The organism is Thalassospira sp. HJ (genome assembly GCF_000948415.1).
Lineage (GTDB): Bacteria > Pseudomonadota > Alphaproteobacteria > Rhodospirillales > Thalassospiraceae > Thalassospira.
In genome coordinates, this window is sequence record NZ_JYII01000020.1 from 230,685 (window position 1) to 346,027 (window position 115,343).

Genomic DNA, 115,343 nt, shown 5'->3' on the forward strand with positions numbered 1-115,343 from the left:
TCTAACGTACAGGTGCCCAATACGCCCGGTGTGATGTTTCTTGGCGGTTTCATGTCGGACATGACCGGCACCAAGGCAACCCACCTTGAGGCGCACTGCATTCGGCAGGGGGTGGCTTATACCCGCTTTGACTATTCCGGTCACGGACAATCGTCGGGCAAATTTGCCGATGGCACCATCGGGCAATGGGCCAGTGATGCCATTGCGGTTCTTGATGAAATCACCTCTGGCCCTCAGATCCTTGTCGGCTCGTCGATGGGGGGATGGATCATGCTTTTGGCAGCCCTCGCCCGTAAGGAACGCGTCGCCGGACTGGTCGGCATCGCCGCCGCCCCCGACTTTACCGAAGACCTGATGTGGGCGCAGTTCAGCGAAGAACAGAAAAAGACCATCATGGATGAAGGCGCGCTGATCGAGCCAACCGAATATGGTGACGATCCCTATACCATCACCCGTGATCTGATCGAGGATGGGCGTAAGCAGCTTTTGCTGCGCGAGCCAATTGATCTGAAATGCCCGGTCAGACTGGTTCAAGGTATGCAGGACCCGGATGTACCCTGGCAAACGGCAATCCGCCTGACCGAGGCACTAGTCACCGATGATGTCCGGGTCGATCTGATCAAGACCGGCGACCATCGCCTGTCAGAGCCTGATCAGATGGACGTCATCACCAAACATATTGATGAAGTGATCACAAAGACGGCGGAATAGCGCACCGTCTTTGCATCAAGTTCGGATATGACAGACGATCAGGCCAGAACGACCTGATCGTCTTTTATTTTCACCGCAACCGGTTCAAGCATATCGCCCGTGCACGGACCGGATACACATTCGCCATCCTCGATGCGAAAACGCGCGCCGTGGGTCGAACAGATGATTTCATCGCCAAAGTCGCTGATGAATTCGTCCGGTTCCATATCCAGTGGCACGCCGATATGTGGGCAGCTGTTGATATAGCCAAAGACATCATCGCCACTGCGCACAACAAAGATGCCTGTACCGCCAAGATTAAGACCCTTGGCACCCGTCGCATCAAGATCGCTGAGCGCGCAAAGTACTGTGCCGGCCGCAGGCAAATCGCTCATGGAGCGACCCCGCCCATTTCGCAGATCGCAGCCCATGATACGTCATCAATCGGCATTACCGACAAACGCGATTGTTTTAGCAAGGCGAGATCAGCAAAGCGCGGATCGGCCTTTATATCGGCAAGGGTCACGGGAGTTTTCAGCGGCTTGACCGTTTCGAAATCCACCTGGACGAACTTGCCCTTTTCATCGGTCGGGTCCGGGTAATATTCCCGCACCACCTCGACAATCCCGACAATGCGCTTTTCATTCACCGAATGATAAAAGAACGCCTTGTCGCCGATTTTCATCGCACGCAGGTTCTTGGCGGCCTGATGGTTACGTACACCATCCCAGCCTTCGACACCCTTTTTGACCTGGTCGTCCCACGACCAGCTTCCCGGTTCGGTTTTGACCAGCCAGTATGCCATGGATCAGAAGACCTTTTTGAACGGACGGATGACGACGGATTCGAAAAGTCCCGCCTTGGCATAGGGGTCGTTGGCGGCAAATTCGCGCGCATCTTCAATGGCATCAAATTCGATGATAAAGACCGAACCATTCATGCCTTCCATATCGGGATCAAGGGTCGGGCCCGCGGCAACGATACGATCGGCAAAGCCGCCTTTTATATAGGCCAGATGGTCTTCACGATTGGCCTTCCGCACATCAAGGTGGCCCGGCTTGTCAACGCAACGAATATAGAAATGCATGAACGGTTTCCTGCTTCTTTATGGGATCAATGTCCGTAAAGTGCCAGAAGCCCCATGTATTCTCAAGCCGAACCGCGTTGCACAAAACCGTGAAGACGGGATTTAGTCGGCGTTTTCAAGCTCGTCACGGAAGGGACGCTGCAACAGGGCATTGATCGTGCTGCGCAGATCCGCATCGTGATTTGCCACCTGATCAACCGCCGCACAGATCGGCATTTCCACACCATATTTGCTGGCAACAGCAGTAATGGATGCTGCCGTATGCACGCCTTCGGTCACAGACCGACGCTCCGCCAAAATGTCTTGCGCCTTACGGCCTTCGCCCAGCGCAACACCAAAGGTGTAGTTACGTGACAGAGTCCCGGTACAGGTCAGGGTCAAATCACCAAGACCTGCAAGCCCCAGCATGGTTTCAACCCGACCGCCCATGGCCGAGGCCAAGCGTGACATTTCAGCAATCCCGCGGGTAATCAGGGCCGCGCGCGCATTATCACCAAGCTTCAAACCGGCCACCACGCCACTGGCAATCGCCAGCACGTTCTTGATGGCACCTGCAACTTCAACACCAGCGACATCGGTGCTGAAATAAGGCCGGAATTCCGGCGTTCCAATCAGCTCGACCAACCGTTTACCAAGCGCGCGATCTTCACAGGCCAGCGTAATCGCCGCTGGCAGACCTACCGCAACTTCCTGGGCAAAGGTCGGGCCGGACAGGACCGCGACCGGGACACCGCCAAGCGTTTCGGAAACGACCTGCGCCATCAGTGCGCCGGTTTCCTTTTCAATACCCTTGCAGCAAATCACCGCCGGAAGCTGGTCTGGCCAATGCGCCGACAATTTGGTCAGGGTTTCGCGCAAATGTTGTGCGGGGGTTACCAGTAAGACCGCATCAGAATCGCGCAAACCCTCAACATGGGTGGTTGCACGCAGTGCACCCGGCAACTCGATGCCAGGCAGATACAGGTCGTTTTCACCCGTGGCATTGATCCGGTCTGCCAGTTCTTCATTGCGCAGGATCAGTTCAACATCTTCGCCAGCCCGAACAGCCTGCACGGCCAAGGCCGTTCCCCAGGCACCGCCACCCACAACTGTAATGCGCTTTTTCATGATGTTTATCCGGCAAAAGTGACTTTGTTTTCAGGATTGGCAAATAGGGCAGACACAGCCAAGCGTCTTAAGCTTTAACCCCGGCACCCGGGCGCTTGGGCGCCTCGGGATCAAGTGGCCAACGTGGGCGCGGTTTGAAATCAAGATCATCGCGTTCGCCCAGACGGAACCGCTCAAGCCCGGCCCAAGCAATCATCGCCGCATTGTCTGTGCAAAGACTAAGCGGTGGTGCGACCAGTTCCATCCCGGCCTGATCGGTCAGTTCCACCAAACGGGTACGCAGATATTTGTTTGCCGCAACACCGCCCGCAAGCACCAGCGTTTTGCCGCCGGGGTAATCGCGCATGAATTCAAACACCGCGTTGCGTGCCCGATCAATCAGCGTATCACCGACCGCCCGCTGGAAGGACGCGGCAAGATCAGCTTTGACTTCGTCGGTCTGTTGTTCGACAGGGAAACTGTCGAGATAGGTGCGCACAGCTGTCTTAAGACCCGAGAAGGAAAAATCGCAGCCCGGTCGGCCACGCAGCGGACGCGGCAAACCAAATCGGTTCGGGTCACCCTTGGCGGCAATTTTTTCAAGTGCTGGGCCACCGGGATAACCGAGCCCCATCATCTTGGCGGTTTTATCAAACGCCTCGCCGACTGCGTCGTCGATAGTGGTACCGATGCGTTTGTATTTGCCGACACCCTCAACGATCAGCACCTGACAATGGCCGCCAGATACCAGCAAAAGCAGATAGGGAAAGGCCACATCATCGGTCAGACGGACGGTCAATGCGTGCCCTTCGAGGTGATTAACAGCCAGGAATGGCTTTTGCGCGGCAAAGGCAATCGCCTTGGCGGTCATGGTACCGACCATCACACCGCCGATCAGGCCCGGCCCGCCGGTGCAGGCCACCGCATCAAGATCATCAAAATCAACACCGGCATCATCCATGGCCTCTGCCACCAGACGATCAAGATGTTCAAGATGGGCGCGCGCAGCAATTTCGGGCACAACCCCGCCATAGGGGCGATGATCGTCAAGCTGGGACAAAACACGGTTTGCCAGAATTTCGCGCTTGTCATTCACGACAGCAGCGGCTGTTTCATCACAGCTTGTTTCAATACCCAGAACGATCATGATCCTGATCCGTTTACCAACTCTGCCGACATACGCGGCAATCGGAATCCTATTACAGATGTGCCGATGATGTAGCGGAAAGTTTCCGCGCTTTCCACCCCTTCACGGCGCAACTGCCATATGCAGTTATCGCGTTTCGCGATGCTCGCGAAGTTTTCGACCCGCGACCTAAATCAATGCAGCCGAATTTCGAGCAATTACAATCAGCGAAAATTTGCACCTTTTGTCGGGGGCAATCAGCTCCCCGCAGACCTTGTTTTTAAACAGTTTTAAGACTAAGACTTCACCCATGACAGATACAGCAAAACTTCGCATCGGCACCCGTGGTTCGCCCCTCGCTCTGGCGCAGGCACATGAGGTCCGTGACAAACTGGCAAAGGCCCATCCGGAACTTGCCGAGGAAGGCGCGATTGCCATCACCGTAATCACCACCACCGGCGACAAGATCCTTGATCGTGCCCTGTCGGAAATTGGCGGCAAGGGACTGTTCACCAAGGAAATCGATGACGCCCTTCTGGGTGGCGAGATCGATCTTGCGGTCCACAGCATGAAGGATGTGCCAACGGTTCTGCCCGATGGCATGATCCTGCCGACCATTTTGCCGCGTGAAGATGTGCGCGATGCGTTTATTTCGCTGAAATATAAAAGCTTTGCCGAAATGCCGGCCGGATCCGTAATCGGATCGGCTTCCCTGCGTCGTCAGGCCATGATCCTGAACAAATATCCGGATCTGAAGGTTGTCACCTTCCGCGGGAATGTTCAGACTCGCCTGCGCAAGCTTGGCGAAGAGCAAGTCGATGCCACGCTTCTGGCCATGGCGGGCCTGAACCGCCTGGGACAGCCCGACATCGCAACCGCCCCCATATCCGAAGACGATATGCTGCCCGCCGTTGCACAGGGTGCCATCGGCATCACCATCCGCGAAAACGATACGCAGAGCAAAGACTGGCTTTCTGCCCTTCATTGCGAAACATCCGCCATTCGCGTGGCTGCCGAACGCGCAGCCCTTAAGGCGCTTGATGGGTCATGCCGCACGCCGATTGCCGCCCTGGCCGAGTTTCAGGATGATGGCAGCATGCGCCTGCGCGTATCAATTGTCCGCCCGGATGGCAGCGAACGCCTTGATACCGAACGCATGATCGCCAAACCGGACATGGAAACGGCAAGTACTGCGGGCACAGATGCGGGCGAAGAACTCAAGCAACGTGGCGGACCGGACTTCATTTCCGCCTGACGAGAATCAGGACCCTTGGCAACAGACAGGGACGCAGATGGGACCCTTGGTACTAAATACCCGGCCCGACACCGACTCTGCCGACCTTTTGGCCGCGCTTGATAAGCGCGGCTATCGCCATCTGTCTGCGCCGTTGCTTGGCATCACTTTTCCGCCTCCTGATACCCCGCTTGATATCGCGGCCTATCAGGGCGTGGTCTTTACTTCGGCTAACGGGGTTCGCGCCTTTGCCAAACTGAGCAATGACCGATTGCTTCCGGCCTATTGCGTTGGCAATGCCACAGCCCGAACGTGCCTCGCATTTGGATTTACCGATGTGCATTCGGCCAATGGTGACATCCATGATCTGGCCGCGCTGATTCGCAAAATGGTTGATCCCGCACGCGGACCGCTTTTCCATCCAGCCGCCCGCAAAACCGCCGGTGATCTGGGGCAGATGCTTTTGGCTGATGGGTATAGCGTTGATCGGCAAACGGTCTATGAAGCCAATGAAAGCAACACGCTTCCAAAAGAGGTCATTGAAGCCCTTCGCGGACATCATGTTGAAGCCGTTTTATTTTTCTCTCCCCGCACTGCGGAAACCTTTGTTAAGCTTGTGCACAGCTATAAGCTTGAGAGAGACTTGGCCGGAACCAGTGCGATTTGCCTGAGTCCGGCGGTGCAATCGAAGATATCCGATCTTACATGGCATAGAACCCGCGTTGCATCACAACCGACACAAGAATACCTTCTTTCCGAGCTAGGGTCCCTGTCGTGATGGCTTCCTGCGCCTGACGCCGTTTTGGGAATAACCGCAAACTGCAATGGTCTGATCGTGAAAACACCAGAAACGCCAAAAACCAATGCTTCCGCAAAATCGGCCGACACCAAAGAATCGTCCGATACCATTTCCGTCGATAGCAAGGGCAATGCGAACTCGACCACGACAAAGGCCGAGACAGCGACTGCTGCCAAATCGAGTGTACCAAACGCCGGGACGGCCAAGTCTGGCGAAACCACAGCGACAAAGGAAGCCGGTTCCGCGGACAAGACCGCAAGCAGCACACCAAAATCTGACGCGAAAGCCGGTGATGGCGCAAAGGCATCTGCGACAAAACCGGGCACACCGGCAAAACGCAAAAGCGGTGGTGGCAAAGCGCTGCTCTTGTTTGTGATCATTATCGTTGGTGGGTTGGCAGCAGGCTGGCTGACACGCGCAATCTGGTGGCGCGATGCAGAACCGGTTCTGGCCCAGTATGTGCCGAGTGACCTTCTTGCCCAAATCGCACCAGAGGGCGCTGCCCCGAGCGCAGCAACCGATCGTGAAATCACGGTAACCAACGCCCCTGCCGATAGCGGTTCTTCGGATGACGCAACCCTTCCGGCACCAAGCGAAGACGCCACCATGACCGAAAAGGGTGATGGCGAGGTTGCGTCCGAGGAAACGTTGGCCGATGCATCATCTGACAACACCGCAACGGCGAACGCAGAACCTATCCCGGATGGGTCGGTTGTCATTGATCCGGACCTGACCGAACGCCTGTCGCATCTGGAAGGGACGATTGACGCCCTTCGCGAGCGCCTGAACAACGAACGTGGTGATACGCTCAGCAACACGGTCGCACGCCGCATGGCCGAAATCGAAACGCGCACCGCCCCGATCGAGGAACTGGCACGGGTCGAAAGCGAGCTGGCGGGTGTCGCCAATGAAATGCGCGAACTGTCTGCCCGCCTGTCGACCATGGAAGAAGAAATCCGTGCGACCAGCGGCCTGCGTGTCGAAAGCCGCGGTCAGGCAATTGCCATGGCGGTTACCATTCTGCGTGATGCGCTTCAACGGGGCGGGCCGTTTGTGATTGCGCTCAACCAGCTGGAACGCAGCGCTGGCGATGACGAGGTTATCGCTGAACAGATCGCGACCCTGAAGCCGCTTTCCGAACAGGGTGCGCCAACGCTTGAAAAACTGCGCCAGTCCTTCCCGATCATGGCACAGGAGGCGGTTGCCGCTGCCACCGATGATCATTCAGGCAGTGTGCTTGACGCGACCTGGGCGAATATCAAGAAACTGGTTCCGATCCGACGTGTTGATGCGGCGGGCGAGGAGTCGCTTGAAGGCCGTCTGGTTCTGGCCGAGAACGCGTTGGCACAGGATGATCTTGATGCTGCAGTTGCAGCCCTTCAGGGGGTTGAAGGCGATCACGCGGCCGCTGCTGTAAGCGACTGGCTGCGTGCGGCAGAAAACCGCCAGACCCTGAACGCTGCAATTGCGACGCTGAGCTCGCACGCAATTGGCATTCTGACCAGTACGGGTCCGGAGGGCAGCCAATGATCCGCCTTCTGCTTTTCATTCTGATCACGGCGGCACTGGTATTCTGCACCGTCTGGTTTGCCGATAATCCCGGCAACATGACCATTGTCTGGCTGGGTTATCGCTTTGACGGATCCATCGGCATGGTTGCCCTTGGCTTGCTTGCGCTGACCGCTGTTCTGGTTCTGCTGTGGCGCGGCTGGACAATCATTGCCAATTCGCCGGGCTGGCTTGGCCGCCTGTTGGGCAGCCGCCGTCGCAAGAAGGGTCAACAGGCGCTCACTATGGGATTGCTGGAACTGGCATCGGGTGATGTCCGTCAGGCACTCCGTCATACACGAGCAGTAGACCGCTATCTTGAAGATGACACCCTGACCCGCCTTCTGACCGCACAGGCAGCAGAGCTTGATGGCAATAATGACGCGGCCAAACGCCAGTTCGAAGCCATGCTGGAAAAGCCCGACTCCGCGTTCTTTGGATTGCGGGGCCTTTTGCAGCTGGCGCTGAAGGCCAATGACCGTGAAGCGGCCCTTGATTACGCCGAGCGTGCACATCGTCTGCGTCCGCGCAACCCGGCTGTCATCGTGACACTGTTTGATCTGCTGCTGACATCACGCCGATGGGACCGCGCCCTTGGCCTGCTGGTTGATGCGCAAAAGGCATCGGTCTTTAGCGAAGCGGAACTGACCCATCGCCGTGCCCTTCTGATCACGGCAAAGGCCGAAGATGCCATTGTCGCAGGCGAAAACGCCGAAGCCATCAAACTGCTGCGCAAGGCGCTGAATTCAGCATCCGATTTCACCGGTGCCGCAGTTCTGCTGGCGGGGCTTTATCGTGATCTGAAACAGGATGGCAAGGCACGCGATGTCGTAATCCAAAGCTGGCGCGCGGCACCGTCCGCCGCCTTGGGGACGATTTTCCGTGAAACCCTGACCGGTGATCCGTTGGCGAAAGTCAAATCGGTCGAAAAGCTGGTGGCGAACAATCCCGATCATGTCGAAAGCCAGATCGTTCTGGCCGAAGCCGCCCTTGAAGCCGATCTTTGGGGCATTGCGCGAGGCAACCTTGAAAAGGCCATGGCAACCAAGGCCCAAGCACGTCATTACCGGCTGCTGGCCGATCTTGAATTGCGTGAAAATCAGGATGGTGCAAAGGCCCGTGAATTGCTGATCAAGGCAAGCCATGCCAACCCTGATCCGGATTGGCGTTGCGGGGCCTGCGGGGCTGAAACTGATCGCTGGGTTGTTTCCTGCCCGTCCTGCCATTCCTTTGGCAGTGTCGACTGGCGTGCGCCGTTGCGTGTGCATCAGGATGAAGCCGAGAAGGCTAAACCCGAACCGGCAAAGCCGTCTGCCATTGCACAGACCGGCACCGTGATTGATCAGGATGCCGATGAGGACACCCAGGACGACAAAGCGGCCGTAAAGGCCTAGCTTCAGGTTCCAAAAGCACAAACAAAAACCCCGGGGAAATCCCCGGGGTTTTTCATTTGGTATCTAACAGCGCTTAGTGGCGGAAGTGGCGCATGCCGGTAAAGACCATGGCGATGTTATTTTCATCGGCAGCAGCGATGACTTCCTCATCCCGCATGGAGCCGCCCGGCTGGATCACAGCCGTTGCACCTGCCTTGACTGCCGCCAGAAGGCCATCGGCAAACGGGAAGAATGCGTCCGAGGATACGACCGAACCCTGTGTCCGCAGATCGCCTTCACCGGCATTCTTGCCAGCTTCTTCGGCTTTCCATGCGGCAATGCGCGAGCTGTCGACACGGCTCATCTGACCGGCACCGATGCCGACGGTTTTGCCGTCTTTGACATAAACGATGGCGTTCGATTTGACATGCTTGCCAACACGGAAGGCAAACAGAAGGTCATCAAGCTCTGCCTCGGACGGCTTGCGCTTGGTGACAACCTTGAGCTCTTCGCGTTTGACACGACCAGCATCGCGGTTCTGAAGCAGGTAGCCACCTGCAAGCGAACGAAGGGTCATGTCTTCACCAGCCGGATCGGCCATGCCGCCGGTGACCAGAAGACGCAGGTTTTTCTTTGCTGCCAGAACTTCCTTGGCGGCGTCATCTGCATCCGGGCAGATCACGACTTCGGCAAACAGCTTGGCGATTTCTTCGGCGGTTTGCTTATCAAGGGTGCGGTTAACTGCAATGATGCCGCCAAATGCCGATACCGGATCGCAAGACAGCGCCTTGTTATAGGCATCAATCAGGCTTTCGCCTTCGGCAACGCCGCACGGGTTGGCGTGCTTGATGATCGCAACAGCCGGCTTTTCATCGAACTCGGAAACCAGTTCGAAGGCAGCATCGGTGTCATTTAGATTGTTAAATGACAGTTCCTTGCCCTGCAGCTGTGTCGCGGTGGAGACACCCGGGCGGTTTTTGCCATTGGTGTAGAACGCAGCCTGCTGATGCGGGTTTTCACCATAACGGAGCGTCTGTTTCAGTTCGGCAGAAACATTAAGACGCTGCGGGAAGGTTTCACCAAGTTCACCGGCAAACCAGCTTGAAATCGCCGAGTCATAAGCACCCGTACGCGCAAAGGCCTTGGCGGCCAGAACGCGGCGGGTTTCAGCGGTGGTGGCACCACCATTATCATTCATCTCGGCAACGACGCGGTCGTAGTCGGACGGGTCAACAACGACGGTCACCGATTCATGGTTTTTGGCCGCAGAGCGGATCATGCTCGGCCCCCCGATATCGATGTTTTCGATGCAGGTGTCGAAATCGGCACCCTTGGCAACGGTTTCCTCGAACGGATACAGGTTCACACAAACCAGATCGATCGGAGAAATGTCGTTATCTTCCATGGCCTGCATATGGCTGGAAAGAGAACGGCGGCCCAGAAGGCCGCCGTGAATCTTCGGATGAAGAGTCTTGACACGACCGTCCATGATTTCAGGAAAACCGGTGTGATCGGCAACTTCCTTGACCGGCACACCTACGGCTTCGATCGCCTTGGCAGAGCCGCCGGTCGACAGGATTTCAACACCCTGTGCGTGGAGGGATTTGGCAAATTCGACCAGACCGGTCTTGTCGGAAACGGAAATAAGCGCGCGCGCAATACGAGCAGTCATTGGGTTCGCTTTCATGCATCAATGTGATGAAGGTTGCGGACCCATTGATGATATATCGGCCCACAAAATCAGGAATGCGCATGGCTGCTCGTGCATGCGAAATGACAATGTTGCGGGCAATCCGGCCTTTTAACGGGACCAGACAACAACGCATCCGATCCGGGCCGACACATGATCAATGAGTCCGAACCATGTTTCGCGCGGAGCTTTAGCATGTGCGGCGCAAAATGTGGACCCCGAATTCTTGCATGGCGGCTTTTAACAATCAGGCCATCAAACCCTGTGCCCAACGCAAAACGGGGCGGCATCACTGCCACCCCGTTGGGATTTTAACAAGTACCCGATCAGGCAACGTTTTTATGCACACCGAGCGTTTTGAGTGCATCGGTAAGCGAGTCCTTCTCAAGCCCGGCATAAAGGGCAAGTTCATCGCCCACCGGTGCGCCAAGGCATTCCTCGAACACGTCCTGGTTCGATTGTTCGGAATAGTTTTTCTGCTCGTCACTGCCGAGGTTGGACTGGAAGATGCCGGCGGCACTAACCGGCAGGAAATCCTCGTAAATAATCGGATCGGCCCGCAGATAGCCCTGATCGACCAGTTCATTGACCGGGGTTGCCGGATCAAGATCGCCCTTCTTGGCCGCATTCAGCCCGGCCTTGGTAACGTTATAGCGGAAGAAGGCCAGTTTCTCGACGCGAAGCGTCTCGTAATCATCCGGGAAGGCGCGGAAACGCTCTGCCAGTTCGGTTTCATAATCACGCGCGTTTGAACCACCGGCGTTGATCTGCACGGCGTGGCGGGTCGCTGCCAGAAGCGTGTCATAAAGCTTGCGGCCCTCTGCGGTCAGGGCGATGCCGCGCTGCTCGATCTCACCAAAGCGTGCGGTGTGGGTGCCAAGCGATTCATCAAAGCTGTTGCCGATAAACTTTACCCGTTCTTCAAGCGCCTTGAAGCTGGTCTGGCGCAGCAGGATCGGACAGGACCGCGCGGGCGGACCTTCGACGATTGCCTTTGGCGTTATGCCGCGTTTTGGCATGTCCTGCTGCACGGCATCGATATCCAGGGTGCGTGGCGTCAAATGGTTGATATGCGGGCCCTTGAAGCAAACAACATCGGCAATCAGACGATGGGCGTCATGAAGCTTCTGATAGGTTTCAAGCGTTACGGTCGCATTGCTGTGCCAGCGGAAAGTTTCCAGCGCCTCGGCAACGAACTGTTCGGCTTGGGTCCGGGTCAGGCCGCCATTTTTCTCTGCCAGATAAATCAGCTTGATAGCATCTGCGGTAAAGATATCGCGCTTGGCAAGGATGCTTTCGGCCTGATGGCGCAGATCTTCGTCTTCGATCAGCTCCAGACGCAGGAGCGAGGTAAAGACGCGAAACGGATTGCGTTTAAGTGCTTCCTCGTCAATCGGGCGAAATGCGGTTGAATGTACCGGCACCCCGGCCACAGACAAATCATAATAGCCCACCGGATGCATCCCCATGACCGCAAACATGCGGCGCATGTTGAAAAGCTCTTCGGGTTTGCCAAGCCGGATCGCCCCGTGACGCTCCAGATCAATACGCTCAAGCTCACCATTATAGTCAAGGCTTTCGGCAAGCTTGGGATCAGCATCAAGCGTGTTCTGATTGATCTCGGAAACCAGCTCCATCAGGGTGCCGTATTGCGGCACCTCGCTGCGATACATGTCAGACATCGCGCTGGAAAACATCGAACGGATTTCATCAGGATGGACAAAGGCGTCTGTCGACATGGGGCCTCCAAAAGACGGGATCACATTGAACCGATGGAATGGCCTTGTCAGGCAAGATCATTCCCATTCATCATCAGGATGGCAAAATATGGCCCAGTTTCGGGCATGACAAACGACAATTTGGCACGAATTCATTCCATGAAAGAATGAACTCAGACGCCGTTGGCACTTGGCCGCGTCGAGACAGCCTCAAGAAGCCGTCTCAGTTTCGCTGCCCTTGTTGTCGGCGAAGATCGACTTCACACCGATCTCGGGCGGCTGGAATTCCGGCACCAACTGACTGATCAGTTCCAGCGTTTTTGTTGTGTCGCGGTTAGTGGCACTGTCTTCGAGCGCATCAAACACCTGTTTAATCAGGCTGTAATCCACCACACGTGGTGCCGCCAAAAGCACCCCGTCGGTTTCGGTCGGCACGGGGGGTTCTGAATCGTGGAACAGCTCCTCATAGAGCTTTTCGCCCGGACGCAGACCAGTGACCTTGATCTCAACATCCTTGTCTGGCTGCAGGCCCGAAAGCAGGATCATCTGGCGCGCCAAATCAACGATCTTGACCGGACGCCCCATATCAAGAACGAAGATCTTGCCACCTTCAGTCACACCGTGACGCCCGAGTTCGGCTGATTGCAGAACCAATTCCACCGCCTCGGCGATGGTCATGAAGTAACGCGTAATGCCTTCATGGGTGACAGTGAGCGGCCCACCGGCTTCAAGCTGGCGTTTGAACAATGGCACGACAGACCCGGTTGAACCCAGAACATTGCCAAAGCGCACAGTGACAAAACGGGTTGATCCGCGTTGTTCGAGCGGCAGGGTTTCGAGCGCCTGACAATAACATTCCGCCAGCCGTTTTGAGGCCCCCATAACGTTGGCTGGATTGACCGCCTTGTCGGTCGAAATCAGGACCATCGTGGCAACCCCTGCAGCGCGGCAGGCCTCGGCCACATTCCGTGTACCGAGCGTGTTGGTCAGAATGCCTTCATTGGGGTTGTGTTCAACCAGCGGCACGTGCTTGTAGGCTGCAGCATGGAACACGATTTCCGGTTTGTAGCGGGCAAAAACCTGACCAATCCGGGTTTGATCACGGACATCGCCAAGGATGCTGTCACGCGGCAGATCGGGATATTTTTCCGCCATTTCCATATCAATGGCGTAAAGCTGGAACTCCCCTGCATCGAGCAGGGTCAGGCTGTTTGGGCCGTAAGATGCGATCTGACGCACCAGTTCCGAGCCGATTGATCCCCCAGCACCGGTCACCAGTACTCGTTTACCCGCAATCATTTCGCGCACACGATCACGATCCAGTCGGGCTTGCGGTCGGCCCAGCAAATCTTCAATTGCCACCGGGCGGATTTGCATCGGATCGGCGAGGCCTTCGCGCAGATCGCCAAGCTTTGGCAGGCGGGCCAAAGTCATGCCATAGCGGTCCGCAATCTCGACCCACTTGGCGTTGTCTTCGTGACGCAGCGCATCCCCGCTCAAAACCAATCGGCGTGGCAGGCCATGCCGACCCTTCTGCAATTTCTGAATAACGTCTTCGAGCTGATCGACAGTCGCCAGAACATCAACACCATGCATGTTGCGCCCGACGCGGCCTTGCGTCAGGGAAACGATACCGACGACCTTAAAGGGCGTGTCCGCAGACCGTTCGGTTTCACGGATGAAAGCTTCGGCCTCATCCCCTGCCCCGATCAAAAGGACCGGCAAACGTGACGTTCCTTGACGCACCAGCGCACGGGCGGTCGATTTGTCCTTGGCAATCCGGTAGGTCAGGCGTGACCCACCCAAAAGCGCCATCAGCAAAAACCACTGAATGATCGGTGCCGAACGCGGCATCCAGTCAAGACGTGTGGTCAAAAACAGAACAAGGAAAAGAACGGCCACCGCGACTGAAACCGCCTTGGCAATCCGGATCACGTCATTAAGCGACGCATAGCGCCAGATGCCGCGATATAGGCCAAAATACCAGAACGAAACCGCCGCAATCAGCGTAAAGATACCCGCTGAAAACAGAATGTTATGGGGCGCATAGTAAACCACGCCATCGCCGACCCGAAGGTACAATGCCAACGGAAAGGAGATTGCCGCCATGATGATGTCATGGGCAAAGGCGATGTGGCTTCGCTGAAACGATCGCAGCATGTGGTCCCTTATTCGCAAGGTTTCTGTTTTTATAAGCATATACCCGCTTTGCGACTGGCGGATAAGGCTTTCTTTTCGCGCCCTGCCCCTATCAAGTCAAGCCGTGCGCGCATCAGATGAACGTTCTTCAGCTCTCTTTACCGCGCACCGGCATCCGCACCATCATGCCAACCAGTCCAAGCACAACAATCAGTGCCGCAATCACCCGCATCCAGTCCGGCGTGTCGCTTTGGGCAAAGCAGACGCCGATCAGGACAAGATTGCTGATCAGGATCATGATCGAAACCCGCGCATGCGAAAAACCACGCTGGGTGGCTTTCTGATAGAAATGCTCGCGGTGCGCCTGCCAGATTTTCTCGCGGCGCAAGGCCCGCTTGATCAGGGTAAATGTTGCATCAAACAAGTAATAGGACGGCAGGATCAGGGTGATGGCCCACGCCCCCTCAGACGCGACCTTTAACAAGAGCCAACCCAGAATAAACCCAAGCGGGATTGATCCAACATCGCCAAGGAACAGCTTGGCCGGATGCCAGTTCCAGATCAGGAACCCGATCATGATCGCAAGAATACCAAGCCCGATATAGCCAAGCCCGATGAATTGCGGCAGTGGAACAAAGAGGGCCAGGACAAAAACCCCAAGGCCAATTGATCCGGCCTCGACCCCGGTAATGCCATCGATCCCGTCCATGAAATTGAACAGATTGATGAACCAGACCCAAGCCAATACCACCAGAACATGATCCAGCCAGATTGGCACCAATCCACCCAAAACCGGTTTATCAAGGGCCAACATGCCAATCATCACGGCAACGAATTGCAGGGCAAACCGTTTGGCGGCAGAAAGATCATGACGGTCATCAAGCCAACTGAGCAAACCAAGCCCGGCACAAGCCCCCAGCATCAACCAGTCGCCAATGGCCGCGACACCGGTCATGGCAAAAACGCCCGCAACCAGCAAAATCAAAAGCGGCGTGACGGCAAGCCCGCCACCGCGCGGGGTGGGGACAGCATGACTGGAACGGTGGTTGGGCATATCAAGGATGGCCTTGCGCCGCAGATAGTTCAGCACCACCCATGTCAGCAACATCGAGCCGATCAGAAAGATGCTTGCAAAGGTCGCAAGTCCTGCAAAAGTCATCGTTGGGTCGCCCTTGTCCCTGTCTCCGCCAGATTGATCCGTCTGGATTAGCCGGACCGATTGCCCATCGCAAGGCTTTTCACCCGATGATTGCGGCAAGCCCAAAGGCACAAGGCAGCCATGTCGCGCAAAACCGTGCTTGATGCTTTACAGTTTGCCATGCTGGGCTTAACTACAGCACATAAACTGAAACCGGAGATATCCTTTGGCAGAACGTCGTTCCCGTCCATCCCAGCGCAACGCCCCCCGCAAACAGGTGGAGGCCCCGGATCCGCGCATGCTTGCGCTCAAGACCCTGCAAGAATTGCGTGGCGGTGAAGTGACGTTGGATGAACTTCTGTCAAAGCATGGCTATGGCCTGCCGTCACTTGATCGCAACTTCCTGCGCCAGCTGCTTGGCACGACCCTGCGCCATCTGGGCGAAATTGATGCGGTGCTTGCCCCGCGCTATCAACCGCCGCAGGACCGGGTTGCCGCACGCCTGACCAACATCCTGCGTCTGGGTGTCGCGCAGCTGTTCTTTATGGATACGCCTGACTACGGTGCGGTTGACAGTACGGTCAATCTCGCGCGTGATGCGGGTTTGCATAAATACACCAAACTGATCAATGCCGTTCTGCGCGGCTTGCAGCGTGACGGCTTTGAATGGCCCGAAGGTGTCGAAGATTGGCAGCTCAACATTCCGGCATGGCTACGCGGATCATGGAAAAAGGCCTATGGTGCGGAAACCGCCCAGGGTATCGCCGAATCCTGCCTTGGTCATGCGATGCTCGATCTGTCGCTCAAGGATCGCACGCAGTCGGCCGATTGGGCCGAAAAGATGGATGGCATTGTCCTACCGACCGGGTCGGTACGGCTTGAACCGGGTCGCCGCATTCGCGATCTGCCGGGCTACAAGGATGGTGACTGGTGGGTGCAGGATGCAGCAGCAGCCATCCCCGCAACTCTGTTTTCGGCCTACAAAGACAAAACCATCTACGATCTTTGCGCCGCACCGGGTGGCAAGACGATGCAGCTGGCATCCCTTGGCGCCAGTGCGATTGCAGTCGATAAATCCGAAGGTCGTCTGAAACGCGTTTTCGAGAACCTTGAACGTGTCTCGCTGGGTGCCGCAGTCGTCACCGGTGATGCCACCGATCTGGCTCCCGATACGCCGCGCGCAGATGCCGTATTGCTTGATGCACCATGTTCGGCCACGGGCACCATTCGCCGCCATCCCGACATTCTGCTGCGCCAGAATGACAAGCTGATGCAATCGCTGCTGCCTATCCAAAGCAAACTTCTGCGTCAGGCCGACAAGCTTTTGAATGTTGATGGTGAGCTGATTTATTGCACCTGTTCGCTGCAACCCGAAGAAGGCGAGCATCAGGTCAAATCCTTCCTTGCCGATCATCCGAACTATGAACGCAAAGCCATTTCCGCAGACGAGCTTGGTGGCTGGGATGAGGCAATCAATGAGGCCGGTGAATTGCGCATTCTGCCGATCCACATGGCCGATTTTGGCGGCATGGACGGCTTTTTCTGCGCCCGCTTGGTCAAAAAGGCCTGATTTTCTGCCAGAAGATCCGCGTTTTGCGCATACAAGGCAGTCATGAGTCCCATTCGGGTGACATGGCGGACAATCTGGGGTATCAAGGCCGCGAATTTCCCGTATCCCATATCGCTTCAGGACCTGTGACGCATGACCACGTCAAACATTAAAATCGCACCTTCGATCCTTTCGGCCGATTTCGCCCAGCTTGGCGTTGATGTTCGCGCTGTTGATGAAGCCGGGGCCGACTATATCCATATCGATGTGATGGACGGTCACTATGTACCGAACATCACCATTGGCCCGGACGTGGTCAAGGCACTGCGCCCGCATAGCGACAAGGTGTTTGACGTGCATCTGATGATCGCACCGGTCGATCCCTATATCGAGGCATTTGCCAATGCCGGTTCCGATATCATCACCATCCACGCCGAAGCCGGCCCGCACCTGCATCGCTCGCTGCAGCTGATCAAGTCGCTGGGCAAAAAGGCTGGTGTCTCGCTGAACCCGTCGACCCCGGAAAGTATGATTGAATATGTCATGGACATGGTTGATCTGGTTCTGGTTATGACCGTGAACCCGGGCTTTGGCGGTCAGAAATTCATTCCGAGCCAGCTTGAGAAGATCAAGCGCATCCGCAAGATGATCGATGCGACCGGCCGCGATATCGACCTTGAAGTCGATGGTGGCGTAAACCCGGAAATCGCGCCCAAGGTGATCGAAGCCGGTGCCAATGTTCTGGTCGCAGGTTCCGCCACCTTCAAAGGTGGCCCGGGCGAATATGCTAACAACATCAAGGCCATCCGCGGCGCCTAAATTGCAGACGCGTTGATGACCTGAAAAGACAAAAGGCCGGAGCAGAATGCTTCGGCCTTTCTCTTATCTACGTTCAAACGCTGCGATCAGAAATCAATGCAGCGGCCCTTGTTTTCCCAATCGCCAAAGCGGGTCGGTTCCGGACCTTTGGGTCCACCAATCTCGCGGGCTTTGGCGGCGACTTCCTTGGCGGCCTTGGCTTCCGCCAGCGCATTGATCGCATCCTGAGAAAGCTTTGGTGCTTCCTCTGCCCCGGCAATCTCGTCTGATACCGGATTGGCATCGACCTGCGGTTCTGCCTTTTCCTTGGGCACTTCGTGAATGACGGTTTCGCGGAACTTTCCGGCCATTCGTCTTCTCCTGCTTTGGGCTTGGCCCGATAAATCACATTTGCCAAAGAAATAACGTGCGCGATCCATATCGGCAAGTCCGCTTGGCCGTGGGTAAAAGCATGCACAAACCCATGTGATTTCAGGCCTTTGGAATCAAACAGGGAATCCTGATGTGGCTGCATCCGAAAATTTGCGGAAAACAGACTCTTTTCGAGTGCGTTCAAAGCCGCTATTCCAAGCGTACGAGCAAAACAAGGAGAAACCATGCGTCCAATTCCCCAGCGTATCGCCGAAGAACTTTCGGTTCGTCCGGAACAGGTCATTGCCACCATCGAGATGCTCAATGAAGGCTCCACCGTTCCGTTCATCGCCCGTTACCGTAAAGAGAAAACCGGCGGTCTTGATGACACCCAACTTCGTACGCTGGAAGAACGCCTGCGCTATCTGACCGAACTTGAAGAACGCCGCGCATCCGTGCTGGAAAGCATCCGGGAGCAGGAAAAGCTTACCCCGGAACTTGAAGCCCAAATCAACGAGGCCGATACCAAGACCCGTCTTGAAGATTTGTATCTGCCTTATAAGAAAAAGCGCCGCACCAAGGCCCAGATCGCCCGCGAAGCCGGACTGGAACCACTCGCCGATAGCCTGTTTAACGATCCGACGCTGGATCCCGAAACCGAGGCGGCCAAGTTCGTTGATGCCGAAAAAGGCGTGGAGGACACCAAGGCCGCCCTTGATGGCGCGCGCCAGATCCTGATGGAACGCTTTGCCGAAGATGCCGATCTTGTTGCCAAGCTGCGAGACCATTTGTGGAATGAAGGTGAAATCACCGCATCGGTCATCGAAGGCAAACAGGCCGAAGGTGCCAAGTTCTCGGACTATTTCGAGCATTCCGAAAAAATCAAAACCTGCCCGTCGCACCGTGCGCTCGCCCTTTTCCGTGGCCGCAATGAAGATGTCCTGCAACTGAAACTGACCCTTGGCAAAGAAGACGAGGACCGTCCACGCAGCCAGCCGGGCCGGGCCGAAGTCATGATTGCCGCCCATGTCGGCATTGCGGACAAGGGCCGGGCGGCTGACAAGTGGCTGATGGACACGGTCCGCTGGACCTGGCGCGTCAAACTGTCGCTGTCGATTGAGCTTGACCTGTTTGGTACGTTGCGCGATTCCGCCGAAGAAGGTGCGATCAAGGTGTTTGCCGATAACCTGAAAGACCTGTTGCTGGCCGCCCCCGCCGGACAAAAGGCCACCATGGGGCTTGATCCGGGTGTGCGTACCGGCGTCAAGGTCGCAGTGGTCGATGCCACCGGCAAGCTGGTTGATACTGCAACGGTTTATCCCTTCCAGCCGCGCAATGATGTTGAAGGGGCGCTTAATACCCTTGCGGCCCTCGCATCACGCCATCAGATCGAATTGATCGCAATTGGTAACGGCACCTTTTCACGTGAAACCGACGAGCTTGCCGGTCAGCTTCTGAAACGTTTCCCGGCCCTTAAGGCCACCAAGGTCATCGTCAATGAGGCCGGTGCATCGGTTTATTCCGCATCCCAGTTCGCGGCCGAAGAATTCCCCGACCTTGATGTGTCGCTGCGCGGGGCGGCATCGATTGCGCGCCGCCTGCAGGATCCGTTGGCAGAACTGGTCAAGATCGAACCGAAGTCGATCGGGGTCGGGCAATATCAGCATGACGTATCGGAAACCAAACTGGCGCGTTCGCTTGATGCCGTGGTTGAGGATTGCGTGAACGGCGTTGGTGTTGACCTTAACACTGCCTCCATCCCGCTTCTGACCCGTGTTGCTGGCCTGACCGAGACGCTGGCGCGCAATATTGTTGGCTATCGCGACTCCAACGGCGCGTTCCAGTCGCGTGCGGACCTTAAGAAGGTCGAGCGTCTGGGACCGAAGGCGTTTGAGCAATGTGCCGGCTTCTTGCGTATTCGCGGGGCAACCAACCCGCTTGATGCATCGGCTGTGCACCCGGAAGCCTACCCGCTTGTCGAGAAGATCAGTGCGAAGGCCGCCAAGCCCTTGGCTGAATTGATCGGGGACTCGCCCTTTATCAAGACGCTGCGGGCAGAAGATTTCGCCGATGAGACATTCGGTGTTCCGACCATCCGCGACATCATTGCAGAGCTTGATAAACCCGGCCGTGACCCGCGCCCGGAATTCAAGACCGCCAAATTCACCGAGGGTGTGAACGAGATCAAGGATCTGCGCACCGGCATGAAGCTTGAAGGCACGGTCACCAACGTGACCAACTTTGGTGCGTTCGTTGATATCGGCGTGCATCAGGATGGCCTTGTCCATATCTCGCAGCTGGCCGACAAGTTCGTCGAGGACCCCCGCCAGGTGGTCAAGGCAGGTCAGATTGTCTCGGTCACCGTCATGGAAGTCGATGCGCCGCGTAAACGTATTGGGCTTTCGATGAAATCGGCCCCCGATTACGAAGGGACGCGTGAAAAGCGCACAGACAATCGTGGTGCAGCACCCCGCGGCGGCAACCGTCCGCAGCATTCATCGGGTAACCGCCCGCAAGGTGGTGGTCAGGGCCGAGGGAATTCTGGTGGCAGTTCCGGCGGTGATGGTGGTGCTATGGCAGCAGCGCTCAAGGCCGCGATGGAACGCCGCAAGTAAGCCAACGACCATAACGTGAAATGATGGAAACGGCGGGATGGGCATGTACCATTCCGCCGTTTTTCTTTTGCCGGGTCCATCCCATCGGATGAATTGACAGAAAGCGCAATAAAACCCATCTTGGGCGCTCACCAAGGGGAGCCCCGACAGGGGGCTGAGAAACTGCCGTGTGAAAGCAGCGCAGTGACCCGTTGAACCTGATCCAGTTCATACTGGCGTAGGGACGGTGCGAACGCGGATCACGACGTTCTCCATCTTTCCGACTTCGAACTGGGTCTCCAACCGCAAAAGTTCTGCATTGGAGCCTCGACATGACGACCGAAATTTCCCAAACCGCGACCGATCTGTTTGAACGCATGCGCGCAACCAATCCGTTGGTTCAGTGCATAGCCAATTATGTCGCGATGAATTATGCCGCCAATGTCCTGTTGGCCGCCGGTGCCTCGCCCGCCATGGTGCACACACCCGAAGAATCCGGTGAGTTCGCCGCTATTGCCAGCGCACTTACAGTCAATATTGGTACCCTTTCACCCAACTGGGTTGAAGGCATGGTGGCTGCTGCCAAAGCGGCCAATGACGCTGGAAAACCTTGGGTGCTTGATCCGGTGGCCCACTTTGCCACCGGCTATCGTCGGGACACTGTGGCAGCGCTTTTGAAGCTCAACCCCACCGTCATTCGCGGCAACGCATCGGAAGTCATCGCCCTTGGGGGCGGTCAAAGTGCCGGTCAGGGCGTTGATAGTGGCGATCCTGTTGAACAGGCCGAAGAAGCCGCACGTGGACTTGCAAGCAGTCAGGGTTGCGTTGTTGCCGTTACGGGCGAGGTCGATTTCGTAACCGATGGCACGCGATCGGTGCGCATTGCCGGTGGTTCGGACCTGATGCCGAAAATCACCGCCACCGGGTGCTCGCTGACCGCCCTTGTCGGCGCCTATCTGGCCATTGCACCCGATCAGGCGTTTGAGGCCACCGTTGCCGCCCTTGGCAACTTTGCCGTAGCGGGCGAAATTGCAGCCAAGACGGCAAACGGCCCGGCATCCTTCATGACCGCCTTTATTGATGGCCTGCACAATCTTGACGGTGAGACCTATGCCCAAAACCTTCGGATTGACCCCCAATGACGCCTTTTGATCTGTCGCTTTATCTTGTGCTTGATCCCGATCTTTGTCGTGAACATTCGATGGTCGAAACCACGATGGCCGCGATTGCAGGCGGCGCCACCATCATTCAGCTGCGCGATAAGGAGGCCGGGACCGACGGCCTCATTCGCGTTGGCCGCGAATTGATGCAGGCGATGGAAGGCACAAACGTGCCACTGATCGTCAATGACGATATCGACGCTGCCATCGCGATTGGCGCCCATGGCATGCATGTCGGGCAGGATGACCTACCATCCCAGATCGCGCGCGAACGCCTTGGTCCGGACAAGATTATCGGCCTTTCGATCGAAAGCGAAGAGGTCGCGCAAAAGGTTGACCGCTCCATTGTCGATTATGTCGGTATCGGTCCGGTATTTGCCACACCCACCAAGCCGGACCACAAACCGGCCATCGGTTTTGACGGGCTGGAAAGGCTTGTGCGGATGGTTGGTCTGCCCTCAGTGGCAATCGGCGGACTTAAGGGGGAGCATGTCCTGCCAGTCCTTGAAAGCGGTGCGGATGGTCTCGCTGTCGTCTCGGCCATCTGCGGGCAGGCCGATCCGCAAAAAGCCACCGCAGACATCGCGGAAAAGCTTAAATCGGCGCGAGGTCATCTGACCTAGGAAACCGACCTAATCAGCCGGTCTTCCGCGCGTCAGACGCATGGCTGTCACGCCCTGATTGCTACCGTCGGCACGGAAATGCCCTATTTGCGCCGTTAATTTTTCGGCTTCGTAGCTCAGATTACTATGCATGAACCAAGCACAACCGCGCGAGGAAGACATGCTTAGATCTCTGCGCAGCAAGCCGGTTGCCATTGCCTTGATTGGTCTTATGACGATCACGACAGCCGCGCTGGCTGCAATCAAATCTGCACCGAAACCAACGACGGACAGCGTCACCATTCATTCCGAAATGGCCAAGGGTGAAGTCACACTCAGCCATCAGGAAGACGGGACCGTCGCGATTAAACGCGATTGCGTCCGTTTCCCGTGCAAGATCGATATCTCCTCGCTCAAGCGCGGGGAATATGACGTCACCCTGACAAATGGTGATGAAAGCCAGAAAATGGTCGGACTCTACAAGGAATAGGCAGACGGCCTGTTTCCATGTCCGACGCCATCAAAAATTTCCAGGATTTCCGGGAACGTTTTTGGCACAGGAATGTTCATCATATATCGATCTATCGAACGTTAACGCCGCCCCGCATTGCATAAACGCCAATGCGCGCTAGATAAAAGATCACAGGTAACGCGCCTGATGCGCTGATCACGCCTGCAACAAAGGTTTCCAACATGTTGCACGGGATTTTCACTTTTATCGAAGGCGCAAAAAGGGATATGTTGCGTTACCGCACAGATTAATAATGAAAGTCGAGGAACTGTATCATGGCATTTGAACTCCCAGCACTTCCGTATGCATATGACGCGCTTGCACCGGTCATGTCGTCTGAAACTCTCGAGTTTCACCATGACAAACACCACAACGCCTATGTTGTGAACGGCAACAAGCTGCTCGAAGGTTCGGGCCTTGAAGGCAAGACGCTTGAGGAAATCGTTGTTGCTTCTTATGGCGACGCTTCCAAAGCAGGCCTGTTCAACAACGCTGCCCAGCACTGGAACCACATCGAGTTCTGGCAGATGATGAAGGGCAATGGCGGCGGCACCATCCCGGGTGAACTCGAAAAGAAAATCGTTGAAGATTTCGGCTCTGTCGATGCCTTCAAGGAAGCCTTCATTCAGGCTGGCGTTACCCAGTTCGGTTCCGGCTGGTGCTGGCTGGCAATGGACAAGTCCGGCAAGCTGGTCGTCACCAAGACCCCGAACGCGGAAAACCCGCTCGTTCACGGTCAGACCCCGCTGCTCGGTTGCGATGTTTGGGAACACTCCTACTACATCGATTACCGCAACGCGCGCCCGGACTATGTCAAAGCCTTCCTCGACAGCCTGGTAAACTGGGAATATGTCGCAGAGCGCTTCTCCAAAGCTGGCTAATCAAGCCCTACTTTGAGACGAAATTAAAGAAAGCGGCTCCTTCGGGGGCCGCTTTTTTTTACGTCAACACGCCAAACAAAAAACCCCGCCAGCGAACCGGCGGGGTTTGGATCGAAGCTGATCAGACGCGTGATCAGATATCGAATTTGATCCCCTGAGCCAGCGGCAGCTCGCGGGAGTAGTTGATGGTGTTGGTTGCGCGGCGCATGTAGCCTTTCCATGCGTCCGAACCGGATTCACGACCGCCACCGGTTTCTTTCTCACCACCGAAGGCACCGCCGATTTCCGCACCGGACGGGCCGATATTGACGTTGGCGATACCGCAATCGGAACCAACCGAAGACAGGAACAGTTCGGTTTCACGCAGATCGGTTGAGAAGATGCACGATGACAGGCCCTGCGGGACGTCATTCTGAAGCGCGATGGCTTCTTCCAGCGTCTCGTAGGTCATGACATAGAGGATCGGCGCGAAGGTTTCATGACGTACGGTGTCGGTTTGACCCGGCATTTCAACCACCGACGGGGTGACATAGAACGCGTTCGGGTATTCCGATTCCAAGGTACGTTCACCGCCATGCACGGTGCCGCCGTCTTTCTTGGCATTGCCAAGGGCGGTCTGCATGTTGGTATAGGCTTCTTCATCGATCAGCGGACCAACCAGAACACCATCGGCCAGCGGATCGCCAATTTTCACCGACTTGTAAGCTGCAATGATTTTCGGCAGCAGCTGATCCTTGACGTCCTTGTGAACGATCAGGCGACGAAGCGACGTGCAACGCTGACCACAGGTACCAACAGCTGAGAACACAACCGCACGCACGGTCATGTCGAGATCGGCCGACGGGGTCACGATCATGGCGTTGTTGCCACCAAGTTCAAGAATGGTACGGCCAAAGCGCTCGGCAACGCGCGGGGCGACTTCACGGCCCATGCGGGTCGAACCGGTGGCCGAAATCAGCGCAACGTCACGGCTGTCGGTCATGATTTCACCGATGGCGCGATCACCGACAACAACCTGATGCAGGTTAGCCGGGGCATCGCCGAATTTGGCAATCGCCTTTTCGAGGATCTTCTGACAGGCAAGGGCGGTGACGGGGGTCTTTTCCGACGGCTTCCAGATCACGGCGTTACCGCAAGCCAGTGCAAGGGCGGTGTTCCATGCCCATGGTGCAACCGGGAAGTTGAACGCGGTGATCAGGCCAACAACACCCAGCGGATGCCAGTTTTCCATCATTTTGTGGCCCGGACGTTCGGACGCGATGGTCAGGCCATAAAGCTGACGCGACAGGCCAAGGGCGAAGTCGCAGATATCGATCATTTCCTGAACTTCACCAAGACCTTCCTGATAGATCTTGCCGCATTCAAGCGACACCAGACGCCCCAGCGGTTCCTTGGCAGCGCGCAGTTCTTCGCCCAAAAGACGTACCAGTTCGCCACGACGCGGACCGGGAACCTGACGCCATGCGCCAAATGCCTTTTTGGCATTGCCGATGACATCGGTCATCTCGGCCGGGGTGGTTTCGGTTACGCTTGCGAATTCCGAACCGTCAACCGGGGTCTGGACACTGAGGGTGCCATTGGCAATCTCGGCTTCGGACAGACCAAGTTCGGTCAGAATGGATTTGTAGCTCACAGTAAAACTCCCTTCGTTTTAAACTTTCCGGCGCGGATCACCGGCAAATTCGATCTCTGTTCAATCCTTGATTTCGGCTACCTTGGGCAGCAGTTTGGCAATGATGGCAAAGGCCTCATCAACCTGATCAAACGGAATGGTCAAAGGTGCCAGCAGGCGCACCACATTGGCGTGTTCACCACTTGGCATTAACAATAGCCCGTTTGCGCGGGCCAGTTGCAACAAGGTTTGCAGACGTTTGGGGGATGGTTTGCCGTCATCTGCAATCAGTTCAAACGCACGCATCGCCGCGATCCCGCGCATATTGCCGATCACATGCCCGCCGGGCAGATCACGCAACCATGCGATATGGGTCGCGTATTTTTCACCAAGCTGTTTGGCGCGTGCGGTAAGCTTGTCAGCCTCAAGCACCTCAAACACGCCGGCTGCCGCCGCACAGGCCACCGGGTTGCCGGAATAGGTGCCACCTAGCCCGCCTGGGGCCAACGCATTCATCACGTCTTCGGCCCCGGTAATCGCGGCCAGCGGGAAGCCACCGCCAATGCCCTTGCCCATGACAAGGATATCGGGCGAAACACCGGCATGCTCAATCGCAAACATCTTGCCGGTTCTGGCAAAGCCCGACTGGATTTCATCGGCAATCAAAACCATGCCGTTTTCATCACACAGGCGCCGCAGCGCGACAAGGAATTCACCATCGGCAGCCCGAAAACCGCCTTCGCCCTGCACCGGTTCAATTACCACTGCACCCACCGATACCGGATCGGCGGAAACGGCAAACAGCTTGGCGATGGCTGCCATCGCATCATCAACCGATACACCTGTTTCCGGGCAAGGATATGGCAGATGCCACACCGGCCCTGGCAACGGGCCAAGTCCGGTCTTATAGGGTTTGGTTTTACCTGTAAGTGCAAGGGTGGCCAGAGTTCGGCCATGGAAGCCGCCCTCAAAGGCAATCACCCCGGTACGGCCGGTAAAGGCACGCGCAAGCTTCAGCGCGTTTTCCATCGCCTCTGCCCCGGAATTGGTCAGCATTGATTTTGCCGGACCTTCAATCGGGCAGTTCGCCGCCAGCCATTCAGTCACCGCGACATAGGGTTCGTGCGGCAACGCGTTATAGCAACTGTGGGTAAAACGTTCGCACTGGGCGGCAACGCGTTCCATCACCACCGGGTTCCGATGCCCGACAGTCAAAACACCGATCCCGCCAATGAAATCGATATAGCGTGTCCCTTCGACATCCCATGCCTCGGCATTCAGTGCGCGATCAAGATAGACCGGATGCACATTGCGCACGCCAGCCGACACAGACGTGGCGGCACGGTCACGCATCTGCGCGCTGTCCTGGGTTGGTTTGGTGTTTTCGTCACGGGGCATTTGGGACTGCTCCGACCTTTGTAATGATGATTTAGATGACGTTCAGTTCAAGCACCGGCGCATTGTCGCGAATGCGCTCATAGCCAAACACCGACAGATCAAGGGTTTCATAGCCGTTTGTTGCGATCAGCTCGGCAATGCCACGGCCAACCGCCGGGCTTTGCTGCAGGCCATGGCCCGAGAACCCGTTGGCAAAGATGAAGTTTTTAACATCGGTATGGCGGCCAAGAATCGCATTCTGATCCAGCAGGTTATAGGAATAGTGCCCCGCCCAGGCATTGACGACCTTGATCGCCTCAAACCGTTCGCACCGCTCATAGAGGCTGGGCCAGATGATGTCGTCAAACAGGCTGTGGTCGACTTCAAAATCCCAGCATTCCGCATCGCGATCCTTGGGCGGGGCGATGCCCGTGATAAAGAATTCACCTTCGGGGCGGACGTAAAGACCGCTTGGATCAATCAGCATCGGGCAGGATGCGTTGATGTCTTCGGCGTCCCGGCAATTAAACACAAAGATGCAGCGTTTGCGTGGCTCGACAGGGATTTCCAAACCCGCCATCCGGGCGACCTTTGATCCGCCGGTGCCCGCCGCATTGACAAGCTGACCGCAACCGAAACGACGACCGTCTTTAAGGACAACGCCCGTGACCTGATCGCCATCGCGCAGGACCTCAACCACTTCGCCATCAGTATAATCGGCACCACGACGACGCGCCTGTTTGCGGAATGACTGCATCAGGGAATAGGCATCAAACCAGCCCTCCCCCGTACGGCCCCAGCACCCGGCTGAAAGATCGGATGTATTCATCCACGGGTATTTCGCGGCCAAATCATCGGGTTCCATCCAGATGATGTCGCCACCGAATTCGGTTTGCGTCGCATGGTTCTGACGCAGGATATCCCGGCCCTGATCGGTTGCGAGGATGAGATAGCCCTTTTCATGCAGGGCAATATCAACTTCCGGGTCCAGATCACGGTTCAGATTGTGCAGGAACTGAATGCCATAGGCCGACATTTCGATATTGATCGGTGTTGAAAACTGCTGGCGGATCGATGCCGCCGACAGGGCCGTCGAACAGAACTCGTAGGTCGAGTCTTTTTCAATCACCAAAACCCGGCCCTTGAAATCATCACGGCCTGTTAGATGCCATGCGATGGAACTGCCAATGACCGCACCACCGACGATGATCACATCATAATTTTCGTCAACAGAACCCATTCTTGCCTTCTACCCGATGCAAATTGTTGCCTTCCGGCCATTTTCGGACCGACATTTTGCGACATTGCGCTGAAATCCGTTACCCAAATGAAGGTAAGCCATCCTTCCAAAACATTCCAAAGTAACAGTATTACAGCGCGGTTGGCTTTCGGCCCAAACGCATCTTGGGGTGGCGCGAGGGGGCTTGGAACCGTTTAAAACGGTACGCCTTGGCTGCAAAGCAAACAAACGATATATTCGCACCATATCATTCCGTTTTGTTATGAACTGGTTTCACCATGCGCCGCGTCCTGCCATCGCTTACCGCCCTGCAATTCTTTGAAAGTTCGGCCCGCCATCTGTCCTTTACCCGGGCGGCAGAGGAACTCAATGTCACGCAAAGCGCGATCAGCCGGCAGATCCGTGCGCTTGAGGAATATCTGGGCCGGGATCTGTTTCGCCGTGTGAAGAAACGCCTCAAGCTGACCGCAGCTGGTGAAGCCTACGCCGCCCAGGTGCGAGATCTTCTGGATCGGGCAGAAGCCGCCACCTTGCAGGTCATGGCCTATTCCGACGCGGGCGGGATGCTGAATGTCGGAACGCTACCAACCTTTGGCGCACGCTGGCTGGTTCCGCGACTTGGGGATTTCAAGGCAACCTGGCCTGACATTCAGCTCAATCTCATTACCCAGACGCGCGAGTTCAATTTTGACCGCGAGGGTATTGATATCGCCATTCACTTTGGCGAGGACAACCTGCCCGGCTGTGTCACACATCGTTTGATGGGCGAAACCCTGATCGCGGTCTGTGCGCCCAAGCTGCTTAAGGAAAATGACGATCTGCCGATTGCACGTGAAAGGGTGCGCAACTGCACTTTGTTGCAGCATTCCACGCGCCCGCGCGCCTGGCAGGACTGGCTGGCGGCCACCGGCGTTGCCGTGGTCGACGAACTGGCTGGACCCCGGTTTGAGCATTTCCACATGGTGATTCAGGCAGCTGTCGCAGGCCTTGGACTAGCACTTTTGCCGGAATTTCTGGTGCGTGAGGAACTTGAAAGCGGGCGTCTGGTGGCACCGTTTGATGTCGCGATCCCCAATCAGCACGCCTATTACGTCGTGTATCCCAAGGAAAAGGAAAACAACTTTGCGGTGCGCGCGTTTCGTGACTGGCTGATTGCAACGTGCCGGACCGAACAGGATGGTCGCACCATCCCGTCCGGCTCTGCGGCCTGACACCCCCCGATATCAGGCCGATTGACTGACCAGCACGATGCCCCCTGCCGGGTCATTGATGGCCCGGATCGGACTTTTGAACACCGATGACAGCAAATCCGGTGTCAAGACATCTGATACCGATCCCTGTTCGACGACTTCGCCCGAACTCAGGATCGCGACCCGATCGGCATAGGTCAGGACCTGATTGAAATCATGCAGGATCATCAAAACCCCGACGCCGCGTTCTTTCGCCTCCTGCCGGGCAAGGGCCAAAACCGCATGTTGGTGGGATACATCCAGACCCGCTGTCGGCTCATCAAGCAACAGGAAGCGCGCGACAGATGGTTGCTCATCGGAGCCATTGCTTTCCGTACCGCTCTGGCTGGCATCCGTCATGCCCCAAAGCTGCACCAGCGCACGTGCCAGATGCACCCGCTGTTTCTCGCCGCCTGACAAGGCCGGATAGGCCCGATTTGCCAGATGGGTGATATCGGCAAGCTCAATCGCGCGGCGCACCTGTTTTTGATCAAACTGGCGGGTGGAAACCTTGCGATAGGGCGCACGCCCCAGTGCAACAACATCAAAAACCGTAAACGGAAAGGTCATCGAGGCAGCCTGTGGCATCACCGCGCGTTCCTGCGCCAGATCCAGTGCAGAAATACTCGAAAGCGCACGACCGTTCTGAAACACCGTGCCCCCACTTGGCGAAAGTTCGCCCGCCAGAACCTTTAGCAAGGTCGATTTCCCTGCCCCGTTTGGCCCCAGAATCGCCAGAACCTCACCCGGTTCGACAGCAATCGAAACATCGCGCAGCAGGTAACGCCCACGCGCCTTGAATTCAGCCTTATACGCCATCAGGGTCATAGACGACGCCTTTTCTTTTCAACGATCAAAAGCCCCAGAAAAAACGGCCCGCCGACAATCCCGGTAACCAGCCCGATGGGCAATTCTGCCGGAAGGACAATAATGCGCGCCACCGCATCTGCCGCGGTCAGAATGATCGCCCCGCCCATGGCCGATGCCGGCAGGACGTAGCGGTTATCCGGCCCCGTCGCCAAGCGCACCAGATGCGGCGCCACCAGTCCGACAAAACCGATAATCCCCGAAACAGCAACCGCTGCACCAACAACTAGGGCGGTAATGACCGTGGCCCGACGTTTAAGATGTTCGACCTCAACACCCAAATGGCGGGCTTCGGCCTCGCCCAGCAAAAACAGATTAAGCGGCGTGCCCAGCCGAATCAGATAGGCGATCCCCAGCGCCATGACGATCAGGGCAGGCATATCGGTCGGGCCATTGCCCGAGAGTGCGCCCATCTGCCAGAAGGTCAGATTGCGCAGCTCGGCATCGTCGGCCATGTAGGTAAAGACACCGACCCCAGCAAAGGCGATGGCATTGATCGCAACACCGATCAGCAACATGATCGCCGCATCCGTGCGACCATCCTGACGTGACAGAATACTGATCACGACCGTGGCCAGCACTGCCCCGCCAAAAGCTGCAATCGGCACGCCATAGGGTCCGAAGGCGGCATAGTAGCTGCCAAGAATCAGGTGGCCCGCCACAATCATGCTCACCGCGCCAAAGGCAGCACTGGCTGAAACGCCAATGATGCCGGGATCGGCAATCGGGTTGCGAAACAGGCTTTGCATCACCGCCCCGGCAAGCCCCAACCCGCCCCCGATAATGATTGCGCGCAGAATCCTTGGCAGACGCAGGCTATCAAGAATGCGGGCATCAAAGGCGTCAATGCCGACCTCGGTGATGCCGATGCGGTGCGCCAGATGGACAAACACATCGCCAACCGAAATCTCCACCCCGCCCATGCCCAGTGACATCACGGTGGCAGCACAAAACCCCATCATCAGAAGTACCAGAAACAGCACCGATCGGTTGACCGGCAGCTGCACCTGCAAGGCAGCGACCCTTTGTTTCACAGCGATCACGATCCCTGTTCAAAGCTGCGAAGATGGGCCGCAAGATCCCGGATTTCTTCGGCTGACGCCGGGCCAAAACCAAGAATGGTCGAGGCAGATATGGCAAGCACACGGCCATTCGCCACCGCCTTGTTCAGACCAAGGATCGGGTGGGCCTGAAGCCCCTCAAGCCCGCCCAGCTGATCAAGAGTCGACTGCGTCACCAGCACATAATCGGAAGCATCCGATGCAATCACCTCGGGCGAGACAGGCTTGAAGCCATCAAAGCCCGCCATACTGTTGGTCCCACCAATCATGGTGATGATTTCATCCGCCGTGGTTTCCTGCCCGGCTGACAGTGGCTTGCCATGACCAACTGCCATCAGGAATACGATGCTTGGCCGATCAGCGCCATCATTGCCCTTGAGTTCGGCAAGATCAGCCTGCACCCGATCAGAAAGCACCTTTGCCGCATCCACCCGACCCAAGGCATCGCCCGCCAACGCAATCGCATCCGGCAGGTTTTCCATCTTTGCCAAGGACGGCAAAATCACGATCGGAATGCCAAGATCGGCAAGCTCGGCAAGGACAACATCTGGCCCGGATTTCTCCACCCCGACAATCAGATCAGGCTTCAGACCAATGATGCCCTCGGCCGCCAGATGGCGCATATAGCCAACCTTTGGCAGGGTTGGCACCGGCTCTGGACGCGTGCTTGTGGTGTCAGTCGCAATCACGCGATCGCCAGCGCCAAGGGCAAAAACGATCTCGGTCGCGGGCGCCCCGACAGTAATCACACGTTGGGGCGACCCATCGGCAAGGGCGGGCATGCACAGCCCGACAAAGCCGATGATTGCAAGGATAAATCCGGTAAAATGACGCATCGATTGATTACTCCGCCACTGCTGCCATGGAGGTTTCCAAACGCGGCAGGCTTTCGGCCAGTTTCTGCCAATCGGGGTTTTCCGGATCCTTGCGTTTGCGCTCCCCACAGAAGATCGCGAAATTGTTCAGATCGGCGTCGTAAAGCTCGATGGTGGTGACAACACCTTCGCGGATCGGCTTGCGGACAATCCATGCTTCAAAAATCTGATCCATGCGCAAATGCAGGGTAAAGGTCGGATCCATGATGTTGATCCATTCACCCATTTCGCGAATGGTCTTGATCGGGCCGGTGTGGATCTGGATGGCACCGCTGTTGCCGACAAAGACCATGATCGAAATGCCGCTTTCCGAGGCCTTTTCAAGCAGGGTTTTCAGCGCATCGCGACTCAACCGTTCGGCAAATTCCGGCCCGGCCAGACGCATGCCTTGCTGACGGCCGACATTAAAGTCCTTGAGCATCCCGTGATACTGATGGACGTCCGTCATGCGGCGCCAATGGGCGCGCAGGTTTTCAACATCAACATCATCATCCGGCAGTGTCACCGCCTTTGGCAAAGGAGGCAGAACTTCGATCCCGGATGACTGGTTGTCGGCCTTGAAATCACTGATCAGTTTGTCATAGGCAGCTTCATCAGACTGCTCGGTCAGGAAAATCTTGTGAACCGCACGTCCGTCATGATCGAAGATCTGGAAGCTGCGGCGGCGTCCCGCGCGCGGGTTGTTGGTTTCAACTGCAAACGCATGCCCCCAATGACCAAGGAACAGGCGCAAATCAACATCGTGATTAAGCACAAGCCCCATCTCGCCATTGATGCTGACCTTGCCAAAGGTGCCGATTTTCTCATGCACGACACTGGGATTGCGCGTCAGGATCTTGACCTGACCCAGTTCTTCGAGGCGGGGAATGAAATCCCCCCAATCGGCATCAAGGCGCACGACATTGATCCCGATGCCCGCTGCAACCAACTCGCCTTCGGTCAGGTTCAGCTCGGCGGCAATGTCAACCGCATATCCCTTCGCATTTCCTGCGGCAAAGGCATTCCATGCTTCTGTGGCATTTTTGAAATTGTTTTCGCTCATGGCGTTTTATACCTCCTGTAAGATCAGACGATGCAGGTGCTGCATCGTCTGATCTCGTGACATTAGAATTTCATGCTTGCGGAAATTTTGAAGTTGCGACCCGGCTCATAGATGATCGCATCGCTGGTGCGATAAGTCTGATCAAGCAGGTTGTCGATACCGGCATTGACCTGCAGGCCATCGACATAATCGCTGGCATCCCAACGGGCGAACAGATCAAGACGGGTATAGCCACCGCGCTTTGCGGTATCGTCAGGAACACGATCCTGACCGGCAACCATGGTCGCACGCCCACCCAGTTCAAGCGCGGAATCAAGCAAGCGATACCCGCCCGACAGGCTCAGTTTATCACCCTGAATGTTGGACAGGTATTCGCCAGTCTCGCTGTTTTCACCACGCAGTATGGATGTTGCCAATCCGGCAAAGACCACACCATTGTCGTAATTGACGTCTGCCTCAAAACCCTTGATTTCGGCTTCCGGCAGGTTGCTACTGGTTGTTGTCGTACTCGAAACTGTCTGTTCGATATAATCAGTAACTTCATTGCGGAATAAAGCTAGTTTGGCCCGCAAGCTATCTTGACTGGTTAGCAGTTGATCAACCTTGAAGTTCGCACCGAGCTCCCAAGTCTGTGCTTTCTCTGGATCAAGGTTCGGATTAGGTACAAAGTAGTTGTCTGGCGTGGGACCCGGAATAGTATAGTGCACGCCGTCATTATAAAGCTGGCTAAGCGACGGGGCGTTGAAAGCTTCCGCGTAGCTAACATATGGCTGCAACCAGTTTGTCACTCGGTAACTCGCAGAGAAACGCGGAGACAATGCAGAGTCAGTCCTGCTATTGCCGGAGCTTGAGGACAAATCAAAACTGTCATAGCGAACACCGGCAGTAAACTGCAACGCATCCGTCAGATCAAACTGGTTGTCCAGATAAACACCTGAAATCAGCATGTCTGCATCTGGATAGAACCCTGTCGTCGGTTCCCCGTTGCGGCGCCCTTCCTGACTGTCTTCAAACACTTCGCCACCCAGCGTTACCGCAAGGTTCGTCGAACCAAGTTCAAAGCGTGAAGTATTGCTGCCTTCTGCACCAAGGGTGACAAGGTCGCGCTCATCCAATCGTGTTTCGCTTAAAGCACTTTCGCGCAAATTTGTATGCGTGCCATACAGATTGACCTTGGCATCAACCAGATCACTGCTCGCAGAATAGTAATCATAACCAAGAACACCAGTGGTTTGACGTGTCTTGCGTTTGACGATCACCGTATCGGAGTCGATGGCACTATCCGGCGATGCCGGTATCACGTGGTGATCCACATAGCGTTGCAACGATAGATGCAAATTTCCGGTTTCACCAACATCAATGGATCCCTTGAATAAACCGTTGATGTAATTGTCATCGGTATATTCTTCTTTCAGGCCATCACCGGTTTCATAGTTGCCACTATTCTTGTGCGACACCGAAACAAGAACATCTGATCCGTTTGTCGGCTTGGCATAGGCCATGGAATTAAGCGTCACTGCACTATCAACCGACGCATAACCTGATTTAACACGTCCCCCGACACGTTCCCCATCTTCCAGCATGTCCTCGGCCGTCACGGTTTGAAGTGCCAGCACCCCGCCAAGAGCACCGGTACCCTGCATGGTCGATGCCGGACCACGGAAAACCTCCACCTTTTTTAGAACCTCGGGATCAAGGAAAAGCCCGCCTTTGTGGCCGGAATTGAAATTAGAACGCGCACCATCCACGCGGATCACAACACGGTCATCGGTCAAACCGCGAATGGTCGGCATCTGAACTGTGCTGCGCGGCCCCCCGGATGTATCCACACCCGGCAGGCTACGCAGGATATCTCCAAGATTTTCAGGTTGATAACGATCAAGCTCTTCGTCATCCACAATGGAGATAGATGCGGGCGCATCAATTGCGGTGGTTTTCAACTTGCTGGCTGTTACGGTAACCGTATCAAGCACAACAGCCGTTTCAGCAACTGGTGTGCTTTGGCTTTCGGTGGTCCGGGTGTCTGTGGCAGGCTCGGATGCCGGTTGCTCGGCATGGGCGGCAACATTGAGTGCGAGTGTGGAAACTGTCGCCAGAAGAAGGCGCACAGAAGTGGTTCGAACCATAATGATTCCCCTGTAAGGCAGCTTTAGCTTTGTACCGATTTCGGCTGGCTGGCTGGCTTGTGCAGGGCACTGGCGCGCTGGCTGGCAAATGGTGTGGTGTGAGACGGCGATAAACGCCTATTTGGTCAGGATCAGTTTGTTATTCGATGTCAGGCGCAGTCTGTATTCTTCCCCCTGATGAACAATGATAACTTCGCGGTCATCGCCCATTAGTTCCTGCACCTGCATCTGTTTCACTGTTTCGGACTTTCCTGCATGCCCCGGTTTTGCTGCGATGTCGGGCATCGCAAACTCCTTGCTGATGAAATGTTATTAATAATGATTTGCAGCTCTTTATGTTTGTTGAGAATGCAAGTCAAGTTCATTTTGGAATATGCGTAGGTTGTGGTGATCAAGTTCACACACCAAAAAAGGCACCCCAGCGAATACCGGTGGTGTCTTTCTGCATTCTGCAAGATGCCGAGATCGCGCTGCTTCTGCCTAATCCGCGCCAATCTTCTTGGCAGATCCGGCGCGCATCGAAGCACAAAGCTGCACCGCAACCACAACAAACAGGAAATAAAGTGCGACCTGCCAGTCGCCCAAAAGATCATGCAATGCCCCGAACAGAACCGGGCCGATAGCGGCAAACAGATAACCCACCGATTGCGCCATACCGGACAAACGCGCAGATGTTTGCGGATCGGCCCCGCGCATGCCGACAAGGGTCAGGGCAATACTGATCATGCTGCCCTGTCCAAGCCCCATGCATACCGCCCACACATAAGGCAGCTCGGTCGTGGCAAAGATGAAGCCCGGAATGGCGATGATCAACGGGATATGCAGCACCAGCATCGCCAGTTTCTTGTTGGCGATTTTCGAATAGATCAGTGGCGCACCAAAGGCGGCCGGAATGCCAAATACGTTAAACAGGGTGAGCAGCGTGGCCGCTTCGGCCTCGGAAATGCCGTGATCGATGAAGACTTTGGCAACCCATGCGGTGCCGGTATAGAACATCAGTGACTGGCAGCCAAAAAACAGCGCCAACCACCAGGCTTCGACATTTTTCCAAAGCGAAATCCGCGCAACCGGGCTCGGCGCGGCACCGACATGGCGATAACGCAGCATCGGCAGCCAGCAGACAAAGGCAATGGCGGCAAACACTGCCCAAACACCCAGCGACCAGCGCCAGTCGCCGTCAGCTGCATTTCGGATCGGGATCGAAACGAATGCCGCAATCGTCGCACCGCTCGACATGGTAAAGGTATAAAGCGCGGTCACCAACGCCACATGCGTCGGGAAACTGCGCCGCACCAGCGATGGCGTCAGTACGTTCAGAACCGCAATCGCCGCCCCAAGGATAATGGTTCCGACCACCATGATGTCATAGGCACCACTGGCCCGAAGCCCCTGCCCGATGGCAATGAAGAGCAGCATGGTCAAAAGTGTGGCCTCAAGGCCGAATTTCTGACCCAGGCGCGGGGCAAACATCGACAACACACCAAAGCTCAGCACCGGAAGGGTTGTAAGCAAGCCCAGCTGCGTACCTGAAAGCGACAGATCCGTACCGATGATTTCCGCAAGCGGGCCCAAGCCGACAATACTGCCGCGCATGTTCGCAGCCAGAAGCAGGATCGCGAGCAAAAAGCCGATATGTGCGCCCAGATGATGGAACCCACGCCCGGCATCAGGCGCGGTGTTTTTTCCCGCTGATGCTGTGTCGGTGGCGGTCGTTTTCGGGGCAGTCTTGTCAGTCATCTGGGTGATCCGTGTTACGTCGCGATGGTGGTGGTGGCGCGATCAGAATTTTGGGTAGGTATAGGTTCAGGCGTTGCGCATCCTAAAGCGCGACAACACCCCACAATACGCGAAACGCGATCAGTACGAACAGAACCGCAATGATGCGTTCGATCCAGGCGGCATGATCGCGCAACCACGGCAAAACGGCCCCGTGCGAAAGCCCGACCGCCACAAGGCAATACCACGCCCCGTCAATCACCGCTGCAGTCATCGCCAGCAGGAACTTGCCAGCCCATTCAAACTCGGGTGAAACGAACTGGCTGAAAAGGGCGAGGAAAAATAGCGCAATCTTGGGATTGAGAAACGCGATCATGAACCCGTCGCGCGCGGCCTGCAGGATTGATCCCGATACCTTACCAGCCCCATCAACATCAAACTTCGCCCCTGCCTTGGCACCGCGCCATGCCTTGATCGCAAGCCAGATCAGATAAAGCGCACCAAGAATGCTGACCGCGTTGTGAAAGACCGGCACCGTCTGAAACAGGATGCCAAGCCCGGTCATGGTGATCACGGCATAAAAGCCGATCCCCAGCGCATGCGCCAAGGCACAAGCAAAACCGGCCTGACGCGAATGACCGACGGAATAACGCAACACAACAGCCAGACTGGGGCCCGGTGTCATTGCGCCAAGAACACAGATGGTTGCAACGGACAACCAGGCAGCGAAGCTCATGACGTTTCCTTTGGATGGCGCAGGTTTGGTTCCCGCTTGGTTTTATCGAAAGCTATCTGCTTGCCAGAACCGTTTCAACGGAAATGAACTATCGCTATGATGCGCATCCGCGCCATCCCGCCACCTGAACGCTGCTTTTCGTAAAATACGGTTTTAAAACATGTTTCTGCTTCTCAAGAATGCCAACGTCTTCGCCCCGACCCTGCTTGGCATCAACGATATCCTGATCTGTGACGAAAAAATCGTCACCATTGCCCCGGATCTGGTCGTTTCGGTTCCAGCCGAAATCAAGACCATCGACCTTGGTGGCAAGATGACCGTACCGGGCTTTATCGACGGGCATGTGCATCTGATCGGCGGTGGTGGAGAAGGCGGTTTTGCGACCAGAACGCCCGAAGTCGCAGTCGGCAAACTGATCGAAGCCGGTATTACGTCTGTCTGCGGATTATTGGGCACCGATGCCGCCACCCGCCACATCGCATCGCTTTATGCCAAGACCAAAGCACTTCGGACCGAAGGCATTTCTGCCTGGTTCTTTACAGGTGGCTACCGCGTGCCCTCCCCGACCCTGACCGGTAATATCGGCGATGACGTGACGTTTCTGGATGCCTGTATCGGCCTTAAAACTGCAATTTCCGATCATCGCAGCAGCCAAAGCACCATCGACGAACTGGCCCGCATCGCATCAAAATCACGCATTGGCGGCATGACATCGGGCAAGGCCGGGTCGGTGGTTGTTCATCTTGGCGATGGGGACGGTCACTTTGACCCGTTGCTGGCGGTGATTGATCAAACCGAAATCCCGATCGGTCAATTCATCCCGACCCATGTAAACCGCAAACGCGCCCTGCTTGATGCCGCCAAACTCTGGGCCAAGCGCGGTGGCAATATTGATTTCACCACCGGTATTGACGCCGAACCCGATCCCAAAGGGGCAAGTAAAACATCAACCAGCATCGCCGAATGTCTGGCGGATGGGGTCGCACTTGATCGCATTTCCATGACGTCAGATGGCAACGGGTCGCTTCCGGATTTTGATGCCGATGGCAATATGATCGGGCTTTCTGTCGCAGGATTTGAAACCGTCCCGCGCGAATTTGCCGATCTCATCACGGTCGAAAAGCTTGATATCGCAACCGCCCTTGCCCCGATCACGATCAACCCGGCACGGATGCTCGGACTTGCCGCACATAAAGGTCAGATCAAGGTTGGTTATGATGCCGATATCCTTGTTTTGGATGATGCGCTCGCCCCCGATAGCGTCATTGCCCGCGGAAAACCGGCCATGATTGCCAAAGAACGGCTCCTTCGCGGCACTTTTGAGGGATAAACGGGCCTGAAATGCCCAGATGGCGCTCGAAAGCACGGATTTCCGCTTCGGAAAGCCGAGTGAGCTGCCTTTTTATCGACATAACTGCCTCAAACAGCCACTATTCCGGTCAAACTGCTTCCCGTTTTCTTATCCATGCTCGCTTACCTCAAAAAGGTCCTTGAATGACCAAGCAATAAGAGCAAACACGAAGGGATACGAGAGATGCGAAAGACAGCCACAATTCTTGTCGTTGCCGGTGCATTGGGACTGTCCGCGTGCAGTGGATTGAATGACCGCGACCAGAAAATGCTCAGCGGCGGTGCCATTGGTGCCGGTGTCGGCGCCGTCGGAACTGTGATCACCGGTGGCTGCGTCACCTGCGGCGCTGTGATTGGTGGTGCGGTTGGCACCGGTGCCGGCTATATCATGCATGAAAACGAAAAGGCCCGCGAATAATGAAGCGGGTCATTCTTCTTGCAGCCGGTCTTGCACTCGCAATGCCGCTTGCAACGCCGGCTCTAGCAAAAGCCGATCCGCCATCATGGGCACCGGCCCACGGCTATCGCGCCAAGCAGCATAAGGGCCACAAACGTGACTATACCCGTCACGGCAATGAGCTTTTTGTCTCTGACGGTGGCTTCCTGCGCTGTAACCGTGATGTGGTTGGTGCAATCATTGGTGGTGGTACCGGTGCAGTTCTTGGATCGACTGTCGGCAAGGGGAGTGGTCGGGATGCGGCCATGATCGGTGGTGCCATCCTTGGCATGTTAAGTGGTTATTCGATTGGTCAAACCCTTGATCAGGGTGATCTGGCCTGCACCGGATATGCCTTGCAGCGTGCGCCCGATGGTCAACATGTTCGCTGGCAAAACCCCGATTCGGGGCGCAGCTACAATGTTGTGCCGACGAACAGCTGGCAAAATGCCGAAGGACGCTATTGCCGGGAATACAGTGCAACGGCCAATATCGGCGGGGAACTGCAGAAAACGTTTGGCACCGCATGCCGTCAAGCTGATGGTTCCTGGCAAATTGTGTCCTGACATCACAGACCTGCCAGGCGCAATGCAATCTGAGGTTTTATCCTGCAAGAAGCCCGGCCCTGCCGGGCTTTTTTTTTGTGCATTTTTCGGTCCGAACCGTATCTTAAATAATTGCAATTCAATGTCTTAATCGTCGAATGAGTTTCGCATTCGTTATTTGTTTTACGTTAACGTCACTTTGTATTACAGTCCTGACATAATCAAAACAAGAATACCAGCTGACTGAGGGAGGCGTTCGTGGATGACATCCTCGAAACCGTAAAAGAAAAACTGCCGCAATTGCGCGGTTTGAATGCTGTCGTCGCCTTTGATTGCGGCGATGATGGACATATCGTTGTTGATGCCACTGGTGATGAACCGGAAATCAGCGACGACGACCTGTCTGATGCCGATTGCATTCTTAAAATCAAGAAAGCCAACCTCGAAAAACTGATCGCCGGAAAGCTTGATCCGATGCTTGCCTTCACCATGGGCAAACTGAAGATCAAGGGTTCGATGGGCGTGGCAGCCAAGCTGTCATCCATGCTCGACTAACCGGTCGGGATGATCCGTTTTATGGGGGAAACATGCGTAATCGCATCAAAAATGGCAGCCTGTCGGCCCTGATTGCCGGATTTGCGATCCAGTTTGCGGCACCTTCGCAGGCATCAGGATCGGAAATACTGAACTTTCGCGTTCTTAAGGACGGGGAACCGATTGGCTATGAAAAAGTCGAAATCACCCCGACAGCAACCGGCCAGACCGTCAAGATCGAAACCCTGACCGATGTTCGGGTACTGTTTTTGAAGTTCCACTACGACCATCAGCGGACCGAACAATGGCAGGACGGAAAGCTGGTCTCGGTCGAAACCACCACCAATGATGACGGCACACACTACACCTGGCAGGCAAGCTATGACGCAGATTGCTATGTGCTGGCTGGCAAGGGTGTCGGGAAACGCGATGCCTGTGACGGGGCCTGGCCACTGACCTTGTGGCACGAGGACGTTACTGGCAAAGCCGACCTGTTCAGCGTCATCAATGCCGAACCCTATACCGTCAACACACAAAGGGTCGGTGAAGAAACCGTCATGGTCGAAAGCCGGGAAACACCGGCAGTCCATTACGAAATGTCTGGCGATGTCGAACGGGATCTCTGGTACGGCACCGACGGAAAATTGCTCAAAACGAGTTTTAAAAGAAAGGGTTACGACATCGATTTTATCAGGGTCGATGCGATAAACCCTCAGCGATAAAAGCGGGCGTTTTAAATCATGGATTTGAAGCGTTATAAAAGATTAAGGGAGAAACAGATGTCCTACTTCAAGAAGGGCTGCCTCTGGGGAGCAGCTTCGGGTACCGCACTTCTATGCGCGCTTGCAAGCGTTGGCACAGCCCACGCATCGGGCTTTCAGGTCCGCGAAACCAGCGGCACCCTGCAGGGTTCAAGCTTTGCCGGCATGACCACCCTGTCCACCGATGCATCTACCATGTCCTACAACCCGGGTACCGTTGGTCAATACAAGGAAACCAGCTATAGCGCGGGTTTGACAGTTATCCGACCAGTTGCAAAAGCAACAAGTATCGTCGCCACTGACGGCAACCTGACGACAATTGCACAAACTGGTGGAAGCTATAAGGACATGGCACAGGATGCCGTTGTTCCTAATGCGCATGCTGTCTGGAAGCTAAATGAAAACCTTAATCTTGGTGTTTCGATTACGGCACCTTGGGGCCTTGTAACCGACAATGACTCCGATTTTGCTGGCCGCTTCTTTGGCACAACCTCGAAAATCAAAACAGTTAATATCAAGCCTGTTGTTGCGTACCGTTTCGACAATGGCCTAAGCATTGGCGCTGGCCCTCAGATTCAGCGGTTTGAAGCATCTCTGAGCAAAGCAGTTCCCAGAATTGGCGCTCCCAAAGCAGAAGGTAACTCCACCATCGAAGGCGATGATATCAGCTATGGCTGGACGGCTGGCCTTAATTGGGAGATGACCGACGATACCCGCTTTGGTTTGGCATACAATTCCGAGGTTAAACACAAGCTCGAAGGCGATATTAAGTTCGACCAAGCTGCGAAGAATCTGTCTTATATTGACCGAAAAACGACAGCAAAGATCACCACGCCGGAAGCAATTGCTTTTGGCGCCTCACACGACTTGACCGACAAACTTACCGTGATGGGTGATCTTCAGTGGACAAACTGGAATTCGGTCAAAGACCTTGTGTTCAATTACGACGGTAATATTCACAGTTCGCTTTCTTCCAGCACAACCGAGAACTACCACTGGGGCTCTTCATGGTTTGGAGCACTTGGTGCACGATACCAGTATGATGAAAACTGGGCCTTCACAGGTGGCTTGGCATACGACGAAACCCCGATCAAAACCCGCAACCGTAATGTGCGCTTGCCGGATTCAAACCGCTACTGGGTATCGCTCGGTGCAACATATAAGGCCGCAGGCTGGGCTGATGTGACACTCGGATACACGCACATTTTTGCACATGATGCCCGGGTTGATCACGGGACCACCAACCTCGGCAACTTTGCCGCCGACTATGAAGCCAAGGTCGACATCATCGCGCTGCAGGCGAAATTCAAGTTCTGATCTGCTATGCTGTCCGGTGCGGGGTGCTGAGCGCTTCGCATCGGGCTCCCTTTTTTTGCCCGCAAAGTGACGTTAACGTAATGGAGTTAACGCAAGTGAACAAAGTAAACGTTCAAGAATCCCCGATCCTGCGCGATGGCGTTGATATCAGTTCGCCCGTCAAAACGCGTCCTGTGCATGAAATCTTCGACAATGCGGCTGCCCGGTTCCCGTTGCGTCCGTGCCTGGATTTCCTTGGTCGGATTTATGATTACAAGACCATATCCGAGCAGATTGATCGCGCTGCCGAAGGCTTCAAACAACTTGGCGTGCGCAAGGGTGACAAGGTCGGGCTGTGCCTGCCCAATACGCCCTATTATGTCGTATGCTATTACGCGATCCTGAAATGCGGCGGCGTGGTTGTGAATTTCAACCCGCTCTATGCCAAGCGCGAGATCGCCTATCAGATCGAAGATTCCGGTTGTCGCCTGATGGTGACGCTGAACCTCAAACAAATCTATCCCAAGGTCGCGGCCTGTCTGGATGAGACTTGCCTGAAGCGGATTGTTGTGTGCGAAATGAGCAACATTCTGCCGCCGGTCAAAAGTGTTCTGTTTTCGCTGTTCAAGCGCAGTGAGCTGGCCGATGTCCCGACCGATCTGCGCCACATCCCCTATTCACGGGTCATCGGATGCAAACCGATTGATCGTGTGATCAATATCGACGTCCATGATCTGGCAGTTTTGCAATATACCGGCGGCACGACCGGAAGGCCCAAGGGCGCGATGCTGACCCATGCCAATCTGAGTGCCAATGTTGATCAGCTGACCCGCTGGATGCCTGACGCCAAACCGGGACAGGAAGTAACACTTTGTGTTTTGCCGTTCTTCCATGTCTTTGCCATGACGGTGGCACTCAACACATCTGTCAATCTCGGTGCGGAAATGGTGTTGCAGCCACGCTTTGAACTGAATTCCCTGATCAAGGCGCTGGACAAGAAAAAGGCCACCATCTTCCCTGGTGTCCCGACGATCTATACGGCGATCAACAATTCGCCGGAAACACTCAAATACGATCTGTCGCACATCCGCTGTTGTATTTCGGGGGGCGCGCCGCTGCCGGTAGAGGTCAAACACCGGTTTGAGGAAATCACCGGCTCCAAGGTCGTGGAAGGATACGGCCTGTCGGAAGCAAGCCCGGTTTGCACCTGCAACCCGCTGAAGGGTGAGAACAAGGAAGGCTCGATCGGCCGCCCCTTGCCCGGCACCGAGATCGAAGTCAGGTCTCTGGATCGTCCGGAAAAACCAATGCCACTTGGCGAAAAGGGCGAGGTCTGCATTCGCGGCCCGCAAGTCATGCCGGGCTATTGGCAGAACGACACCGCCACCAATGAGACCTTTGTTGATGGATGGTTGCGCACCGGCGATGTCGGCTATCAGGATGAGGACGGCTATACATTTCTTGTCGACCGCCTCAAGGACGTGATCCTGTGCAGCGGCTACAACGTCTATCCGCGCGCGATCGAGGAAGCGCTTTATCTGCATGACCAGATCGCCGAAGTCACCTGCATCGGGGTGCCCGACCAGTATCGCGGGCAGGCGCCCAAGGCATTTGTCCGCCTGAAAGACGGCGTGACCGATGTGACGGCAGAAGACCTGCGGGCATTTCTTGATGACAAGATATCAAGAATCGAGATGCCGCGCGAAATCGAAATTCGCGAAGAACTTCCCAAGACCATGGTCGGCAAACTGTCGAAGAAGGAACTGGTCGAGGAAGAACGCCAAAAGAGAGAGGGAAATACGGCTTAGTTACAATGCGTTAGCGTCACGCTACACACACTGAAAAAATCTAAGTGACGTTAACGTAAACTAATTGACGTAAAGTGAAAAATATATACCATAAGGGGCGAATAATGACCAAAGTTGACGAACGGTTTTATACCGTTCCCGAACTGGCCGACGATCTTGGCATCACACCGCGTACCATCCGGTTTTACGAGCAAAAGGGGCTCTTGAACCCGCAGCGTGCCGGCACAACCCGGGTCTACACCCGACAGGATCGCGCCAAGCTGCTCCTCATTTTGCGGGGCAAGCGACTGGGCTTCAGCCTAAAAGAGATCGCGGATTATCTCGATCTTTATGGCGCAGACCCAACTCAGGCAGAGCAGATCAAGATGCTTCTGGGACGTGTACGGGAACGGATTTCTGACCTGGAAGAACAGCGTCAGGCACTGGACGTCACACTGGATGAACTGCGCGAAATCGAACAGCAATCGGTTGATGCGCTTGAAGAAAAAGGAATCGATCCGGCAACGTAACAACAACGCCGGATCAGAGGAAAGCTCAGGAAGGAAGACAAAGCCATGACCAACGCCGTAATTGCCGGATATGTCCGGTCACCCTTTACCCCGGCCCGTAAAGGGGCCCTTGCCAAGGTCCGTCCTGACGACCTTGCGGCACAGGTCGTCAAAGGTCTGGTCGAAAAGACCGGCATTGATCCCAACGCGATCGAGGATCTGATCCTTGGCTGCGCCTTCCCCGAGGGTGAACAGGGCTTCAACGTCGCCCGCCTCATTACGTTCCTTGCCGATCTACCGCGCTCTGTCGCGGGTGTGACGGTTAACCGGTTCTGCGGCTCTTCGATGCAGTCGATCCATCAGGCGGCTGGCGCGATTGCGATTGGCGCTGGTGATGTCTTTATCTGTGCCGGTGTTGAAAGCATGACCCGCGTTCCGATGATGGGCTTTAACCCGCTGCCCAATCCGGAGCTATATAAAGCCATGCCCGAAGCCTACATGGGCATGGGCGACACCGCCGAAAATGTTGCGGCCAAATACAGCCTGACCCGTGCCGATCAGGAAGCCTTTGCGGTTGAAAGCCACAAACGTGCCGCAGCGGCACAGGCCGCTGGCAAGTTTGTTGATGAAATCATCCCGATCCAGACCAAAGACGGCGTTGTTTCCGAAGATGGCTGCATCCGTGGCGAAACCACAGCCGAAGGTCTGGCGGACCTCAAGCCTGCCTTCAAGGCAGATGGTGTTGTCACTGCCGGCACCTCGTCACCGCTGACCGATGGGGCGTCAGCGGTTCTGGTTTGTTCCGAAGAATATGCGGCCAAAAACGGCCTGACCCCGATTGCGCGAGTCAAATCGGTTGCGGTCGATGGCTGCCTGCCGGAAATCATGGGCATCGGCCCGATCGGGGCATCGAAAAAGGCGCTTGCGCGGGCTGGTTTGACCTCGGCCGATATTGATGTGACCGAGCTTAACGAAGCCTTCTCGTCCCAGGCGATGGCAAGCATTTCCGATCTGGGTCTGGATGCGGCCAAAGTGAATATCGATGGCGGCGCGCTTGCAATTGGTCACCCACTGGGTGCGACCGGTGCGCGCATCGTTGGCAAGGCTGCTGCAATCCTGAAACGTGATGGCGGCAAATATGCGCTGGCATCCCAGTGCATTGGCGGGGGTCAGGGGATCGCGACCATTCTGGAGGCGATGTAATGACCACCATCAAACAGGTCGCCGTTATTGGCGCCGGTGTTATGGGGGCGGGGATCGCTGCCCATATCGCCAACTCCGGGACGCCCGTTCTGCTGCTTGATATCGTGCCCGAAGGTGCGAAAAACCGTAATGCGTTTGCCGAGGGTGCGGTTGCCAAGATGCTCAAAACCGACCCGGCACCGTTCATGTCCAAACGGGTCGCCAAGCTGATCACCTGCGGCAATATCGAGGATGACCTTGATAAGATCGCCAAATGTGACTGGGTGATCGAGGCCGTCATTGAACGCCTTGACATCAAGCAGGATCTCTATCGCAAGATTGACGCGGTCCGGGCCAAGGGATCGGTGGTGTCATCAAACACATCGACCATTCCGCTCGCCACCCTGATTGACGGGATGGATGAAAGCTTCGCACAGGACTTCATCATCACCCACTTCTTCAACCCGCCGCGCTATATGCGCCTGCTGGAGCTGGTTGGGTCGGGTGTCACGCGTGATGGCGTGATTGATGCAGTTGCCGATTTTGCCGATCGCAAACTGGGCAAAACCTGTGTCACCTGCCATGACGAGCCGGGCTTTATCGCCAACCGTCTGGGTGTCTACTGGATTCAGGCCGCCATGGTCGAGGCCATGGACCGCAAACTGACGGTCGAAGAAGCCGACAGTGTCATTGGCCGCCCGTTTGGCATTCCCAAAACCGGGGTATTTGGCCTGATGGATCTGGTTGGTCTGGATCTGATGCCCCACGTGCAATCAAGCATGGCGGATCTTCTGGACAAATCCGATCCGTTCCACGCGATTTACCGCGAAAGCGATCTGGTCAGCAAACTGATTGCCGATGGCTATACAGGCCGCAAGGGCAAGGGTGGCTTTTACCGCCTGAACCGCGAAGGTGGTCAGAAGGTCAAAGAGTCGGTTGATCTGCAAACCGGTGAATTTGCCAAATCCGAAAAAGCCCGTTTGGGAAGTGTCCGGGCTGCTGGCAAAGACCCGCGCAAGATGATGGAAGCATCTGACAAGGGTGGCGAGTATGGTCGCGCTGTCATGGGCAAAACCCTCGCCTATGCCGCCTTCATTGCCGAGGCCGCAGCCAACTCCATCGTCGATGTCGATGATGCGATGAAGCTGGGTTATGCTTGGAAAACCGGGCCGTTTGAGCTGATGGATGCCATCGGCGTTGATGCGCTGATTTCGATGCTCGAAGAAGACGGCGTTGAAATCCCGGCCTTGCTGAAAAAGGCCGCGGGCAAGTCGTTCTACAAGATCGAGGATGGTGACCTTTACTATCTCGGCTTTGATGGTGAATACGCCAAAGTCACCCGCCCGGATGGCGTCATCCTGCTCGAAGACATCAAACGCAAATCCGAACGCGTCGCCGGCAACCGTGCCGCTTCACTTTGGGATATCGGCGATGGTGTCGCCTGTCTTGAATTCCATACCAAGATGAACGCGCTTGATGCTGACGTGCTTGGCGCGATCAAGACATCGATACGAACTGTCAAAAAGCAGTTCAAGGCGATGGTGATTTATAACGAAGGCAGCAACTTCTCCGCAGGCGCAAACCTTGGTCTGGCGTTGTTTGCCGCCAATATCGCCGCCTGGCCAGAGATCGAAAACCTCGTCGAAACCGGTCAGGAAACCTACAAGGCGCTGAAATATTCTCCCTTCCCGGTCGTCGGGGCGCCAAGTGGCCTTGCCCTTGGTGGCGGTTGTGAAGTTCTGCTGCATTGTGATGCTGTTCAGGCACACGGCGAAACCTATATCGGGCTGGTTGAACCCGGTGTAGGCCTGATCCCGGCCTGGGGCGGGTGTAAGGAAATGATCCGTCGCTGGGCGGAAAATCCGAAGTTTGTTAAAGGCCCGATGGCCCCGAGCGCCAAGGCATTCGAGATCATATCCGTCGCGACCGTTGCCAAATCGGCGATAGAGGCCAAGGAAAACCTGTTCTTCCGCGAGGGTGACGGCATCACCATGAACCGCAACCGTTTGCTGGCTGATGCCAAGGAACGCGCGCTTTCCATGGTTGCTGGTTACAAAGCACCCGAAGAATTCACCTATCGTCTGCCGGGCGAAGCCGCCCGGGTTGCCTTTGAAATGGCGGTTGATGGCTTCCACCGTTTGGGCAAAGCCACCGATTATGACCGCGTGGTCGCCGGTGAATTGGCAAAGGTTCTGGCCGGTGGTGACACCGACGTGACCGAGGAACTTTCCGAAGACGATATTCTTGAACTGGAACGCGAAGGCTTCATGCGTCTGGTCCGCAACGAAGGCACCATGGCCCGGGTCGAGCATATGCTGCTGACCGGCAAGCCGTTGCGCAACTGACCGGTCCGGGAGGAAACATAAAATGGCTGAATATAAAGCACCCCTGCGCGACATGCGCTTCGTCCTGACCGAGCTGTTTGATTACAACGATATCAATCAGATGCCCGGTTGCGAGGATTTCACCCCTGACGTGGTCGATGCGGTCCTCGAAGAGGCCGCCAAGATCTGCGAAGAAGTCCTTTACCCGATCAACCGGTCGGGTGATGAGGAAGGCTGCACCTGGGATGACGGGGTTGTCACAACCCCCAAGGGCTTCAAGGAAGCTTATCAGACCTTTGCCGAAGGCGGCTGGACCGGCATTGCCTGCGACCCGAAATATGGCGGTCAGGGCGCGCCGAAATCACTCAATGCCCTGGTCGAGGAAATGATTTGTTCGACCAACCTGTCCTTTGGCATGTATCCGGGTCTGTCCTTTGGCGCTTATGCCGCCATGCATGCCCATGCATCGGACGAACTGAAAGACAAATACCTGCCCAAGATGGTCGAAGGCACCTGGTCGGGCACCATGTGCCTGACCGAACCGCATTGCGGTACCGATCTTGGCATCATCAAGACCAAGGCCGAACCGCTGGGCGACGGGTCCTATGCGATTTCCGGCACCAAGATTTTTATCTCCGCCGGGGAACACGACCTGACGGAAAACATCATCCATCTGGTTCTGGCCAAACTGCCTGACGCGCCAAGTGGCACCAAGGGCATTTCGCTTTTCCTCGTCCCGAAATTCATGGTTGGCGATGACGGATCACTTGGGCGTCGCAACGCGGTCAAATGCGGCTCCATCGAACACAAGATGGGCATCAAGGCATCTTCGACCTGTGTGATGAACTTTGACGGTGCGGTCGGCTATCTGGTCGGCGAACCCCATCAGGGGATGCCCGCGATGTTCACCATGATGAACCAGGAACGTCTGTCGGTTGGTATTCAGGGGCTTGGTTTGGGCGAGGCGGCCTATCAGGGTGCGCGTGCCTATGCCAAGGACCGCCTGCAGGGTCGCGCCCTTACCGGTGCGAAATCCCCCAATCAACCCGCTGACTCCATCATCGTTCATCCCGATGTGCGGCGGATGCTGCTGACCGCCAAGGCAACCAATGAAGGTTGCCGGGCGATGGGCATGTGGGTCGCGCGCGCACTTGATACCGCCAAGCACCATGCAGATCCGGTCAAACGCGAAGAAGCCGACGAGTTCGTTCAGCTGATGACCCCGATCGTCAAGGCGCTGTTCACCGACTGGGGCTTTGATAACTCCAACCTGGGTGTGCAGGTCTTTGGCGGGCACGGCTATATCCGCGAATGGGGCATGGAACAATATGTCCGTGATGCCCGTATTGCCCAGATTTACGAGGGCACCAACGGCATTCAGGCACTTGACCTTGTCGGGCGCAAAATGCCGACGAAAGCCGGTCGTTACCTGCGCCGGTTCTTCCACCCGGTACAGGAATATATCGAAGCCAACGTTTCCAATGGCGAACTTGGTGAGTTTGTTCAGCCACTGGCAAAAGCCTTCATGCGCCTGCAGCAGGCGACTGGTGAACTGGCCCAGCGCGGGATGAAAAACCCCGATGAAGCAGGGGCTGCCGCGACCGAATTCCTGCGTCTGTTTGGTTTGGTCGCTGTCGGCTTCATGTGGGCCCGGATGGCGGAAATCGCACTCGCCAAACAGGGTGATGACGAAGACGGCTTCTATAAGGGCAAGCTGATCACGGCCAAGTTCTATATGGAACGGGTTCTGCCGCAATCAGGTGCCCTGTTCAGCCAGATCATGTCGGGATCTTCGACCATGATGGCGCTTGACGAGGAGCTGTTCTGATCATGGCTGTGGGCCGCATGTATCAAGACCGGACATCCGCGAACGGAGTTTTGTCGTGAACCTGATTTTCCGACTGATCCGTGTGGTGATCCTGTCCTTGTTGCGGCCCCGCCTGCACCCGCTTGATCCATCGACCCTGCATTTTCGGGCATGGCCGCTGGATCTTGATATCAACGTGCATATGACCAATTCGCGCTATTTCGCCCTGATGGATCTGGGGCGGACGGAACTGATCGTGCGCAATGGCATCGCCAAGCAAATGCTTAAACGCAAATGGCAACCGGTCGTGTCAGGGTCGACCATGCGGTTCAAACGCGCGATCAAACCGTTTCAGAAATTCGCCCTCGAAACCCAGGCGCTCTATTGGGACGAAAAGGGGTTCTATCTTGAACAACGCTTTGTCGCGAATGGCAAGACACTGGCCCTTGGCGTCGTGAAGGCGGTCTTTGTTGGCCCGGATGGCATTGTGGCCCCCGAAGATGTCTGTCGGATGGTGGGTGCGGATGAAACATCCCCTTCCATGCCCGACTGGCTTTCGGGATGGCCCGAAATGGAAACCGCGATTGAAGCACGATTGGCGATTTAACACACACCAACAACCGGCAAACCGGGACACATGCGGAAAACCGCGCAGGAGGAAACACCATGGCATCTGATGACGCCGTATTGCTCAACATCACTGATGGGGTCGCGACCATCACGCTGAACCGCCCGGATCGCATGAACGCCCTTGATCAGGCGATGGTCAGCGGCCTGTCCGCCGCCATGGACAAGATAGAGGCCAATATTGCCGATATCGGTGCAGTTATTATCGAAGGATCGGGCGGCACGTTCATGGCCGGTGGCGATGTGAAGTTCTTCCATCAGGTATGCAAAGGCCCGGTCGAAGATGCGCGCTCCCTGATTGAGGCATTGATTGATCGGGTCCATGACATCGTTTTGCGCATCAATGCCCTGCCCCGTCCGGTGATTGCCAAACTCGAAGGGGCTGTTGCCGGATTTGGCGTCAGCCTGATGAATGCCTGCGACCTTGCCATTGCGGCCGAGGAAACCGTTTTTACCCTGGCCTATATCCATATCGGCACCTCGCCCGATGGCGGGGCGACCCATTCGCTGACGCGCTTGGTCGGCATGAAAAAGGCCAAGGAAATCGCCCTGCTGGGCGACCGGTTTGGCGCCGATGAAGCCCATGATTGCGGCCTGATCAACAAGGTCGTCCCGGCCGATCTGTTACCATCGGTCACCGCAAAATACGCCACCCGTCTGGCGACCGGCCCACGCGACGCGATTGCACGTACCAAGGCGTTGCTCAATGCCGCCCCCAATGCCGATCTGCAGACCCAGTTGAAGGCCGAAGCCAAATCATTTGGCGATTGCGCCACCAGTGCCGATTTCCGCGAAGGTGTTACAGCCTTTGTCGAAAAGCGCACAGCGCGTTTTGGCAAATCATAAAAAGAATTCAGGGAAGAATTTGATGACGAGTCTTAAAGGCAAAACACTGTTCATCACCGGCGCATCACGCGGGATCGGCAAGGAAATCGCCCTGCGTGCCGCACGCGATGGGGCCAATGTCGCAATCATTGCCAAAACCGATGAACCCCATCCGAAACTGCCCGGCACCATCCATAGTGCGGCGGCCGAAATCGAAGAAGCCGGTGGCAAGGCATTGGCCCTTAAGACCGATACCCGCGATGAAGACCAGATTGCCGAGGCTGTTGCCAAAACCGTCGAAACGTTCGGCGGGATCGATATCCTGATCAACAATGCCAGCGCGATCAATCTGACCCCGACCCTGAAAACCCCGATGAAGCGGTTTGATCTGATGCATCAGGTCAATACGCGTGCGAGCTTTGCCTGTGCGCAGGCCTGCCTGCCGCACCTTTTGAAATCGGACAATCCGCACATCCTGACGATGTCACCACCGCCAAACCTGTCGCCGCAATGGTTTGCTAATCACACGGCCTATACGATTTCAAAATACGGCATGAGCCTGATCACCCTTGGTCTGGCGGCCGAATTTGCCGATGAAGGGGTTGCTGTAAACTCGCTTTGGCCGGTCACGGTTATTGAAACCGCAGCATTGAATATGATCCCGGGTCTTGAACAGGGCCGCGCACGTACGCCGCAAATCATTGCTGATGCCGCGCATGCGATCCTGACCGCACCTGCGCGCGACGTCACGGGTGGCTTCTTTACCGATGAAAGCGTGTTGGAAGCAATCGGCGTGACCGATTTCGAACAATACAACCTGACACCGGGCAAACCGCCTTATCCGGACTTCTTCCTTGAGCTTGATCGCAACGGCAAGAACGACCCCGAGGTTGCAAAACTGCTTACGAAACTGGGCCGCTTTCACAAAGCAGCCTGACCGTCATGGCGCCGGGGAAGTGTGTGCTTCGGCGTCTCGTAGGGGCCTGATTTTACGGCTGTAGATGATCTGCACTGGAAATCGGGCTCACTCGCCCGCTGAACTCAACCCGCCCTTTGTGGCGGGTTCTTTTTTGTGCAAACACCATACAGGTTGCGCACATAAAGGCACCGCCACGGGGAGAATGGCGGTGCCGCCTTCGCTATAAAACGCCAAACGTCGAGGGAAACGTTGAGGGGTATGATGAAAAAGCGTGAAGCGAAGGAATAGGTATTTACGGGGTTGGCGCGGCTCAGGAAGCGCGACGTTCCAGTGTCTGGCGCGGCATTTCACAAGCCACAAGGCTTGGTGTCGGAAGCATCATCTGGACCGAAAGCGCCATACCAAGGTCGCGATGATCGCGTTTGGTATCCAGGAAATGTTCCGACCAGATACCATCCCGGTTTGCTGAAAGAAACGCACAACGCAGCATCGAAAAACGGCTTGAGCCATGGCAGTCATGCTCGCCCGTCACCTGGACCAACCAGCTGGCAATTGCATCATGGGCTGCCTGATCAAGAATGTCCTGCATGCTGGCCCGGTCATTGGCCGCAATGCTGTCTTCTGCAAGCGCATCACGAAGGGCATTGATCATGCGCTGACTGGCCTGCGGGGCAGTTACACCAAACGAACGCAGCCACGCACGTGCCGTATCTTCGATCAGGCGCGTCATCGCCGCCGATTCAAATGCGGCATAGGTGAAACCCTGTTTTGCAACGGTCATGTCAGTCATTCGTTTGGCCCTCCGGGCGGTGAACAATCAGCAATATTTAACGTGTTGTTAAGGATGAGCATCGCTGAAAAAACGCGGGATAATTTGCTCGAATCTGGGCGTTTTTGTGGCGCACAAAATCTTTTTAAAACAGGCGACTAGCTAGCCGGTTTTGGCCCATCAACCGCCACGTGATCACGTCCTGCCATGATCTGATCAAGCGGTTTGACCGGCCATGACAGGATCAGAAGTTTTTCATCCCGCGTCAGGCTTTCGACACCAAGCCTCGCAAGCTTTTCATAGATGATCCCGATTTCGATCGCAGTCCGGGCATCAGGCTTGCGCACCGGCAACAAGGCCGAATGCAGCGCATTGGCATACGGATCTTCGATCAGGCGCAGCAACCCGTCTTTGACATCCTCATCACCGCTTTCGGCGTTGATGCGTTCTAGTGCGCGCAGCTCGTCAGGGCTGTCATATTCTTCGGGTGTGACGAAAAGCTTCATCCGGCGTGCGGCCTGCCCAATGGCAAGACTGCTGGAATAATGGGTCAGCCAGGGCGACAGGACCAGACCCGCCAGAATGGGCGAAAGCCACCAGAAGAAAGCCGTATCAACAAAGACGGCAATCGCCCCCCAGATCAGACCAAGCACGATAATGGTGCGGTGGGTTTTCAGCGCTGCCTTGAACGGCACCCCGGCATCATCGCGTTCCTGCGCATCCCAGCCAACCTGATTACCGGTCAGGACAGAAAACACAAACTGCGAATGCAGCATCATCATGATCGGGGCCTGCAGGGCGGAGTAAAGGGTTTCAAGCAAACCACTGGCCAGCACCATTACCCCGCCATACTGCTTGCGATCGCGGCCCAGACACACCATCAGGATCGAGATGATCTTGGGCAGAACCAGCATGCCGATGGTAAAGACTAGCAACACCAGCATTTCAAACGACCGATCCACCGGCCATTGTGGGAACATGGTGAACTGACCGGGGAAGAAGCTATAGGTCAGCTGGGTGTTCTGAAGCGTCGCAATCGTCGAGCTCAGCAACAGCAAAAGCCACAGCGGCGATGACACAAAGCTCATCACCCCCATAAAGAAATGCAGTCGGCTTAGCGGTTTGAATCCAGGTGCCACCATCAGGCGCGCATGCTGCATATTGCCCTGACACCAGCGACGATCCCGGATGGCAAAATCAATCAGGTTGGGGGGCAATTCTTCCCAGCTGCCTTCAAGCTGCGGAATCAGCCAGCACCGCCAACCGGCCTTGCGCATAAAGGCGGCCTCGACGAAATCGTGGCTCAGGATATGACCACCCATCGGCGGCTTGCCCGACAGCACCGGCAGGCCACAGCATTCGATGAACGCCTTGGTGCGAATGATCGCGTTATGGCCCCAATAGTTCGAACTGCCCATGCACCAGAAAGACAAACCTGCCGACATGGTCGGGCCATGCACGCGTGAAATGAACTGCAAGATACGGGCAAACAGGGTCTGACGACCGGTCGGCTGCGGCGGGCTTTGAATAATCCCGGCATCCGGGTTGTTTTCCATCAGATAGGCCATATTGACCATGGCCTCGCCCGACATGACGCTATCGGCATCAAAGACGATCATGTGATCGTAATTCGCCGCATAGGTCTCGCAGAATTCCTTGAGGTTGCCGGACTTGCGTTCGGTGTTCTCCGCCCGGCGGCGGAAGAATATCTTGCCGCGTGCATTCAGATCCGCGCACGCCTTGGCCCATGCCATTTCCTCGGCAATCCAGATGTCGGGATCGCGGGTGTCAGACAGCACAAAGAAATGAAACGCATCAAGCTCGCCGGTCGCAGCCAGACTTTCATAGCTTGCGCGCAAACCGGCAAAAACCCGGTTGGGATCTTCGTTATAGACCGGGATCACCACAACGTTCTTGGACCGCAGACGACCCTTGCGTGCGATCGGTTTCAGGCGTTTGAGCGTAATCGCATCAAGCTTCAAGCCGCGCAAGACCAGCCCGACAATGCCGGTAAAGAACGAAAGAGAAATCCAGGCAAAGTTGATGGTAAAGAACGCCACCACGACCATTTCCATGATGGTCAGTTGATCTGCGCCCAAAACATCGGTCATCAGCCACGCGGCATAGGCGGTCGCCGCAATCGACGCCCCGAACAGGAAAAACCGCCGCGACCCGACACCGGGCCCGCGCAGCTTGACCGTCGGATCGCAAAACGCGTCATCTGGTCCGTCTACGGGGGCGGTCCCTTTGGCTGGGGTGTTGGCGGCTTCTGTCATCTGGCTTATCCGGGGTTATCTGTTTCTGGCTATCGCTGGCACTTGATCCCAAGGGATCAGAAGGCCCACGGCATGGTCCAGGTCTCGCTCAGGACCTTGTCCTGATAGAGGATGAAGGCGCGAAGATTGCTTGAGCTGGCATCACTGGTATTGACCAGATCAAAGATCACGCGCACGCCGCCATTTTCCGGATCAGGCAGAATGCGAATGTTGCGGACCTCGCCCTCGGACGCGCTGATATCAGCACGCAGGTTCTTGGCGTCCTTGGTGAAATAATCCAGATCACCACCGGCAAAGTTCAAGACAAACCGTGTGCCGGCCTGATCTTCATTGCCCTGTACCGCCAGTCGCTGAATACGGGTATCGGTAGCCTGTGCCATGCCATGCAGGCCGGTGCCATCACGCGTCGCAGTCACACTATAGGCGACCTGCATTTCGCCACCGGCAGCCGGTTTGGTTTCAGGCACCCAATAAGCGACGATATTGTCGTTGGTTTCCGACGGGCTCGGGATTTCGACCAGTTCGATATGGCCCTTGCCCCATTTACCCTTCGGCGTCACCCAATAACCCGGCTGCTGATCAAAGCGTTTTTCAAGATCCTGATAATGATCGAAATTGCGATCGCGCTGCAAAAGACCAAACCCGATCGGGTTTTCATCCAAAAACGAGCTCATCTGCAGGTTTTCGGGATTATCAAGCGGACGCCATAGCCATTCACCGCGGCCGTTATTGATCAGAAGCCCATCGCTTGAATGGACTTCGCCGCGATAATCATCAAAGAAACGGCGGCGCTGTTCGCCAAACAGGAACATGCCATTAAGCGGTGCGATGCCGATCTTTTCCACGCGATCACGGAAGAACAGATGGGCCTTGATATCGGCCTGACTGCGCGTTCCGGGCGTAATATCAAACTGATAGGCACCGGTGATACGTGCGCTATCCAGAAGCGCATAGACCGTGATGGTCTCGCTACCATCCGTGGGCTCGACAATCCAGAATTCACGGAAAACCGGGATTTCCTCGCCCGTTGGACCGGCAAGGTCGACGGCAAGGCCGCGCGCCATCTGACCAATCGACTGGCCCTGCCCCTGCAGGCGGAAATAGGACGCGCCAAGGAAACGGGTCAGTTCATCAGTACTTGTAACGTCTGATAACGGATACCGCAGGCGGAACCCGGCATAGTTCTGGGTGGAAAAGTCATTGCCCGACAGGCCTGTCTTGCCGAAATCAAACAATCCGGCTGAGAACGGAATGACCTGCACTTCGCCGCCTCGCACCAGATTGATGGTCACCGGCACGTCATACATCGTACCCGGATGGAACAGCTCCAGACTGAAATCGGTTTCGGCCGGGTTAAAGAATGCGCGCTGCGACTTGAAACGGATCTGTGCGTATTCTTCGGCACTTAACCCCGAAAGCGCTTCGGGCAGTTCGCGATGCGGATTTTCAAACGGCTGGGTGGCCAGATTGCGCGCAAGATCCGTCACCATCGCCGGATCAAACATTACGGGTTTGGAAACATTGGCCTGTTTGGGCGCATCAGACGCATCTGCGGGCGCAACATCGGCTGCCACGTCTTCTGCGGGCGCCGCATCACCAGTTGCTTCGCCATCCGCGACCGGGGCTGTCTTTGCGGTTTCCGCAGATGCTTCTACGGGCGCAGGTGCCTCACTGTTTGTCGCTGCCGGTGCTGGCGCATTTTCCTGTGCATGGATGGTTGCGGCCCCGCCAATCATGATCAGCGAGGATGCCACGGCACCCAAAAGAACATGTCTGAAGGGCAGCTTCATGTGCTGCTGAAAATGTTGCGTCATGCTTCTATCTGCTACCAACCGTTGGATTTTTCCGAAATTATTGGTTGCTGTTGTGCACAGAAAACAGGGCAGGAATGTGTCGTGATCAGGGTAAGAATCCGCAAAGCCACAACTGACAAGTTGCCCAAACGGATTGCTTTAATCCCGGACATGTCATTGGCAAAGCGTCATTTTTGCATAGGCCGCAACGGAAAAACGCCGTGAAGAACCGCTTGACGGAAACGTAAAACCGGTTGTCAAACTGCCGATTGAAACGCGCCGCTTTCCGCGCTGGAATCGGCAAGCAATTCACGCGGCGAAACCTTGTGGCGCTGCTGGATGGCACGGGCCAGTGCCGTGGTGCTGCGATAGCCGACCTGACTTGCCACCGCCTGCAGTCTTTTGCCGTCACGCAACAGGCCAAAGGCCAGATCAAGGCGGATGGTTTGTAGGAAATCACCGGGCGATGTGCCCAGCAAATCACGAAAGCGGGCGGCAAAGCTCGCCCGTGACATGCCCGCAGTTTCAGCTTGGCGTTCGATCGACCAGTTTTCACCGGGCTTTTGATGAAGTTCGCCCACCACGCGCGCAATTCGCGGATCCCGCAGGGCGGCAAGAATACCCGGCCGAACAAGGTTTTGCGCCTGACAATGACGCAACACCATCAACAACAACAGATCGACCAGAAGATTGATCGCGGTGCGTTGTCCGGGCTGCATGCCCTGTGATTCTGAAAACAGCTGGCCCGTGATGGCCTCAAGACCCAGGATCTCGTCAAACGGCAGCACCAGATATTCCGGAAGGCCAAGCTTGGCTGGGCTCAACCCCGTGTCAGGGAAATCGAGATTGGCACAGACAACCTCGGACCCCTGTTCTGGCGTATCGATATCGTGGGGCACGGGACTGCCAAACAGGACAACACCCGGCCGATCCAGAACAACCTGTTCGCGCCCATCAAACAGAACGCGCATGGCGCCACGTTGCAGGACATGCAGCATGCCCTGCTGTTGCGATGGTAGATCGTCCCGCCCCTGATGATGGCTGCTGCCGCAATGGGTTCCGGCAAAGATCACATCGCCGCGCGGGTGATTTCCGGCGAACAGATCAGACAGAACATCCTTCTCAGACGAATTGCGTGCTTCCTCAGACAACAAGTCACTTCTCCGACGGTAGTCTGTTTTCAGATTTCAAGACGACCTCTTGATGAACCAGTTCCGTGATCGCCTGCCAGTAAACACCAAGTGATCACCCCGTGAAGGAGATGAAAAGATGACCAAACGTTCTAGCTTCTTGCGTTCCGCTGCCCTGGCTGCTGTCCTGGGTATTTCCGCAGTCGGCAGCATTGTTGCCACCACCGCACCGGCAAATGCCGCACAGGAAGTCAACATTGTCGATGGCTATGCCCTGCAGGGTTTTGACCCGGTTGCCTACTTCACCGTTGGCGCCCCGACCCCGGGTAACTCTGAATTCAAGGCCGAACATGGTGGCGCGACCTATCGCTTTGCCAGCGCTGAAAACCGCGACCTGTTTAACGCCAACCCGGAAAAATACGCTCCGCAATATGGCGGGTTCTGCGCCTTTGGTGCAGCAATGGGCCGTAAATTCGGTGCCGATCCGCAGGCATGGCGCATCGTTGACGACAAGCTCTATCTGAACCTGAACAAAGAAATCCAGACCCGCTGGGTTGCTGATATCCCGGGCTTCATCCGTGGTGCTGACCACAACTGGGACATCATCGAGTCGATCGAAGACGCCAAACTGGCTGACGAGAAAATGGCGCCCAAAGGTCTGACCATCGGCGCTCAATAATCCCGATCTCTGGATGACGTAATCCGGGTCCCTCCCTGGCTCCCTGTTGCCCGGAAGAAGAATGGCCGGCCCACACACGTGGGCCGGCCATATCTTGTTTCAGATGACTGCGACTGCCGATCTGAAGCAACTCCCGTCAGTATCCGACCGCACAGCCATCCTTGCGCGGATCGGAACCTGCGACATAACCGGCATCGGTTTTGGCAATCAGCTGCGCGCCGCCAAATCCGAAATTGGTGCTGTCAGGCGTTTCAACCTTGATCACGTGGCCCTTGGCCTTGAGCGCATCGATCACATCCGCCCCGACCGAGGTTTCCACCGCAACATTAAGCCCCGAAAGCGCCTGCCAGCGCGGGGCATCGGCCGCGGTTTGCGGATCCTGCCCCCAAAGCTGGGTACGAAGCGTCATCTGCAGATGACCCTGGGCCTGCATCGGACCGCCCATGACACCAAAGCTCATCACCGGATTGCCATCAAGGCCCATCAGGAAGGCCGGGATAATCGTCTGGAACGGACGTTTGCCGCCCTTGACCAGGTTGGGATGACCATCTTTCAGGCTAAAGCCGTGACCACGGTTCTGCAGGCTGATCGAAGTACCCGGCACCACAACGCCAGAGCCAAAGCCCATATAGTTCGACTGAATGAACGACACCATCATGCCGTTTTCATCCGCCGCACTGACATAGACCGTGCCGCCATGTTTGGGGGCACCGGCCTTGAAGTCCTGCGCCTTGTTGGCATCAATCAGGGCCGCACGCGATTTCAGATAATCGTCAGACAGCAGATGCTCGACCGTGACATCGGTCATGTAATCAAGATCGGCGACATATTCGCGCATATCGGCAAATGCCAGTTTCATGGCCTCGATCTCAAGATGAAGCGCCTCGACCGAATCCGGCTCGTAATCGGTGATGTTGGTGTGCCGCAGGATGCCAAGTGCGATCAGGGCCGAAATGCCCTGCCCGTTTGGTGGAATTTCATGCAGCTTCACATTGCCGAAGGCCTGCGAAATCGTGCCAACCCAATCGGCCTTGTGATTGCCAAGGTCTTCTTCGGACAGTGCCGCACCATGTTCCTTGGCAAAGGCGGCAATCTTGCTTGCCAATTTGCCACGATAGAAGCTCTCGCCCTTGGTTTCGGCAATATCGATCAGGCTTTCGACTGCGGCCTTGTTGACAAACAGTTCGCCCGCCTTGGGTGCCTTGCCACCGGGCAGGAACGCCTCGGCAAAGCCCGGCTGCTTGCCCAGCAAATCACCGCCCTTTTCCCAAAGGGTGGCAATGATCGGCGATACGGCAAAGCCGCGGGTCGCGTATTCAATGGCCGGTTCAAACAGCTTTTCGAACGGCAGTTTGCCAAACTTGTCGGAAATTTCACGCCACGCAGAAACCGCACCCGGTGTGGTGACGGCTTCCCAGCCACGCTGTGGCATGGTGTCTGCACCGGCAAAGCGTTCCGGGTTCCATGCGGCTGGTGCACGGCCAGATGCATTGAGGCCATGCAATTCCTTGCCATCCCAGATGATGGCGTAGGCGTCTGAGCCAAGCCCGTTACCGGTCGGCTCAACCACGGTCAGCGCAATGGCAGATGCCAGTGCCGCATCGGCGGCATTACCGCCCGCAAGCAACATGCGAAGACCGGCCTGGGCCGCAAGCGGCTGGGATGTTGAAACCATATTGCGCGCCAGAACCGGCGACCGGCGTGAGGCATAAAGCGCGTCGTGACGAAGTTTCATGGAAGTCTCCTAATCCTAATCGCCGTCTTGTTCATCGGTGGTAGGACGGTCTTTTTTGCGCATCTTCAGAACCGAACGGACACTGAAGATGACAGAAAGCAGGGCAGCCGCCAGCAGAACGGCGGAAATCGGACGGGTAAAGAAGACCGTCCAGTCGCCGTCACTCATCAGTGCGCGGCGCAGGTTGGTCTCGGCAATCGGGCCCAGAATGACACCCAGCACCAGCGGGGCCAGCGGATAATCAAGTGACTTCAATCCATAGCCGACAAGGCCAATCGCGCCGAGCAGATAAAGATCAGTCACCCGGTTATTGAGCGCAAAGGCCCCGATCACGCAACAGATCATCACGGTCGGCACAATGAACTGCTTGGGAATATCAGTCACGCGCAGGAAGAGGCGCATCGACAAAACACAAACAACCAGCATCATCAGCGATGCGACAACCATGGCGACAAACATGCCATAGGCCAGATCGGCATTATCCATGATCAGACGCGGACCCACCGAAATGCCATGCACCATAAGTGCTGCCATCAGGATCGCGTCAACTGCTGATCCGGGAATGCCAAGCGCAATCATCGGGATCAAACCGCCACCTGCCGTGGCCGAGTTTCCGGCTTCCGAGGCGATCACGCCATCGGGCGTGCCCTTGCCGAACTCTTCGGGCTTTTTCGAGCTGCGTTTGGCCTGATCATACGCCAGAAGGTTGGCAATCGAGCCACCCGCACCGGGCAGGGCCCCGATAAACACACCAACCAATGATGAGCGCACCAGATTGATCGGGCGCATCAGAACTTCACGCATCACCGACCAGGTCTTGAATTCAATCACATCGGGGATCAGCGCCCCGCTTGCATCTTTCTTGCCGTGGTCCTCGACCTCGCTCATAAGCTGGCTGATGGCAAAGATACCGATCAAAACCACCAGGAACGGAAGACCGGGCAGAAGAATATCCGAATCAAATGTCAGACGAGGGCGACCCATCATCGGGTCAGGCCCGATGGTGGCAATACCCAGACCAATCACGCCTGCGATCAGACCGCGCATCAGCGAATTGCCCACAAGGCTTGCAACAATGGTCAGGGCAAAGACGATCAGCGAGAAATATTCCCAAGGCCCAAGCTTGACCGCAATCAACGCCAAAGGCGGGGCTGCAAGAACCAGAACAATGGTGGAAATCACCGTACCAAAGAAGGACGACCAGACCCCAAGCGAAAGTGCGCGACCCGGTTCGCCCTTGCGCGCCATCGGATAGGCATCAAAGGTGGTTGCAACCGAACTTGGCGTTCCGGGAATGCCCAGCAATGCCGCACTAATCAGGCCACCGGTATAGCCACCAACATAGACTGAGAGCATCACAGACACTCCCTGCAGCGGATCCATGGTAAAGGTCAGCGGCAGGGTCAGAATAATTGCCATGGTGACGGTAAAGCCGGGGATGGCGGCTGCCACAATCCCGGCAATGGAACCGATCAGCATGTAAATCAGGGTATCGAATGCGAATACCTGATGGGCGCCGGCAAGAAATGCATCCAACATCATCGTAAACTTTTACTAGCCCGCGAACAGTACGCCACGCGGGAGAAACACGTTAAAGACTTCGGCAAACAGCATGTTCAAGCCAACCGAGAAAATCACGGCGGCGATCAGTGACTGAACAACGGTCTTTTTCGAAAGGCCTGCGATCAGCAATTGCGCGATCATCAGGAACACAAAGGTCGCAAGCGAAAAGCCTGCAAGCGGCATGACACTAAGATAAACAACCAGACAGCCAAACAGCGCGAACGAGATCCGGCGCGCCTTGATCCAGCCAGACAAGGCCGTCGCAAGACCATCAAGCTGCCCGGCTTTGCGGATATCAATCACCGCACGCACCGCCGCAATCAGGCAGAGCCCGGCCAGAACCGCAAAAACCAGTTGGGGAAATGATCCGGCGCCAAGTGGCTCCCAGCGCGAGGTTGGCAAAGCACTTGCGCGTACCGACAGATAGACCGACCCCAGACCGAAAACGATATAGGAAATCAGCCGTGCAAATTCCGTTCTTGCACGAGAAGCAGCGGGCACTGATGCACCCGCTGCTGCTGATTTGTCAGCCTTGCTCATCATCCTGCGAGCTTGCCGATCAGACGGTCAACCGTCTCGGACAGGTTGCCGAGATAGGCTTTGTATTCGTCCTGACCAAGGAAGACCGGTGCCGAACCAACATTGGTGATCTTGGTGCGGACATCTTCGTTCTGCATGACTTTTTCAAGATGTGCTTCAAGCGCGTCTGCGACGTCCTGCGGGGTGTCTTTTGGCAGAACGACACCGCGGGTCACTGCCAGATCAAGGTCATGGCCCAGTTCCTTGAAGGTCGGAACGTCCGGGGCATCGGTAGTGCGCTCGGGCATGCCGACAGCCGCAAAGATCAGGTCGCCATTTTCAACGAATTGACCAGCCGAGGAAACGTCACCAATCGCAACGTCGATGTTACCGCCAACAAGCGCACGGATACGCTGACCGGTACCTTCGTAACCAACATAGGAAAACTCAATGCCATAGGCATCTTCAATCATTGCCATGTGCAGATGCGGCACACCGGCAAGGGTCACACCAGCGCGAACAGCACCTGGGTTTTCCTTGGCGTAGGCAACCATTTCTTCAAAGTTCGAGAAGTTGTCGTTCTTTGACAGGGTCAGGTATTGCGGGGATGACGTCACCAGCGCGATAGGCATGAAGCTGTCCCAGTTCAGATCGGTGATGCCGGTACCATTGGCAATCAGAAGACCCTCGTGAACCTGCGAGACGGTGTAGCCATCCGCCGGACGCTTGGCGAATTCTGCCAGACCAACCGTGCCGCCGACACCTGGCATATTGATCACCGGAACTGCCTGACCGGATTCTTTTGCCAGACCCATGGCAACAATACGCATCAGCGTATCACTACCGCCACCCGGTCCCCACGGGACGATGAATTCGATCGGTTTTTCTGGATAGTCCTGCGCCTGTGCGGGACCTGCGATGGCTGCGGCCAACAAGCCGGCAGCGACTGCAATCTTGCGGAACATGTATCTTGCCTCCTGATATCTCGCCTGCAATATGTGAACCATTACTATTTTGGTTCAATCTCTTTGTCGACGCATTGTTGGCAGCAACAAACCAATTTCGCAAGTGCAAAAATAATATTTGGCTGCGAATAAGGATTATGTTGCACATTTCTGCTAAAGATGAATAGTACCACTTATTAATTGATATCATAATTGGTACGGATTGGTTCGAATGTTTGAAATGGATGGCGCCATGAGCCTCTATCTCGTCTGGGGTGCAGCCATGCTGTTTGCTGGCGTCCTTGGCGGGATCATGGCCGGGCTTCTCGGTGTTGGTGGTGGGATCGTGATTGTTCCGGTGCTCTATCATTTTCTGACCACCATGGGCGTGGATGAAAGCCTGCGCATGCAGGTTGCCGTTGCCACGTCCCTGACCACAATTATCGCCACGGCGATCTCATCAACCCGAAGCCATTACAAAAAGGGGTCGGTTGATACGGCCCTTCTCAAACATTGGGGTCCGGCGATCATTGTTGGCGTGATCCTTGGCACCGCGATTGGCGGACTGGCTGATGGCCGGGTTCTGACGATTGTCTTTGCTGTTGTCGCACTTCTGGTTGCCGCCAACATGATCCTGGTAAAAGACCGCGAAACCGACGCAACCAAGAACCCACCGAAATCCGTCTGGGCCGTGCTCGGCGTGATTGCTGGCAGCCTGTCGGCGATGATGGGAATTGGCGGCGGCACCATCTGTGTGCCGGTCCTGAATTTCCTCGGTTACGACATCCGTCGTGCTGTGGGCACCTCGGCCGCAATCGGTTTGATCATCGCCCTCCCCGGCACCATCGGCTATGCCATGTCAGGTATCGGTGTTGATGGTCGCCCGCCCTTTTCACTAGGGTATGTCAACGTTCTGGCAGCAGCCCTTCTGATCCCGATGACGGTGCTGTGCGCCCCGATTGGTGCCCGGATCGCGCATACCATCCCGCGCCGCGCCCTTCGCATGTGCTTTGGCCTGTTTCTGGCGATCACGTCAGCGCGCATGTTCTATGACCTGCTGAGCTAGGCTCGTTTGCACCGGGATGTCCGCAAGCATCTGGGTGCGAACGGAAATAGCACGGTCTTGTTCTTTGTTAAACCAATGGCTTACAATGATAGGTGCGCATTGGTTCGCGCGAGGGAACGTTAGAAACGTCAACAGAAACGCCTTAAAAAATGAACAACAACCATGACTGAATTTGCCACTCAGACGCTGGCGGAAAAGCTCAAGACCGGCTTCGCACAGGGATCCTTCGTCAATGATGGGCGTGTGATCGCCGAACGCACCCTTGCCGAACAGCTTGATGTTGGTCGCAGAGCACTACGCAAGGCCCTGGATCAGCTTGAATCCGAAGGTCTGATCTGGCGTCGTCAGGGTCAGGGCACCTTTGTTGGCACTCCACCGACCCCGCGTCTGCGCAAGCTTGAAGGGCTGGCAACCAAAACCAGCCCATTTGAAATCATGGAAGTCCGTCAGGAAATCGAACCATCGATGGCCCGGTTCGCAGCCCTTCGCGCATCACAGGGCGATATTGATGCCATGCGCGGCATGATCGAAAAGGCCGCCAGCGCGACCACACAGGCTGAATACGAAAAGTGGGATGCCGCCTTTCATCAGCGCCTGGCCGAATCGGTCAAGAACACCCTGTTTCTTGCGGTGTTTGAGGCCGTTAATGCCGTCCGCCGCGAAGCCGCATGGGCACGCATGCGTGAAAGCAGCCATTCAGACACCCTGATCGAAGAACTCAGCGCCCAGCATCGCGACATCATCAACGCGATTGAACAGCGCGACCCCAAACGTGCCGAAGACGCCATGCGCCGCCACCTGTCCGAGGTGGAACACGCGCTAAAACAAACCTGATCTGGAAGCTAAGGTCGTTAATCGGCTGAGGATCACCCTTGCGGCGCAAATTCCGCAAACATCCCGTGATAAGCCTTAAGCGGCGGGTTGGCATAAGCCCCCGCCTTGCTGGTGCGAAGCCCCAGAAACGCCATCGCCTCGATCATCTTGACCGCTGCACTGACCCCGTCAATCACCGGCACGCCCAGTTCTTCGGTCAAACGATCAGCAATATCGGTCATCCCCGCACAGCCCAGCACAATCGCCTCGGCATAATCATCAGCAAGGCAAATCTCGGCCTGCTTTTTAAGCGCTGCGTAGGCGGCCTTGGCATTGCTGCCTTCGAAATCGAGCGTCCGAACACCTGCGGCGCGCACGACACATTGCGATGACGCACCGTATTTCGACACGAGATGTTCAAGCGGGCGGACCGAAACCGGCATCGGGGTCACAATCGCAAAGCGCGATGACACGGCAGCCGCCATTCGCATCGCGGCCTCGCAAAGCCCCAGAACCGGCGCACCGGTCAGACAGCGCGCGGCATCGACCCCGGTATCATCAAAGCACGCCACGACATACCCTCCGATGGGATCGGCTTCCTGTTCGGGGGCGGCTTCAAGTTCGCGAATGACCGACAGCAAACCGACACTGGCAAAGGCCTCGTCGTAATACCCCTCGATGCTGTCTGGCCCAAAACTCGGGTTAAGCGCCAGAACCTTGGTTGTCGGTGCCACGATCTTTTGCGCCTGCGCACCGACCTTTTTGGTAAAGCCGCTCGACAGGTTGGGATTGATGACGGCGATGCGGCTCATGCTTTTTGCCCCTTGCGACGGCGCATGATCGCAACCGTACCCAATGCCAAGGCAATCACCAGGAAGGAGAACCCGGTGGTGACTGTACCCAGCGCATAAAGCACCGGTGTGGTCACATTGGTTGTCATGCCATAGATCTCAAGCGGCAGGGTGTTAAGCGCACCGGCCGTCATCAGGGTACGGGCAAATTCATCGTAAGACAGGGTGAACGAGAACATCGCAACCCCGATCAGGCTCGGCCCCACCATCGGCAGCACGACATACTGGATGGTCTGCCAATTGCTGGCGCCCAAATCGCGCGCGGCTTCCTCGTAGGACGGATCAAACCGGTTAAACACCGCAAACATGATCAGAAGCCCGAACGGGAACGTCCATGTCAGATGCGCACCAAGGGCCGAGGTAAACCATTGCGGCTGCCATTCGACGATATTGAACAGCAAACCAATCCCAAGCGAAATAAGGATCGACGGCACGATCAGGCTGGCAATCGCCAGATAGAAAATCACGCTGTCGCCACGGAACCGCTTGCGGAAGGCAAGACCGGCCATGAAGGACACGACCACCGTGACCACCATGACAATCAGGCCAAGCTTAAGCGACCGGCTGAACGATCCGCCAAAGTCACCTACCGCCTGCTGTTCGAACAGATTGCCGAACCAGTGGAACGAGAACCCGTTCATCGGGAAGGTCAGACCACCATTCTCGCCCTGGAAGGACAGAATGAAAATCGTCAGCATCGGGCCATACAAAAACAGCACGAACAGCGCGAAAAAAGCCGCAAGGAAATAGAAGCTGGTCGGGCGGCGTTCACGGGTTTTGGTCAGTAATGCCATGATCACAGCTCCTTGCGGATATCAACAAGACGAAGAAGTGCCGTCACGATCAGCAACACCGTAATCAGAAGCACCACCGCACTGGCTGCCGCCGCCGGATATTGCAGAAGGCCGATTTCGTTGGAAATCTGCAAACCGACCGACGCACTCTGCCCGCCGCTCATCAAGCGCACGGTGATGAAATCGCCCATTACCACCGTGATGACAAAGATCGATCCGATGGCGATGCCCGGTTTGGACATCGGTACAATGACCGATTTTAGGGTCTCAAACCCGCTGGCCCCGGCATCGCGCGCGGCCTCGATCAGGGACCGGTCAATGCGCATCATGGAATTGAAGATCGGCACCACCATGAACAGCGCATAAAGATGCACATCTGCCAGAACGACTGCGAAATCGGAAAACAGCAGGAATTCAAGCGGCTGATCGACAATCCCCAGATTGATCAGGGCAGAGTTCAAAAGCCCATTGCGCCCAAGGAACGGGATCCACGAAATCATGCGGATGATGTTCGATGTCCAGAACGGAATGGTGCACACCATAAACAGAACGATCTGCCATGTCAGACTGCGCACATGGAACGCCAGGAAATAGGCCACCGTAAACCCGATCAAAAGCGTAAAGACCCAGGTCAGGGCGGCGTATTTCAAGGTATTGAGATAGATGCTCCAGGTGACCGAGGAGCCCAGCAGGTAATTGTAATTCTCGAAAATGAAGTCCGGCAGGATGCGGTATTCATCATAGTCCCAGAAACTGACCACAACGATGGTCAGAAGCGGAATGACAAGAAACACCGCAAAGATCAGCGCCATTGGCGTGATCAGGAAATAGGACGATCTTTTTGACGTATCAGAAGCCATGCTCTGTCCTTGAAACCCTGCCAGAAAACCAAAAAGTCAAAACGAATAAACAACCCGGCCCGGCACCGGAAAATAAAAAAAATCAAACCGGGGTGACGGGCGCGGCCAAAGTCGCGCCCACCAGAAATCTGTCGCAGATTATGCTGCGATGAATTCGTTCCACTTGCGGACCATGTGCTTGTTCTCGTCCATGACGGAGTTCCAGCACGCGACCGAGCCCATGCGCTCTTCGTAGGAACCGCCATCGCGAACAGCACCAGCTTTTTCCATGACCTTGCCATCCGGGGAAAGGATGTCGCCTTCGGCGGCTTTGCCTTCCATCCAGAAGCCCCATTCGTCTTCGGACATGAACTTCTTCGCGGTTGCCGGTGCGGCGCTGTAGTAACCCTGACGGTTAAGATACGCACCAACCCAGCCCGACAGGTACCAGTCGATATATTCGTAGGCTGCTTCAAGCTCGAGACCCGAAAGGTGCTTGGCAAGACCGATGCCGCCACCCCATGCACGGTAGCCCTCCTTAAGCGGCTGGTACTTACATGCGATGCCTTTGGAACGAACGGCGGCAACTGCCGGCGACCACATGGACTGAATGACGACTTCGCCAGATGCCATCAGGTTGACCGACTCATCGAAGCTCTTCCAGAAGGCACGGAACTGGCCGGCTTTCTTGGCATCGATCATGACCGCGATGGTCTTGTCGATTTCTTCCTGGGTCATGTTGCCTTTATCACCATAGGTGACTTCGCCCATGGCTTCGCACACCATCGCTGCATCCATGATGCCGATCGACGGAATGTTCAGGATCGATGCCTTGCCCTTGAACGCCGGATCAAGCAGATCGGCCCAGCTGGTGATTTCACGATCAATCAGGTCCGGGCGAATGCCAAGCGTATCTGCGTTATAGATGGTCGGGATCAGGGTCATCCACTGGGTCGGTGCAGATGCGAATTCGACACTGTCGGCACCTTCAACGAAGCCAACGGTATGCGGCGCGGTACCCTGGGCAATTTCGGAATCCGGGGTCAGCTTGCCATCAATGAACAGCTTGGAGATGTACTCATAGTTTTTGAGCTTGGTGGTATCCATCGGCTGCATGGTGCCGGCCGGGAAGACCTTCTTACAGATCCAGTATTCGATATCGGCAATATCAAACGAGTTCGGCTGGGTAACCGCACGCTGGGCAACCGCATCGGAATCAAGGGCGGTCATCTGAAGCGTGAAGCCAAGGTCTTCTTTGACCTTGTCGGCAACAGCGTTGATGTTCGAAACGCCGGTACCGAACTGACGCAGGGTAACGTCCTTGATGTTCTGCGCCCAGATGGTCGGGAAGCCGGTGATCGCACCCGAACCGATGGCAGCACCGGTAACAGCCGCCGCACCCTTAACAAAGCCACGGCGCGAAACGCCGGTTTCCGTCGCGATGGTCTTCTTCGAAATTTTCTTTTCGATCGTCATGTGAAGCACTCCTGATAGCTTGTTGGTTTATTTCATTCAGGCCAGAACATGTGCATGTTCCGGCTTCCAATAGGCGATGAATTTGTCCAGTCGCCTGACCGGTGCCTGCCGAAATTCGCTTTCGGTCTTCATTAGGGTTATTTCCTTGCCGTCGGCTGTCGTTGCGACAATCCGAACCCACAGGCCGAGATATTCGACCGTGGTGATTTCGACAGGGATCTGACCGTTCTTGGTGTCTTCGGGTGGCGTTTCGTCCAGACCGATCAGGTCGGTACGAATGGTGAATTCGATGTCCTCGCCTGCCTTGCCTTCGGCAAAACCGGGCAGGAAGAAGCTGTCAGGGCCGCGCGCAAGCAAGGTGCCTGCGGGGCCGGATTCCGAAACGGTGCCCTTGAAGATGTTCTGACCGCCCATGAAGTTCGCAATGAAGCGCGATTTGGGCTGGTTAAAGATTTCATGCGGGGTGCCTTTCTGGCGAATGATCCCGTCTTCCATCACGACAACCATGTCCGAAAGCGCCAATGCCTCGTCCTGAGCGTGGGTGACGTGAACAAACGTAATGCTCAGTTCCTGCTGCAGGCGGCGCAATTCATCGCGCATGCGGGCCCGCAGGAACGGATCAAGGGCCGAAAGCGGCTCATCAAGCAACAGAACAGACGGCTCGGTAATCAGGGAACGCGCAAGCGCAATGCGCTGCTGTTGCCCGCCTGAGAGCTGGTCGGGCTTGCGATCCGCAAATTGCTCCATATGGACCCGGGCCAGCATCTCTTTGGCCCGATCTTTACGATCCGATGGGGAGACACCTTGCATCTTGAGGCCAAAGGCGACGTTCTCCGCACAGGTCATGTGCGGGAAAAGCGCGTAATTCTGGAACATCATTGCCGTGCCGCGTTTGACCGGCGGCAATTCCGTTACGTTGCGATCCCCGATCAGAAGATCGCCTTCGCTGATCACTTCGTGACCGGCAATCATGCGCAGCGTTGTTGACTTGCCGCACCCGGACGGGCCGATCAAGCAGCAATACGCCCCTGCCGGAATTTGCAGATCAATCGATTTCACTGCCTGTGTGCTGCCGTAGAATTTACTGACAGCAATCAATTCAATGGCCCCGTTGCCCGTCATCCGCTCACCCGTCGCTGCATGCAAAATTGTTAACAATCATGTCAGCGATCCAAGGCAAGATGCGTGCCACTTGTTTTCATTGGCAGTTTTCCAACGAGTCTCGCCAAACACCCGAAACCATAGCGTTTGTGCAGAGCACCATTCTGCCCGTTTTATGCTCAGTTTATGCCCTTTTATTAATCATAATGATTCATATGCAAAATTTATAATCATCTTCCTCTGAGGTGGGATAATGCAGGGCCAGTTTTCTGTTGTGTAAATCGTCAACAATTTTGTAGAAATAAATGACCACCCAACGAACATGAACGATGGAAAGTATCGTCACGATGGCCAGGGCCGACCAGACCGGCAGCTATAAAGGCAGCGAAAAGCTGCGCCCGGAGGAAATGATCTATCACGAGATGCTCGACGCGATCCTCGATCGCCGTCTGGAGCCGGGCATGAAGCTCGTCGAGGAAGATCTTGCCAAAACCTTTGGCGTCAGTCGGGCGCGCATTCGCGCCACTTTCCTTCAGCTCGCCCATGACAAGCTGATCAATCTGGTGCCCAATCGCGGTGCCTTTGTCTCCGAGCCGACCATTGACGAGGCTATCGAAGTCTTTTCCGCGCGCCGCATGATCGAGGATGGTGTTGCCCGTAAGGTCGCCACCAACATGACCCCGGAACGCGCTGAACAGATCAAGGAACATCTTGATCGTGAACATGATGCCCATCATCGCGGCGATCATCGTGCGGCCATCATCCTGTCGGGCGAATTCCATCTGTTACTGGCACGGCTTAGCGGCAATCTCGTGATCGAGGAATTCCTTGAACGCCTGATCCTGCGCACATCGCTGATCATTGCCATGTACGAAAGCCCGCAGCCGGTCGACTGCTCCCACACCGAGCATGACCAACTGCTCAATGCCCTGCTGAGCGGTGACCCCGATGTCGCGGCCGCCGAAATGTCACGCCACCTGGATGCCATTCGCGATCGCCTGCAGCTGCAGCGCCCCAAACCCGGCAAAACCGATTTCGCCAGCATCTTTGGCCGCATCCCGACCTCGGAAGCCAGCTGAGTCCGCAGCAACACAGCCGACCCAAGCCAATCCAAAATTCCTTCTGCAGGTTTTGTGAGCAATCCTCACATTTGCGCAAACCAGCACTTTTCGACCGCTGTTTCAATTGGCACCCGACACATCAGCACGCCTGAAAAATGCCCCAAGTGACGCCGCTTCGGGACAAAGACGTCCCGCGCACCGACACCTGCCTCATCAATTTTCACTGCCGTCCGCACCGAACTCTCCTCTCGAAAACCCGCCGATTTCAATCTGATCGACTATTTTGTATAAAACATTCAACGTGACCTGCGATCCTTTGCTATGGTCCGCGCCAACAGGCTTTTCGGCCCCGGTCACGTTATTATCATATTGTATGATGTTTACATCGGTGGTTCGAAAACCTAAGCTGCGCTCAGTTTCTCAGATTGCGCCATTCGGCCCGATCCCGCCCGCATTTTGGGTGTATGCTGTCGGCCGGATTGATGCGCGCAGTCCCGTCAGGTACAGGACTTAACCCCACAGGAGATCCCACATGTTCAGTGGAAAGCACTATGTCGCAGGCGAATGGATTGATGGCCCGGATGTCTTTCAGGCCGACAATCCGTCAACGGGCGACAAGCTCCCGACCAAATTCCAGCACGGCACCGTGGAAATCGTTGATCAGGCGGTTGTCGCAGCCCAGGCCTGCGCTGAAGAGTTCGCATCCATGCTGCCGGCCAAGCGTGCAGAATTCCTGCGCGCCATCGCAGACGAGATTGATGCACGCGGCGATGAAATCACCGAAATCGGCACGCTTGAATCTGCCCTGCCTGCTGCGCGCCTGACTGGCGAGCGCGGCCGGACCGTTGGCCAGTTGCGCTTCTTTGCCGACTGGATCGAAGAAGGTTCATGGTTTGAAGCTCGCATTGAAACAGCACAACCTGATCGTCAGCCGCTGCCAAAACCCGACATCCGCGTGATGAACAAGGCACTTGGTCCGGTCGGTGTGTTTGGTGCATCAAACTTCCCGCTGGCCTTTTCGACCGCCGGCGGTGACACCGCATCCGCGCTTGCGGCCGGTTGCCCGGTTGTCTTCAAGGGCCATGCTGCCCATCCCGGCACCTCGGAGGTTGTCGCCAAGGCAATCGAGGCAGCCGTTGCAAAAACCGGCATGCCCAAAGGCGTATTCAGCCTGATCCATGGTGGCACCCGCAAGGTTGGTCAGGCACTGGTCGCCCATCCAATGATCAAGGCGGTTGGCTTTACCGGCTCGACCGGTGGCGGTCGTGCCCTGTTTGATATCGCCGTATCCCGCCCGGAGCCGATCCCGTTCTATGGCGAACTCGGCTCAAACAACCCTGTCTTCCTGCTGCCCAAGGCCATGGGTGAAAAGGCCGCCGACATTGCCAAGGGCTGGGTCGCGTCACTGACCATGGGTGTTGGTCAGTTCTGCACCAATCCGGGCCTTCTGATCGCACTTAAGGGTGCGGATCTCGATACCTTTGTCGATACTGCCGCAAGCGAGTTGGGTCAGGTTGGCGGTACTGCCATGCTGACCGATCGCGTTTCAAGCGCCTATCACGAAGTCACCGATGCCATGACCAAACATGGCAAGGTCACCTGTGCGCTCAAACGTCGCGACTCTGATGGCAAATTCGAAGGCAGCCCGGCGATCTTCCGCACCACCGCAGCCGACTGGAAAGCCAACCCGGAACTGGCCGAAGAAATGTTTGGCCCGGCTGGCATCATTGTCGAATGCGATAGCGTCGAAGACATGATTGCCCTGTCGACCACCCTGATCGGTCAGTTGACCGCGACCATCCATATGGTTGATGGCGATGCTGATCTGGCCAATGCCCTGCGTCCGGCGCTTGAAAAATGTGCAGGTCGCATCCTGATCAATGGCTGGCCGACCGGTGTCGAGGTCTGCCATTCCATGGTCCACGGCGGCCCCTATCCGGCAAGCACGGACTCGCGTTCGACCTCGGTCGGGTCGCTTGCCATCAAACGCTTTGTCCGTCCGGTCTCCTATCAGGCCTTCCCGGATGCGTTGCTGCCCGCCCCGATCAAGGATGCCAACCCGCTGAACATCCCGCGTCTGGTCAATGGCAAATGGCAGATGCCGGGCTAAACCCGCACGCCTGTCAAAAAACAAAGGGACGCAGCCCATCGGTTGCGTCCCTTTTTCTTTGGTAACATGCCCTGAAATTCAGGCTTCACGCGGCACACCATTTGGATCATCGCTGCCACGGTGATACTTGAACGTGCCTGTTGAGGTGCCAATCACATTGCCCGCTTCGTCATAGGCCACGGCCTCGGTAAATACCACCTTGCGGCCTCCGCCCTGCTTGCGGGCGACGACGCGCACAAGGCCTTCTTTTGCCATGCCAAGGAAATTGGTGGTCAGCGACAGGGTCAGGGACTTGCGCACATTGCCCGGCACCGGACAGAAACACACCGCATAGCCCGACGCCGTATCCATCAAGGTGGTCAGAACCCCGCCATGCAGGATACCGGCCCGGTTACAGTGATGGTTTTGCACATCAAGTTCGACCACCGCATGGTCTTCGGCCCATTCCACCAGCCGGTAACCCAGATGATCCTGAAGGCCACTGCCATGGGCCTGTTCATAGGCAAGATTATCGTTCGAACCGGTCATTATCAAACCACCCTGTAATCATGCATTTCCAAAGCTATAGCAGAAAGATGCCCCACCCGAAAACCGCGTTGAGTCGCGCGTATCGCCCGGTGCGAATACCGGTCAAACAAACGCCAAACTTCCCGAACTTGCGTCTTTGTTGCGCAGCGCAACATGGAATAACGACGCAAAATCAATGGATTGACTATACCGTTCTCCAAACAAGAACGGGATAGCGGTGAAACGAGAATAGTCGTCGGGCCGAGCTCTGGGTATATCTGAAATCACCTTAGACACAGACGATCTACAAGGATCAAAGCCATGACCACGATTGCTTATAAAGACGCCACCAGCATCGAACGCGAAGTCCGCATCGGCTGGTTCACGGCCCTTGTTCAGGCCCTGCAGGTTGCAGTCATCATGAAAGCATCCCAGGCTAAAAACCACGCAGAACTGACTGCCGACTGGAACAAGGCGATGCGTCAGGTTCAGGGTTAATCTCCTCTGGCTCTGTCATTTGCAATGATCTGCACGACATCGCAGATGCAAAGCCCTTGACGCTTCGGGTTGAACCACCGACAACGGTTCCATGCAAAAGTTTGACATCGTCACCATTCGGCTGTTTGTCGCCATTGTGCGCGCCGGAAGCATCAATGAAGCCGCCCGGCGCGAACATATCGCGACCTCGGCCGTTTCGCGCCGCATCGGCGAACTTGAAGCCATGCTAGGTGTCAAACTGCTGCGCCGCCTGCCACGCGGGGTCGAACCGACCGAAGAAGGCGCGATCTTTGCCCTTTATGGCGAAAAGCTTCTGGGCGATTTGAACCATCTTTCCAACGAATTGCGCGATTTCAACGCCGGGGAAAAGGGCAAGATCTATCTTGCGGCTGTCACCTCGGCGATCCTGACCGGCCTTCCGAAATTTCTGGCCGATTTTGAACGCGACTTTCCCCACATCTCGGTCGATGTCCGCGAACTGACATCGCGCGAAAGCGCTGAGGCCGTGCGCGAAGGCCGCGCGGATCTTGCCATTCTGGCCGATAACAGCCCGCTTGGCAGTCTGGCCCATGATGTGTTTTGTGATGATCCGATCTGGGTCGTGACCCCAAAAGGCCACCCACTGATCCCCAATGCCGACAATCCCAAACCGGTGAAGTTTTCCGAGGCCGCGAAATACGACATCATCTCACTGTTTGAAGGCGGGGTGATTGATGATCTGATTTCCGAAGCCGCGGCCAAAATGAAACTCGACATGCACCCGCATATCCGCGTGGTGCGTTTTGGGTCCTTGCGACAAATGATTGCTGCCGGTCTTGGCATCGGCTTTTTGCGCAAAAGCTCGGTCGCGGGATATCTCGGCCATATGAATATTGCCGGCGCCCCGATTGCCGATGACTGGGCAAAACGCCAATTACTGATCGCACACGAAGGCGATGCCAACCTGACCAGTGCCGCACGCCTGTTCCGGGATTATCTGTTGCGCAAATCAGCCGAAACCCGCTTCAAGCCGGTGCTGGGCTGACCCCCAACATTCAGGCAGATCGCTGAACCCGCTCGGCCCACAAGTCCTGCCCTGTCGGGCCAAGGGGCACGGCCACGCCACCAAAGCGCGCGACATGACGTTCGGCTTCCGCCAGAACCAGGTCCGGCAATTCGGACCACTGCCCGATGGGCGGCAGAACTTCGACCCTCTCGCCATCCTTGGCGTCAAGCATTTCCGGCAGATCTTCACGCGCATGCGTGCCGCCACCGGCCAACATCGGCACAATGATCGCCTGACGGTGGGTTCCGATGTCACGCCAGTCGGTAAGCGACGGCGAACCTTCGATATTGCCAATACAGACTTCGGCCCCGACACACAGACGGCTCAGGCGATCTGCCAGTCGTACCGTTTCAGGAAGTGCCTGCGTCAGCGTCTTCAAACCATGCGGCACAAGAAAGACAGACGTCTCGGTCAAATCCCAGCCGCGTCGGATTGCACTCGCCCGCACACGTGCGGCTATCATTTCACTAAACCCGGGCAGATTGATTGCAGGCGGCAGGATGACACTGTCACTCAAGCCCGCCTGATGCAGGATATCAGGAAGCTCTTCGAAGACCAGATAACCCTCGCTAAAGAAGAGCGGAAAGACAATCAAACGGTCCGCAGCACCAGATTCCTTGAGCATCTCAAGCTGATCGGCAAGCGCAGGCTGGCTTCGCATATAGCCAAAGCTAAGCGGCCCATTCCAGTCAGGCGCGATCTTCCGGACCAGATCACCTGCCGGGTCGCCGCCATTACCACTATTGCCATGGGACACCATCATCAGTGTCGGCATCTCGAAATCTGTCATGCCAGTCACCATCTTTGCTGACTTTAGAGCGTAGTTTGTCATACGCAGCACGCAACCATCCGGATCTCAGCAACGCTCAAAATACTGTGCGTTTGCCCCGCAGACCGAATGCGCCAACCCCCGCCGCCCCGGGCTCTATTGTTTCTTATTTCGAAACACAGTGGCGATAATTGCGTGAATTGTATCCTTAGTGGCAAAAGGTATTCTGCTTTCAACAACGGAACAGACAAACCTCGTGGAGGTAGACAATGCTTATCAAAGTAGATGCAGATACCCGCGGTCGCGCCCAGTTTGGCTGGCTTGATTCCAACCATACCTTTTCGTTCGGTCATTATTACGATCCGAACCGCATGGGCTGGGGGCCGCTGCGCGTCATTAACGAAGACCGCGTCATTCCCGGTGCCGGGTTCGACACCCATGGCCACAAGGATATGGAAATCATTTCCTATGTTCTTGATGGTGCCCTTGAACACAAGGACAGCATCGGCAACGGATCAGTGATCCGTCCGGGGCGTCTGCAGCGCATGACCGCTGGCACCGGCATCCGCCATTCGGAATACAACCATTCGAAATCCGATCCGGTGCACTTCCTGCAGATCTGGATCGTCCCCGAAGCCGCCGGTCTTGAGCCGGGCTATGAGGAAAAGGAAATCGCACGTCGCGATACCGGTTCCGGCCTGACCCTGATTGGCAGCCGCGATGGCCGTGAAGATTCGATCACCATTCATCAGAATGTCGATCTTTATGTCGCCCATCTCAATGACGGCGAAACAGCAAACCACAAAATCGCAAAAGGCCGGGTTGCCTGGGTGCAGGTTGCACGCGGCACCGTAACGCTGAACGGCGAGACCCTTAATGCCGGTGACGGTGTGGCGATCAAGGATGAAGACGAGATTGTCTTTGCCGATGCCAACAATGCCGAAGCCCTTTTATTTGATATGGCGGCATAAAACGCGAAACCCGCGTGCCCCATGACCAGGAGAACTGTCATGAATACCCTTGAAACCACCCAGACCCGTCCGATCATCCCTGCCCTTGGCAATGTTTGGTCGGCCCTTAAACCGCTTTCACCTGTCATCATCCGTGTGGCTACCGGCCTTCTTATGGTGCCGCATGGGGCACAAAAACTGTTTGGTGCCTTTGGCGGTTATGGTCTTGAAGGCACGGCTGGCTGGCTTGAAAGCATCGGCTTTGCACCGGGCCTGCTGTTTGCGCTTGCGATCGGCCTTCTTGAATTCTTTGGCGGCTTGCTGCTGACCGTCGGGCTTCTGACCCGTCCGGTGGCTGCTGCGGTTCTTGTCTTCATGACCGTCGCCGTTTTGACCCACATCCCGGCTGGCTATTTCTGGATTAATGGTGGTTTTGAAACGCCGCTGATGTGGGGTCTGCTTGCGCTGGCGACCCTGATTCAGGGTGGTGGCAAGTTTTCAATCGACCATAAAATCGGTCGCGAATTCTGATCATCACACTAGGGTCTGAAACGGGTTGCAACTTTTTGCAGCCCGTTTTCATTTGTGTCCCCAAATGGGGATATTGAAATCTCAGGAAAAGGTTAGAAATACAGTCAAGGCAACAAATTCACCTATTCACAAAACATATCGGTACTGAACCATGAATATCGCAGCGCCCAGAAACAGTCAGAATGACATCGAAATTGCTGATGGCATGCGCCGCTGCAAAGACGACAACGCATTTGGCAAGACCAACGCCGAAAAGCGTTTCCTGCTGGTCGATGACAGTATCGAAGTTCGCTTCTCTGTCCGTCGTGTTTTGCGCAGTGCCGGCGCGACCCAGATCGATGTTGCCGAAAACGGTGAAACAGCGCTGCAGATGTTGGCCCAGGCCGGTCGAAAACAAACCCCCTATGACGTGGTGATCATGGATTATATGATGCCGGGCATGTCGGGCATTGAAATGCTTTATGAAATCCAGCGCAGAGACATCAAGAATATCGACGGCACGCGCAAGATCATGCTGACCGGTTTCTATGACGCCAAGGTCAACGCAGAAGCCAAATCGGTTGGCGCGACCTTTGTCCTGAGCAAGCCCTGCGACGCGGCCAGCCTGTCGGCTGCGATCGCATAGTTACTGAAAAAGCACATGCCCGATAACGCCTCGATCATATTTGTCGATGATGACCTCAATGTCCTGCGAGGTTTGCGGCGGCGCATGCTTTCAAAGCGGCCGAAATGGACGCTGCGTTTCTATGAGAGCGCCGAACAGGCACTTGTCGGTCTGGAAGAAGCGCCTGCAGACGTTGTGATTTCCGACATGCGCATGCCGTCCATGGACGGGGCGGAGTTCCTTCGGATCGTTGCCAAACGCTGGCCGCAAACATCGCGCATTCTGCTATCTGGCTATGCCGACGAAACCGCCATTCTCAACGGTGCGGCGGCAACCCATCATTTTCTTGCCAAACCGTGCACCGATAACGACATCATCCACGCCGCAGAACGCGGCCTTATCATGAACAGGTATCTGCACGATCCATTACTTGTCGATCTGCTGTCACAGGTACCCACCGATCTGATGTGGCCGGCAACATTTCGCCGCCTGCACACCATCTTGCAGTTCAGCGGCCCCAGCAGCCGTGCCGAACTTAACGATTTCGCCAATGACCACCCGGCCCTGACCGCACTTGCGCATGAACTTGCCCTGCGTGAAGAACTTGTGCCAACCGAAAGCACCCCGGACTTCATCAAACTGTTGAAGGTTCTTGGCATCGAAAGCATCAAGGCCTTGTGCGTCTTGTGGTGCGAACTCGGCCAACCCCAACGGTTTGACGGTGAACAGATTGACGTCAAGCTGCATCGACCACTTGTCCTTGGGCAGATGGCCGCCAATATTGCAAGGCTTCGCAGTCTGGCACCGGATGCGGTTGATCAGGTGCGGGCATCCGCACTTCTGTGTCATATCGGTGAAATCATCATGGCCCATGTCCTGCCGGAAAAGCACGCCGCCAGCCGCCATCGCGCAGATACAGACAACTGTGACATCATTTCAGCTGAAATCAGCGAGTTAGGCTTTGCCCATCCGGCCGTGTCGGCATGTCTTTGCACCTGCTGGGGTTTTCCCCACAAGATCATTGAAAACATCGCCTTTCATCATCGTCCGGAATCGGCACCAACGGCCATTTCCCAAAGCCTTTTGATCGTTTATGCCGCGCAACACTTCGCGCGCAAGGCCGGCGTTGACGGTGCGACTCGGGCGAAGAAATACGATCTCGCAAGCGGCTATATCACCAAATGCGGTGCGGCATCCGACTGGCCGGTCTGGGAACAAAGCTGCTTTGATGGCCACGTCCCGCTTGAACCCGTCCAACACCAAGGCATGATGCAGACCGCGTGATAGTACACGCCGCCTGCATGACCGGATCAGAATCTTACTGTGGTTGGGTTATCTCAACAGGCTGTTGAGATCGCTTGGCCCTTCAAGGAATTCCGCATTGGTATCGGCCATCGCATTGGCGTCGGGCTTGGGCAGGCGAATAACAAACTCTGCCCCGTCGGTATAATCCGCCGACAAGGTCAGATCGCCGTTGAAGTCGTCCTGGATAAGCTTGCGACAGATCGGAAGCCCCTGCCCCGTGCCGACACCGCGTTCCTTGGTGGTAAAGAAGTAATCGAAAATACGTTCGCGGAGTTCTGCGGGCACCCCGCCACCATTGTCACGCAGTCGAATATAGACATTGTCTTCGTCCGACATCACAAGAAGATCAATATTGCCCCGGCGCTGGCCGCTTTCACGGATGGCTTGGGATGCATTGACGATCAAGTTGATCAGCGCCTGCGACAGGTGGTTTCTGCGCCCGCTGACCTCGGTGACGTCCGATTGCATCGACACTTCCAGATCCGCAATATGCTTGACCTGGTTGCGGGTCAGGGTGACGGCCGTATCAATTTCCTCGGTAATTGAAATCAGCTCCACCGCATCGGTCGTCGGGTGGGCAAATTTGCGAATGCCGCGCACAATCTCGGCAATGCGGTTCAGGCCCTGAATGCTTTCATCGATTGCCATCGGCACTTCTTCGCTGATGAAATCGATCTTGTCGTTATCAAGATTAAGCTTTGCCGGTTCTTTCGGGTTTGTGCGGTCAATTGCACCAACCAGATCAGCAAAGCTGTCAGACAGGAATTCAAGATTGTTCTGGATATATTGCGCCGGTGTGTTGATTTCATGGGCAACACCTCCCGCCAACGTGCCAAGGGCATGCATTTTGGCGTAATCGGCGGCCTCTTCGATGACTTCCTGTTCCTGACGCGCCTTTTGGGCAGCGATATCGGCAGCAAAAATCTTCTGACGCTGACGGATCATGAACCCGCCAAGGACCGCCATAACAATCACACCGATAAAGAACAGATAGGACAGCATCTGGATATCGGTCTTCACGACCGAGATATTGTTGGCGTTATAGACCGACACAAAGTTGGTTGTGCGCACGACGGCCTGCTGCAGGGCATCGCTCAATGGTTCGAGCAGGCGATATAACTCGGTCAGCTTTTCTTCCGGAGCGGTAATGGCTGCAAGCGTCGTGTCGATCTCATCGATCCGGGCTTCCAGCGCTTCGATCGTTTCAGCGACTTCAGGCACGGTAAACAGCACCTTGAAGCCTTCACCTTCACGTAGAAGGATCACCCTGCTGACCAGGATTTCGTATTCCAGCAGAATGTCATCAACCACGCCATCCTCAACACCAACCCGCCCGAAGGCGGCCTCAATATCGCGCTGCACGACAAGAAACTGTCGCTGCACCTGGAACACGGCCCAGACAAAGTTTTCGCGATAAATGAAGCGCTCGTCCTCAAGCTGACGAACGATGGCTGTGGAAAGAACGCCATAAAGCACGACAAACAGGGCCAATGCGACAAACATGGCCCTGCCGGTCGTCTTGAAGAAGAATGACTTAATTCGCTGCATCGACAGACTTTACCTGCCAGACGGAATAAGCCCAATAGGTATCGGTATTGAACCGGTCATCAGCGTCATACGGGAAGATCACCCAGAACGGCCCCTTTTCACGCACCGACATCTCGGCATCGTTAAGCTGATAGGCCAGAATGGCACCGTCATTGCGCAGGACGTCCGCCGGAACCATGACGTTATAGTCGTTCAGTGCCGAGACACGCACGGTGTCAGCTTCCAGACCATAGGTATCCAGCAGCAGGTCAAAGGCAACACCGCGGAACTTCTGAACGCCGTCGGTCCACTGGGTCGAGGTGTTAATCTCGGTGGCCTGCAGATCCATCAGTTCCTTCATTGACACACGAACGGTTTCACCATTGGTATTGGTCATCGAAAGCGTACCGCCTGCCATCGCCGGTGCGGCGTAAAAACCAACCAGGGAGATCACCACCGCGATCAATTTAAGTGCATTATTCATCATCGTTTTCATGCTCCATCACATGCATATAGACAGTGGTCACGGGCAAGTGTTTTCTCAATGCCTGCGACCGGAATTTTGATTGATAATTTCTAGCCGGAAGCGCGCAACGACATGCCTGCGGTTTCTTCCCATTGTTCAAGCGGGATTGGCGCCCCAAGATGGAAGCCCTGCAGTTCGGTGATCCCGTAAACCTGCAGCTTTTCAGCAACCTTGGCACTTTCAATGCCCTTGGCCGAAACCGACAGGCCCAGTTTCGAACCGACCTTGGCGATCCATTCGACAAAGGCGTCATCAAGGAAATCGGTCATGGTGCCACGCACCAGATCGCGATCAAGCTTGATGCCGGCAAACACTTCCTGACGCAAAAGGTCGAGTGAATTGTTACCAGAGCCAAAATCATCAATCACAAGCGGAATGGCGCGCTCACGCAGCCGGGCCGCATTGGCCAGCATCTCAAGATCATTGGGAACCAGTTGGCGTTCGGGAATTTCAAACGATACCTTCACGCCGCGCATACGCATCTTTTCGTAAAAACGAATAACCAGCTCAAAGAATTGCGGCGTCTTGAGCGAAAAGGCCGAAATATTGACCGCCAGATTGGCCTCATCGCCCAACAGCGCGCTGTAACGCGGGGCCTGATCGACCATCAGCGCCATCAACTGGCTGCCCAAACGGTTGATCACCGGATTGTCCTGACAGGATTCGATGATTTCATCGATGCCGAACTCCTTTTCAAGGGTCGGCATCCGACACAGAACCTCTGCCCCGCAAAGACCAAGGTCGCTGGCACGAAAACGCGGCTGCAGGACGGTATGGAAATCCGCGCGATCAATTGCGTTGTTAACCATCACGGCCGACGGACCGGCAACGGTTTTTTTGACGGCTGCTTCCGCATTCAGGATACGTTCAATCGCGTCTTTGAGCACCGACACCGCAACCGGTTTGGCCAGAACGCGTATCACCATCGCCTGGTTGATCGCTTCGCGCAGCGACAGGCTTGAAACGTTGCCCGACAAAAGCACGCGATGAATGCTCGGCGCCATGCGGGCCGACTGTTTCAGGAAGGAAATACCATCAAGGGCCGGCATCACCAGATCGGAGATAATCAGATCGGTTCGATCACGGTTTTCCGCCAGCCAGTCAAGCGCTGCGTGCCCGTCTGTATGGGTAACGAATTCAAAGCAGCCCGACAGGGTGCGACGCACCGCAGCCAGCAGCTTTTCATCATCATCGACCATCAGAATGACGGGGCGCTGTTTTTCAACCTGATCCATTAATGGATATCTCCGGAACGCGGATCACCGCGACAAACTTCTCGAACAGCCCTGCGGAAATGCGTGCTATACAAACAGCAAGGCTTTGATGGTTCGGAGATTAGTGTCAGACTACCTTTCTCCAACATCCCCATTTGTGGAGGGCGCTTTTAATGACGGCCAAAAAGACGGTGCGGATTGCATTTGTTGATGATGACGAAAACCTTCTGTCGTCCCATCGCCGCAATTTCGGCCGCCTGCGTCCGGACTGGGAAGGCGTCTTTCTCAATGACCCGATTGCCGCGCGCGATGCGATCATTGCCGATGCGGATATTTCCGCGGTCATTCTGGATATCCACATGCCCGGCATGACCGGCCTTGAACTGGCCGCCGAATTGCGCGCGGCGCGCAAGGATCTGCTGATCCTGATGCTGACGGGCTATGCCGATCTGCAATCCGCCCTGCTTGCGGTCAATGAGCTGGGTGTGTTTCGCTTCTATCCCAAGCCGACCCTGCTTGAGACGATGCTTGATGACATTGATACGGAAATCAAAAGCCGCCTTGGCCAAAGCGAAGATACCCTGCCAACCGAATTCCTTGATCTGTTTGAACTCGGCGTGATTGCGGTTGATGAAAACCTCAACATCCTGCATCTGAACTCGCAAGGGGCCGACGTAGTGCGTCGATCATCACTGGTGAAATCCGGATCACAGGGACGGCTTATCATTGATCCCAACCCCGAAGGATTGGCAGGTTTCCTGACCCCATCGGGCAAAACCGTACCGCGCAGCCATCAAAGCTTCTCGCTGGAACGCGATGGTGAAAAGCTTTCGCTTCTGATCCGGCGCGTACCCAAAAAGGCCGATAGCAAACAAAGCTTCATGATCATTCTGGTCGACCCGACCCAGCAGCGCGCACCCGCCATCGATGATCTGATGGATCTGTTCGGCCTGACCCGCTCGGAGGCCAAACTGACCCAGAAACTGGCCGAGGGTCTGGCACTGGATCAGGCCGCAGAACTGGTCGGCATTTCGCATTCCTCGGCGCGCACATACCTTAAGACCATCTTCTCGAAAACCGGTGTGAACCGACAGCCGCAATTGATGAAAACCGTGCTTTCAAGCATTCCGTCCTTGCGCTAACGCGCTGTAATTTCCGGCTTAAGTCATCCCATCCGACCAAAGACCCACGCCATAAAAACTTGAAAACGCCACCAATCCCTCTACCCTGAGTTAAGAAATATCAGGGTCTTAACTGTTGGGGTGAGGCAGCCGGGTTGATTGGGGATACAGACACACCAGAACCGCGACCAACCATTCAACGGTCGATTTCCGCCCATGACGGATGTGTCAGACGCCTGTGCGATATTCTGCTGGCCGCGATCAGTCTGCTGGTGCTTTTCCCGATCATGATCCTGATAGCGCTTTTGCTGGTCGGCTTTGGCTTTTCCAATCCGGTTTTCACCCAAAAGCGCGTTGGCCAAGCGGGCCGGATTTTCACCATTTTCAAGTTCCGCACCCTGCGGGATCAAGGCACGCGTGATCTCGCCCCCCGTGTTTTGCGCTATGCCAACCGCTTCACCTTGTTCCTGCGCATGACCGGGCTTGATGAATTGCCGCAATTTATCAATGTGCTGCGCGGTGACATGGCGCTGGTCGGACCGCGCCCGCACAGCCTTGCGGATCATTACCTCTTTACTGCCCGCATCCCCGATTATGCTGACCGTCTAGCGGTCAAGCCCGGCATGACGGGACTGGCACAAATCCGCGGCTGGCGCGGCCCGGTTTGCAACGCCGATCACTTGAGCGCTCGCACGACCTGCGATCTGGATTATATCCGCCGACAAAGCCTTGCGTTTGATGCCGTCATTCTGGTTCGTACACTCGCGCTTCCCTTCAGGACGCTGGCGCAGCTCCAGTCCGGGCAACGTTCGTGTAACGGGCCAAAGCCCTGTCTTCGTTGTGCGCGGCGGCTGATCTGATGCGCAAACACTTGCTGCCCATCAGTGTCGCACTTTTGTGTGCCACTCCCCCTGCCACCGCCCGGGCAATGGAAAACCCCGATGATGTCAGTGGCTTTCGTTTGGGCCGGCTTCTGCTCACCCCGTCGCTTGCGACCGGCACACGCTATGACAGCAACATCTTTCAAAGCGATACCAACCCGACCAGTGACGTCATCACGACCCTTGCCCCGCGCCTGACCCTGCAGGGTGACTGGCGGGTGTTTCACCTGCATCTTTCCGCGGGGGGTGAGCTGGGCTTTTTTGCCGACTCCTCTAGCGATGACTATCAGGACCTTGAACTGAGTGCTGCAAGCAACCTTGATCTCGGCGCGACATCGCTTGAGGCCGGGATTGATGTCAAACGCGCCCACGACCCGCGTGGCAGCAATGATGTCCCGACCAGTGCAACCGAACCGGTAATCTATCACGACATCAGCACCCAAGTCGGCGCACGCCATGTCAGTGATGGCCTGCATTACGAATCGCAAGTTTCCCTGCGCCGTCTTGCATTTGATGACAGTACCGCGCGCAATGGATCACGCATTCGCAATGATGATCGTGATCGGCTTGAGATGCGCGAGACATTGCGGGTTCTGCTGCCGCTTGATCCAAAACGCGAAGCTTATGGCGAAGTCTCGTTCAATCAGCGGCAATATGACCGCATCCCTGATGATGACGGACGGGTTCGTGATTCTGCGGGCTATCAGCTGCTTGGCGGCATCCGCCTTGATCTGACCGATCTGATCACCGCTGACCTCGCGGCAGGTTGGATGAACCAGACATACGCCGACCCGGCCTTTGGCAACATTGCCGATTACACCCTCCGCGGTGATTTCGACTGGTCGATTACGCGCCTGACCAACATCACGTTCAATGCCGCACGTACCGTTCGTGAAACGACGCAAACCGGGGCCAGTGGCATTCTGGCCTTTGAGGCTGGATCCGGTATTTCCCATGAATTACGCCGCGGACTTACTGTTTCGCTCAACGCTGCCTACAGCTCTGAAAACTACCAACAAACCACACGGCGTGATCGCACTCATCGCCTTGGCTTTGGCCTGCGCTATGAATTGAATCGCTTTGCCGAAATCGAAGGCGGGCTTGCCTATGACCAGCGCAATTCAAACAGCGCAGGCGAGGATTATGACCGCCTGCAAAGCCACATCCGTCTAAAGCTGGAGATGTAAATGACCCTGAAAAACCAGATATCCGGCTTATCCCCCCACCAACACCTGTTTGCGCTGTTCATCTTTATCCTGACCCTGATGAGCGCGCCCGGGGCACAGGCCCAGACCATCTACGTCATGGATAGTGGTGATACGGTGCGGGTCACGGTGTTTGGCGAACCGGATCTGTCGGGCGAGTTCAAGGTCGATGCCATGGGCCGGCTTAACCTTGCCCTGATCGGGCCGATTGAGGTGCGCAATCTCACCCCTGATCAGGCACGCCAGAAAATTCATGATGCCTATCTCGATGGCTATTTGCGCCATCCCGATATCGCGGTGGAGATCATCGCCTTTCGCCCGTTTTTCATCATGGGTGAGGTCAATCAACCGGGGTCCTATGACTATGTACCGGGCATGAATGTGCTTAATGCCATCGCGGTCGGCGGCGGACTGACCTATCGCGGGGATGAGGATGACATCGAAATCCTGCGCGGACATGACGCATCGCGCGTCGTCATCCCGGCGACGCTCGCCACCATCGTGATGCCCGGCGACATCGTACGTGTCGCCGAAAGGTACTTCTAATTCGCCAGGAATTCACTGCGAAAGGGCCGCACTGCAGCATAATGCTCTGCCATTTTTTGGTAAAAACGCAGGGGTTTTAGAACTGCTCGACATATCGTCGGTTTTTCCGCTGTTTTGCCGATCAGACGTCTTTACCTTTGCCCGTTTTCCATGATGAAATCGCGATCACGCCATTAGTAGATGGCAAACAGATAACCTAAAAAGCCCATTTTGCCCCACGCAACGGAGTTCTTAAAACATGTCCGGGAAAACAGAAACGCGCCATGGCGGACGCATTCTGGTCGATCAACTGGCCCTGCACGGGGCCGAACGCGTCTTTCTTGTCCCGGGCGAAAGTTACCTAGCCGTGCTTGATGGCCTTGTCGATCATCCGGACATCGATCCGATCATCTGCCGTCAGGAAGGTGGCGCTGCCATCATGGCCGAGGCCTATGGCAAGTTGACCAACAAGCCCGGTATCTGCATGGTGACGCGCGGCCCGGGAGCGACCAACGCATCGGCGGGTGTTCATGTCGCCCATCAGGACAGCACGCCAATGATCCTTCTGGTCGGCCAGATCGGACGGGACATGGTCGATCGCGAGGCCTTTCAGGAAGTCGATTACCGCAAGATGTTCGAACCGCTCGCCAAATGGGTCGGGCAGATCGATGACATCAACCGCATCCCGGAATATATCAGCCACGCTTATCACATCGCGACATCCGGTCGCCCCGGCCCGGTGGTGCTGGCCCTTCCCGAAGATATGCTGTCATCAAGTGCTGATGTGCCAGATGCCAAACCCTATGTCCCGGTTGAGGCCAAAACAGCCCCCGAAGACGTCGCCCGTTTCCGCGAGGCGCTTTCGAAATCGGCAAAGCCCGTCATGATCGTCGGCGGTGGCGGCTGGACCCGCGAAGCGACTGAAAACCTTAAATCGTTTGCACTTCGTAACAATGCCCCGGTCGCGACCAGCTTCCGCTGTCAGGACTATATCCCTAACACGCATAGCCACTTCATCGGCGATGTCGGCATCGGCATCAATCCGAAGCTGGCAGAGTTCATCAAGGACAGCGATCTTGTGATTTTGGTCGGCTCACGCATGGGGGAAATGACCAGCAGTGGCTATAGCCTGCTTGAGATCCCCTGCCCGAAACAGAAACTGGTCCATGTTTACAGTGGCCCCGATGAATTGGGCCGGGTCTATCGCCCGGATGTCGCAATCAATGCATCCCAACGTTCCTTCCTGCGTGCCATTGCGATGATGGAGCCGGTGGATGGCAGCGCGCGTGATGAAATGATCGAAACCGCACACGCCAATTACATCGCCTTTTCCACCCCGGTTGAAACCCCGGGCGATGTCAAAATGGCGCATGTGGTGGCGGAACTGCGTGAAAAGCTGCCCGATAATGCGATTGTCACCAATGGAGCGGGCAACTATGCCGCCTTCCTGCATCGCTTCTTCCGCTACCGGGAATATCGCACCGAACTGGCCCCGACGTCGGGATCGATGGGCTATGGATTGCCAGCTTCGGTCTCGGCCAAGCTGGCCCATCCGGATCGCCCGGTGGTCTGTCTTGCCGGTGATGGATGCTTTTTGATGCACGGGCAAGAATTTGCCACCGCCGTGCAATATGGTGCGAATATCATCACGCTGGTGGTCAATAACGGCATGTTCGGCACCATCCGCATGCATCAGGAACGCAACTATCCGGGCCGCGTTTCGGGCACCGAACTGCACAACCCGGATTTCGCCGCCTACGCCAAGGCCTTTGGCGGTTACGGCGAAACCGTCACCAAGACCGAGGATTTCGGCCCCGCCTTTGAGCGCGCTGTCGCATCAAACAAACCGGCCATCCTCGAAATCCAGGTCGACCCACAGGCGCTCACCCCGATCAAAACCCTTGATCAGATCCGCGCCGGCACCTGAGAATTCTTGATTGTTTCGACAATGCAATAAGCGGGATCAGCGCTTGGGAATGCTGATCTCGCCGCTTTCAAGTCCGGCCTTCAGCTCATCGACGGCAACGGCCAGTTTCTCATCGACCACATGCAGATAGGCCGTCCAGTCCGAAAGTTTGGAGAGCTCTTCTTTGCCATCGGAAATGCCGCGTAGACCGATCAGCGGCACCTCAAACTTGTGGCACGCACGCAGGATGGCGAAGCTTTCCATATCGACCATGTCAGCATCAATGACGTCATAAGCCGCCCCGGACACCACATCGGCCCCGGTCGACAAACGCGCTTCCGGGATACCCGGAATTCGATGCGGCATCGCGATCTCGGCCGGCAGATCCACAAACGGTGTGCAGCCCTTCTCAAAGCCCAAAACCGACGCGTCCATATCGCGATAAGACACGGAAATCGCCTGATAAACCTCGGCCTGCTCCAACGTCCGCGACCCGGCCGACCCCAAGGTCACGACAAGGTCCGGCAAATCACCCGCCAGCTTCAATTCGGTCAAGGCAGCGGTCAAATTGATCGCAGCCTCCACCGGCCCAACCCCGATCATCAGAGGCGTAAAGCGCTCCTTGAGGTATTCGCCATACTCCGCCGGTGCCGCCATACAAAACAGCACGTTGTGGCCAGAAAGATTGTGAAGGTAGCCGCGCATTTATTTTTAATCCAAATTCACAGACTGTGTTCAATTGCTTCAAAACAGCCTGACCAAATGTACAGTAGTTTAGTTCCAGCAGCTGAAAAATTATGAAGCTGCAAACTTACTTAGCGATGATCCAAAATGATCGAAAACGCTCCACCACCATATATATTCACCTGCAAGCCGGGAACATCAGGAAAGGAAAATCCATATTCGATCTGGAAATTTCCTATGAAGTTGTAACCTTCGATGTGTCCAGAGCCCTGACCGCGAAGGGTCATGTCGGCGTTCAGACCTAACGTCTGTGTAGTCCAGGAAAGCGTATCAAAAATTTGCTCTCCTTGATTTAACTCGATATTGCCGAAGACATCAAAAATGGTCGGATTGTTGTGGTCAGTTGAGATATCAGAGCTCAACGAAACATAATCGAGATCCACAAACCCCTTTTCTTGCATAAACTGAAATATCTCTTCACGTCCAACAGCCCATTGAATTTGTGCTATAATTCTAGAGAATTCATCTCTGTATATTCTGCCCTCTGTAATATTTTCTCTGTTCCCCACGAGCCTATCTAGAGCCTTCTGTATTGCCTCTCCTTGGGGACCGAGCGGCACTGAACTTTCCCACTCAAAAAACTCGTACGTTAGCACTCCGCCAGCCAGATTTACTGATGACCTTAGTCCTTTAGCGAGAGGTCGCGCTAAGTCCACAACGGGAGGAGAGCAGTCACGACGAATTGCTGCGGGACTTAAAATACCCGATAATTCGTCAGCAAGTTGATTGACACTCTGAATATTCAGGTTGACGATAGGTAGGTCATCACTTCGCTGAGTTGCAAAAAATAACAAGAACTGACGGCCGTTCGTCAGAGCAGCGTAAGTTGCAGACACTTCAGGATGACGAGCGTAAGTGATCGCCTGTTCGATGGCATCAATCGTTAGTTCTTGATCCGGAGCCTTTATTTCGAAAGCCCATCGCGCCGCACCAGTAACATTCAGAATGTAATCTGCCCGACCACGAAGGGGAGGATCATTATCCTTCTTACGACCAAGAAATGTCCTCTCGTAACGCAGACTTCTCTCTCGCAGAATATCGTTAAGAGTTCCTCGTTCGTAACCCAAAGCTGTGAGAAGAGGTGCCGCAACCTCTTCCCGAATATCGGTTTCGTTCGCGTTCTCAAGGTTCATATCTAAATCCGCCGAATAGCTGTATCTAACACCCAAGAAAAACAACCATTGGTAAAAAATCTAGATACGTATTCTCTTTAAATCCAGCATATAAACTGGAAAAAGAAAACAAACCTCTACCGACACACTTAATTTCTAGGGAAATTTGGCGCACCCGACAGGATTCGAACCTGTGGCCTTTGCCTTCGGAGGGCAACGCTCTATCCAGCTGAGCTACGGGTGCGCAATATATGGGGCCATGACTGGAATATGTGGCCCGAGTGCGATGGGTGATACAGGTTTTGGCCTGAACGGGCAAGGGTTTTCGAACCCGTTCGTGGGCTTAGGCATCACCGGTCCCGGTTAAGGTAACCTTGGCACGTTTTGGCTGCAATTAACTTTCGACATCCCGGCGTTCATAGGGGTCGCGCACGACCCACGTGCCGTTCCATTCACGGTCCTGTTCGCGGCGCTCAAGGCGCTCCATCCGGTTCATCATCAGCTGGGCTGCGAAGTCGCTGTCATCAAATTCGATGACTTCTTCATAAAGCGGGCGGGCGGCATCGAAATTGCCGTCGCGGTAATGCGCCATGGCGGTTTCGTATTTGCTGCGCCATTCGCGGCGTTCATCAGAAAGCTGTCCGCCCGGGGCCAGGACTTCGTACAGGAAGACGACCTTTTCGGTACCCAGAAGCACCACATGATCAAGATCGCGCATTTCGACCTCGCCCGATGCCATATTGGCGGTTTCGTGCGATGCGAGAATTTGCGTGCCATAAACCCGGTTGGCCTTTTCAAGGCGGTTGGCATAGTTCACGCAATCGCCGACGACGGTATAGGCGCGGGACTTGTCTGTGCCGATGGAACCCACAACCACCTCGCCGGTCGCGATACCCACGCGGATTTCAAGGCCGTGATCGCCGATCAGATCAGCATATTTGGTCTTAAGCGCGTTAAAGCGCGCGACCTGTTCAAGGGCGGCCTGACAGGCATGTTTGGCATGTGCGCCTTCACCGCAGAACGGCGGACCCCAGAAGCCGATCACGCGGTCACCGACGAAGTTGTCGATAATGCCGCTTTGATTGGCAATCGGTTCGGTCATCGCGGTGAGATAGTCATTGAGGAAATCGACAAGCTTTTCCGGCGGCGTATGTTCGGCCAGCCAGTCAAACCCGGTCAGGTTCACGACACTGACCGTCATCACGCGCTTTTCGGAGTTCTCAAGCGCGGTTTCCTGATTGATAAGATTATTGATGACTTTCGGATCGACATATTTGCCAAACCGCTCGCGCATCCGAAAACGCACCCGCAATTCACGGGTCATGCGGTTAAAGGCTTCGCCCAATCGGCCAAAATCACCCTTGGAGCTGAATTCAAGCTTGGTATCGAGCTTGCCTGATTGAATGGCATTAAGCGCGTTTGTGGTTTTGCGCACGGCAACCACCACCGCGTGCGCCATGTAATAGGCCAGCGAAATGCCGATAATCACGGCCGCCAGCATCATGATGAATTCGGCCTGGATCAGGAAGTCTTCCCGTTTGGAAACGTTTTCCACCGTCTGGGCGGCGTAGTCTTCAAGCAGGCGGATTTCATTGCGCAGGTTAAGCACGATAATCCGGTGCAGACCACGCACAGTTTTTTCCTGCGCCCCGGCATCGGGAAGGTTGCCCGCCCGCACCTGATCCAGCAGCCGTTCAACACCCAACGAAAACTGCGCAGACACATCGGCGAATTCGCGCATGCGCACATCAAGATCAAGCAGCACACCCTCTTCAAAATGACCGGATGCCTGCGCCCGACCAAGGGCGGCAAAAGTAAATGATTTGCGGAAGGCCTGTTCGATCTGGGTCTGTTTGGCCTCAATCTCGATCTCGATACCATTCAGGAGAGATGTCTGCGGCCCGTCGCTTTCGACCACGCGCATATAGCGATCAATCAGCGAAATCTGTTCAAGCTGACGCGCCCGCACGTCCGAGAGCGAATCCTTGACCGGCGTCACATAGCGCGACACCGCTTCAAGATCACCATTGATGCCAAGGGACTGGATCACGGAGAACCCGGTGGCCACAACGAGCCACACGACAAAAAAGGCCGCGACACCCAGGAACTTTGCCCGAATGGTCCTTAGCATGCCGGTCCTGATCCTCCGGTTAAGTGATGTTGCACCGTCAATCGCTGCTTGGCATATCGGAACGAAACAGCGGTTCGACAACCCGCATAATGCATTGCAACTGCAGGGTCAGGACCCGCCAATATGCTTGCAGTGGTCTGCAAAATTTGTGCTGATACGCGAAGCAAGATCGCAGGAATATATTTATATTTCAAGATTTTGCGACAAAGTAGCGGTGCAAATTTTACTGATCCGAAGGACAATCGCTATCCATGCAACCTTCTGCGTCAACGTCCTCGACCGGGCATTAGCCCGCTCTTCGGACATTTCCTAGTATTTCGCATGGATAGCGATTGCCACTGTAACCATATTGGCGGGTCCTGACCCTTGAAAAGGCTACCTGATCACGGTTTGTGGGTCAAAATGCAATCATTTGATTGTGCAGGAATAATTTTGATCGGTTTTGCTCGCCATTACCCAGCGCCGGATATCCTCGATCACCACCGGCCCGTTCAGATCGCGCAAAAGCATATGATAGCCCGCCGGATAAAGGCAGCGGTCATAGGTCGGCAGATTGCCAGCAGATAACACATCATCAAGGGCTGCTACCGCTTCGGGCGGGATGACCTGATCCTGCTCACCCGATAGCAAAAGGGTCGGCACCGCAATGTCACCGGCCCGAACGCGCGCCAGATCCATGATATCGGCAACCCCGGCAATCAGATCGACACGCACCGATGACATCATTTGTGGATCGCGCGATAACCTGCGCAGCATTTCGATATTATCCGATGGCAAGATATCAAGCCCCCGGCCGGTCAGCGGCAACCATGGCAGGCTGTGCGAGATGATCGAAAGCGGGGCTGTCTGATACCATGGCATCATGTCCCGATTCCAAACCGCCGGTGCCACCAGCACCAAGCCATCCATCAAATGCCCACGGGTGGCCGCCGTGATGATTGCCACCGCCCCGCCCATCGAATTGCCCAGCAGATAAACCGGTTTGTCGGGATAGCGCGCACGCAACAATGTCAGAACATCACTGGCATCATTGACCATGCTTGCTGCCCCGGCCCAGAACGGGCGCGACGGGCTTCGGCCAAAGCCGCGCTGGTCAAAGGAATAGATTGCAATGCCCTTTGGACCGATCTGTTCGCCCAACTCCATGAAGGCATTGGCGTAATCACCCATCCCGTGCAGGGCAAGGATCACTGCATCCGGGTTTTCAAGATCGCCCCAGCTTTGCAACGGCAGTTCCGTGCCATCACTTGCCACAAAAAGATCCGACCCAAGCACGGTTTGGGCAATCGGCGGTCCCGCCGGGCGAACCGTCGGCGCGCAAGCCGCAACCAGCCCAATCAGAACAAGGGCGATCAGCGTCTGAAGAAATCTGGAGAGGTGGGCAAAAGAGGACACAGGGCACCGGATCAGCACGGGGTGAGGAAAGGTAACTAAAGCCGATAAAACAAAACCCCGCAAGGATTTGCGGGGTTTTGCATGTCATCAGTAACGCGTTTGATCAGGCAGCCTTGCCTGCGCGTTCCTTGTTGTTGTCACGCGTCAGCTTCAGGAAGATGTCCTCAAGATCGCCTTCCTCGGTCGATAGATCCTTGATCGCAAGGCCACAGCCATGGATCGCCTCAAGGATTTCCGCCATCTGCGTGTTGCTTGGGCGGTATGAAAGCGCGATCTGGTTTTCCGATTTAAGCTCTGCCCCCCAGGGCGAAAGCGCATCGCGGACTGCGTTCAGTTCGTTATTCACGGTCAGAACCAGTGTCTTGTGATCGATCCGGCGCAGCAGGCTGCGCTTGTCTTCATGGGCAATGACATTGCCCTGATTGATGATCGCGATCTCGTCACAAAGTTCTTCGGCTTCTTCGAGATAGTGCGTCGTCAGAACGATGGTGACACCGGCCGCGTTCAGTTCCTTGACGTAGGCCCACAGCTGCTGACGCAGTTCGATATCGACCCCTGCAGTCGGTTCATCAAGAACCAGTACCGGCGGGGTATGCACCATCGCCTTGCCGACCAGAAGACGGCGACGCATGCCGCCCGAGAGTGATCGGGCATACGAGTCTGCCTTGTCAGACAGGCCGATGGCCGCCAGAATCTCGTCCGTGCGGCGTTCGGATTTCGGCACGCCATAGAGGCCCGCCTGCAATTCCATCACCTGACGCGGGGTGAAAAATGCATCAAGGTTCAGTTCCTGCGGCACGATCCCGATTGAACAGCGCGCAGCGCGCATCTGGGCTTCGATATCGTGGCCCCAGATTTTTGCTGTACCGCTGGTCTTGGTGACCAGACCGGCCAGGATGTTGATAAACGTAGACTTTCCGGCACCGTTCGGGCCCAAAAGGGCAAAAAACGAGCCGCGCGGGATCTTGAGCGAAACGTTATCAAGCGCACGTTTTTCGCCGTTCGAACCCTTATAGACCTTGGTCAGCCCTTCGACTTCGATGGCATAGTCGGGCATTGCAGTCATATGTCAGTGATCTCCACTCTTTTCCGCGTCGCTTGTTTGCGCTAAGACCATGGGGCGCCATGAGCACGCGGAAGTATTGATTGAATATGCCCAATCGGTATCATTCCCGGGAAACCGGGGTCAATGCTGTCCACAGTGCGTGGCCAATCCCGATGGTCATACAAGCCTGAAAATGGCAAACTTGGAACTGGATATATGAAGATCACCGAAGAAATCAAAGTCGGCACGCTAAATGTTGCCTGTGACGGCGGAAAAGGTCACCTTGGGCACCCGACCGTTTACCTCAATCTTGAGGACAAGGGTGAGGTGGTCTGCCCGTATTGCTCGAAAAAATATATCTTCGACAAATCCCAGGCCGAGCACGCAGCCCACTAATCCAATCTGCACCAATTCGGGTACAGTATGGGGTCAGACCCCGCCGGTCCTTGCGCACTGGCGTTCTGGCAAACCATATAGTGTCACCTGATTTGTACCTGCATTTGTACCTGCCTATGCTGTCGTGAGCGCCATCACGGCCAATCCACGGGGAACTTCCATGACGTCTTCTGCACCTAACAGCTTTCGCGCTCTGCCCGATCCGGACGGACATTTTGGCAATTTCGGCGGACGCTTTGTCGCCGAAACCCTGATGCCGCTGATCCTTGATCTTGAGCAGGCCTACAAGGACGCCAAGGCAGACCCCGCCTTCAAGAAGGAGATGGATTACTATCTCCGTCACTATGTTGGCCGTGAAAACCCGCTTTATTTTGCCGAACGCCTGTCCAATCACCTTGGCGGTGCAAAGATCTATTTCAAGCGCGAGGATCTCAACCATACCGGCGCGCACAAGATCAATAACTGCATCGGCCAGATCCTGTTGGCCAAGCGCATGGGCAAAACCCGTATCATCGCCGAAACCGGCGCCGGTCAGCATGGCGTTGCGACCGCGACCGTGTGTGCACGCTTTGGCCTGCCCTGCACTGTTTATATGGGCTCCAAGGATATCGAACGTCAGTCGCCCAACGTGTTTCGCATGAAGCTGCTGGGGGCTGAAGTCAAACCGGTGGTGTCGGGTTCGAACTCGCTGAAAGATGCGATGAACGAAGCCCTGCGTGACTGGGTCACCAACGTTGAAGATACCTTCTACATCATTGGTACGGCTGCTGGCCCGCACCCCTATCCGGAACTGGTGCGTGATTTCCAGTCGGTGATTGGCAACGAAGCGCGCGAACAGATCATGGAAGCAGAAGGCCGCCTGCCCGATCAGGTCGTGGCTGCTGTTGGCGGCGGATCAAACGCGATTGGCCTGTTCCATCCGTTCCTGGATGACAAGGGTGTTGAAGTTGTCGGTGTCGAGGCCGCCGGTCATGGCGTTCATACTGGCAACCATGCTGCCAGCCTGTCGGCCGGTCGCCCGGGCGTTCTGCATGGCAACCGTACTTACCTGCTGATGGATGACGACGGCCAGATCAAGGAAGCCGATTCGATTTCGGCCGGTCTTGATTATCCGGGCATCGGCCCGGAGCACAGCTGGCTCAAGGATATCGGTCGCGCCCGCTACGAGCCGATCACGGACAAGGAGGCGCTTGAAGCCTTCAAACTCTGTTCGGAACTCGAAGGCATCATTCCGGCACTGGAATGCAGCCACGCGATCGCGCAGATCATGAAAGAAGCCCCGAAAATGGGCAAGGACAAGATCATCGTCATGTGCCTGAGTGGCCGGGGTGACAAGGACATCTTTACCGTGGCCGAAGCACTGGGAGTAGAATTGTGAGCGACGCTATCATCGGCGGCCAGGACCGCATCGCCAAACGCTTTGCCAAGCTCAAGGAAGAAGGCCGTGCCGGTCTGGTGACCTTTATCACCGCAGGCGACCCGGACCCGGAAACCTCGTTCGAAATTCTCAAACAGCTCCCTGATGCCGGTGCCGATATCATCGAACTCGGCATGCCGTTCACCGATCCGATGGCCGATGGCCCCGCCATTCAGGAAGCATCGATCCGTGCGCTTGATGCCGGCATGCATATGCGCAAGACGCTGTCGATTGTGCGTGGCTTCCGCGATGAAGACCACGAAACGCCGATCATTCTGATGGGCTATTACAACCCGATCTATATCTATGGCGTTGCCGAATTCCTTGAAGATGCGCGCAATGCAGGCGTTGATGGCCTGATCGTTGTTGACCTGCCGCCTGAAGAAGATCCGGAACTGTGCATTCCGACCGTGGAAAAAGGCCTTTCGTTCATTCGCCTGACGACGCCGACCTCGGATGACAAGCGTCTTCCGAAACTTGTTCAGAATACCTCAGGCTTTGTTTACTATGTCTCGGTTGCCGGTGTGACCGGTGCCGGTTCGGCCAGCAACGAGCAGATTACTGAGGCGATGGGGCGTCTGCGCCGCCATACCGATCTTCCAATCGCGGTTGGCTTTGGCATCAAGACCGCTGAACAGGCTGCAGACGTTGCCAAGCAGGCAGATGCGGCAGTGGTCGGGTCGGCAATCGTATCAAAAATTGCCGAAAGTCTTGACGAAAACGGCAAGGCCACCGATAAGACCGCCTCTATGGTTACCGGCCTTGTGAGTGAACTTGCAAACGGGGTCCGAAACGCGCGCAAATAGCTGGCGCTGCGTTTGAAAGAACCGATATAGACAGAACCAAGGATCAGTATCCGATATGTCGTGGCTGACTGAATTCGTCCGTCCAAAGATTCAGAAACTTGTTCGCCGCACCGATGTGCCCGAAAATCTCTGGCACAAATGCAAATCCTGCGAACAGATGATCTTCCATCGCGATCTGGCAAAGAACAATCATGTTTGCCAGCATTGCGGTCATCACATGCGGATTTCCGCCAAGGACCGTCTCGAAACCCTGTTTGATGGTGGCAAGTACCAGACCATCGAACTGCCGAATGTTCCGGTCGATCCGCTGAAATTCCGCGATCAGAAAAAATATACCGACCGCCTCAAGGCGGCCCAGGCCAAGGCAACCTTCAAGGATGCGCTGGCTGTGGCCCATGGCGAGGTTGGTGGCCATGCCACCGTTATTGCCGTATTCGATTTCTCCTTCATGGGTGGATCGATGGGCATCGCGGTTGGCGAAGGCATTGTTGCCGCAGCTGAGCTCGCCTGCGTGCAGGACGCAGCCCTGATCGTCGTTCCGGCATCGGGTGGCGCACGTATGCAGGAAGGCATTCTCAGCCTGATGCAGATGGCCCGCACCACGGCCGCGATCGAAAAGGTCAAGGAAAAGGGCCTGCCCTATTTCGTGCTTCTGACCGATCCGACCACTGGCGGTGTTTCGGCATCCTTTGCCATGCTGGGCGACATCCAGATCGCAGAGCCGGGCGCACAGATCGGCTTTGCCGGGCGTCGCGTGATCGAAAGCACCATCCGCGAAAAACTGCCTGATGACTTCCAGACCGCTGAATACCTTCTGGAACATGGCATGGTGGATATGGTCGTGCCGCGTTCGGAACTGAACGCGACCTTTGGCCGCCTGATCGACATGATCCGTCGCACCAAACCGGGTGCCGCCGTGGTTCCGATCAAGGACGCCAAAGCCAAGTCGTCCAAGGCCAAAACCCCGAGTGCGGATAAGTAACTTGGCCAAAAGCGACGCAATCCTTGCTCGCCTTGGCAAGCTGCACCCGAAAGTCATCGATCTTTCGCTAGGGCGGATTACCCGGCTTCTTGAGAAGCTTGGCAATCCGCACCTTTCGCTTCCGCCCGTCATTCATATCGCCGGCACCAACGGCAAGGGATCGACCCTTGCCTATCTGCGTGCGATCTATGAGGCGGCCGGCCTTCGGGTGCATTGCTCTACCTCGCCGCATCTGGTGCGTTTCCATGAACGTATCACCCTTGCCGGTCAGATGATTTCCGAAGACGCGCTTTGTGACCTTCTTGAAGAAGTCGAGACGGTCAATGGCGGGGAATCCATTACCTTTTTCGAGATCACCCAGGCTGCTGCGTTCCTTGCGTTCTCACGCACAACGGCCGATGTGCTGTTGCTTGAAACCGGGCTTGGCGGGCGTGTTGATGCGTCCAACGTCATTGATGCCCCGGCGGCAACCGTGATCACGCCAATCTCGCTCGATCATCAGGGCTTTTTGGGCGATACAATCGCCAAGATCGCGTTTGAGAAGGCCGGGATCATGAAAGCCGGGGTTCCGTGCATCACTGCCCCGCAAAGCCTTGAGGCGTTCAACACGCTGGCCTGTCACGCCAATCGCATTTCCGCCCCGATCTTCAATGATTTCGAGGTTACCGAGGAACGTGAAGACGGCTTTGCCATTCGCATAGGCACCGATCAGATCGATCTGCCGCATCCGGCCCTGCCCGGACGCCATCAATATACCAACGCCGCCACCGCGATTGCCACGGTGCGCAAGGCGCACATTCCCGGCTGTAACGGCATGGACACCATGATCCTTGCCCGTGGCCTTGAAACCGCAAGCTGGCCTGCACGATTGCAGAAACTGACTGTCGGGCCGCTTTGCGCTGCCCTGCCGGATGGTTGCGATCTGATTTTGGATGGTGGTCACAACATCGCCGCCGCCGAAGCCATTGCCGACTGGCTATCGCGCCAGCCGGCCGGTGACACGGTTGTCATCATGGGCATGCTTGATAACCGCGATGCCGAGGCCTTCCTCAAGCCACTGGCACCCCACATCAAGGCCTTTGCTGGCGTTCCAATTCCCGGCGAACATCAGGCTCACCTGCCAGAGACCCTGCGCGATGCGGCGATTGCATCCGGGATTACCCCGGCTTTTTCCTGTGACGGGTTCGAAGCGGCGATTACCCCGATTCTGGATGCCTGCCCGCGACCCAAACGCGTGCTGATTCTCGGCTCGCTTTATCTTGCGGGTCTGGTTCTGGACAATCATTCCTGAATTATCCTACAGTTTGGATTGATACTATCCTTTAACTGTAACAACCCTCCCCATTCGGGGAGTGTAATCACTCAACTAAAACAATATATCAGTCGGTACAAATTCAAACCGACGCACAGGGAACGCCAAGAATGTCTACTCTTGCCAAATCAAGCGGGCGCACTGACGTGCCATCCGGCTCGGTCGCAGTTATTTCTGCGTCATTGCCTCTGACCTTCAAATCCAACGTTGAAAAGGCGCTTGCTGCAATTGTCAGCGACTTTTCCGGACGGTTTGGTATCAACGAAGACAGTCAGGAACTGCTTCCCTACTGGATGTCAGTTCTTGGCTATGACAGCGATTTTGCTCAAAGCCCGGCGGTCGATCGCCTTGCTGCGACTTTCTTCAAGTCAGAGGTGGACGGCAGTGATATCGCCAATGTCTATGCCGCAGCACTTGAAAAAGTCACGGCGATCCTTCTTGCCGGATCACGCTGGAAGCCTGGTCAGGCAGCAGCCATGATCAATGCATCGCAAACGGCATTTCTGCAGTCACAGGAAGTTCTCACGCATGCCCTGTGTCAGCAGCGCTTCGCCGAAATTCAAAACAGCGCCAGCAACAAGTTTGCTGACGAGATGCTTGATCAGAACGTCGATCTATCCATGTCGATCAACGAAGTGGCTGTGATTAACTCGACGCTGATGAAGGAAATGGCCGACATTGATGGTCAGGCCCAGTCCATCGCAGCCGCTGTTGAAGAAATGGCGACCGGCATTACAACCATCAGCGAGAATTCCCGCGAGATCGCCGAAAAATCGCAAAGCGCGCGCAACACAGCGCAAGGCGGGGCAGACACCATCTCCAACACGGCGGAAAACATGCGCCGAGTGGCCCATGCGGTTAATGACGCGACCAAACGCGTCGAATCGCTTGCCGAGACGTCTGAAAAGATCGGCGCGATGGTCGAAACCATTGAAAACATTGCATCGCAAACCAACCTGCTTGCGCTTAACGCCACGATCGAGGCCGCACGTGCCGGTGAAGCTGGCAAGGGGTTTGCCGTGGTTGCCGGTGAGGTGAAAAACCTTTCAAGCCAGACGGCCAAAGCCACGGTCGATATCCGCGACAATATCGTCATGCTGCGCGAAGAAATCGGCGGCATTGTCGAAGCAATGCGCACTGGCGCCGAGGCGGTTGAGGCTGGCGATGCCTCGATGAACGAAGCCGTCGGCTCGATGAACGACATTGGCGACATGGTTTCAGACGTCACGGACCGTATGGGCGACATCGCCGCCATTCTCGAACAGCAGGAACAGGTCGCAGCAGAAGTTTCAGACCGTGTGGCAAATATCGCCGCCGATACGGCCGATAACGTCAAACGTATCGAAACCAGCATCAGTGCGACGGACTCTGTCGTCACCAAGGTTGGTCAGCAAATTGGTGCCTTGGCCGAATTCGACATTCCCAAGAAGGCCATTCGCATTGCCAAGTCCGACCACGTTATCTGGAAGAAACGTCTGGCAGACATGCTTGCCGGTCGTCAGGCCCTTTATGCCGATGAATTGGCAAGCCATATGAGCTGCCGGTTGGGCAAATGGTACTACAGCCCCGAGGGCAAGGCGCTTGCCGGTTCTGCGGCATATAAGGAAATCGAAGGTCCGCACAAGATCGTGCATGAATGCGGGATCGAGGCCGTCAAACGCTATAACGACGGGGATGTCGAAGGTGCACTGGAACTTTATGGCAAGGTTGAAAGCGCCTCGCGTGAAGTCGTTCGACTGCTCGATGCCTTGGTGAAAAACTGATTGAAGAAAATATCATAAAACACTGATATATATTCGCTTTCAGAATCCGGATCATCATCTGCGATAAGGGCGGATCACAATTCCCGGCTCTTTCGCAGATGATTATCCAACAATCCTAATATTTGGCGTTATGGATCTATCGTAAGATGTTGAAATCATGGCTCAACAGCGCGATTAGACGTCAGGCAATTCGATCTTGCGGCGTGCGGCACCATTTGTCGGGCCGTCAGCGCCATCGGTGCTGCGCAGGCGTAGATTTCCTGCCTTGTGCACGCGGCGGCGATCGCCCTGAACCGGGGGTGGCAGGCTTCTTCCGCCCTTACCCGCCGCATCGTTTTTGGTCAGGCCAGGATCGCCGTTTCTCGCGGCTTCGCGCTTGACCTTGCGCCCGGTAATCCAAGTATAGCCCAGCACATAAAGCAGAAATCCACCGACACCAACGGTCAGGGTCAGGAACTGCAGAACCGGCAGGAAACTGCCAAATATCTGTCCACCGCCATAGATCATGAAGATGCAAAGGGCGGCCACCGGGGCGAGCGCCAAAAAGAAGATGCCCCGCACCCTGTGGCGGATCGGGCCATAATGCATCAGCATCGCATAGAACAGATACATCAGCGCGACAAACACCACGAGTTTGATCAGCAAAATGAAGTGATCAAAGTTGGCAAGGCGTTGATTGCGTTCGTAAATACCGAAAACCACAAACAGGCCATGGACGATCAGGCCAAAACTGCCGAAGGTCAGAATAAAGCGCAGCCATACATTGACGCTAAAAAAGCTGCGCCATCCTGAACCGTTCGCCTTGCGACGGTCTTTCTGCTTTTTGCGTTTCCGACTGGCGAGCTTCATGTCATCTGAAAGCTCACGCGCCGGACCTGCAGTTTCCACGCCGATGCCTTTTGGCAAAAATTCCGGCTTGCTTGTTTTCCGGGCCACGAACCCGATCTCCCATGTCCCTTGGGATGAAGTTACCCGCTACCATAGCAACCCCGGAGCAGGCTGATAAGCACAAAGAAGAATGATGCTAAAAAACCCGGGAAATGAGGGCCTTACCCTTCATGTTTCGAAATCGAAATGATATAGGAAACGGGTACTGATTTACCCGGCAATCGCATAGACATTTCTGTCAGGAGGCTTGGCTGTTTTTGCCCGAAATCCTCAGGCGGCACTCGACTTCATGGCCCGGATCGGGCATTCTTCGGGCCAATCATTTCAAAGCATAAAAGAGCACGAAACGCATGACAGATTCCGCCCCGTCCAGCACCGGTTCGTCCGCTGACAAATCCCCGCGTCGCGTCGTTCTGGTTGACGGTTCCGGCTTTATTTTCCGCGCTTTCCACGCCCTGCCGCCGATGACGAGCCCCGATGGCACGCCGGTGAATGCGGTTTATGGCTTCTGCACCATGTTGATGAAGCTGCGCGAAGATACCAAACCCGACCATATGGCGGTGATCTTTGACACCAAGGGCAAGTCGTTCCGAAACGATTTTTACCCGGAATACAAGGCACACCGGCCGCCGCCCCCCGAAGAACTGGTGCCGCAGTTCGGTCTGATCCGGGATGCGACGCGGGCATTTAACCTGCCCTCGATCGAACTTGAAGGCTATGAGGCCGACGATCTGATCGCGACCTATGCCCGCCAGGCCGAAGCCGAAGGTTCTGACGTGATTATCGTGTCTTCGGACAAGGACCTCATGCAGCTTGTCACCGATCGGGTGCAAATGTTTGATGCGATGAAAAATCGCACCATCGGCGCTGCCGAAGTGCTTGAGAAATTCGGGGTTAGCCCGGACAAGGTCATTGATATTCAGGCGCTTGCGGGCGATTCTGTCGATAACGTACCGGGTGTGCCCGGCATTGGCGTTAAAACCGCCGCCCAACTAATTGATGAATATGGTGATCTTGATTCTCTACTGGAGCGCGCTGGTGAAATCAAACAGCCCAAGCGCCGCGAGAAACTGATCGAGAATGCCGAACTTGCCCGCGTCTCGCGCGATCTGGTGACGCTCAAGACCGATGTACCGGTGGTCGAACCGCTTGGTGACTTCGAATTGCACGAACCTGATCCCGAAGTTCTTTTAAGCTTCATCGCAAGTCACGGCTTTAAATCATTGCTTTCTAAAGTAAAGTCGAAATTCGGCGGCGATGTTGAATTTGAAAGCCCGACGGCAGCCGGCATTGGCATCAATGATATCAAGGTCGAAAAGGCCGAATATGAACTGGTGCAGGATGAAGAGCGTCTAAAGCACTGGATTTCCGAAGCTGAATATCTTGGCACCGTCGCGGTCGATACCGAAACCACATCGCTTGATGCCCACACGGCCAAACTGGTCGGTGTTTCGCTGTCGACCGAGCCCGGCAATGGCTGCTACATCCCGCTGGGTCATGTCAGTGGCGAGGCACAGGGCGGCTTTGACTTTGGCGATAATCCCGCAGAAAGCAAGGACGCGCCCAAGCAGATCAAGCTTGAACGCGCGATTGAGCTCCTCAAACCGCTGCTTGAAGATCCGGGCGTGCTCAAGGTCGGTCAGAACCTGAAATACGATATGATCGTTCTGGCCCGTCACGGTATTAAGGTTGCGCCGATGGACGACACCATGGTGCTGTCCTATGTGCTTGATGGCACCAGCCACGGGCACGGCATGGATGAACTGGCCGAGCTGCACCTTGATTACAAGCCGATTTCCTTCAAGGACGTCTGCGGCAGTGGCAAGACCCAGATCACCTTTGATCAGGTCCCGCTCGACAAGGCGCTGGATTACGCAGCCGAGGATGCCGATATCACGCTGCGCCTGCATCGGTTGCTCAAGCCCCGCATCGCCCAGGAACATATGGCCAGCGTCTATGAGACGCTTGATCGCCCGCTGGTTCCGGTTTTGGCCGAAATGGAAGGCCTTGGCGTCAAGGTCGATGCCGAGATCCTTAAAACCCTGTCTGATGATTTCGCCAAACGCATGGCCGCCCTTGAAGAAACCATTCACGAAATGGCGGGCGAGCCGTTCAATCTTGGCAGTCCCAAGCAGCTGGGCGAAATCCTGTTTGATAAAATGAGCCTGCCCGGCGGCAAAAAAACCAAAACCGGCGCCTGGCAGACCGGCGCGGATGTGCTTGAAGCGCTGGCGGCCAAAGGTCATGACCTTTCCGCAAAGCTTCTGGAATGGCGCCAGCTTTCCAAGCTGAAAAGCACCTACACCGATGCGCTGGCCCATCACATCAACCCCAATACCGGGCGTGTGCACACCAGTTATGGTCAGACCAACGTCAATACCGGGCGGTTGTCATCCAATGACCCGAACCTGCAAAACATCCCGATCCGAAGCGAGGAAGGCCGCAAGATCCGTACCGCCTTTGTCGCCGAACCGGGTTACAAGCTGATTTCTGCCGACTATTCGCAGATCGAACTGCGCCTTCTGGCCCACGTCGCCGAAATCGAAGCCCTTCGCGATGCCTTTAAAAACGGCGAGGATATCCACGCCGCGACCGCATCAAAGGTCTTTGGCGTCCCGATCGAGGGCATGGACCCGATGGTCCGCCGCAAAGCCAAGGCGATCAATTTCGGCATCATTTACGGCATCTCGGCCTTTGGTCTGGCCAACCAGCTTGGCATTGCCCAGAAGGAAGCCAAGGAATTCATCGAAGCCTATTTCGAGATTTATCCCGGCATCCGCGACTACATGGACGAGGCCAAGGAATTCGCCAAAAAGCACGGCTTTGTCCGTACCCTGTTTGGTCGCCATATCCATATCAGCGGCATCAATGACAAGAACGGCATGCGCCGAAGCTTTGGCGAGCGTGCTGCCATCAACGCCCCCATTCAGGGCGGTGCAGCCGACATCATCAAACGCGCGATGATCGCCGTTCCCGGTGCCTTGCTGGATGCCGGGCTTAAAACCCGCATGCTGCTTCAGGTCCACGATGAATTGATCTTTGAAGCCCCGGAAGACGAAACCGAAAAGGCGATCAAGACCATCCGCGAGGTCATGGAAAACGCGGCCCACCTGTCGGTACCGCTGATTGCCGATGCCGGCATTGGTGATAGCTGGGCGGATGCGCACTAGTCCGGGCACCTAAAACCACAAAAAAAGACCCCGCTGCAGATCCTTGCAGCGGGGTCTTTTCATATCCATTCAGCTTAAGCGTGCTAAGCGATTAGAGTCCCAGCACTTCACGCATGGAATAAAGCCCCGGCGCCTTGCCTTCGGCCCATTTGGCGGCACGAACCGCACCCTTGGCGAAGACTTCGCGTGACGATGCCTTGTGGGTGATCTCGATCCGCTCGCCCTCGCAGGCAAAGACAACCGTGTGATCGCCAACCACATCGCCACCGCGCAACGTGGCAAAGCCGATGGTGCCGTCTTCGCGTGCGCCGGTATGGCCATCACGCGATCGGACGGAGACCTCATCAAGATTGACACCACGACCCTTGGCAGCGGCTTCACCAAGGCCAAGCGCAGTACCCGACGGCGCATCGACCTTGTGTTTGTGGTGCATTTCAACGATTTCGATGTCGGCCACATCCTTATCAAGGATACTTGCCACCTTCTCGACCAGCGCAAAGGCAAGGTTCACACCGACACTCATATTCGGGGCAAAAATGATCGGGGCCTTTTGGGCGGCGACTTCCAGCTCGTCCTTCTGATCATTGGAAAGCCCGGTGGTGCCAATCACAAGGATGGTGCCGGTTTCTGCGGCCAGTTTGGCGTGTTTCATGGTCGCTGCCGGGGCGGTGAAATCAATCACCGCTTCAACCGCTTCAAATAGCGCCCTGGGATCATCGCCAACGACAACGCCGCTTTCTTCAAGACCGGCGATCAGGGTGACGTCCTTGCCGATGAACGGGCTTCCGGGCAGGTCAGTGCCGCCACCAACTTCGCAGCCCTTGGTCTTGGCGGTTTCATTCACCAGCATCCGCCCCATACGGCCAGCACATCCAACAATCCCGATCTTCATTTCCGGTCTCCTCCGGGCAAGCAAATTCATACGTGCAATTGCTTTAACACAAGGCCCGGGCGGCGCAAAACAAAACCCCCGACAAAGCTGCCGGGGGTTTGTGATATCGATCTTTGAAGGATGCGCCGATCAGTCGGTCAGGTCTTTCCAGATTTCTTTCATCTTGGAAAAGAACCCTTCGCTTTCCGGGTGCGAGCCTTCTTCGCGCGAAATCTCGTCGAATTCCTCAAGCAGTTCTTTCTGACGGTCTGTCAGATTGACCGGGGTTTCGACGCTGACTTCGACAAACATGTCCCCGCGGGCCTGGCTGCGCAGGATGGTCATGCCCTTGCCGCGCAGGCGAAGCTGCTGACCGGACTGGGTGCCAGCCGGGATGTTGATCCGCGTGCGCGTGCCTTCGATCGTCGGGACTTCGATGGTGCCACCAAGGGCAGCCTTGCTCATCGGGATCGGGATCCGGCAATAAAGGTTGGCACTTTCACGCTGGAAGAAGCGGTGATGCTGAATATCAAGGAAGATATACAGATCGCCCGGAGGTGCGCCATTGGTGCCCGCCTCGCCCTCGCCCGCCAGGCGAATGCGCGTGGCGTCTTCGACACCGGCCGGAATGGTGACCTGAAGGGTCTTTTCTTTCTCGACGCGGCCGACCCCGTGACAAGCCTTGCACGGGTTTTTGACCATCTTGCCCTTGCCATGGCAGCTCGGGCAGGTGCGTTCAATGGTAAAGAAGCCCTGCTGTGCGCGGACCTTGCCATGACCGTTACAGGTCGGGCAGGTAACCGGCTGGGAGCCGGGTTCTGCGCCGGTTCCGTCACATTCGTCGCACTGGACCGATCCGGGAATGGTGATCTCGGCCTTCTTGCCTTCGAACGCTTCTTCAAGCGTGATCGCCATGTTGTAGCGCAGATCCGCCCCACGGGACGATCCACCGCCACCACCTCGGCGTCCGCCGCCCATGGCGCCAAAGATCTCGTCAAAGACATCGGCAAAGCCGCCGCCGCCAAATCCACCGCCGAAGCCGCCACCAAAGCCGCCTCCGCCACCGGGGCCGCCCTGTTCAAAGGCAGCGTGGCCAAAGCGGTCATAGGCCGCACGTTTTTCCTGATCCTTCAGGACTTCGTAGGCTTCGTTGACCTGTTTGAATTTGACTTCAGCTTCGGTATCGCCCGGGTTTTTATCCGGGTGATATTTCATCGCTTGCTTGCGATAGGCGCTTTTAAGCTCGGCTGCGCTGGCATCTTTGCTGACACCCAGCAGCTCGTAATAATCTTCTTTCGCCATCTGTAACTCCGAAATACGGTCGGGCCGTTCCAGCAAATCCTTGCGTCCGGAACGGCCCGATTTTTCTTTACAGGGCGTCGTTCAAGACGACCTCTGCGGTCGCCTTACTTGTCTTTTTTGTTGTCATCGACTTCTTCGAAGTCGGCGTCAACAACACCGTCGTCGGCCTGTGCAGAGGCATCGGCTTCTGCCGCTTCACCGTCGCCAGCTTCTTCCTGCTGAGCCTGATACATGGCTTCGCCAAGTTTCATCGAGGCCTGCTGCAGTTCGTTCAGCTTGGTGGTGATGGCTTCAGCATCTTCACCGTCCTTGGCTTCTTTCAAAGCCGACAGGGCGTTTTCGATTTCCGACTTGGTCGCGTCGTCAACCTTGTCACCATGCTCCGAAAGGTTCTTTTCGGTGGCGTGGATGATGGCTTCTGCCTGGTTGCGGGCTTCCACAAGGGCTTTACGCTTCTTGTCGGCTTCGGCGTTGCTTTCCGCGTCCTTGACCATGTTTTCGATCTCGTCGTCGGAAAGACCACCAGATGCCTGAATGCGGATCTGCTGTTCCTTGTTGGTCGCCTTGTCCTTGGCAGACACGTTGACGATACCGTTGGCATCAATGTCAAAGGTCACTTCAATCTGCGGAACACCGCGCGGTGCCGGCGGGATACCAACCAGATCAAACTGGCCAAGCATCTTGTTGTCAGCCGCCATTTCACGCTCACCCTGGAAGACGCGGATGGTCACGGCCGTCTGATTGTCTTCAGCGGTCGAGAAGGTCTGCGACTTGCGGGTCGGGATCGTGGTGTTACGGTCGATCAGGCGGGTAAAGACACCACCGAGCGTCTCGATACCAAGCGACAGCGGGGTCACATCAAGCAGAAGAACGTCTTTGACGTCACCCTGCAGGACACCACCCTGAATCGCAGCACCAAGAGCAACAACCTCATCCGGGTTCACACCTTTGTGCGGATCACGGCCAAAGAACTCTTTAACGCGTTCCTGAACCTTCGGCATACGGGTCATACCACCGACCAGAATGACGTCGTCGATTTCACCAGCGGTGATACCGGCGTCTTTCAGGGCAGCTTTGCACGGGGTCATGGTGCGTTCGATCAGATCGCCCACCAGACCTTCAAGCTTCGCACGCGACAGCTTGATGTTGAGGTGTTTCGGGCCGGATGCGTCTGCGGTGATGAACGGCAGGTTGACATCGGTCTGCATCGACGAGGACAGCTCGATCTTGGCTTTCTCGGCAGCTTCTTTCAGACGCTGCAGGGCCAGACGGTCCTTGCGCAGATCGATCTGCTGTTCCTTTTTGAACTCGTCAGCAAGGTAGTCGATGATCTGTTTGTCGAAGTCTTCACCACCAAGGAAGGTATCACCGTTGGTCGATTTAACTTCGAAAACGCCATCGCCGATTTCCAGAACCGACACGTCAAAGGTACCACCACCAAGGTCATAAACGACCACGGTGCCACCGTCTTTCTTATCAAGGCCATAGGCAAGGGCCGCTGCGGTCGGCTCGTTGATGATACGTTTGACTTCAAGACCCGCAATCTTGCCGGCGTCTTTGGTCGCCTGGCGCTGGGAATCGTTGAAGTATGCCGGAACGGTAATCACGGCTTCGGTTACCGGCTCGCCAAGATGGCCTTCGGCGGTTTCCTTCATTTTCTGAAGCACCATGGCTGCGATCTGGCTCGGCGCCATTTTCTCGCCATTGACTTCAACCCATGCGTCGCCGTTCTCGCCCGAAACGATCTTGTACGGAACGAGGTCTTTGTCTTTTTCGACTTCCGGGTCGCCGTAACGACGGCCGATCAGACGCTTGATGGCAAACAGGGTGTTTTCCGGGTTGGTGACAGCCTGGCGTTTCGCCGGCTGACCGACAAGGCGCTCACCATCATCGGTGAAAGCGACCATTGACGGGGTGGTACGAGCACCTTCGCTGTTTTCAATCACACGGCCTTCTTTGCCGTCCATGACTGCTACGCACGAGTTGGTGGTGCCAAGGTCGATACCAATAATCTTACCCATAGTAAGTTCCTCTTTTAGCGGCCGGTCCGTCCCGCAGCCTCCGAAATGAAGCGCCGCGCAGGACCTCCTGGGACCAATGGTTGTAATACACGTAATTTTTCTGGGGGCTCTTCGTTACCCCGCGAACCTATATATGAAAGTCGCCACAAAGTCGCAAGCGGTCAAAGTGGGGAATCTTGGCTGTTTTTTCCCTTCAAACCGCAAATTTGGCCCGATCAACCCCATCTGGGGCCGGTCAAACCGGCAAAATCACTAAAAATCGCCGTTTTTTCAGACGCAAAACCCGACTTCAGCCAAGGTTTCAAATTGTCTCATAACCGGGTTGCAAAACAGTCAGATCACGGCACTCAGATGGGAATATCGGCAGGATTGCAGCGGGTTTGGCGCAAGACAGCCTCAAGCTTGATCGCAAGGTTTTCCTTTTCATCGGCACCGAGAAAACGCGCAATTTCGAGACTTTTGCCGTGTGTGCGCAGGAAAAGGGTCGCTTGTTCATCCTCGCCCCGTTCAAGAACCACGCGCAGCCAATAGGGCTGGAAATCAAATTCCTGACGCTCGCCGCGCACCGAAATCCGTGTCACCCGAAGATTGCCCGGCGCCAGTTCAATGCGTTCTTCCTGGCGGGCTGAGCGGAAGCTGAAATAAAACGCCAACGACAGCAAGATCACATCAAGCCCCAGAAACCCGATCACAGGCCAGGCCCCCACCGACCAGAAGATAAACCCGATGGTCGTAGTGAGGGCTGTCAGAAACAGCACAATATTCCGCGCAGCCCGACGCGACAGCGATCGCGGCGGAAACAGATCCACCCGAAAGATCGGTTTTGCTGAACGCGGCACGTTTGGCATTTGAATTACCTGTTGCTGGATATCGAATTGTGCGCCGGGGTACAGCCCAGCTGCAATCAAAATTCGATTTTTCGACCCTCACAGTTTATATAGTTTGCGAAGAAGAGATCGGATCAGGGGATAAGCATCAACAACACGCCCCACCGCAAATATCGATACACAAAAAGAGATTGCAGTCCATGGCCCGCCCGATGAACAAAGCCGCCATCGAAGAGTTTTTCCAGCGTCTGTCCGATGCCGATCCGGAACCGAAGGGGGAGCTGGATTACACCAATCCCTATACCCTTCTGGTGGCGGTCGCGCTGTCGGCACAAGCGACCGATGTCGGGGTGAACAAGGCGACCAAGAAGCTGTTTCAGATCGTTGAAACCCCGCAGGACATGCTTGATCTTGGTGAAGAGGCGCTGATCGAGCACATCAAGACCATCGGGCTTTATCGCGGCAAGGCCAAGAATGTCATGGCAGCCGCCAAAATCCTTGTCGAGAAACATGGCGGCATCGTTCCCAACGATCAGGAAGCACTGGAAGAGCTACCCGGTGTCGGGCGCAAGACCGCCAATGTCGTGCGCAACATCGCCTGGGGTGAACACACCATGGCGGTTGACACCCACATTTTCCGGCTGGGCAACCGGACCGGTATGGCCAATGGCAAGACGGTTCTGGCCGTTGAGAAGGCACTGCTGAAAAAGGTCCCGTCGCGTTTCATGACCCATGCCCATCACTGGCTGATCCTGCATGGGCGCTATATCTGCAAGGCGCGCAAGCCCCGTTGTGGTGACTGCATCGTCAATGATCTGTGCAATTACAAAGACAAAACGCCTGCCGAGGCATAACCCGACAGGCGTTTTGAATTTAAGCGTTTCGCGCGTTCCTGATCAGAAAACCAGATCAAAGCTTGCTGGGGCCGGTGCCACCACCTGCGCCCCTTCCGGCTGGATTTGCATGATGGCGTAACCGCGTTCGGACTGGCCATCCGGCGTCAGGCGGAAAATACCATCCACACCGACAAACCCGCCCGGATTGGTCAGGGTCTGCTGGCTCATATTGTTTTCATCGCGCGCCATGAGTGCTGCCAAAGCGGTGCTGTCATAGGCAAGGCTTGAGATACGTGGCGGCTGACTGCCAAAGGTGCGCTCAAAGCGTGCGGCAAACAGTTCCCAGTTTTCCGGGTTGGGTGCGGCAAAGATCCCGCCCTTGAGTGCTGGTTCGGCAAACAGGCCCGGATCGTTCCAGCCGAACGTTCCGATAAACTGCACGACCGAAGGATCAATATCGTAATAGGCCAGAAGCGAGGAGACCTGACGCAACTCACCCCCGGTAGCTGGCAAGATCAAGGCATCAAAATCAAGCTCGCCGAAGGTATCGACACCTTCAAGACGGCGCAGCGCCCGTTTCGAGCCCGCACTGCCATCAGCTTCAAGCTGGGCCTTGTGGGCGCGCAGGTTCGCACGCCGTGCATCGTAATTGGCAAAGTCGCGAATGGTTTGCTGCAATTCGTCCGAGCCCGGCTGATAGAACGCCACCCGGCCAAGGCTGCCGCCGACCCGCGAAACAACGTTGTTCAGACCACTTGCGATCTGACGGCCGTAATCATTTTGCGGCAGAAGGGCCGCGAAGCGGTAACGCCCCTGTGTCGTGGCATAGCCCGCCGCACGCGCAATCTGGTCTTCGGGGATCAGGCCATTGACCCAAACACCACTTTCCGCCACCCGACGGTTATTGGAAAAGGCCACCACCGGCACATTGGCCAATTTGGCCACTTCGCTGGCACCACTAACCGATTCGGCAAAGAGCGGACCCAGGATCATCTTGGCACCCGCATCAACCGCTTCGCGCGCGGCATTTTGCCCGCCCTGATAGGTCCCGGCGGTATCAATCGGCATCAGGATGAAGTCGTCGCCTGCAATATCAAACATCGCCAGTTCTGCGGCATGGCGCATCGCCCGGCCAAGCTCGCCATGCTGGCCCGAAAGCGGCAGCAAAAGCGCTACCCGCTTTTCAAAGACAGCCGCGTCATCATTATAAAGCATCGGAAGCTCCGCCCCCTCACCTTCGGGCAGGGCGGCTTCGCTTGGCCACGGATTGGCATCGGGGATCAGGCCCTGATCCGGGGCACTGTTCGGATCAACCGTGTTCTGACCGGGTTGATTTGCACTTTCAACCGGGGCCCCATCACGTTGCATGCCGAAAAGGTCCGTGATACTCGTGGTCGCATTACATGCGCTCAGCCCGAGAGAGAGGACAACCACAGATGCCGTCCGGCGCGCGATCCGGCCCCAAGCCGGAAATAGATCCGAAAACCGATCCTGATCTGACAACGCCTGACTTGGCAGCGCCTCTTTCTGCATCCGGTTCTTTGACGGATGACGTTTCGGACAACCCACTCTCACCTCCAGATAAGTCGTTTCGTCCGCAGGGTAATGCGGGCGAGGATGCAAGTAAACATGATGAAAGCCATTTGCCGCTTTCAGCTGGTCTTTATCTTGTCGCTACTCCAATCGGAAATTTGGGCGATATTACGTTCAGAGCGCTCGAAATTCTCAAACGCGCCGATGTGATCCTGTGCGAAGACACCAGAACATCGGGCAAATTGCTGTCGCGTTATGGCGTAAAAACCAAGCGAATCGCCTATCACGAACATAATGCCGCACGCATGCGCCCCGAAATCATGGATCGCCTTGGCAAAGGTCAGGGACTGGCACTGATTTCCGATGCTGGCACCCCCTTGATCAATGATCCGGGCTATAAACTGGTGCGTGATTGCAAGGAAGAAGGCTTTCACGTTACCGCAGCCCCGGGTGCGGCATCGCCGATTGTGGCCCTGATTCTGTCAGGATTGCCGAGCGATCATTTCTTTTATGCCGGGTTCCTGCCGCCCAAATCCATGGCGCGCAAGAAGGAACTGGCGCGATTTGCCCCGATCCCGGGCAGCCTGATCTTTCTTGAAAGTCCCAAACGCCTGGCCGCAAGCCTTGCCGATATGGCCGAAATGCTGGGCGGCACGCGCGAAGCCGCGGTGACCCGCGAACTGACCAAAATGTTCGAAGAAGTGCGCAATGGCACATTGGCTGATCTTGCCGCGCATTATGATGAGGCTGGCGCGCCAAAGGGTGAAATCGTGGTGATTGTCGGCCCGGCCGATGCCAGTGACAACGAACCCAGTGCCGAGGATATTGACGCGCGCTTAAGCGAGCTGATCAAAACCCACCGCACCAAGGAGGCCGCCGATATCCTGGCAAAGGAAACCGGCCTTAAGAAGCGGGATCTTTATAATCGCGCGCTTGAACTCGCCAAATCGGACCCGGATTGACCATGGCCCGCTCCCGCCCCTTGCCCGATGACACATCAAGCCGCAAGCGGGCGGAAAAGGCCGGGCGCAGGGCTGAAACACTCTGTGCATTTTGGTTACGTCTAAAAGGCTATCGCATTCTTGCGACCCGCTATAAAAGCCCGGTCGGTGAAATCGACATCATCGCCAAGCGGGGAAATATCCTGATCGCGGTCGAGGTCAAAAATCGCACAGATCGCGCAACCGCCCTGCATGCCATCACCCCCAAGCAACAAAACCGCATCGCCCGCGCGCTCGAAGCATACGCGGGCAATATCGGCCATGCGGGTGATCTTCGCCT

General features: G+C 55.9%; 104 protein-coding genes, 1 tRNA gene and 1 riboswitch (2 of these 106 cut by a window edge). Of the genes, 54 read left to right on the forward strand and 51 right to left on the reverse strand.

From position 1 onward, the window contains the following. A protein-coding gene (locus UF64_RS16790; protein ID WP_044829760.1) for a carboxylesterase crosses the window boundary here: on the forward strand, nucleotides 1-711 show its 3' portion. The gene continues 99 nt to the left of window position 1, outside the view; only the last 711 of its 810 coding nucleotides appear in the window; the start codon falls outside the window, past its left edge; it ends in the stop codon at nucleotides 709-711. A 38-nt stretch (nucleotides 712-749) separates the two neighbouring features. Here the strand turns inward: UF64_RS16790 and UF64_RS16795 are convergent, their stop codons facing one another. From UF64_RS16795 to tsaD, 5 genes are all read right to left on the reverse strand, one after another. Next, complete coding sequence (locus UF64_RS16795) at nucleotides 750-1,085, reverse strand: Rieske (2Fe-2S) protein (RefSeq protein ID WP_044829761.1); 336 nt, start codon at nucleotides 1,083-1,085, stop codon at nucleotides 750-752. Next, nucleotides 1,082-1,495 carry an EVE domain-containing protein gene (locus UF64_RS16800; protein WP_044829762.1) on the reverse strand — a complete coding sequence of 138 codons (414 nt, stop codon included), beginning with the start codon at nucleotides 1,493-1,495 and terminating at the stop codon, nucleotides 1,082-1,084. The genes UF64_RS16795 and UF64_RS16800 overlap by 4 nt, the downstream gene beginning before the upstream one ends. Nucleotides 1,496-1,498: 3 nt before the next feature. Further along, nucleotides 1,499-1,777 carry a YciI family protein gene (locus UF64_RS16805; RefSeq protein WP_008888584.1) on the reverse strand — a complete coding sequence of 93 codons (279 nt, stop codon included), beginning with the start codon at nucleotides 1,775-1,777 and terminating at the stop codon, nucleotides 1,499-1,501. 102 nt (nucleotides 1,778-1,879) lie between these two features. Next, nucleotides 1,880-2,893 (reverse strand): NAD(P)H-dependent glycerol-3-phosphate dehydrogenase, encoded by a 1,014-nt coding sequence (locus UF64_RS16810; protein ID WP_044829763.1) that lies wholly within the window; start codon nucleotides 2,891-2,893, stop codon nucleotides 1,880-1,882. 58 nt (nucleotides 2,894-2,951) lie between these two features. Then, on the reverse strand, nucleotides 2,952-4,010 hold the full coding sequence (gene tsaD / locus UF64_RS16815; RefSeq protein WP_044829764.1) for a tRNA (adenosine(37)-N6)-threonylcarbamoyltransferase complex transferase subunit TsaD: 1,059 nt from the start codon (nucleotides 4,008-4,010) through the stop codon (nucleotides 2,952-2,954). 289 nt (nucleotides 4,011-4,299) lie between these two features. Between tsaD and hemC the strand changes: the two genes are divergently transcribed. The 4 genes from hemC to UF64_RS16835 are packed head-to-tail and all read left to right on the forward strand — an operon-like array spanning nucleotide 4,300 to nucleotide 8,964. Next, complete coding sequence (gene hemC, locus UF64_RS16820) at nucleotides 4,300-5,244, forward strand: hydroxymethylbilane synthase (protein WP_044829765.1); 945 nt, start codon at nucleotides 4,300-4,302, stop codon at nucleotides 5,242-5,244. Nucleotides 5,245-5,281: 37 nt separating this feature from the next. Then, complete coding sequence (locus UF64_RS16825) at nucleotides 5,282-6,001, forward strand: uroporphyrinogen-III synthase (RefSeq protein ID WP_044829766.1); 720 nt, start codon at nucleotides 5,282-5,284, stop codon at nucleotides 5,999-6,001. 57 nt (nucleotides 6,002-6,058) lie between these two features. Beyond that, nucleotides 6,059-7,552 (forward strand): COG4223 family protein, encoded by a 1,494-nt coding sequence (locus tag UF64_RS16830; RefSeq protein ID WP_044829767.1) that lies wholly within the window; start codon nucleotides 6,059-6,061, stop codon nucleotides 7,550-7,552. Then, nucleotides 7,549-8,964, forward strand: a complete 1,416-nt coding sequence (locus tag UF64_RS16835; protein WP_044829768.1) for a heme biosynthesis protein HemY — start codon at nucleotides 7,549-7,551, stop codon at nucleotides 8,962-8,964. The genes UF64_RS16830 and UF64_RS16835 overlap by 4 nt, the downstream gene beginning before the upstream one ends. Nucleotides 8,965-9,037: 73 nt before the next feature. On the opposite strand, the gene purH is transcribed toward UF64_RS16835, so the two are convergent. The 4 genes from purH to UF64_RS16855 form a co-directional block, all read right to left on the reverse strand. Continuing rightward, nucleotides 9,038-10,615 (reverse strand): bifunctional phosphoribosylaminoimidazolecarboxamide formyltransferase/IMP cyclohydrolase, encoded by a 1,578-nt coding sequence (gene purH / locus UF64_RS16840; RefSeq protein ID WP_044829937.1) that lies wholly within the window; start codon nucleotides 10,613-10,615, stop codon nucleotides 9,038-9,040. Between the two features lie 344 nt (nucleotides 10,616-10,959). Further along, entirely contained in the window at nucleotides 10,960-12,372 is a 1,413-nt protein-coding gene (locus UF64_RS16845) for a VOC family protein (protein ID WP_044829769.1), read from the reverse strand. Between the two features lie 189 nt (nucleotides 12,373-12,561). Further along, nucleotides 12,562-14,511: a nucleoside-diphosphate sugar epimerase/dehydratase gene (locus tag UF64_RS16850; RefSeq protein ID WP_044829770.1), complete on the reverse strand. Its 1,950-nt coding sequence runs from the start codon at nucleotides 14,509-14,511 to the stop codon at nucleotides 12,562-12,564. A gap of 127 nt (nucleotides 14,512-14,638) precedes the next feature. Next, entirely contained in the window at nucleotides 14,639-15,649 is a 1,011-nt protein-coding gene (locus UF64_RS16855) for a glycosyltransferase family 4 protein (protein ID WP_044829771.1), read from the reverse strand. 205 nt (nucleotides 15,650-15,854) lie between these two features. Here UF64_RS16855 and UF64_RS16860 point away from each other — a divergent pair, with 205 nt between their 5' ends. After that, entirely contained in the window at nucleotides 15,855-17,198 is a 1,344-nt protein-coding gene (locus UF64_RS16860; RefSeq protein WP_044829772.1) for an RsmB/NOP family class I SAM-dependent RNA methyltransferase, read from the forward strand. 132 nt (nucleotides 17,199-17,330) lie between these two features. Next, a complete protein-coding gene (gene rpe / locus UF64_RS16865; RefSeq protein WP_044829773.1) occupies nucleotides 17,331-17,996 on the forward strand; it encodes a ribulose-phosphate 3-epimerase in 666 nt (221 codons plus the stop codon). A gap of 86 nt (nucleotides 17,997-18,082) precedes the next feature. Here the strand turns inward: rpe and UF64_RS20805 are convergent, their stop codons facing one another. After that, nucleotides 18,083-18,346, reverse strand: coding sequence for a DUF1674 domain-containing protein (locus UF64_RS20805; RefSeq protein WP_044829774.1), 264 nt, complete (start codon nucleotides 18,344-18,346; stop codon nucleotides 18,083-18,085). Between the two features lie 246 nt (nucleotides 18,347-18,592). On the opposite strand from UF64_RS20805, the gene UF64_RS16875 reads away from it, so the two are divergent. The 5 genes from UF64_RS16875 (at nucleotide 18,593) to UF64_RS16895 (ending at nucleotide 24,095) form a co-directional block, all read left to right on the forward strand. Beyond that, entirely contained in the window at nucleotides 18,593-20,962 is a 2,370-nt protein-coding gene (locus UF64_RS16875; RefSeq protein WP_044829775.1) for a Tex family protein, read from the forward strand. A gap of 124 nt (nucleotides 20,963-21,086) precedes the next feature. After that, a riboswitch (TPP riboswitch) is annotated at nucleotides 21,087-21,203 on the forward strand. Between the two features lie 70 nt (nucleotides 21,204-21,273). After that, nucleotides 21,274-22,083, forward strand: coding sequence for a hydroxyethylthiazole kinase (thiM, locus tag UF64_RS16880; protein ID WP_044829776.1), 810 nt, complete (start codon nucleotides 21,274-21,276; stop codon nucleotides 22,081-22,083). Next, nucleotides 22,080-22,724: a thiamine phosphate synthase gene (gene thiE / locus UF64_RS16885; protein ID WP_044829777.1), complete on the forward strand. Its 645-nt coding sequence runs from the start codon at nucleotides 22,080-22,082 to the stop codon at nucleotides 22,722-22,724. Before thiM ends, thiE begins: the two co-directional genes overlap by 4 nt. 130 nt (nucleotides 22,725-22,854) lie before the next feature. Continuing rightward, nucleotides 22,855-23,193, forward strand: a complete 339-nt coding sequence (locus UF64_RS16890) for a hypothetical protein (protein WP_235285123.1) — start codon at nucleotides 22,855-22,857, stop codon at nucleotides 23,191-23,193. A gap of 296 nt (nucleotides 23,194-23,489) precedes the next feature. After that, a complete protein-coding gene (locus UF64_RS16895; RefSeq protein WP_044829778.1) occupies nucleotides 23,490-24,095 on the forward strand; it encodes a superoxide dismutase in 606 nt (201 codons plus the stop codon). 133 nt (nucleotides 24,096-24,228) lie between these two features. On the opposite strand, the gene UF64_RS16900 is transcribed toward UF64_RS16895, so the two are convergent. Genes UF64_RS16900 through UF64_RS16910 form a run of 3 tightly spaced genes read right to left on the reverse strand, consistent with a single transcriptional unit; the run spans nucleotide 24,229 to nucleotide 28,324 of the window. Further along, nucleotides 24,229-25,728 carry an aldehyde dehydrogenase family protein gene (locus UF64_RS16900; protein ID WP_044829779.1) on the reverse strand — a complete coding sequence of 500 codons (1,500 nt, stop codon included), beginning with the start codon at nucleotides 25,726-25,728 and terminating at the stop codon, nucleotides 24,229-24,231. A gap of 60 nt (nucleotides 25,729-25,788) precedes the next feature. Then, a complete protein-coding gene (locus UF64_RS16905) occupies nucleotides 25,789-27,105 on the reverse strand; it encodes an aspartate aminotransferase family protein (RefSeq protein WP_082049846.1) in 1,317 nt (438 codons plus the stop codon). A gap of 31 nt (nucleotides 27,106-27,136) precedes the next feature. After that, nucleotides 27,137-28,324 carry an FAD-binding oxidoreductase gene (locus UF64_RS16910; RefSeq protein ID WP_044829780.1) on the reverse strand — a complete coding sequence of 396 codons (1,188 nt, stop codon included), beginning with the start codon at nucleotides 28,322-28,324 and terminating at the stop codon, nucleotides 27,137-27,139. A 278-nt stretch (nucleotides 28,325-28,602) separates the two neighbouring features. Between UF64_RS16910 and gcvA the strand changes: the two genes are divergently transcribed. Next, complete coding sequence (gcvA, locus tag UF64_RS16915) at nucleotides 28,603-29,535, forward strand: transcriptional regulator GcvA (RefSeq protein ID WP_008888607.1); 933 nt, start codon at nucleotides 28,603-28,605, stop codon at nucleotides 29,533-29,535. Between the two features lie 12 nt (nucleotides 29,536-29,547). On the opposite strand, the gene UF64_RS16920 is transcribed toward gcvA, so the two are convergent. The 8 genes from UF64_RS16920 to UF64_RS16950 all read right to left on the reverse strand — a co-directional run bounded on the left by UF64_RS16920 (nucleotide 29,548) and on the right by UF64_RS16950 (nucleotide 37,976). Next, complete coding sequence (locus tag UF64_RS16920; protein ID WP_052657682.1) at nucleotides 29,548-30,381, reverse strand: heme ABC transporter ATP-binding protein; 834 nt, start codon at nucleotides 30,379-30,381, stop codon at nucleotides 29,548-29,550. Then, nucleotides 30,378-31,454, reverse strand: coding sequence for an iron ABC transporter permease (locus UF64_RS16925; RefSeq protein WP_235285124.1), 1,077 nt, complete (start codon nucleotides 31,452-31,454; stop codon nucleotides 30,378-30,380). The genes UF64_RS16920 and UF64_RS16925 overlap by 4 nt, the downstream gene beginning before the upstream one ends. Nucleotides 31,455-31,459: 5 nt before the next feature. Continuing rightward, nucleotides 31,460-32,317: a hemin ABC transporter substrate-binding protein gene (locus UF64_RS16930; RefSeq protein ID WP_044829781.1), complete on the reverse strand. Its 858-nt coding sequence runs from the start codon at nucleotides 32,315-32,317 to the stop codon at nucleotides 31,460-31,462. 7 nt (nucleotides 32,318-32,324) lie between these two features. Next, nucleotides 32,325-33,398, reverse strand: a complete 1,074-nt coding sequence (locus UF64_RS16935) for a hemin-degrading factor (RefSeq protein WP_044829782.1) — start codon at nucleotides 33,396-33,398, stop codon at nucleotides 32,325-32,327. A gap of 62 nt (nucleotides 33,399-33,460) precedes the next feature. Then, the gene (locus tag UF64_RS16940) at nucleotides 33,461-35,524 is read right to left on the reverse strand and encodes a TonB-dependent hemoglobin/transferrin/lactoferrin family receptor (protein WP_044829783.1); all 2,064 of its coding nucleotides are present in this window, start codon (nucleotides 35,522-35,524) and stop codon (nucleotides 33,461-33,463) included. 117 nt (nucleotides 35,525-35,641) lie between these two features. Continuing rightward, complete coding sequence (hemP, locus tag UF64_RS21110) at nucleotides 35,642-35,809, reverse strand: hemin uptake protein HemP (protein WP_082049848.1); 168 nt, start codon at nucleotides 35,807-35,809, stop codon at nucleotides 35,642-35,644. Nucleotides 35,810-36,004: 195 nt separating this feature from the next. Next, a complete protein-coding gene (locus UF64_RS16945) occupies nucleotides 36,005-37,261 on the reverse strand; it encodes an MFS transporter (protein ID WP_044829784.1) in 1,257 nt (418 codons plus the stop codon). 82 nt (nucleotides 37,262-37,343) lie between these two features. After that, on the reverse strand, nucleotides 37,344-37,976 hold the full coding sequence (locus UF64_RS16950; protein WP_044829785.1) for a LysE family translocator: 633 nt from the start codon (nucleotides 37,974-37,976) through the stop codon (nucleotides 37,344-37,346). 160 nt (nucleotides 37,977-38,136) lie between these two features. Between UF64_RS16950 and iadA the strand changes: the two genes are divergently transcribed. The 14 genes from iadA to UF64_RS17020 all read left to right on the forward strand — a co-directional run bounded on the left by iadA (nucleotide 38,137) and on the right by UF64_RS17020 (nucleotide 52,896). Next, complete coding sequence (gene iadA / locus UF64_RS16955) at nucleotides 38,137-39,306, forward strand: beta-aspartyl-peptidase (protein ID WP_044829786.1); 1,170 nt, start codon at nucleotides 38,137-38,139, stop codon at nucleotides 39,304-39,306. A gap of 204 nt (nucleotides 39,307-39,510) precedes the next feature. Then, nucleotides 39,511-39,744, forward strand: coding sequence for a hypothetical protein (locus UF64_RS16960; RefSeq protein ID WP_044829787.1), 234 nt, complete (start codon nucleotides 39,511-39,513; stop codon nucleotides 39,742-39,744). Continuing rightward, nucleotides 39,744-40,328: an RT0821/Lpp0805 family surface protein gene (locus tag UF64_RS16965; RefSeq protein ID WP_235285125.1), complete on the forward strand. Its 585-nt coding sequence runs from the start codon at nucleotides 39,744-39,746 to the stop codon at nucleotides 40,326-40,328. Before UF64_RS16960 ends, UF64_RS16965 begins: the two co-directional genes overlap by 1 nt. A gap of 237 nt (nucleotides 40,329-40,565) precedes the next feature. Next, the gene (locus UF64_RS16970; protein WP_052657683.1) at nucleotides 40,566-40,862 is read left to right on the forward strand and encodes an SCP2 sterol-binding domain-containing protein; all 297 of its coding nucleotides are present in this window, start codon (nucleotides 40,566-40,568) and stop codon (nucleotides 40,860-40,862) included. 32 nt (nucleotides 40,863-40,894) lie between these two features. Beyond that, nucleotides 40,895-41,563, forward strand: a complete 669-nt coding sequence (locus tag UF64_RS16975) for a DUF6134 family protein (protein ID WP_044829790.1) — start codon at nucleotides 40,895-40,897, stop codon at nucleotides 41,561-41,563. Between the two features lie 57 nt (nucleotides 41,564-41,620). Further along, nucleotides 41,621-42,919: an OmpP1/FadL family transporter gene (locus UF64_RS16980; protein WP_044829791.1), complete on the forward strand. Its 1,299-nt coding sequence runs from the start codon at nucleotides 41,621-41,623 to the stop codon at nucleotides 42,917-42,919. 95 nt (nucleotides 42,920-43,014) lie between these two features. After that, nucleotides 43,015-44,706, forward strand: coding sequence for a long-chain fatty acid--CoA ligase (locus UF64_RS16985; protein WP_044829942.1), 1,692 nt, complete (start codon nucleotides 43,015-43,017; stop codon nucleotides 44,704-44,706). A 104-nt stretch (nucleotides 44,707-44,810) separates the two neighbouring features. Beyond that, entirely contained in the window at nucleotides 44,811-45,215 is a 405-nt protein-coding gene (locus UF64_RS16990) for a MerR family DNA-binding transcriptional regulator (protein WP_044829792.1), read from the forward strand. Nucleotides 45,216-45,260: 45 nt separating this feature from the next. Next, complete coding sequence (locus UF64_RS16995; RefSeq protein ID WP_044829793.1) at nucleotides 45,261-46,397, forward strand: thiolase family protein; 1,137 nt, start codon at nucleotides 45,261-45,263, stop codon at nucleotides 46,395-46,397. Further along, complete coding sequence (locus UF64_RS17000) at nucleotides 46,397-48,721, forward strand: 3-hydroxyacyl-CoA dehydrogenase/enoyl-CoA hydratase family protein (RefSeq protein ID WP_044829794.1); 2,325 nt, start codon at nucleotides 46,397-46,399, stop codon at nucleotides 48,719-48,721. The genes UF64_RS16995 and UF64_RS17000 overlap by 1 nt, the downstream gene beginning before the upstream one ends. 22 nt (nucleotides 48,722-48,743) lie before the next feature. Beyond that, nucleotides 48,744-50,528: an acyl-CoA dehydrogenase C-terminal domain-containing protein gene (locus tag UF64_RS17005; protein WP_044829795.1), complete on the forward strand. Its 1,785-nt coding sequence runs from the start codon at nucleotides 48,744-48,746 to the stop codon at nucleotides 50,526-50,528. A 55-nt stretch (nucleotides 50,529-50,583) separates the two neighbouring features. Then, the gene (locus UF64_RS17010; RefSeq protein ID WP_044829796.1) at nucleotides 50,584-51,114 is read left to right on the forward strand and encodes an acyl-CoA thioesterase; all 531 of its coding nucleotides are present in this window, start codon (nucleotides 50,584-50,586) and stop codon (nucleotides 51,112-51,114) included. 59 nt (nucleotides 51,115-51,173) lie between these two features. Further along, nucleotides 51,174-51,980: an enoyl-CoA hydratase/isomerase family protein gene (locus tag UF64_RS17015; RefSeq protein WP_044829797.1), complete on the forward strand. Its 807-nt coding sequence runs from the start codon at nucleotides 51,174-51,176 to the stop codon at nucleotides 51,978-51,980. A gap of 22 nt (nucleotides 51,981-52,002) precedes the next feature. Then, the gene (locus UF64_RS17020; RefSeq protein ID WP_044829798.1) at nucleotides 52,003-52,896 is read left to right on the forward strand and encodes an NAD(P)-dependent oxidoreductase; all 894 of its coding nucleotides are present in this window, start codon (nucleotides 52,003-52,005) and stop codon (nucleotides 52,894-52,896) included. Between the two features lie 292 nt (nucleotides 52,897-53,188). Here the strand turns inward: UF64_RS17020 and UF64_RS17025 are convergent, their stop codons facing one another. The 4 genes from UF64_RS17025 to UF64_RS17040 all read right to left on the reverse strand — a co-directional run bounded on the left by UF64_RS17025 (nucleotide 53,189) and on the right by UF64_RS17040 (nucleotide 58,867). Beyond that, a complete protein-coding gene (locus UF64_RS17025; RefSeq protein WP_044829799.1) occupies nucleotides 53,189-53,668 on the reverse strand; it encodes a hypothetical protein in 480 nt (159 codons plus the stop codon). Between the two features lie 137 nt (nucleotides 53,669-53,805). Continuing rightward, nucleotides 53,806-55,923, reverse strand: coding sequence for a glucans biosynthesis glucosyltransferase MdoH (gene mdoH / locus UF64_RS17030; RefSeq protein WP_052657684.1), 2,118 nt, complete (start codon nucleotides 55,921-55,923; stop codon nucleotides 53,806-53,808). Between the two features lie 56 nt (nucleotides 55,924-55,979). Further along, the gene (locus UF64_RS17035) at nucleotides 55,980-57,737 is read right to left on the reverse strand and encodes a glucan biosynthesis protein (protein WP_044829800.1); all 1,758 of its coding nucleotides are present in this window, start codon (nucleotides 57,735-57,737) and stop codon (nucleotides 55,980-55,982) included. A gap of 236 nt (nucleotides 57,738-57,973) precedes the next feature. Next, complete coding sequence (locus UF64_RS17040; protein ID WP_044829801.1) at nucleotides 57,974-58,867, reverse strand: AraC family transcriptional regulator; 894 nt, start codon at nucleotides 58,865-58,867, stop codon at nucleotides 57,974-57,976. 118 nt (nucleotides 58,868-58,985) lie between these two features. On the opposite strand from UF64_RS17040, the gene UF64_RS17045 reads away from it, so the two are divergent. Continuing rightward, nucleotides 58,986-59,525: a YHS domain-containing (seleno)protein gene (locus UF64_RS17045; RefSeq protein ID WP_044829802.1), complete on the forward strand. Its 540-nt coding sequence runs from the start codon at nucleotides 58,986-58,988 to the stop codon at nucleotides 59,523-59,525. A 136-nt stretch (nucleotides 59,526-59,661) separates the two neighbouring features. Here the strand turns inward: UF64_RS17045 and UF64_RS17050 are convergent, their stop codons facing one another. From UF64_RS17050 to UF64_RS17065, 4 genes are read right to left on the reverse strand one after another with little or no spacing between them, the layout of a single operon-like run. Beyond that, nucleotides 59,662-61,260: a gamma-glutamyltransferase family protein gene (locus UF64_RS17050; protein ID WP_044829803.1), complete on the reverse strand. Its 1,599-nt coding sequence runs from the start codon at nucleotides 61,258-61,260 to the stop codon at nucleotides 59,662-59,664. Between the two features lie 15 nt (nucleotides 61,261-61,275). Then, nucleotides 61,276-62,802, reverse strand: coding sequence for a tripartite tricarboxylate transporter permease (locus UF64_RS17055; RefSeq protein ID WP_082049849.1), 1,527 nt, complete (start codon nucleotides 62,800-62,802; stop codon nucleotides 61,276-61,278). Nucleotides 62,803-62,814: 12 nt separating this feature from the next. Then, the gene (locus UF64_RS17060; RefSeq protein WP_235285126.1) at nucleotides 62,815-63,363 is read right to left on the reverse strand and encodes a tripartite tricarboxylate transporter TctB family protein; all 549 of its coding nucleotides are present in this window, start codon (nucleotides 63,361-63,363) and stop codon (nucleotides 62,815-62,817) included. Continuing rightward, nucleotides 63,363-64,307 carry a tripartite tricarboxylate transporter substrate binding protein gene (locus tag UF64_RS17065; RefSeq protein ID WP_044829805.1) on the reverse strand — a complete coding sequence of 315 codons (945 nt, stop codon included), beginning with the start codon at nucleotides 64,305-64,307 and terminating at the stop codon, nucleotides 63,363-63,365. The genes UF64_RS17060 and UF64_RS17065 overlap by 1 nt, the downstream gene beginning before the upstream one ends. A gap of 211 nt (nucleotides 64,308-64,518) precedes the next feature. Here UF64_RS17065 and UF64_RS17070 point away from each other — a divergent pair, with 211 nt between their 5' ends. Then, nucleotides 64,519-65,352 carry a sulfite exporter TauE/SafE family protein gene (locus tag UF64_RS17070; protein ID WP_044829806.1) on the forward strand — a complete coding sequence of 278 codons (834 nt, stop codon included), beginning with the start codon at nucleotides 64,519-64,521 and terminating at the stop codon, nucleotides 65,350-65,352. Nucleotides 65,353-65,514: 162 nt separating this feature from the next. Then, on the forward strand, nucleotides 65,515-66,186 hold the full coding sequence (locus tag UF64_RS17075) for a FadR/GntR family transcriptional regulator (protein WP_044829807.1): 672 nt from the start codon (nucleotides 65,515-65,517) through the stop codon (nucleotides 66,184-66,186). A gap of 32 nt (nucleotides 66,187-66,218) precedes the next feature. On the opposite strand, the gene UF64_RS17080 is transcribed toward UF64_RS17075, so the two are convergent. From UF64_RS17080 to UF64_RS17100, 5 genes are all read right to left on the reverse strand, one after another. Then, nucleotides 66,219-66,977, reverse strand: a complete 759-nt coding sequence (locus UF64_RS17080) for an aspartate/glutamate racemase family protein (RefSeq protein ID WP_044829808.1) — start codon at nucleotides 66,975-66,977, stop codon at nucleotides 66,219-66,221. Then, nucleotides 66,974-67,810 carry an ABC transporter permease gene (locus UF64_RS17085; protein ID WP_008888642.1) on the reverse strand — a complete coding sequence of 279 codons (837 nt, stop codon included), beginning with the start codon at nucleotides 67,808-67,810 and terminating at the stop codon, nucleotides 66,974-66,976. Before UF64_RS17085 ends, UF64_RS17080 begins: the two co-directional genes overlap by 4 nt. 2 nt (nucleotides 67,811-67,812) lie before the next feature. Then, the gene (locus UF64_RS17090) at nucleotides 67,813-68,670 is read right to left on the reverse strand and encodes an ABC transporter permease (protein WP_044829809.1); all 858 of its coding nucleotides are present in this window, start codon (nucleotides 68,668-68,670) and stop codon (nucleotides 67,813-67,815) included. Between the two features lie 138 nt (nucleotides 68,671-68,808). Then, on the reverse strand, nucleotides 68,809-70,125 hold the full coding sequence (locus tag UF64_RS17095; protein WP_044829810.1) for a PotD/PotF family extracellular solute-binding protein: 1,317 nt from the start codon (nucleotides 70,123-70,125) through the stop codon (nucleotides 68,809-68,811). A gap of 36 nt (nucleotides 70,126-70,161) precedes the next feature. Beyond that, the gene (locus UF64_RS17100) at nucleotides 70,162-71,247 is read right to left on the reverse strand and encodes an ABC transporter ATP-binding protein (RefSeq protein WP_044829811.1); all 1,086 of its coding nucleotides are present in this window, start codon (nucleotides 71,245-71,247) and stop codon (nucleotides 70,162-70,164) included. A 308-nt stretch (nucleotides 71,248-71,555) separates the two neighbouring features. Between UF64_RS17100 and UF64_RS17105 the strand changes: the two genes are divergently transcribed. Then, complete coding sequence (locus UF64_RS17105; protein ID WP_052657685.1) at nucleotides 71,556-72,305, forward strand: GntR family transcriptional regulator; 750 nt, start codon at nucleotides 71,556-71,558, stop codon at nucleotides 72,303-72,305. Between the two features lie 514 nt (nucleotides 72,306-72,819). Beyond that, the gene (locus tag UF64_RS17110; protein ID WP_044829812.1) at nucleotides 72,820-74,397 is read left to right on the forward strand and encodes an aldehyde dehydrogenase (NADP(+)); all 1,578 of its coding nucleotides are present in this window, start codon (nucleotides 72,820-72,822) and stop codon (nucleotides 74,395-74,397) included. A gap of 78 nt (nucleotides 74,398-74,475) precedes the next feature. On the opposite strand, the gene UF64_RS17115 is transcribed toward UF64_RS17110, so the two are convergent. Beyond that, entirely contained in the window at nucleotides 74,476-74,925 is a 450-nt protein-coding gene (locus UF64_RS17115; protein ID WP_052657686.1) for a PaaI family thioesterase, read from the reverse strand. Between the two features lie 300 nt (nucleotides 74,926-75,225). On the opposite strand from UF64_RS17115, the gene UF64_RS20690 reads away from it, so the two are divergent. Then, the gene (locus UF64_RS20690) at nucleotides 75,226-75,402 is read left to right on the forward strand and encodes a hypothetical protein (protein ID WP_161794634.1); all 177 of its coding nucleotides are present in this window, start codon (nucleotides 75,226-75,228) and stop codon (nucleotides 75,400-75,402) included. A 91-nt stretch (nucleotides 75,403-75,493) separates the two neighbouring features. Further along, on the forward strand, nucleotides 75,494-76,426 hold the full coding sequence (locus UF64_RS17120; RefSeq protein WP_044829813.1) for a LysR family transcriptional regulator: 933 nt from the start codon (nucleotides 75,494-75,496) through the stop codon (nucleotides 76,424-76,426). Between the two features lie 10 nt (nucleotides 76,427-76,436). Here UF64_RS17120 and UF64_RS17125 read toward each other — a convergent pair whose 3' ends face one another. Next, nucleotides 76,437-77,237, reverse strand: a complete 801-nt coding sequence (locus tag UF64_RS17125; protein ID WP_044829947.1) for a CbiX/SirB N-terminal domain-containing protein — start codon at nucleotides 77,235-77,237, stop codon at nucleotides 76,437-76,439. 248 nt (nucleotides 77,238-77,485) lie between these two features. Between UF64_RS17125 and UF64_RS17130 the strand changes: the two genes are divergently transcribed. The 4 genes from UF64_RS17130 to UF64_RS17145 all read left to right on the forward strand — a co-directional run bounded on the left by UF64_RS17130 (nucleotide 77,486) and on the right by UF64_RS17145 (nucleotide 80,585). Further along, entirely contained in the window at nucleotides 77,486-78,187 is a 702-nt protein-coding gene (locus tag UF64_RS17130) for a pirin family protein (protein ID WP_044829814.1), read from the forward strand. A gap of 39 nt (nucleotides 78,188-78,226) precedes the next feature. After that, nucleotides 78,227-78,697, forward strand: a complete 471-nt coding sequence (locus UF64_RS17135) for a DoxX family protein (RefSeq protein WP_052657687.1) — start codon at nucleotides 78,227-78,229, stop codon at nucleotides 78,695-78,697. Nucleotides 78,698-78,848: 151 nt separating this feature from the next. Then, nucleotides 78,849-79,322 carry a response regulator gene (locus UF64_RS17140; protein WP_044829815.1) on the forward strand — a complete coding sequence of 158 codons (474 nt, stop codon included), beginning with the start codon at nucleotides 78,849-78,851 and terminating at the stop codon, nucleotides 79,320-79,322. 15 nt (nucleotides 79,323-79,337) lie between these two features. Further along, a complete protein-coding gene (locus tag UF64_RS17145) occupies nucleotides 79,338-80,585 on the forward strand; it encodes a response regulator (protein ID WP_044829816.1) in 1,248 nt (415 codons plus the stop codon). Between the two features lie 48 nt (nucleotides 80,586-80,633). Here UF64_RS17145 and UF64_RS17150 read toward each other — a convergent pair whose 3' ends face one another. The 3 genes from UF64_RS17150 to UF64_RS17160 all read right to left on the reverse strand — a co-directional run bounded on the left by UF64_RS17150 (nucleotide 80,634) and on the right by UF64_RS17160 (nucleotide 83,894). Further along, nucleotides 80,634-82,154, reverse strand: a complete 1,521-nt coding sequence (locus tag UF64_RS17150; RefSeq protein WP_235285127.1) for a sensor histidine kinase — start codon at nucleotides 82,152-82,154, stop codon at nucleotides 80,634-80,636. Then, complete coding sequence (locus tag UF64_RS17155; protein ID WP_235285128.1) at nucleotides 82,141-82,617, reverse strand: molybdopterin-dependent oxidoreductase; 477 nt, start codon at nucleotides 82,615-82,617, stop codon at nucleotides 82,141-82,143. Before UF64_RS17155 ends, UF64_RS17150 begins: the two co-directional genes overlap by 14 nt. Before the next feature lie 92 nt (nucleotides 82,618-82,709). Beyond that, nucleotides 82,710-83,894 (reverse strand): EAL domain-containing protein, encoded by a 1,185-nt coding sequence (locus UF64_RS17160; RefSeq protein WP_044829818.1) that lies wholly within the window; start codon nucleotides 83,892-83,894, stop codon nucleotides 82,710-82,712. 152 nt (nucleotides 83,895-84,046) lie between these two features. Here UF64_RS17160 and UF64_RS17165 point away from each other — a divergent pair, with 152 nt between their 5' ends. The 5 genes from UF64_RS17165 (at nucleotide 84,047) to UF64_RS17185 (ending at nucleotide 89,532) form a co-directional block, all read left to right on the forward strand. Then, a complete protein-coding gene (locus UF64_RS17165) occupies nucleotides 84,047-85,015 on the forward strand; it encodes a response regulator (RefSeq protein WP_044829819.1) in 969 nt (322 codons plus the stop codon). A 134-nt stretch (nucleotides 85,016-85,149) separates the two neighbouring features. Continuing rightward, nucleotides 85,150-85,854: a sugar transferase gene (locus UF64_RS17170; protein WP_052657688.1), complete on the forward strand. Its 705-nt coding sequence runs from the start codon at nucleotides 85,150-85,152 to the stop codon at nucleotides 85,852-85,854. Continuing rightward, nucleotides 85,854-87,062, forward strand: coding sequence for an outer membrane beta-barrel protein (locus UF64_RS17175; protein ID WP_082049850.1), 1,209 nt, complete (start codon nucleotides 85,854-85,856; stop codon nucleotides 87,060-87,062). Before UF64_RS17170 ends, UF64_RS17175 begins: the two co-directional genes overlap by 1 nt. Beyond that, nucleotides 87,063-87,626, forward strand: a complete 564-nt coding sequence (locus UF64_RS17180; protein ID WP_235285129.1) for a polysaccharide biosynthesis/export family protein — start codon at nucleotides 87,063-87,065, stop codon at nucleotides 87,624-87,626. Nucleotides 87,627-87,864: 238 nt separating this feature from the next. Further along, entirely contained in the window at nucleotides 87,865-89,532 is a 1,668-nt protein-coding gene (locus UF64_RS17185; RefSeq protein ID WP_044829821.1) for a thiamine pyrophosphate-binding protein, read from the forward strand. Between the two features lie 36 nt (nucleotides 89,533-89,568). Here UF64_RS17185 and UF64_RS17190 read toward each other — a convergent pair whose 3' ends face one another. From UF64_RS17190 to UF64_RS17205, 4 genes are all read right to left on the reverse strand, one after another. After that, nucleotides 89,569-90,216: a 5'-methylthioadenosine/S-adenosylhomocysteine nucleosidase gene (locus tag UF64_RS17190; RefSeq protein ID WP_044829822.1), complete on the reverse strand. Its 648-nt coding sequence runs from the start codon at nucleotides 90,214-90,216 to the stop codon at nucleotides 89,569-89,571. 110 nt (nucleotides 90,217-90,326) lie between these two features. Beyond that, the gene (locus UF64_RS17195) at nucleotides 90,327-91,388 is read right to left on the reverse strand and encodes a type I restriction enzyme HsdR N-terminal domain-containing protein (protein ID WP_044829823.1); all 1,062 of its coding nucleotides are present in this window, start codon (nucleotides 91,386-91,388) and stop codon (nucleotides 90,327-90,329) included. A gap of 146 nt (nucleotides 91,389-91,534) precedes the next feature. After that, a tRNA-Arg gene (locus UF64_RS17200) sits at nucleotides 91,535-91,611 on the reverse strand. 150 nt (nucleotides 91,612-91,761) lie between these two features. Further along, nucleotides 91,762-93,498: an adenylate/guanylate cyclase domain-containing protein gene (locus tag UF64_RS17205; RefSeq protein ID WP_044829824.1), complete on the reverse strand. Its 1,737-nt coding sequence runs from the start codon at nucleotides 93,496-93,498 to the stop codon at nucleotides 91,762-91,764. On the opposite strand from UF64_RS17205, the gene UF64_RS21020 reads away from it, so the two are divergent. Continuing rightward, on the forward strand, nucleotides 93,497-93,811 hold the full coding sequence (locus UF64_RS21020; protein ID WP_044829825.1) for a hypothetical protein: 315 nt from the start codon (nucleotides 93,497-93,499) through the stop codon (nucleotides 93,809-93,811). The two genes, UF64_RS17205 and UF64_RS21020, sit on opposite strands and share 2 nt — an antisense overlap. A gap of 95 nt (nucleotides 93,812-93,906) precedes the next feature. On the opposite strand, the gene UF64_RS17215 is transcribed toward UF64_RS21020, so the two are convergent. Next, on the reverse strand, nucleotides 93,907-94,893 hold the full coding sequence (locus tag UF64_RS17215; RefSeq protein ID WP_235285130.1) for an alpha/beta hydrolase: 987 nt from the start codon (nucleotides 94,891-94,893) through the stop codon (nucleotides 93,907-93,909). A gap of 103 nt (nucleotides 94,894-94,996) precedes the next feature. Further along, the gene (locus tag UF64_RS17220) at nucleotides 94,997-95,959 is read right to left on the reverse strand and encodes an ABC transporter ATP-binding protein (protein ID WP_044829826.1); all 963 of its coding nucleotides are present in this window, start codon (nucleotides 95,957-95,959) and stop codon (nucleotides 94,997-94,999) included. Nucleotides 95,960-96,154: 195 nt separating this feature from the next. Here UF64_RS17220 and UF64_RS17225 point away from each other — a divergent pair, with 195 nt between their 5' ends. The 6 genes from UF64_RS17225 to UF64_RS17250 all read left to right on the forward strand — a co-directional run bounded on the left by UF64_RS17225 (nucleotide 96,155) and on the right by UF64_RS17250 (nucleotide 102,614). Next, entirely contained in the window at nucleotides 96,155-96,334 is a 180-nt protein-coding gene (locus UF64_RS17225; RefSeq protein WP_044829953.1) for a zinc-finger domain-containing protein, read from the forward strand. A 160-nt stretch (nucleotides 96,335-96,494) separates the two neighbouring features. Then, nucleotides 96,495-97,712 carry a tryptophan synthase subunit beta gene (trpB, locus tag UF64_RS17230; protein WP_152630723.1) on the forward strand — a complete coding sequence of 406 codons (1,218 nt, stop codon included), beginning with the start codon at nucleotides 96,495-96,497 and terminating at the stop codon, nucleotides 97,710-97,712. Further along, nucleotides 97,709-98,557: a tryptophan synthase subunit alpha gene (trpA, locus tag UF64_RS17235; protein WP_044829828.1), complete on the forward strand. Its 849-nt coding sequence runs from the start codon at nucleotides 97,709-97,711 to the stop codon at nucleotides 98,555-98,557. Before trpB ends, trpA begins: the two co-directional genes overlap by 4 nt. Before the next feature lie 55 nt (nucleotides 98,558-98,612). Continuing rightward, a complete protein-coding gene (accD, locus tag UF64_RS17240) occupies nucleotides 98,613-99,539 on the forward strand; it encodes an acetyl-CoA carboxylase, carboxyltransferase subunit beta (RefSeq protein ID WP_044829829.1) in 927 nt (308 codons plus the stop codon). A gap of 1 nt (nucleotide 99,540) precedes the next feature. Further along, on the forward strand, nucleotides 99,541-100,830 hold the full coding sequence (locus tag UF64_RS17245) for a folylpolyglutamate synthase/dihydrofolate synthase family protein (protein WP_044829830.1): 1,290 nt from the start codon (nucleotides 99,541-99,543) through the stop codon (nucleotides 100,828-100,830). A gap of 131 nt (nucleotides 100,831-100,961) precedes the next feature. Beyond that, nucleotides 100,962-102,614, forward strand: a complete 1,653-nt coding sequence (locus UF64_RS17250) for a methyl-accepting chemotaxis protein (RefSeq protein ID WP_082049852.1) — start codon at nucleotides 100,962-100,964, stop codon at nucleotides 102,612-102,614. A 174-nt stretch (nucleotides 102,615-102,788) separates the two neighbouring features. On the opposite strand, the gene UF64_RS17255 is transcribed toward UF64_RS17250, so the two are convergent. Beyond that, nucleotides 102,789-103,550 carry a hypothetical protein gene (locus tag UF64_RS17255; RefSeq protein WP_044829831.1) on the reverse strand — a complete coding sequence of 254 codons (762 nt, stop codon included), beginning with the start codon at nucleotides 103,548-103,550 and terminating at the stop codon, nucleotides 102,789-102,791. 302 nt (nucleotides 103,551-103,852) lie between these two features. On the opposite strand from UF64_RS17255, the gene polA reads away from it, so the two are divergent. After that, entirely contained in the window at nucleotides 103,853-106,672 is a 2,820-nt protein-coding gene (gene polA, locus UF64_RS17260; RefSeq protein WP_044829832.1) for a DNA polymerase I, read from the forward strand. Nucleotides 106,673-106,763: 91 nt separating this feature from the next. On the opposite strand, the gene dapB is transcribed toward polA, so the two are convergent. From dapB to UF64_RS17280, 4 genes are all read right to left on the reverse strand, one after another. Continuing rightward, entirely contained in the window at nucleotides 106,764-107,564 is an 801-nt protein-coding gene (dapB, locus tag UF64_RS17265; protein ID WP_044829833.1) for a 4-hydroxy-tetrahydrodipicolinate reductase, read from the reverse strand. 129 nt (nucleotides 107,565-107,693) lie between these two features. Further along, the gene (gene dnaJ, locus UF64_RS17270) at nucleotides 107,694-108,845 is read right to left on the reverse strand and encodes a molecular chaperone DnaJ (RefSeq protein WP_044829834.1); all 1,152 of its coding nucleotides are present in this window, start codon (nucleotides 108,843-108,845) and stop codon (nucleotides 107,694-107,696) included. 104 nt (nucleotides 108,846-108,949) lie between these two features. Next, nucleotides 108,950-110,866, reverse strand: a complete 1,917-nt coding sequence (dnaK, locus tag UF64_RS17275) for a molecular chaperone DnaK (RefSeq protein WP_044829835.1) — start codon at nucleotides 110,864-110,866, stop codon at nucleotides 108,950-108,952. A gap of 347 nt (nucleotides 110,867-111,213) precedes the next feature. Next, the gene (locus UF64_RS17280) at nucleotides 111,214-111,714 is read right to left on the reverse strand and encodes a DUF2244 domain-containing protein (RefSeq protein ID WP_044829836.1); all 501 of its coding nucleotides are present in this window, start codon (nucleotides 111,712-111,714) and stop codon (nucleotides 111,214-111,216) included. Between the two features lie 191 nt (nucleotides 111,715-111,905). Between UF64_RS17280 and nth the strand changes: the two genes are divergently transcribed. Then, nucleotides 111,906-112,547 (forward strand): endonuclease III, encoded by a 642-nt coding sequence (gene nth, locus UF64_RS17285; protein WP_044829955.1) that lies wholly within the window; start codon nucleotides 111,906-111,908, stop codon nucleotides 112,545-112,547. 42 nt (nucleotides 112,548-112,589) lie between these two features. Here nth and UF64_RS17290 read toward each other — a convergent pair whose 3' ends face one another. After that, nucleotides 112,590-113,897, reverse strand: coding sequence for a penicillin-binding protein activator (locus UF64_RS17290; RefSeq protein WP_044829837.1), 1,308 nt, complete (start codon nucleotides 113,895-113,897; stop codon nucleotides 112,590-112,592). Between the two features lie 68 nt (nucleotides 113,898-113,965). Here UF64_RS17290 and rsmI point away from each other — a divergent pair, with 68 nt between their 5' ends. Together rsmI and UF64_RS17300 are read left to right on the forward strand one after the other, a co-directional pair. Then, nucleotides 113,966-115,024 carry a 16S rRNA (cytidine(1402)-2'-O)-methyltransferase gene (rsmI, locus tag UF64_RS17295; protein WP_082049854.1) on the forward strand — a complete coding sequence of 353 codons (1,059 nt, stop codon included), beginning with the start codon at nucleotides 113,966-113,968 and terminating at the stop codon, nucleotides 115,022-115,024. 2 nt (nucleotides 115,025-115,026) lie between these two features. Next, nucleotides 115,027-115,343, forward strand: partial view of a YraN family protein gene (locus UF64_RS17300; RefSeq protein ID WP_044829838.1) — the 5' portion only. Its footprint extends 67 nt past the window's final position; only the first 317 of its 384 coding nucleotides appear in the window; the start codon lies at nucleotides 115,027-115,029; its stop codon lies beyond the right edge, outside the window.

Excerpts from the sequence above, each read along its gene's own strand:
- dapB (WP_044829833.1), bottom strand. The coding sequence starts at position 107,564 with ATGAAGATCGGGATTGTTGGATGTGCTGGCCGTATGGGGCGGATGCTG.
- nth (WP_044829955.1), top strand. The coding sequence starts at position 111,906 with ATGAACAAAGCCGCCATCGAAGAGTTTTTCCAGCGTCTGTCCGATGCC.
- UF64_RS17115 (WP_052657686.1), bottom strand. The coding sequence starts at position 74,925 with ATGACCGGTTCGAACGATAATCTTGCCTATGAACAGGCCCATGGCAGT.
- UF64_RS16980 (WP_044829791.1), top strand. The coding sequence starts at position 41,621 with ATGTCCTACTTCAAGAAGGGCTGCCTCTGGGGAGCAGCTTCGGGTACC.
- UF64_RS17280 (WP_044829836.1), bottom strand. The coding sequence starts at position 111,714 with ATGCCAAACGTGCCGCGTTCAGCAAAACCGATCTTTCGGGTGGATCTG.
- UF64_RS16945 (WP_044829784.1), bottom strand. The coding sequence starts at position 37,261 with ATGACTGACAAGACTGCCCCGAAAACGACCGCCACCGACACAGCATCA.
- UF64_RS21020 (WP_044829825.1), top strand. The coding sequence starts at position 93,497 with ATGCCGGTCCTGATCCTCCGGTTAAGTGATGTTGCACCGTCAATCGCT.
- UF64_RS17125 (WP_044829947.1), bottom strand. The coding sequence starts at position 77,237 with ATGACAGATTTCGAGATGCCGACACTGATGATGGTGTCCCATGGCAAT.
- UF64_RS16935 (WP_044829782.1), bottom strand. The coding sequence starts at position 33,398 with ATGAGCGAAAACAATTTCAAAAATGCCACAGAAGCATGGAATGCCTTT.
- UF64_RS17180 (WP_235285129.1), top strand. The coding sequence starts at position 87,063 with ATGACCCTGAAAAACCAGATATCCGGCTTATCCCCCCACCAACACCTG.
- UF64_RS16940 (WP_044829783.1), bottom strand. The coding sequence starts at position 35,524 with ATGGTTCGAACCACTTCTGTGCGCCTTCTTCTGGCGACAGTTTCCACA.
- UF64_RS17085 (WP_008888642.1), bottom strand. The coding sequence starts at position 67,810 with ATGGCATTACTGACCAAAACCCGTGAACGCCGCCCGACCAGCTTCTAT.
- UF64_RS16890 (WP_235285123.1), top strand. The coding sequence starts at position 22,855 with ATGAACCAAGCACAACCGCGCGAGGAAGACATGCTTAGATCTCTGCGC.
- UF64_RS17045 (WP_044829802.1), top strand. The coding sequence starts at position 58,986 with ATGACCAAACGTTCTAGCTTCTTGCGTTCCGCTGCCCTGGCTGCTGTC.
- UF64_RS17140 (WP_044829815.1), top strand. The coding sequence starts at position 78,849 with ATGAATATCGCAGCGCCCAGAAACAGTCAGAATGACATCGAAATTGCT.
- UF64_RS17105 (WP_052657685.1), top strand. The coding sequence starts at position 71,556 with ATGGAAAGTATCGTCACGATGGCCAGGGCCGACCAGACCGGCAGCTAT.
- UF64_RS17050 (WP_044829803.1), bottom strand. The coding sequence starts at position 61,260 with ATGAAACTTCGTCACGACGCGCTTTATGCCTCACGCCGGTCGCCGGTT.
- hemP (WP_082049848.1), bottom strand. The coding sequence starts at position 35,809 with ATGCCCGACATCGCAGCAAAACCGGGGCATGCAGGAAAGTCCGAAACA.
- UF64_RS17100 (WP_044829811.1), bottom strand. The coding sequence starts at position 71,247 with ATGACGGGCAACGGGGCCATTGAATTGATTGCTGTCAGTAAATTCTAC.
- UF64_RS16920 (WP_052657682.1), bottom strand. The coding sequence starts at position 30,381 with ATGACCCTGATGGCGTATAAGGCTGAATTCAAGGCGCGTGGGCGTTAC.
- UF64_RS16895 (WP_044829778.1), top strand. The coding sequence starts at position 23,490 with ATGGCATTTGAACTCCCAGCACTTCCGTATGCATATGACGCGCTTGCA.
- UF64_RS17120 (WP_044829813.1), top strand. The coding sequence starts at position 75,494 with ATGCAAAAGTTTGACATCGTCACCATTCGGCTGTTTGTCGCCATTGTG.
- UF64_RS17110 (WP_044829812.1), top strand. The coding sequence starts at position 72,820 with ATGTTCAGTGGAAAGCACTATGTCGCAGGCGAATGGATTGATGGCCCG.
- UF64_RS17025 (WP_044829799.1), bottom strand. The coding sequence starts at position 53,668 with ATGACTGACATGACCGTTGCAAAACAGGGTTTCACCTATGCCGCATTT.
- UF64_RS17000 (WP_044829794.1), top strand. The coding sequence starts at position 46,397 with ATGACCACCATCAAACAGGTCGCCGTTATTGGCGCCGGTGTTATGGGG.
- UF64_RS16845 (WP_044829769.1), bottom strand. The coding sequence starts at position 12,372 with ATGTCGACAGACGCCTTTGTCCATCCTGATGAAATCCGTTCGATGTTT.
- UF64_RS20805 (WP_044829774.1), bottom strand. The coding sequence starts at position 18,346 with ATGGCCGGAAAGTTCCGCGAAACCGTCATTCACGAAGTGCCCAAGGAA.
- UF64_RS16835 (WP_044829768.1), top strand. The coding sequence starts at position 7,549 with ATGATCCGCCTTCTGCTTTTCATTCTGATCACGGCGGCACTGGTATTC.
- UF64_RS17070 (WP_044829806.1), top strand. The coding sequence starts at position 64,519 with ATGTTTGAAATGGATGGCGCCATGAGCCTCTATCTCGTCTGGGGTGCA.
- thiM (WP_044829776.1), top strand. The coding sequence starts at position 21,274 with ATGACGACCGAAATTTCCCAAACCGCGACCGATCTGTTTGAACGCATG.
- UF64_RS17165 (WP_044829819.1), top strand. The coding sequence starts at position 84,047 with ATGACGGCCAAAAAGACGGTGCGGATTGCATTTGTTGATGATGACGAA.
- UF64_RS16995 (WP_044829793.1), top strand. The coding sequence starts at position 45,261 with ATGACCAACGCCGTAATTGCCGGATATGTCCGGTCACCCTTTACCCCG.
- UF64_RS17220 (WP_044829826.1), bottom strand. The coding sequence starts at position 95,959 with ATGACTGCAATGCCCGACTATGCCATCGAAGTCGAAGGGCTGACCAAG.
- UF64_RS17195 (WP_044829823.1), bottom strand. The coding sequence starts at position 91,388 with ATGAACCTTGAGAACGCGAACGAAACCGATATTCGGGAAGAGGTTGCG.
- UF64_RS17005 (WP_044829795.1), top strand. The coding sequence starts at position 48,744 with ATGGCTGAATATAAAGCACCCCTGCGCGACATGCGCTTCGTCCTGACC.
- UF64_RS17160 (WP_044829818.1), bottom strand. The coding sequence starts at position 83,894 with ATGGATCAGGTTGAAAAACAGCGCCCCGTCATTCTGATGGTCGATGAT.
- UF64_RS17035 (WP_044829800.1), bottom strand. The coding sequence starts at position 57,737 with ATGACGCAACATTTTCAGCAGCACATGAAGCTGCCCTTCAGACATGTT.
- UF64_RS17095 (WP_044829810.1), bottom strand. The coding sequence starts at position 70,125 with ATGACGATCGAAAAGAAAATTTCGAAGAAGACCATCGCGACGGAAACC.
- UF64_RS16800 (WP_044829762.1), bottom strand. The coding sequence starts at position 1,495 with ATGGCATACTGGCTGGTCAAAACCGAACCGGGAAGCTGGTCGTGGGAC.
- polA (WP_044829832.1), top strand. The coding sequence starts at position 103,853 with ATGACAGATTCCGCCCCGTCCAGCACCGGTTCGTCCGCTGACAAATCC.
- dnaK (WP_044829835.1), bottom strand. The coding sequence starts at position 110,866 with ATGGGTAAGATTATTGGTATCGACCTTGGCACCACCAACTCGTGCGTA.
- UF64_RS17150 (WP_235285127.1), bottom strand. The coding sequence starts at position 82,154 with ATGCAGCGAATTAAGTCATTCTTCTTCAAGACGACCGGCAGGGCCATG.
- UF64_RS17090 (WP_044829809.1), bottom strand. The coding sequence starts at position 68,670 with ATGGCTTCTGATACGTCAAAAAGATCGTCCTATTTCCTGATCACGCCA.
- UF64_RS17190 (WP_044829822.1), bottom strand. The coding sequence starts at position 90,216 with ATGCGCGGCTACCTTCACAATCTTTCTGGCCACAACGTGCTGTTTTGT.
- UF64_RS17250 (WP_082049852.1), top strand. The coding sequence starts at position 100,962 with ATGTCTACTCTTGCCAAATCAAGCGGGCGCACTGACGTGCCATCCGGC.
- UF64_RS16910 (WP_044829780.1), bottom strand. The coding sequence starts at position 28,324 with ATGGGTTCTGTTGACGAAAATTATGATGTGATCATCGTCGGTGGTGCG.
- UF64_RS17020 (WP_044829798.1), top strand. The coding sequence starts at position 52,003 with ATGACGAGTCTTAAAGGCAAAACACTGTTCATCACCGGCGCATCACGC.
- UF64_RS17145 (WP_044829816.1), top strand. The coding sequence starts at position 79,338 with ATGCCCGATAACGCCTCGATCATATTTGTCGATGATGACCTCAATGTC.
- UF64_RS16795 (WP_044829761.1), bottom strand. The coding sequence starts at position 1,085 with ATGAGCGATTTGCCTGCGGCCGGCACAGTACTTTGCGCGCTCAGCGAT.
- hemC (WP_044829765.1), top strand. The coding sequence starts at position 4,300 with ATGACAGATACAGCAAAACTTCGCATCGGCACCCGTGGTTCGCCCCTC.
- tsaD (WP_044829764.1), bottom strand. The coding sequence starts at position 4,010 with ATGATCGTTCTGGGTATTGAAACAAGCTGTGATGAAACAGCCGCTGCT.
- UF64_RS16965 (WP_235285125.1), top strand. The coding sequence starts at position 39,744 with ATGAAGCGGGTCATTCTTCTTGCAGCCGGTCTTGCACTCGCAATGCCG.
- UF64_RS20690 (WP_161794634.1), top strand. The coding sequence starts at position 75,226 with ATGACCACGATTGCTTATAAAGACGCCACCAGCATCGAACGCGAAGTC.
- UF64_RS16850 (WP_044829770.1), bottom strand. The coding sequence starts at position 14,511 with ATGCTGCGATCGTTTCAGCGAAGCCACATCGCCTTTGCCCATGACATC.
- UF64_RS17065 (WP_044829805.1), bottom strand. The coding sequence starts at position 64,307 with ATGTTCCGCAAGATTGCAGTCGCTGCCGGCTTGTTGGCCGCAGCCATC.
- mdoH (WP_052657684.1), bottom strand. The coding sequence starts at position 55,923 with ATGACAGAAGCCGCCAACACCCCAGCCAAAGGGACCGCCCCCGTAGAC.
- UF64_RS17015 (WP_044829797.1), top strand. The coding sequence starts at position 51,174 with ATGGCATCTGATGACGCCGTATTGCTCAACATCACTGATGGGGTCGCG.
- UF64_RS16990 (WP_044829792.1), top strand. The coding sequence starts at position 44,811 with ATGACCAAAGTTGACGAACGGTTTTATACCGTTCCCGAACTGGCCGAC.
- UF64_RS17075 (WP_044829807.1), top strand. The coding sequence starts at position 65,515 with ATGACTGAATTTGCCACTCAGACGCTGGCGGAAAAGCTCAAGACCGGC.
- UF64_RS16960 (WP_044829787.1), top strand. The coding sequence starts at position 39,511 with ATGCGAAAGACAGCCACAATTCTTGTCGTTGCCGGTGCATTGGGACTG.
- UF64_RS16950 (WP_044829785.1), bottom strand. The coding sequence starts at position 37,976 with ATGAGCTTCGCTGCCTGGTTGTCCGTTGCAACCATCTGTGTTCTTGGC.
- UF64_RS16905 (WP_082049846.1), bottom strand. The coding sequence starts at position 27,105 with ATGCCCCGTGACGAAAACACCAAACCAACCCAGGACAGCGCGCAGATG.
- UF64_RS17185 (WP_044829821.1), top strand. The coding sequence starts at position 87,865 with ATGTCCGGGAAAACAGAAACGCGCCATGGCGGACGCATTCTGGTCGAT.
- purH (WP_044829937.1), bottom strand. The coding sequence starts at position 10,615 with ATGACTGCTCGTATTGCGCGCGCGCTTATTTCCGTTTCCGACAAGACC.
- UF64_RS17130 (WP_044829814.1), top strand. The coding sequence starts at position 77,486 with ATGCTTATCAAAGTAGATGCAGATACCCGCGGTCGCGCCCAGTTTGGC.
- UF64_RS17155 (WP_235285128.1), bottom strand. The coding sequence starts at position 82,617 with ATGAATAATGCACTTAAATTGATCGCGGTGGTGATCTCCCTGGTTGGT.
- thiE (WP_044829777.1), top strand. The coding sequence starts at position 22,080 with ATGACGCCTTTTGATCTGTCGCTTTATCTTGTGCTTGATCCCGATCTT.
- gcvA (WP_008888607.1), top strand. The coding sequence starts at position 28,603 with ATGCGCCGCGTCCTGCCATCGCTTACCGCCCTGCAATTCTTTGAAAGT.
- iadA (WP_044829786.1), top strand. The coding sequence starts at position 38,137 with ATGTTTCTGCTTCTCAAGAATGCCAACGTCTTCGCCCCGACCCTGCTT.
- rpe (WP_044829773.1), top strand. The coding sequence starts at position 17,331 with ATGACCACGTCAAACATTAAAATCGCACCTTCGATCCTTTCGGCCGAT.
- UF64_RS17225 (WP_044829953.1), top strand. The coding sequence starts at position 96,155 with ATGAAGATCACCGAAGAAATCAAAGTCGGCACGCTAAATGTTGCCTGT.
- rsmI (WP_082049854.1), top strand. The coding sequence starts at position 113,966 with ATGCCGTCCGGCGCGCGATCCGGCCCCAAGCCGGAAATAGATCCGAAA.
- UF64_RS16855 (WP_044829771.1), bottom strand. The coding sequence starts at position 15,649 with ATGACTTTTGCAGGACTTGCGACCTTTGCAAGCATCTTTCTGATCGGC.
- UF64_RS16805 (WP_008888584.1), bottom strand. The coding sequence starts at position 1,777 with ATGCATTTCTATATTCGTTGCGTTGACAAGCCGGGCCACCTTGATGTG.
- UF64_RS16975 (WP_044829790.1), top strand. The coding sequence starts at position 40,895 with ATGCGTAATCGCATCAAAAATGGCAGCCTGTCGGCCCTGATTGCCGGA.
- accD (WP_044829829.1), top strand. The coding sequence starts at position 98,613 with ATGTCGTGGCTGACTGAATTCGTCCGTCCAAAGATTCAGAAACTTGTT.
- UF64_RS16825 (WP_044829766.1), top strand. The coding sequence starts at position 5,282 with ATGGGACCCTTGGTACTAAATACCCGGCCCGACACCGACTCTGCCGAC.
- dnaJ (WP_044829834.1), bottom strand. The coding sequence starts at position 108,845 with ATGGCGAAAGAAGATTATTACGAGCTGCTGGGTGTCAGCAAAGATGCC.
- UF64_RS17135 (WP_052657687.1), top strand. The coding sequence starts at position 78,227 with ATGAATACCCTTGAAACCACCCAGACCCGTCCGATCATCCCTGCCCTT.
- UF64_RS17290 (WP_044829837.1), bottom strand. The coding sequence starts at position 113,897 with ATGCAACGTGATGGGGCCCCGGTTGAAAGTGCAAATCAACCCGGTCAG.
- UF64_RS17175 (WP_082049850.1), top strand. The coding sequence starts at position 85,854 with ATGCGCAAACACTTGCTGCCCATCAGTGTCGCACTTTTGTGTGCCACT.
- trpB (WP_152630723.1), top strand. The coding sequence starts at position 96,495 with ATGACGTCTTCTGCACCTAACAGCTTTCGCGCTCTGCCCGATCCGGAC.
- UF64_RS17055 (WP_082049849.1), bottom strand. The coding sequence starts at position 62,802 with ATGATGTTGGATGCATTTCTTGCCGGCGCCCATCAGGTATTCGCATTC.
- UF64_RS16875 (WP_044829775.1), top strand. The coding sequence starts at position 18,593 with ATGCGTCCAATTCCCCAGCGTATCGCCGAAGAACTTTCGGTTCGTCCG.
- UF64_RS17060 (WP_235285126.1), bottom strand. The coding sequence starts at position 63,363 with ATGAGCAAGGCTGACAAATCAGCAGCAGCGGGTGCATCAGTGCCCGCT.
- UF64_RS17080 (WP_044829808.1), bottom strand. The coding sequence starts at position 66,977 with ATGAGCCGCATCGCCGTCATCAATCCCAACCTGTCGAGCGGCTTTACC.
- UF64_RS16930 (WP_044829781.1), bottom strand. The coding sequence starts at position 32,317 with ATGCGTCATTTTACCGGATTTATCCTTGCAATCATCGGCTTTGTCGGG.
- UF64_RS17205 (WP_044829824.1), bottom strand. The coding sequence starts at position 93,498 with ATGCTAAGGACCATTCGGGCAAAGTTCCTGGGTGTCGCGGCCTTTTTT.